At 62.1% G+C, this 112,008-nt stretch carries 109 protein-coding genes, 2 tRNA genes, 2 pseudogenes and 1 riboswitch (1 of these 114 running past the window's edge); of the genes and pseudogenes, 69 read left to right on the top strand and 44 right to left on the bottom strand.

Annotated elements, in window-relative coordinates; translation table 11 throughout:
• Positions 1 to 159: 159 nt before the first annotated feature.
• The 4 genes from nth to MHK05_RS03405 are packed head-to-tail and all read left to right on the top strand — an operon-like array spanning position 160 to position 3,340.
• A complete protein-coding gene (gene nth, locus MHK05_RS03420; RefSeq protein ID WP_023020412.1) occupies positions 160 to 816 on the top strand; it encodes an endonuclease III in 657 nt (218 codons plus the stop codon).
• A 9-nt stretch (positions 817 to 825) separates the two neighbouring features.
• Complete coding sequence (locus MHK05_RS03415) at positions 826 to 1,389, top strand: TlpA family protein disulfide reductase (RefSeq protein WP_023020413.1); 564 nt, start codon at positions 826 to 828, stop codon at positions 1,387 to 1,389.
• Positions 1,386 to 2,087, top strand: a complete 702-nt coding sequence (locus tag MHK05_RS03410; protein ID WP_239204831.1) for an NUDIX hydrolase — start codon at positions 1,386 to 1,388, stop codon at positions 2,085 to 2,087. Before MHK05_RS03415 ends, MHK05_RS03410 begins: the two co-directional genes overlap by 4 nt.
• A gap of 56 nt (positions 2,088 to 2,143) precedes the next feature.
• A complete protein-coding gene (locus MHK05_RS03405; protein ID WP_239204829.1) occupies positions 2,144 to 3,340 on the top strand; it encodes a MarP family serine protease in 1,197 nt (398 codons plus the stop codon).
• On the opposite strand, the gene MHK05_RS03400 is transcribed toward MHK05_RS03405, so the two are convergent.
• Both MHK05_RS03400 and MHK05_RS03395 read right to left on the bottom strand, forming a co-directional pair.
• Entirely contained in the window at positions 3,337 to 4,251 is a 915-nt protein-coding gene (locus tag MHK05_RS03400; RefSeq protein WP_239204827.1) for an alpha/beta fold hydrolase, read from the bottom strand. The genes MHK05_RS03405 and MHK05_RS03400 overlap by 4 nt on opposite strands.
• A 136-nt stretch (positions 4,252 to 4,387) precedes the next feature.
• Positions 4,388 to 4,891, bottom strand: coding sequence for a phage holin family protein (locus MHK05_RS03395; RefSeq protein WP_023020417.1), 504 nt, complete (start codon positions 4,889 to 4,891; stop codon positions 4,388 to 4,390).
• Between the two features lie 108 nt (positions 4,892 to 4,999).
• On the opposite strand from MHK05_RS03395, the gene MHK05_RS03390 reads away from it, so the two are divergent.
• Positions 5,000 to 5,716 (top strand): hypothetical protein, encoded by a 717-nt coding sequence (locus MHK05_RS03390; RefSeq protein ID WP_023020418.1) that lies wholly within the window; start codon positions 5,000 to 5,002, stop codon positions 5,714 to 5,716.
• Here the strand turns inward: MHK05_RS03390 and MHK05_RS03385 are convergent.
• On the bottom strand, positions 5,713 to 6,594 hold the full coding sequence (locus MHK05_RS03385; protein WP_239204825.1) for an HAD family hydrolase: 882 nt from the start codon (positions 6,592 to 6,594) through the stop codon (positions 5,713 to 5,715). The two genes, MHK05_RS03390 and MHK05_RS03385, sit on opposite strands and share 4 nt — an antisense overlap.
• Before the next feature lie 460 nt (positions 6,595 to 7,054).
• Here MHK05_RS03385 and ssd point away from each other — a divergent pair, with 460 nt between their 5' ends.
• The 7 genes from ssd to MHK05_RS03350 are packed head-to-tail and all read left to right on the top strand — an operon-like array spanning position 7,055 to position 11,574.
• A complete protein-coding gene (gene ssd / locus MHK05_RS03380) occupies positions 7,055 to 8,122 on the top strand; it encodes a septum site-determining protein Ssd (RefSeq protein WP_239204823.1) in 1,068 nt (355 codons plus the stop codon).
• The gene (locus tag MHK05_RS03375; RefSeq protein WP_239204821.1) at positions 8,119 to 9,297 is read left to right on the top strand and encodes a TadA family conjugal transfer-associated ATPase; all 1,179 of its coding nucleotides are present in this window, start codon (positions 8,119 to 8,121) and stop codon (positions 9,295 to 9,297) included. The genes ssd and MHK05_RS03375 overlap by 4 nt, the downstream gene beginning before the upstream one ends.
• Complete coding sequence (locus MHK05_RS03370; protein ID WP_239204819.1) at positions 9,290 to 10,078, top strand: type II secretion protein F; 789 nt, start codon at positions 9,290 to 9,292, stop codon at positions 10,076 to 10,078. Before MHK05_RS03375 ends, MHK05_RS03370 begins: the two co-directional genes overlap by 8 nt.
• Complete coding sequence (locus MHK05_RS03365) at positions 10,075 to 10,671, top strand: type II secretion system F family protein (RefSeq protein ID WP_239204817.1); 597 nt, start codon at positions 10,075 to 10,077, stop codon at positions 10,669 to 10,671. Before MHK05_RS03370 ends, MHK05_RS03365 begins: the two co-directional genes overlap by 4 nt.
• Before the next feature lie 24 nt (positions 10,672 to 10,695).
• The gene (locus MHK05_RS03360) at positions 10,696 to 10,884 is read left to right on the top strand and encodes a DUF4244 domain-containing protein (protein WP_023020425.1); all 189 of its coding nucleotides are present in this window, start codon (positions 10,696 to 10,698) and stop codon (positions 10,882 to 10,884) included.
• Positions 10,885 to 10,940: 56 nt separating this feature from the next.
• On the top strand, positions 10,941 to 11,255 hold the full coding sequence (locus MHK05_RS03355) for a hypothetical protein (protein WP_023020426.1): 315 nt from the start codon (positions 10,941 to 10,943) through the stop codon (positions 11,253 to 11,255).
• Positions 11,248 to 11,574, top strand: a complete 327-nt coding sequence (locus MHK05_RS03350; protein ID WP_023020427.1) for an Rv3654c family TadE-like protein — start codon at positions 11,248 to 11,250, stop codon at positions 11,572 to 11,574. The genes MHK05_RS03355 and MHK05_RS03350 overlap by 8 nt, the downstream gene beginning before the upstream one ends.
• Before the next feature lie 23 nt (positions 11,575 to 11,597).
• Here MHK05_RS03350 and sftH read toward each other — a convergent pair whose 3' ends face one another.
• The gene (gene sftH / locus MHK05_RS03345) at positions 11,598 to 13,961 is read right to left on the bottom strand and encodes a DNA 3'-5' helicase SftH (protein WP_239204815.1); all 2,364 of its coding nucleotides are present in this window, start codon (positions 13,959 to 13,961) and stop codon (positions 11,598 to 11,600) included.
• A 177-nt stretch (positions 13,962 to 14,138) separates the two neighbouring features.
• Here sftH and MHK05_RS03340 point away from each other — a divergent pair, with 177 nt between their 5' ends.
• Positions 14,139 to 14,342 (top strand): cold-shock protein, encoded by a 204-nt coding sequence (locus tag MHK05_RS03340; protein WP_086588724.1) that lies wholly within the window; start codon positions 14,139 to 14,141, stop codon positions 14,340 to 14,342.
• A 17-nt stretch (positions 14,343 to 14,359) separates the two neighbouring features.
• On the opposite strand, the gene MHK05_RS03335 is transcribed toward MHK05_RS03340, so the two are convergent.
• Positions 14,360 to 14,989 (bottom strand): DedA family protein, encoded by a 630-nt coding sequence (locus MHK05_RS03335; protein WP_023020430.1) that lies wholly within the window; start codon positions 14,987 to 14,989, stop codon positions 14,360 to 14,362.
• 248 nt (positions 14,990 to 15,237) lie between these two features.
• Here MHK05_RS03335 and topA point away from each other — a divergent pair, with 248 nt between their 5' ends.
• Both topA and MHK05_RS03325 read left to right on the top strand, forming a co-directional pair.
• Positions 15,238 to 18,213 (top strand): type I DNA topoisomerase, encoded by a 2,976-nt coding sequence (gene topA / locus MHK05_RS03330; RefSeq protein ID WP_239204813.1) that lies wholly within the window; start codon positions 15,238 to 15,240, stop codon positions 18,211 to 18,213.
• 18 nt (positions 18,214 to 18,231) lie between these two features.
• A complete protein-coding gene (locus tag MHK05_RS03325; protein WP_239204811.1) occupies positions 18,232 to 18,813 on the top strand; it encodes a hypothetical protein in 582 nt (193 codons plus the stop codon).
• Here the strand turns inward: MHK05_RS03325 and MHK05_RS03320 are convergent.
• Together MHK05_RS03320 and MHK05_RS03315 are read right to left on the bottom strand one after the other, a co-directional pair.
• Positions 18,763 to 20,001 carry a DUF418 domain-containing protein gene (locus MHK05_RS03320; RefSeq protein WP_239204809.1) on the bottom strand — a complete coding sequence of 413 codons (1,239 nt, stop codon included), beginning with the start codon at positions 19,999 to 20,001 and terminating at the stop codon, positions 18,763 to 18,765. The genes MHK05_RS03325 and MHK05_RS03320 overlap by 51 nt on opposite strands.
• 12 nt (positions 20,002 to 20,013) lie before the next feature.
• Positions 20,014 to 21,546, bottom strand: coding sequence for an adenylate/guanylate cyclase domain-containing protein (locus tag MHK05_RS03315; RefSeq protein ID WP_239204807.1), 1,533 nt, complete (start codon positions 21,544 to 21,546; stop codon positions 20,014 to 20,016).
• Between the two features lie 37 nt (positions 21,547 to 21,583).
• Between MHK05_RS03315 and MHK05_RS03310 the strand changes: the two genes are divergently transcribed.
• The gene (locus MHK05_RS03310) at positions 21,584 to 22,783 is read left to right on the top strand and encodes a DNA polymerase III subunit delta' (protein ID WP_411338782.1); all 1,200 of its coding nucleotides are present in this window, start codon (positions 21,584 to 21,586) and stop codon (positions 22,781 to 22,783) included.
• 88 nt (positions 22,784 to 22,871) lie between these two features.
• Positions 22,872 to 22,947: transfer RNA gene (locus tag MHK05_RS03305), tRNA-Thr, on the top strand.
• Between the two features lie 58 nt (positions 22,948 to 23,005).
• On the opposite strand, the pseudogene MHK05_RS03300 reads toward MHK05_RS03305, so the two are convergent.
• Positions 23,006 to 24,673: pseudogene (locus tag MHK05_RS03300) on the bottom strand (class I adenylate-forming enzyme family protein).
• A 101-nt stretch (positions 24,674 to 24,774) separates the two neighbouring features.
• Between MHK05_RS03300 and MHK05_RS03295 the strand changes: the two are divergent.
• The 3 genes from MHK05_RS03295 to MHK05_RS03285 are packed head-to-tail and all read left to right on the top strand — an operon-like array spanning position 24,775 to position 27,342.
• On the top strand, positions 24,775 to 25,590 hold the full coding sequence (locus MHK05_RS03295) for a GDSL-type esterase/lipase family protein (protein WP_239204803.1): 816 nt from the start codon (positions 24,775 to 24,777) through the stop codon (positions 25,588 to 25,590).
• A 52-nt stretch (positions 25,591 to 25,642) separates the two neighbouring features.
• Entirely contained in the window at positions 25,643 to 26,728 is a 1,086-nt protein-coding gene (locus MHK05_RS03290; RefSeq protein WP_239204801.1) for an S-(hydroxymethyl)mycothiol dehydrogenase, read from the top strand.
• Positions 26,728 to 27,342: an MBL fold metallo-hydrolase gene (locus MHK05_RS03285; protein ID WP_023020439.1), complete on the top strand. Its 615-nt coding sequence runs from the start codon at positions 26,728 to 26,730 to the stop codon at positions 27,340 to 27,342. Before MHK05_RS03290 ends, MHK05_RS03285 begins: the two co-directional genes overlap by 1 nt.
• 3 nt (positions 27,343 to 27,345) lie before the next feature.
• On the opposite strand, the gene rfbA is transcribed toward MHK05_RS03285, so the two are convergent.
• The 7 genes from rfbA to MHK05_RS03250 form a co-directional block, all read right to left on the bottom strand.
• Entirely contained in the window at positions 27,346 to 28,194 is an 849-nt protein-coding gene (gene rfbA / locus MHK05_RS03280; protein ID WP_239204799.1) for a glucose-1-phosphate thymidylyltransferase RfbA, read from the bottom strand.
• Entirely contained in the window at positions 28,195 to 29,550 is a 1,356-nt protein-coding gene (locus MHK05_RS03275) for a sugar nucleotide-binding protein (RefSeq protein WP_239204797.1), read from the bottom strand.
• A 2-nt stretch (positions 29,551 to 29,552) separates the two neighbouring features.
• Positions 29,553 to 30,548 carry a dTDP-glucose 4,6-dehydratase gene (gene rfbB / locus MHK05_RS03270; protein ID WP_239204877.1) on the bottom strand — a complete coding sequence of 332 codons (996 nt, stop codon included), beginning with the start codon at positions 30,546 to 30,548 and terminating at the stop codon, positions 29,553 to 29,555.
• Positions 30,549 to 30,621: 73 nt separating this feature from the next.
• A complete protein-coding gene (locus tag MHK05_RS03265; protein WP_239204795.1) occupies positions 30,622 to 32,103 on the bottom strand; it encodes an HNH endonuclease signature motif containing protein in 1,482 nt (493 codons plus the stop codon).
• Between the two features lie 122 nt (positions 32,104 to 32,225).
• Positions 32,226 to 33,551 (bottom strand): M1 family metallopeptidase, encoded by a 1,326-nt coding sequence (locus MHK05_RS03260; protein WP_239204793.1) that lies wholly within the window; start codon positions 33,549 to 33,551, stop codon positions 32,226 to 32,228.
• A gap of 45 nt (positions 33,552 to 33,596) precedes the next feature.
• Positions 33,597 to 34,676 carry an alpha/beta hydrolase gene (locus MHK05_RS03255; protein ID WP_023020445.1) on the bottom strand — a complete coding sequence of 360 codons (1,080 nt, stop codon included), beginning with the start codon at positions 34,674 to 34,676 and terminating at the stop codon, positions 33,597 to 33,599.
• 51 nt (positions 34,677 to 34,727) lie between these two features.
• Positions 34,728 to 36,104 carry an alpha/beta hydrolase gene (locus tag MHK05_RS03250; RefSeq protein WP_023020446.1) on the bottom strand — a complete coding sequence of 459 codons (1,377 nt, stop codon included), beginning with the start codon at positions 36,102 to 36,104 and terminating at the stop codon, positions 34,728 to 34,730.
• A gap of 533 nt (positions 36,105 to 36,637) precedes the next feature.
• On the opposite strand from MHK05_RS03250, the gene lpdA reads away from it, so the two are divergent.
• On the top strand, positions 36,638 to 38,050 hold the full coding sequence (gene lpdA, locus MHK05_RS03245; RefSeq protein WP_239204791.1) for a dihydrolipoyl dehydrogenase: 1,413 nt from the start codon (positions 36,638 to 36,640) through the stop codon (positions 38,048 to 38,050).
• 135 nt (positions 38,051 to 38,185) lie between these two features.
• Here lpdA and ramB read toward each other — a convergent pair whose 3' ends face one another.
• Positions 38,186 to 39,595 (bottom strand): acetate metabolism transcriptional regulator RamB, encoded by a 1,410-nt coding sequence (ramB, locus tag MHK05_RS03240; protein ID WP_239204789.1) that lies wholly within the window; start codon positions 39,593 to 39,595, stop codon positions 38,186 to 38,188.
• A gap of 369 nt (positions 39,596 to 39,964) precedes the next feature.
• On the opposite strand from ramB, the gene MHK05_RS03235 reads away from it, so the two are divergent.
• The 8 genes from MHK05_RS03235 (at position 39,965) to MHK05_RS03200 (ending at position 46,772) form a co-directional block, all read left to right on the top strand.
• Entirely contained in the window at positions 39,965 to 40,720 is a 756-nt protein-coding gene (locus MHK05_RS03235) for a succinate dehydrogenase cytochrome b subunit (RefSeq protein WP_023020450.1), read from the top strand.
• A 15-nt stretch (positions 40,721 to 40,735) separates the two neighbouring features.
• Entirely contained in the window at positions 40,736 to 42,751 is a 2,016-nt protein-coding gene (locus tag MHK05_RS03230; RefSeq protein WP_239204787.1) for a fumarate reductase/succinate dehydrogenase flavoprotein subunit, read from the top strand.
• Positions 42,751 to 43,500, top strand: a complete 750-nt coding sequence (locus tag MHK05_RS03225) for a succinate dehydrogenase/fumarate reductase iron-sulfur subunit (protein ID WP_086589112.1) — start codon at positions 42,751 to 42,753, stop codon at positions 43,498 to 43,500. Before MHK05_RS03230 ends, MHK05_RS03225 begins: the two co-directional genes overlap by 1 nt.
• Before the next feature lie 56 nt (positions 43,501 to 43,556).
• Positions 43,557 to 43,931 carry a hypothetical protein gene (locus MHK05_RS03220; RefSeq protein ID WP_023020453.1) on the top strand — a complete coding sequence of 125 codons (375 nt, stop codon included), beginning with the start codon at positions 43,557 to 43,559 and terminating at the stop codon, positions 43,929 to 43,931.
• A 250-nt stretch (positions 43,932 to 44,181) separates the two neighbouring features.
• Positions 44,182 to 45,516 (top strand): DUF445 domain-containing protein, encoded by a 1,335-nt coding sequence (locus MHK05_RS03215; protein WP_239204785.1) that lies wholly within the window; start codon positions 44,182 to 44,184, stop codon positions 45,514 to 45,516.
• Between the two features lie 19 nt (positions 45,517 to 45,535).
• On the top strand, positions 45,536 to 45,973 hold the full coding sequence (locus MHK05_RS03210) for a CGLAU_01105 family protein (protein ID WP_239204783.1): 438 nt from the start codon (positions 45,536 to 45,538) through the stop codon (positions 45,971 to 45,973).
• A gap of 5 nt (positions 45,974 to 45,978) precedes the next feature.
• Positions 45,979 to 46,269 carry a DUF2516 family protein gene (locus MHK05_RS03205; protein WP_239204781.1) on the top strand — a complete coding sequence of 97 codons (291 nt, stop codon included), beginning with the start codon at positions 45,979 to 45,981 and terminating at the stop codon, positions 46,267 to 46,269.
• Positions 46,269 to 46,772 (top strand): beta/alpha barrel domain-containing protein, encoded by a 504-nt coding sequence (locus tag MHK05_RS03200; RefSeq protein WP_239204779.1) that lies wholly within the window; start codon positions 46,269 to 46,271, stop codon positions 46,770 to 46,772. The genes MHK05_RS03205 and MHK05_RS03200 overlap by 1 nt, the downstream gene beginning before the upstream one ends.
• Here MHK05_RS03200 and MHK05_RS03195 read toward each other — a convergent pair.
• The 3 genes from MHK05_RS03195 to MHK05_RS03185 all read right to left on the bottom strand — a co-directional run bounded on the left by MHK05_RS03195 (position 46,769) and on the right by MHK05_RS03185 (position 49,054).
• A complete protein-coding gene (locus MHK05_RS03195) occupies positions 46,769 to 47,620 on the bottom strand; it encodes an LmeA family phospholipid-binding protein (RefSeq protein WP_239204777.1) in 852 nt (283 codons plus the stop codon). The two genes, MHK05_RS03200 and MHK05_RS03195, sit on opposite strands and share 4 nt — an antisense overlap.
• A 109-nt stretch (positions 47,621 to 47,729) precedes the next feature.
• Positions 47,730 to 48,542: a class I SAM-dependent methyltransferase gene (locus MHK05_RS03190; protein WP_239204775.1), complete on the bottom strand. Its 813-nt coding sequence runs from the start codon at positions 48,540 to 48,542 to the stop codon at positions 47,730 to 47,732.
• 20 nt (positions 48,543 to 48,562) lie between these two features.
• On the bottom strand, positions 48,563 to 49,054 hold the full coding sequence (locus MHK05_RS03185) for a DUF2505 domain-containing protein (RefSeq protein WP_005327201.1): 492 nt from the start codon (positions 49,052 to 49,054) through the stop codon (positions 48,563 to 48,565).
• Positions 49,055 to 49,078: 24 nt separating this feature from the next.
• On the opposite strand from MHK05_RS03185, the gene MHK05_RS03180 reads away from it, so the two are divergent.
• The gene (locus MHK05_RS03180; protein ID WP_239204773.1) at positions 49,079 to 50,185 is read left to right on the top strand and encodes a UDP-N-acetylmuramate dehydrogenase; all 1,107 of its coding nucleotides are present in this window, start codon (positions 49,079 to 49,081) and stop codon (positions 50,183 to 50,185) included.
• 143 nt (positions 50,186 to 50,328) lie between these two features.
• On the opposite strand, the gene MHK05_RS03175 is transcribed toward MHK05_RS03180, so the two are convergent.
• Positions 50,329 to 50,805, bottom strand: a complete 477-nt coding sequence (locus tag MHK05_RS03175; protein WP_239204771.1) for an S-ribosylhomocysteine lyase — start codon at positions 50,803 to 50,805, stop codon at positions 50,329 to 50,331.
• A gap of 71 nt (positions 50,806 to 50,876) precedes the next feature.
• Here MHK05_RS03175 and MHK05_RS03170 point away from each other — a divergent pair, with 71 nt between their 5' ends.
• Entirely contained in the window at positions 50,877 to 52,133 is a 1,257-nt protein-coding gene (locus MHK05_RS03170) for a YihY/virulence factor BrkB family protein (RefSeq protein ID WP_239204769.1), read from the top strand.
• On the opposite strand, the gene MHK05_RS03165 is transcribed toward MHK05_RS03170, so the two are convergent.
• The 4 genes from MHK05_RS03165 to MHK05_RS03150 all read right to left on the bottom strand — a co-directional run bounded on the left by MHK05_RS03165 (position 52,130) and on the right by MHK05_RS03150 (position 57,653).
• Entirely contained in the window at positions 52,130 to 53,659 is a 1,530-nt protein-coding gene (locus tag MHK05_RS03165; protein ID WP_239204767.1) for an AMP-binding protein, read from the bottom strand. The genes MHK05_RS03170 and MHK05_RS03165 overlap by 4 nt on opposite strands.
• A gap of 11 nt (positions 53,660 to 53,670) precedes the next feature.
• A complete protein-coding gene (locus tag MHK05_RS03160) occupies positions 53,671 to 55,380 on the bottom strand; it encodes a long-chain-fatty-acid--CoA ligase (RefSeq protein ID WP_239204765.1) in 1,710 nt (569 codons plus the stop codon).
• 70 nt (positions 55,381 to 55,450) lie between these two features.
• Positions 55,451 to 55,936, bottom strand: coding sequence for a methylated-DNA--[protein]-cysteine S-methyltransferase (locus MHK05_RS03155; protein ID WP_239204763.1), 486 nt, complete (start codon positions 55,934 to 55,936; stop codon positions 55,451 to 55,453).
• Position 55,937: 1 nt separating this feature from the next.
• On the bottom strand, positions 55,938 to 57,653 hold the full coding sequence (locus MHK05_RS03150; RefSeq protein ID WP_239204761.1) for a long-chain-fatty-acid--CoA ligase: 1,716 nt from the start codon (positions 57,651 to 57,653) through the stop codon (positions 55,938 to 55,940).
• Positions 57,654 to 57,719: 66 nt separating this feature from the next.
• Here MHK05_RS03150 and mshA point away from each other — a divergent pair, with 66 nt between their 5' ends.
• The 4 genes from mshA (at position 57,720) to MHK05_RS03130 (ending at position 61,802) form a co-directional block, all read left to right on the top strand.
• A complete protein-coding gene (mshA, locus tag MHK05_RS03145) occupies positions 57,720 to 58,985 on the top strand; it encodes a D-inositol-3-phosphate glycosyltransferase (RefSeq protein WP_239204759.1) in 1,266 nt (421 codons plus the stop codon).
• Between the two features lie 40 nt (positions 58,986 to 59,025).
• The gene (locus tag MHK05_RS03140; RefSeq protein ID WP_023020469.1) at positions 59,026 to 59,772 is read left to right on the top strand and encodes a phosphoglyceromutase; all 747 of its coding nucleotides are present in this window, start codon (positions 59,026 to 59,028) and stop codon (positions 59,770 to 59,772) included.
• Positions 59,773 to 59,835: 63 nt separating this feature from the next.
• Positions 59,836 to 61,098 carry a sensor histidine kinase gene (locus tag MHK05_RS03135; protein ID WP_200288320.1) on the top strand — a complete coding sequence of 421 codons (1,263 nt, stop codon included), beginning with the start codon at positions 59,836 to 59,838 and terminating at the stop codon, positions 61,096 to 61,098.
• Entirely contained in the window at positions 61,095 to 61,802 is a 708-nt protein-coding gene (locus MHK05_RS03130; RefSeq protein ID WP_239204757.1) for a response regulator transcription factor, read from the top strand. The genes MHK05_RS03135 and MHK05_RS03130 overlap by 4 nt, the downstream gene beginning before the upstream one ends.
• Here MHK05_RS03130 and MHK05_RS03125 read toward each other — a convergent pair.
• Complete coding sequence (locus MHK05_RS03125) at positions 61,799 to 62,710, bottom strand: DUF3109 family protein (RefSeq protein ID WP_239204755.1); 912 nt, start codon at positions 62,708 to 62,710, stop codon at positions 61,799 to 61,801. The genes MHK05_RS03130 and MHK05_RS03125 overlap by 4 nt on opposite strands.
• A 33-nt stretch (positions 62,711 to 62,743) precedes the next feature.
• On the opposite strand from MHK05_RS03125, the gene MHK05_RS03120 reads away from it, so the two are divergent.
• The 5 genes from MHK05_RS03120 (at position 62,744) to MHK05_RS03100 (ending at position 66,339) form a co-directional block, all read left to right on the top strand.
• Positions 62,744 to 63,673, top strand: a complete 930-nt coding sequence (locus tag MHK05_RS03120; RefSeq protein ID WP_080971159.1) for a Ppx/GppA family phosphatase — start codon at positions 62,744 to 62,746, stop codon at positions 63,671 to 63,673.
• Between the two features lie 9 nt (positions 63,674 to 63,682).
• Positions 63,683 to 64,720, top strand: a complete 1,038-nt coding sequence (locus MHK05_RS03115; RefSeq protein ID WP_239204753.1) for an Rv0497 family membrane protein — start codon at positions 63,683 to 63,685, stop codon at positions 64,718 to 64,720.
• 72 nt (positions 64,721 to 64,792) lie between these two features.
• Complete coding sequence (gene proC, locus MHK05_RS03110) at positions 64,793 to 65,584, top strand: pyrroline-5-carboxylate reductase (protein WP_239204751.1); 792 nt, start codon at positions 64,793 to 64,795, stop codon at positions 65,582 to 65,584.
• Positions 65,585 to 65,809: 225 nt separating this feature from the next.
• The gene (locus MHK05_RS03105; RefSeq protein WP_005527601.1) at positions 65,810 to 65,998 is read left to right on the top strand and encodes a helix-turn-helix domain-containing protein; all 189 of its coding nucleotides are present in this window, start codon (positions 65,810 to 65,812) and stop codon (positions 65,996 to 65,998) included.
• A 239-nt stretch (positions 65,999 to 66,237) separates the two neighbouring features.
• Complete coding sequence (locus MHK05_RS03100) at positions 66,238 to 66,339, top strand: 30S ribosomal protein bS22 (protein ID WP_003855542.1); 102 nt, start codon at positions 66,238 to 66,240, stop codon at positions 66,337 to 66,339.
• 85 nt (positions 66,340 to 66,424) lie between these two features.
• Here the strand turns inward: MHK05_RS03100 and MHK05_RS03095 are convergent, their stop codons facing one another.
• Entirely contained in the window at positions 66,425 to 67,462 is a 1,038-nt protein-coding gene (locus MHK05_RS03095; RefSeq protein ID WP_239204749.1) for an HAD family hydrolase, read from the bottom strand.
• An 88-nt stretch (positions 67,463 to 67,550) separates the two neighbouring features.
• Between MHK05_RS03095 and MHK05_RS03090 the strand changes: the two genes are divergently transcribed.
• The 9 genes from MHK05_RS03090 to MHK05_RS03050 all read left to right on the top strand — a co-directional run bounded on the left by MHK05_RS03090 (position 67,551) and on the right by MHK05_RS03050 (position 76,619).
• Complete coding sequence (locus tag MHK05_RS03090) at positions 67,551 to 67,793, top strand: glutaredoxin family protein (RefSeq protein WP_200288316.1); 243 nt, start codon at positions 67,551 to 67,553, stop codon at positions 67,791 to 67,793.
• Between the two features lie 73 nt (positions 67,794 to 67,866).
• A complete protein-coding gene (locus MHK05_RS03085) occupies positions 67,867 to 69,201 on the top strand; it encodes a glutamyl-tRNA reductase (RefSeq protein ID WP_239204747.1) in 1,335 nt (444 codons plus the stop codon).
• Positions 69,202 to 70,089, top strand: coding sequence for a hydroxymethylbilane synthase (gene hemC / locus MHK05_RS03080; RefSeq protein WP_239204745.1), 888 nt, complete (start codon positions 69,202 to 69,204; stop codon positions 70,087 to 70,089).
• A gap of 208 nt (positions 70,090 to 70,297) precedes the next feature.
• Positions 70,298 to 71,974: a bifunctional uroporphyrinogen-III C-methyltransferase/uroporphyrinogen-III synthase gene (locus MHK05_RS03075; protein ID WP_239204743.1), complete on the top strand. Its 1,677-nt coding sequence runs from the start codon at positions 70,298 to 70,300 to the stop codon at positions 71,972 to 71,974.
• Between the two features lie 28 nt (positions 71,975 to 72,002).
• On the top strand, positions 72,003 to 72,986 hold the full coding sequence (hemB, locus tag MHK05_RS03070) for a porphobilinogen synthase (protein ID WP_023020481.1): 984 nt from the start codon (positions 72,003 to 72,005) through the stop codon (positions 72,984 to 72,986).
• Positions 72,987 to 72,995: 9 nt separating this feature from the next.
• The gene (locus MHK05_RS03065; protein ID WP_023020482.1) at positions 72,996 to 73,679 is read left to right on the top strand and encodes a CCDC34 family protein; all 684 of its coding nucleotides are present in this window, start codon (positions 72,996 to 72,998) and stop codon (positions 73,677 to 73,679) included.
• Complete coding sequence (locus MHK05_RS03060) at positions 73,676 to 74,167, top strand: hypothetical protein (protein WP_023020483.1); 492 nt, start codon at positions 73,676 to 73,678, stop codon at positions 74,165 to 74,167. Before MHK05_RS03065 ends, MHK05_RS03060 begins: the two co-directional genes overlap by 4 nt.
• Before the next feature lie 37 nt (positions 74,168 to 74,204).
• Positions 74,205 to 75,239 (top strand): uroporphyrinogen decarboxylase, encoded by a 1,035-nt coding sequence (gene hemE / locus MHK05_RS03055; protein WP_239204741.1) that lies wholly within the window; start codon positions 74,205 to 74,207, stop codon positions 75,237 to 75,239.
• Positions 75,240 to 76,619 (top strand): protoporphyrinogen oxidase, encoded by a 1,380-nt coding sequence (locus tag MHK05_RS03050; protein WP_239204739.1) that lies wholly within the window; start codon positions 75,240 to 75,242, stop codon positions 76,617 to 76,619. It abuts the gene before it with no gap.
• Between the two features lie 99 nt (positions 76,620 to 76,718).
• Here MHK05_RS03050 and MHK05_RS03045 read toward each other — a convergent pair whose 3' ends face one another.
• Entirely contained in the window at positions 76,719 to 77,792 is a 1,074-nt protein-coding gene (locus MHK05_RS03045) for an HNH endonuclease signature motif containing protein (RefSeq protein WP_239204737.1), read from the bottom strand.
• A 116-nt stretch (positions 77,793 to 77,908) separates the two neighbouring features.
• Positions 77,909 to 78,757, bottom strand: coding sequence for an NAD(P)-dependent oxidoreductase (locus tag MHK05_RS03040; RefSeq protein ID WP_239204735.1), 849 nt, complete (start codon positions 78,755 to 78,757; stop codon positions 77,909 to 77,911).
• A gap of 31 nt (positions 78,758 to 78,788) precedes the next feature.
• Positions 78,789 to 78,854, top strand: a riboswitch (guanidine-III (ykkC-III) riboswitch).
• 8 nt (positions 78,855 to 78,862) lie between these two features.
• Between MHK05_RS03040 and MHK05_RS03035 the strand changes: the two are divergent.
• The 8 genes and pseudogenes from MHK05_RS03035 (at position 78,863) to relB (ending at position 86,043) form a co-directional block, all read left to right on the top strand.
• Positions 78,863 to 79,176, top strand: a pseudogene (locus tag MHK05_RS03035) (DMT family transporter).
• Positions 79,177 to 79,702: 526 nt separating this feature from the next.
• Positions 79,703 to 81,004: a glutamate-1-semialdehyde 2,1-aminomutase gene (gene hemL / locus MHK05_RS03030; RefSeq protein ID WP_239204734.1), complete on the top strand. Its 1,302-nt coding sequence runs from the start codon at positions 79,703 to 79,705 to the stop codon at positions 81,002 to 81,004.
• 8 nt (positions 81,005 to 81,012) lie between these two features.
• Positions 81,013 to 81,621: a histidine phosphatase family protein gene (locus tag MHK05_RS03025; RefSeq protein WP_239204732.1), complete on the top strand. Its 609-nt coding sequence runs from the start codon at positions 81,013 to 81,015 to the stop codon at positions 81,619 to 81,621.
• Positions 81,621 to 82,226 carry a TlpA disulfide reductase family protein gene (locus MHK05_RS03020; RefSeq protein ID WP_023020492.1) on the top strand — a complete coding sequence of 202 codons (606 nt, stop codon included), beginning with the start codon at positions 81,621 to 81,623 and terminating at the stop codon, positions 82,224 to 82,226. The genes MHK05_RS03025 and MHK05_RS03020 overlap by 1 nt, the downstream gene beginning before the upstream one ends.
• The gene (locus MHK05_RS03015; protein ID WP_239204730.1) at positions 82,227 to 83,030 is read left to right on the top strand and encodes a cytochrome c biogenesis CcdA family protein; all 804 of its coding nucleotides are present in this window, start codon (positions 82,227 to 82,229) and stop codon (positions 83,028 to 83,030) included.
• A gap of 7 nt (positions 83,031 to 83,037) precedes the next feature.
• A complete protein-coding gene (resB, locus tag MHK05_RS03010; RefSeq protein ID WP_239204728.1) occupies positions 83,038 to 84,669 on the top strand; it encodes a cytochrome c biogenesis protein ResB in 1,632 nt (543 codons plus the stop codon).
• Between the two features lie 93 nt (positions 84,670 to 84,762).
• Complete coding sequence (gene ccsB / locus MHK05_RS03005; protein ID WP_239204725.1) at positions 84,763 to 85,782, top strand: c-type cytochrome biogenesis protein CcsB; 1,020 nt, start codon at positions 84,763 to 84,765, stop codon at positions 85,780 to 85,782.
• Positions 85,783 to 86,043, top strand: coding sequence for a type II toxin-antitoxin system RelB family anti-toxin (relB, locus tag MHK05_RS03000; RefSeq protein WP_023020496.1), 261 nt, complete (start codon positions 85,783 to 85,785; stop codon positions 86,041 to 86,043).
• Here relB and MHK05_RS02995 read toward each other — a convergent pair.
• Positions 86,040 to 86,285: a hypothetical protein gene (locus MHK05_RS02995; protein WP_239204723.1), complete on the bottom strand. Its 246-nt coding sequence runs from the start codon at positions 86,283 to 86,285 to the stop codon at positions 86,040 to 86,042. The genes relB and MHK05_RS02995 overlap by 4 nt on opposite strands.
• A 38-nt stretch (positions 86,286 to 86,323) precedes the next feature.
• Between MHK05_RS02995 and MHK05_RS02990 the strand changes: the two genes are divergently transcribed.
• Positions 86,324 to 86,650 carry a DUF4229 domain-containing protein gene (locus MHK05_RS02990; RefSeq protein WP_239204721.1) on the top strand — a complete coding sequence of 109 codons (327 nt, stop codon included), beginning with the start codon at positions 86,324 to 86,326 and terminating at the stop codon, positions 86,648 to 86,650.
• Here the strand turns inward: MHK05_RS02990 and MHK05_RS02985 are convergent.
• Complete coding sequence (locus MHK05_RS02985; protein WP_023020498.1) at positions 86,647 to 87,537, bottom strand: 1,4-dihydroxy-2-naphthoate polyprenyltransferase; 891 nt, start codon at positions 87,535 to 87,537, stop codon at positions 86,647 to 86,649. The genes MHK05_RS02990 and MHK05_RS02985 overlap by 4 nt on opposite strands.
• 214 nt (positions 87,538 to 87,751) lie before the next feature.
• Here MHK05_RS02985 and MHK05_RS02980 point away from each other — a divergent pair, with 214 nt between their 5' ends.
• Positions 87,752 to 88,423: a metal-dependent transcriptional regulator gene (locus tag MHK05_RS02980; protein ID WP_034656208.1), complete on the top strand. Its 672-nt coding sequence runs from the start codon at positions 87,752 to 87,754 to the stop codon at positions 88,421 to 88,423.
• Here MHK05_RS02980 and menE read toward each other — a convergent pair whose 3' ends face one another.
• The 9 genes from menE to MHK05_RS02935 all read right to left on the bottom strand — a co-directional run bounded on the left by menE (position 88,424) and on the right by MHK05_RS02935 (position 95,470).
• Positions 88,424 to 89,557 (bottom strand): o-succinylbenzoate--CoA ligase, encoded by a 1,134-nt coding sequence (gene menE, locus MHK05_RS02975; RefSeq protein ID WP_005322961.1) that lies wholly within the window; start codon positions 89,555 to 89,557, stop codon positions 88,424 to 88,426. It abuts the gene before it with no gap.
• A gap of 56 nt (positions 89,558 to 89,613) precedes the next feature.
• A complete protein-coding gene (locus MHK05_RS02970) occupies positions 89,614 to 90,441 on the bottom strand; it encodes a metal ABC transporter permease (RefSeq protein WP_239204719.1) in 828 nt (275 codons plus the stop codon).
• On the bottom strand, positions 90,441 to 91,271 hold the full coding sequence (locus tag MHK05_RS02965; RefSeq protein ID WP_049377866.1) for a metal ABC transporter permease: 831 nt from the start codon (positions 91,269 to 91,271) through the stop codon (positions 90,441 to 90,443). Before MHK05_RS02965 ends, MHK05_RS02970 begins: the two co-directional genes overlap by 1 nt.
• A complete protein-coding gene (locus MHK05_RS02960) occupies positions 91,271 to 91,957 on the bottom strand; it encodes a metal ABC transporter ATP-binding protein (protein ID WP_005322958.1) in 687 nt (228 codons plus the stop codon). Before MHK05_RS02960 ends, MHK05_RS02965 begins: the two co-directional genes overlap by 1 nt.
• 6 nt (positions 91,958 to 91,963) lie before the next feature.
• Complete coding sequence (locus MHK05_RS02955; protein ID WP_239204717.1) at positions 91,964 to 93,130, bottom strand: metal ABC transporter substrate-binding protein; 1,167 nt, start codon at positions 93,128 to 93,130, stop codon at positions 91,964 to 91,966.
• 169 nt (positions 93,131 to 93,299) lie between these two features.
• Positions 93,300 to 93,488: a hypothetical protein gene (locus MHK05_RS02950; protein WP_005322954.1), complete on the bottom strand. Its 189-nt coding sequence runs from the start codon at positions 93,486 to 93,488 to the stop codon at positions 93,300 to 93,302.
• Positions 93,489 to 93,579: 91 nt separating this feature from the next.
• Positions 93,580 to 93,729 carry a hypothetical protein gene (locus tag MHK05_RS02945; protein ID WP_005322953.1) on the bottom strand — a complete coding sequence of 50 codons (150 nt, stop codon included), beginning with the start codon at positions 93,727 to 93,729 and terminating at the stop codon, positions 93,580 to 93,582.
• A gap of 15 nt (positions 93,730 to 93,744) precedes the next feature.
• Positions 93,745 to 94,713 (bottom strand): 1,4-dihydroxy-2-naphthoyl-CoA synthase, encoded by a 969-nt coding sequence (locus MHK05_RS02940; RefSeq protein WP_239204715.1) that lies wholly within the window; start codon positions 94,711 to 94,713, stop codon positions 93,745 to 93,747.
• Positions 94,714 to 95,008: 295 nt separating this feature from the next.
• Positions 95,009 to 95,470 (bottom strand): DIP1984 family protein, encoded by a 462-nt coding sequence (locus tag MHK05_RS02935; protein ID WP_239204713.1) that lies wholly within the window; start codon positions 95,468 to 95,470, stop codon positions 95,009 to 95,011.
• Between the two features lie 75 nt (positions 95,471 to 95,545).
• Between MHK05_RS02935 and MHK05_RS02930 the strand changes: the two genes are divergently transcribed.
• Positions 95,546 to 96,571: an o-succinylbenzoate synthase gene (locus MHK05_RS02930; protein ID WP_239204711.1), complete on the top strand. Its 1,026-nt coding sequence runs from the start codon at positions 95,546 to 95,548 to the stop codon at positions 96,569 to 96,571.
• Positions 96,572 to 96,574: 3 nt separating this feature from the next.
• On the opposite strand, the gene MHK05_RS02925 is transcribed toward MHK05_RS02930, so the two are convergent.
• Entirely contained in the window at positions 96,575 to 97,486 is a 912-nt protein-coding gene (locus MHK05_RS02925; protein WP_239204709.1) for a hypothetical protein, read from the bottom strand.
• A 219-nt stretch (positions 97,487 to 97,705) separates the two neighbouring features.
• Between MHK05_RS02925 and MHK05_RS02920 the strand changes: the two genes are divergently transcribed.
• From MHK05_RS02920 to MHK05_RS02895, 6 genes are all read left to right on the top strand, one after another.
• Complete coding sequence (locus MHK05_RS02920; RefSeq protein WP_239204707.1) at positions 97,706 to 100,108, top strand: excinuclease ABC subunit UvrA; 2,403 nt, start codon at positions 97,706 to 97,708, stop codon at positions 100,106 to 100,108.
• 78 nt (positions 100,109 to 100,186) lie between these two features.
• Positions 100,187 to 100,933: a hypothetical protein gene (locus tag MHK05_RS02915; RefSeq protein WP_239204705.1), complete on the top strand. Its 747-nt coding sequence runs from the start codon at positions 100,187 to 100,189 to the stop codon at positions 100,931 to 100,933.
• Between the two features lie 57 nt (positions 100,934 to 100,990).
• On the top strand, positions 100,991 to 102,613 hold the full coding sequence (menD, locus tag MHK05_RS02910; RefSeq protein WP_239204703.1) for a 2-succinyl-5-enolpyruvyl-6-hydroxy-3-cyclohexene-1-carboxylic-acid synthase: 1,623 nt from the start codon (positions 100,991 to 100,993) through the stop codon (positions 102,611 to 102,613).
• Positions 102,614 to 103,084 (top strand): DUF3592 domain-containing protein, encoded by a 471-nt coding sequence (locus tag MHK05_RS02905; RefSeq protein WP_023027803.1) that lies wholly within the window; start codon positions 102,614 to 102,616, stop codon positions 103,082 to 103,084.
• Positions 103,085 to 103,144: 60 nt separating this feature from the next.
• On the top strand, positions 103,145 to 104,344 hold the full coding sequence (locus MHK05_RS02900) for a glycosyltransferase family 4 protein (protein ID WP_239204701.1): 1,200 nt from the start codon (positions 103,145 to 103,147) through the stop codon (positions 104,342 to 104,344).
• Between the two features lie 11 nt (positions 104,345 to 104,355).
• Positions 104,356 to 105,045, top strand: coding sequence for a demethylmenaquinone methyltransferase (locus MHK05_RS02895; RefSeq protein ID WP_023020512.1), 690 nt, complete (start codon positions 104,356 to 104,358; stop codon positions 105,043 to 105,045).
• A gap of 44 nt (positions 105,046 to 105,089) precedes the next feature.
• Here the strand turns inward: MHK05_RS02895 and MHK05_RS02890 are convergent, their stop codons facing one another.
• Positions 105,090 to 106,355, bottom strand: coding sequence for a geranylgeranyl reductase family protein (locus tag MHK05_RS02890; protein ID WP_239204699.1), 1,266 nt, complete (start codon positions 106,353 to 106,355; stop codon positions 105,090 to 105,092).
• A 98-nt stretch (positions 106,356 to 106,453) separates the two neighbouring features.
• On the opposite strand from MHK05_RS02890, the gene MHK05_RS02885 reads away from it, so the two are divergent.
• The 3 genes from MHK05_RS02885 (at position 106,454) to MHK05_RS02875 (ending at position 108,721) form a co-directional block, all read left to right on the top strand.
• A complete protein-coding gene (locus MHK05_RS02885) occupies positions 106,454 to 107,458 on the top strand; it encodes a polyprenyl synthetase family protein (protein WP_023020514.1) in 1,005 nt (334 codons plus the stop codon).
• 106 nt (positions 107,459 to 107,564) lie between these two features.
• Positions 107,565 to 107,646, top strand: a tRNA-Tyr gene (locus MHK05_RS02880).
• A 490-nt stretch (positions 107,647 to 108,136) separates the two neighbouring features.
• Positions 108,137 to 108,721, top strand: coding sequence for a DUF2335 domain-containing protein (locus tag MHK05_RS02875; protein WP_239204697.1), 585 nt, complete (start codon positions 108,137 to 108,139; stop codon positions 108,719 to 108,721).
• Here the strand turns inward: MHK05_RS02875 and MHK05_RS02870 are convergent.
• The 3 genes in view from MHK05_RS02870 to MHK05_RS02860 are tightly spaced (at most 10 nt apart) and all read right to left on the bottom strand, a layout consistent with a single transcriptional unit that may run on beyond the window.
• Complete coding sequence (locus MHK05_RS02870; RefSeq protein WP_239204695.1) at positions 108,718 to 110,295, bottom strand: phospho-sugar mutase; 1,578 nt, start codon at positions 110,293 to 110,295, stop codon at positions 108,718 to 108,720. The genes MHK05_RS02875 and MHK05_RS02870 overlap by 4 nt on opposite strands.
• A 3-nt stretch (positions 110,296 to 110,298) precedes the next feature.
• Positions 110,299 to 110,946 carry a deoxyribose-phosphate aldolase gene (gene deoC, locus MHK05_RS02865; RefSeq protein WP_239204693.1) on the bottom strand — a complete coding sequence of 216 codons (648 nt, stop codon included), beginning with the start codon at positions 110,944 to 110,946 and terminating at the stop codon, positions 110,299 to 110,301.
• A 10-nt stretch (positions 110,947 to 110,956) separates the two neighbouring features.
• Positions 110,957 to 112,008, bottom strand: the 3' portion of a protein-coding gene (locus tag MHK05_RS02860; protein ID WP_239204691.1) for an MFS transporter. 316 nt of this gene lie beyond the right edge of the window; only the last 1,052 of its 1,368 coding nucleotides appear in the window; its start codon lies beyond the right edge, outside the window — the gene reads right to left on this strand; its stop codon occupies positions 110,957 to 110,959.

The following is a 112,008-nucleotide window of genomic DNA, read 5'->3' as shown; positions in this document are numbered from 1 at the left end:
GATCGTGCTAGAGGCACAACTCCGGCCAGCGAGTTTGCGGCTTAGTCAGCGAAAACAACTGCCTCGAGCTTTTCCATCAGGAGGGCGAAAAGGGCGATCGCAAGCGGTACCAGAATCACAAGTGAAATCATGTTTTCCTAGTCTACTAAGCTTTATGCCATGAATTCAGCACTGTCAGCGGCCAGCGCGCCGGAGCTACGGGCACCGGAGATAAATAGGCGTTTGGCACAGGAGTATCCAGATGCGCGTTGTGCCTTGGATTATGACTCCCCGCTGCAGCTTTTGATAGCCACGGTGCTTTCTGCCCAGTGCACGGATGAGCGCGTGAACTCGGTGACCCCTGAACTCTTCTCCCGCTACCCCGAGGCCGCGGATTATGCAGCAGCGCAGCGGTCGGAACTGGAGCGCATCCTGCGCCCGTTGGGTTTTCAACGAGCTAAGGCGGGACACCTTTTGGGCATAGGGGAGAAGCTGGTGGCAGATTTTCAAGGCGAGGTTCCCCGCACGGTTAAGGAGCTCACCAGCCTGCCCGGCGTGGGGCGTAAGACCGCGCTGGTGGTGCTTGGAAATGCCTTTGGGATTCCGGGGCTGACGGTGGATACGCACTTCGGCCGCCTTATGCAGCGGCTTGGGCTCACGGGAGAGACGACACCGCTGAAGATTGAGCGGGACATCGCCAAGCTCCTGCCAGAAAAAGAGTGGACAATGTTTTCTCACCGCGTCATCTTTCATGGGCGCCAGGTATGCCATGCGCGCACGCCGGAGTGCGGTGCATGCGTGCTGCGGGATATGTGTCCAGCGGCTAGTGGGCGCTAGGCTTAAGGCATGAAGAACTACGTCCTTGGCACGGTGATTGCCGCGATCCTCATTGCCGTTATCGCGGTAGTGGGGGTCTCGCAATTGCGGGGTGGGGACGAAGCCGAGGAGGCAGTGCCAACCGAGGCTGCTCCGCAAGAAGTCCCGCAGCGTCCAGACTGTCCAGCCGGCACCGTAGCTGGGGTAGAGCTGGATTGCTTGGGCGGTAAGGCCACCGGAAAGCGTGCCGATGAAGGTGTGAGCGTGGTCAACGTGTGGGCGTGGTGGTGCGAGCCGTGCCGCGCGGAGCTTCCCTATCTGCAAAAGGTGGCGGAGACGCACCCAGACTGGCAGGTCGTGGGTGTGCACGCGGATAAGAACGCGGGAAACGGTGCAGCTTTCTTGAATGACGTGGGAGTGGATCTGCCGAGCTTCCAGGATGCGGATAATAAATTTGCCGGTCAGTTGAGCCTGCCAGGCGTAGTTCCGGTGACAGTGGTGCTCAAGGACGGCGAAGTGCGCAAGCAATTTGCGCAGCCCTTTAGCTCCGCAGCGGAGATTGAACGGGCCGTGAAAGAGGCGATTGCGGCATGAGCCAACTTCGTCCCGAGTGCACACCAGAATGGCTCAAGCCAGCGTTGGGGGTAGATCCGAGCCAGGTGCAAGAGCTCATAGGCAACCGGCAGGCTTCGTCCCTCAATGGCACTACTGCGCAGGTGCCGGTCAAACGGGAGGCGGCTGTGCTTATGCTACTTAGCGGCGAAAGCGCGGAGGAGGGCAGCATTTTGCTCACACACCGCTCGCCGTCCATGCGTTCTCACTCCGGACAAATTGCTTTCCCGGGCGGCCGCCGAGATCCCGGTGATACCTCGCTAGTGGATACTGCGCTGCGGGAAGCCTGGGAAGAAACGGACCTGCAGCGTAATTCCGTGACCCCATTAGAGCAGTGGAGCCAACTGCATATCCGTGCCACCGGCAATCCCGTGAGCCCGATCCTGGCGCATTGGAACCAGCCGGGGGAGGTCTATCCCGCCAGCCCTGATGAAACCGATGATGTCTTTCTCGTTCCCATCCGGGAATTGGTCGATCCACGCAATCGCTTCGTGGTGGGCTTTAGAAAATGGCAAGGACCAGCATTTCATGCCAATGGCTATGTCATCTGGGGGTTTACCGCCGGCGTGCTTTCGGCTCTCTTGCAACACTCTGGGTGGAGCGTTCCTTGGGATAATAATTCAGTCATGGACCTGCGTGACTCCCTCACAAACTCCCGCAATAATGAGAAGATGTCCTAACCGCTTGTGCCGCGGTACGTGTACGTCTTAACCTCCAATAGAAAGAATCCATAGCCATGACTCCTGCGCTTATCGTTGACGGCCTGATTGTGGTCGCCGTCCTGTTGGCGCTACTTAGTGGGTGGCGCAATGGTGCCCTCGCGGCAGTTTTGGCCTCCATCGGAGTGGGTGCTGGGGTAGTGCTGGGCATTGCCGTGGCACCTGCCGCATTGCGCCTGGTGGATCAGCCCTCGTTGCGCTTGCTGCTCTTGGTAGGAATTTTGGTGCTATTCGTGGGCATCGGGCAGCTCATCGGCTCCTCTCTGGGCGGCAGCGTGCGCGACCGCATGAAGGCGCGCAAGACACAGCGCCTCGATTCTGCGGTGGGTGCGGTATTCCAAGCCTTTGCCGCCTTGGTGGTTATTTGGCTGATTTCTATCCCTGTGGCCACCAACTTGGGTGGTGCGGCCGGTCAGGGCCTGCGCGATTCGCGTATCTTGGGCAACCTCAACTCGGCCGCGCCGGCGCGGGTAGCGGCGCTGCCCAATGGCGTGGCGGCAATGCTTAATGAGTCCGGCCTGCCGCCGTTGGTTTCGCCCTGGCAAAACTCCATTAGCAATGAGGAAGTAAAAGAGCCGGACCCAGACGTGCAGGATCCGGAGCTGGTGCGCCGCATGCGGCCCTCCATCATTCACGTGCTTGGCGACGCCGAAGAGTGCTCCCGCCGCCTCATGGGTTCCGGCTTCGTGGTAGCCGATGACTACGTGATCACCAATGCCCACGTGGTGGCCGGCACGCAGACCGTGCGCCTTGATACCAAGCTGGGGCTTAAGGATGCGACCGTGGTCTATTACAACCCGGACGTGGACGTGGCGGTGTTGCATTCGCGCGACCTCGGCATCGATCCGCTGCCGTGGGCCCAGACCCCGGCCCAGACGGGCGATGATGCGATGGTCATGGGCTTCCCGCATTCCGGGCCTTTCGACGCCGAGATGGCACGTGTGCGCGATCGCATCACCATTTCCGGTCCGGATATTTACTCCCACGGGCATGTGGAGCGCGATTCCTACACCGTTCGCGGCAATATCCAGCAAGGAAATTCCGGCGGCCCACTGGTCAATACGGCTGGCGAGGTCCTAGGCGTGGTCTTTGGCGCCTCGGTGGATGACTCTGAGACGGGCTATGCGCTCACCGCTGATGAAGTCAACAGTCAGATCGGGGACGTCGCGCAGCTTAACCACCCGGTCGATACCGGTGAGTGCGTGGCCCATTAGCTATTTTCTTGGAGCCACGCCCCCAGCGTAGAGACGAACTCCGCTGGTGCTTCCACGTGCGGTAGGTTCTTCGCACCGGGCACGGTCGTGGCGGTAAAACCGTGGCGGGCGCGCAAGGCGGCGCGACGGACCACGGGGTTCCACAGCCGTTGTTGGGCGTGGATGAAAAGGACGGGTCGTTCCACTGTCAGTTCCACCCAGTTCAGGGGGACAACGGCGGTGCGCATACGGTGGTTCCACAAGATTCCGCGCCGAACGCTGCCGATCCGGGAGGCGCGCAGGCGTAGATCGAGGATGCGGTCAAAGGTGGCTCCGTTAAGCGAAGGCCCCGTATCCAGCTCCAACTCCTTGCGGTAGGCGCGCGGGCTAAGTAGCAGGTTCTGGGCGCGGGTAACGCGGGGTAGGCGGCACAGCAGCGAGCGCAGGTTAATCCACCCAAAATCCCACGGCCGGGCGGCAATCGCTCGGCGCAGATCCACCGGGTGGGCGGCGGAGATGGAAGCCAAGCCGCGCACCCGCTCGGGGCGCTCAGCGGCTAAGCACCAAGCCACCGCGCCGCCGGTATCGGCACCGACCACAAAGGCGTCGTCATGGCCCAAGGCCTGGATGAGCCCGCTGATATCGCCCACCAAGGTACGAATATCTTGCCCCGCATCAATAGGTGGCTTATCGGACATGCCAAAGCCGCGCATATCTACCGCCGCGACGTGGAAACCGCGCTGTGCAAGCGGCGCAATGACGTCTTGATAGTCGAACCACCCACCAAAGGCGCTGTGGATGAGTACCACTAGTGGCTGCGTGCTCTCTCCCGCCGTGGCCACGTGCAGGCGGATGCCGCGGGTATGGACGAAGTCATGCGCATAAGGTCCCTCCAGCTCCACCGTTGAGGGAGGCAGGGGTGCAAAGGCCATGGTGCCGCCTTTCTATAGTTGGGGCAGAAACGGTAGAGGATAGGGGAAAGTACACAAAATCCGCCCCAGGCTAGCTAGGGCGGATAGAGGGGAGCACGACTGCGTGGCGTGCTGCGTGTGCGTGGCGCCTGCCGGTTTAGGTGTAGAGGCCGTGGGTGGTCTTTCGGTCCAGAGACTTTTGTGCCTTGCCCGGAACCAGGTTCTTGAGCTCCTTGGTGGAGTCAATGGTCTTTTGCGGCGCCTTCACCTGCTTGACGTTCTTCAGACCAACAAAGGCCAAGATGCCGGCGAGGACGATCATGATCAAAAAGACGATCAGGAACGCTGCCCAACGGTCCAGCCAGATGGCGAGGAGCTCTGCCAAGAAGAAGAAAAAGAAGAAAGAGCTATACAGCGCGATGGTGCCAGCGCCGCCGAAGAGACCAGCACCAATTCCACCCTTCTTTGCGGACTCTGCCAGTTCGGTCTTAGCCAGCTCCACCTCGGAGCGTACGAGCTGGGACATCTGCTCGGTGGCGTTGGAGACCAGCTGGCCTACCGAGGTCTCGGACGAGGACGTATCCACGTCACTCAATGGGATCGAGTTCACCTTCGGTGCAAATTGATCAGTACCGTCGGTATACAGTCCATCGTTGCTCACGATTAATTCTCCTCGCGTTTATCTAAACCTTGTAATGTCCCTAATAATAATGGAATCACTATTCTCCCATGGTGCCACGCATACGTAGGGACTTCCACGGCTATCCTAATGTATATGTCAGAAATTGACGCGTTATCCCCGCTGTTTCGCCTGCCGGGGGTGAAAGAAAGTGCAGAAAAAGCCGCCGCTGCCATTGCCCGTGCACACCGCCGACCTGCAGGATTGCGAAAGTTTGAGGTCATTTCCGCCGAGTCCCTTATTCGCGGCGCCCGTTCTAGCGTGGCGCTTGATGGTTACGCCATCCCCCCACATCCGGGCCCAGAGAATGTGGAAGAAGGGCCGTTGGCCAGCGCCGTAAGCGCCTACTCTGTGGCCGCGCCGGAGCTCTTGGACACCACGGTGCGCTCCTTTGCCCGAGCGCCGCTGCAGGTTCTAGCGCGCATTGACGTCGCGGCCGGTGGCACCGGTATCCCCACCGGTGAAAGCGCGCGGCTGCAAGGGCTGGGCCGGCTTATCGCCCAAGGTAATGGTCCCGCCTTTGATCTCCTTCTACCGAGCGTGGTCCATGCCGAGATAGCCGCAGGGCAGTTTTTCGGCCCTCGCAGCGGTCTCGTCGCCCGCGTTGCTTCTCGCCTTGCCGCTGTGCATACGGGGTTTGACCCGCGCGGTTTCGCCGTACCCGAGGTCTACTACACCCGCCACCGCGCTGAGTATGCCGATGCGGTGGATAATTACCGCACCGCGCTTGCCGACGCCCTCCTTACCCACCTCGCTGCCTGGGCAGCCGGTGGTGCAGAGGCCGACGCGATTGCGCGAGCCGCTTAAGAGGTATGCCGTGGCCCGCGCTTGGGGAAGCTGGGGCGGTCAGGGTGCTGGGCAAGCCACAGCCCGGCGCCGATAGCCGCCACGGTCCCCGCCAGCACGGAGGCGCCGATTCCGATTTCTTTAGCGGATGGCGCAGGCAGGAGCGGCACTGGGTCCTTAAAGGATCGAATATCCCACTCATGGCTGATGGCGTGGCGCTTTAATTGCTTGTCCGGGTTGACCGCGACGGGGTGGCCAACCTTCTCCAGCATCGGGATATCCGTAGCGGAATCCGAATAGGCATAGCTGGCATTAAGATCAATGTTTGCTGCAGCGGCAGTGCGCTCTAGTACCTCCGCCTTATGCGGGCCCTTGCAATAAAAGAGCACCTCGCCGGTAAAGCGTCCGTCTTTTTCTGCCAATTCGGTGGCGATGACGTGCTCGACGCCGAGCTCCTCCGCGATGATGTCTACCAGCACGGCAGCGGAGGCAGAGACAATGACTACGTGGTCGCCCGCGGCGCGGTGGGCACGGATAAGTTCCCGGGCCTCGGCATAGATGGAGGGAGTGACCACGTGGTGCATGGTGTCTCGGGCGATGGAGCGCACTTCCTCCACGGACCACCCCGTGACCATCGTGGTGAGCTGATCGCGGCTAGCGTCCATGCCTTCGCTGGAGAGGCCGGAAAACATATAGCTGGCTTTCGCCAGGGAGAGCTGCAGTGCTTCGGCCGGGGAGATGAGCCCGTTGTGCAAAAATTCGCGGCCAAAGGCATAGGCCGAGGAGGTGGCGATGATGGTTTTATCGAGATCGAAAAACGCCGCGGTGCGTGCGTGATCGCCGCCGGCGCAACTCGTGCTAGCGGGGCGGGGAGGAAAGGATTCGCGGGAATTCGTCATGGTGTGCTGCCGAGTGTAGCCGCCCTTCGTGCTTAGTGGTGTAGAAGTGGCTGCAGTTAATTGTGGTTGGCGTGTCAATAATGTGGGATTGGCAGCCCGTGCGGGGGATAAAGTAGTGAACACGCATTCGGTGCAGGTCAGCGCCATGGCCGTTGAAAAACTGCTGTTAGCTGTTGTGGTTGGGTGGCGAACATGTCATAATAATGCGTGCAAGGCCCCGATATACTGTGCGGCCTGCCCCGGCTCACCCCCCCGAGGCCGGGTTACTGACGGCCCGTGCGCACACCCCCCGATGCACGGGCCGTCACCTATATCTAGCGCCATGTGATACGAGGTTATCCACAGGTTTTTAGTTGAAGTGGCAACCAAATCAGGGTCACACGGTGACTTATCGCGGGTTATCCACAGTGCCACCGGAGAGCCCTCGCTGCGGTTGCACGGATGCTTCAGGCTATGAGGCATGAACGCATTACATCCTGATTCCGCTGCCATCGTCGTTGCCGTCGGTGACGAAGCACTGCGCGCCGAGGCTATCCATGCCGCGGCTGCTACCAGCCACGATGTGCTTACCGTAACCGATCCCCGCGACGTCCCGCGCAGTCTGCCAGGCGCCTTTGCGGTCCTGGTTGATTCCCTCATGGCCCGCGTGGTGGCGGCAGCGCAACGCCCCCACACCGCGCCTGTGCCAGTACTATTCCTTGCCGCGGACCCTGGACCGATTGACTATGAAGCGGCATTAGCCTGTCACGCGGAGAGCGCCTTTATCATTCCCGCCCAGGTTAAGGAGCTGCTCGCGGGCATTGCTGCGGCGGGCACCCCGCAGGAGACGCGACCGGGCAGCGCCACCATCGCCGTGGTTGGCGCGAGCGGCGGGGTGGGTGCTTCTACCTTCGCGGCCGCCTTGGCCCGCACCCAGTGCGCTGCGGATGGGCGCGCCCTGCTTATCGACGCCCACGCATACTCCGGTGGCCTCGACCTCCTGCTTGGCGTAGAAGCCGAAGCGGGGGCGCGCTGGCCGGAGCTTACCGTAGGCGATGGCAGTATCGATGCCGCCGATCTCTACCGCGCGCTGCCCACTACGCCGGATGGGGTAGCGGTGCTTTCGACCGCGCGCAGTACCGTCGCGGATCCCTTTCGTCTGGAAAAGGACCTGCTCGCGCGAGTAGTGGGCGCGGCCCACGCGGGCGAAGGGCTATGCGTGGTGGATTGCACCCCGGAGACCGTTCCGGATGCGTGTACCCACGTGGTCATAGTGGTGGCCGCAGAAGTGCGCTCGGCTGCATCGGCCGCGCAACTTATTGCGCGCTTCGGGGCCGCGCGGCGCAGCTGTGTGGTGGTGCTGCGGCAACGCCAGTGGGCGTCGTTAAGCGCGGCGGAAGTAGAAAGCATCATCCACAGCACGGTATTGGCAGAACTGCCAACGGCCCGGGGCCTTACGCGCGCGGTGGAAATAGGCGGCCTCCCGCAGGGCCTCCCGGCACCCTTGCGCAAGGCTGCACACGCGGTCCTCGAGGAGGTAGGCGCGTGAGTGAGCAGAAAGTAGCACAGGAGACGCTGGAAAAGATGCAGCGTATCATCGCCGCCGAGCCCGACTTGGTGCATGATGCGGCAGCCCTGGCTCGGCGCATCCGCGCAGAAGCCGGCGTGATTAGTGACGTCGCGGTACTCGACCTACTACGCCGCCTGCGCCAGGACGCCACCGGAATGGGCCCGCTTGATGCATTGCTGGGGCGAGAGGGGGTTACCGATGTCGTTGTTAACGGGCCGCATGCGGTATTCATGGACCGCGGCGAGGGCCTCGAACGCACTGACATCACCTTCCGCGATGATGGCGAAGTCCGCCAACTGGCCAGCCGGCTGGCGGCAGCCTCCGGCACGCGCCTCGATGATGCTCAACCTTATGCCGATGGCCGCGTTAGCCGCCCTGATGGCGTCGTCCTGCGCGTCCATGCCTTGCTGAGCCCGCCTGCGGTGGCCGGAACCTGCCTGAGCCTGCGCGTACTGCGCCAAGCCCAGACCACCCTGCCCCAACTAGTAGACAACGGCACGCTGCCAGAAGATATCGCTACGCTGCTGCGCGCTGTGGTGGACAAGCGAGTCTCATTCCTGGTTATAGGTGGAACCGGCTCCGGCAAAACCACCTTGCTATCCGCACTTTTGGGAACCGTCTCCGAGCGCGAACGCATCCTCGTCATCGAAGACACCGCCGAGCTCTCCCCGCACCACCCACACTGCGTTAGCGTGGTCTCGCGCCGGGCCAACGCGGAGGGAAGCGGCGAGGTCACGATGTCACAATTACTCCGACAAGCGCTGCGCATGCGCCCAGACCGCATCGTGGTAGGCGAGATCCGCGGCCGCGAGGTGGTCGATCTCCTCGCCGCCCTCAACACCGGACACGACGGCGGCGCCGGTACGCTCCATGCCAATTCGCTCTTTGAAGTCCCCGCCCGCATGGAGGCCCTCGCCGCCCTTGGCGGCCTGGACCGCGTGGCACTGCACTCACAACTGGCAGCGGCCGTACACATGGTGCTGACCATGGAACGCACCCCGCAGGGCCGCCGCCTTGCCCATATTGGCGTGCTCGAGGGAAACCCGGTTACCCCGCGCATCATCTGGAGTGCCGAAGACGGACCGGCGGATGGCTTTGCGGATTTTTCCGCACAACTTCTGGGCGAGCGCGCCGGGGAGACCAGCCATGCTTAGTTTCCTCCTGCTCGCCGCCGCACTGCTCCTGCCCGCGCCCTCTATCACCGGCCGCCTAGCTTCCGCAACGCGCCAGACACGAGCCAGCTCCGTGGTCATCCTGGGGGCGGTATTTTGCGGCAGCCTGGTCTTTTACTCAGTGGGTCGCATCAGCATCGCTATCGCCGCCGCCATAATCGCTTGGTGCGTGTCCTGGTACACCAAAGACCTCGTGGCCGCGCGTACGCAGCGGCGCGGCCACGAAGGGCTGGCCGCCTATTTGGGAGTGGTCACCGCGGACCTGCGGGCAGGGGCGACCCTGGCTGGGGCACTTGCCCGCGGGGTGGAGGCCCTGCCGGGAACTACCCCGCGGGAGGTATCCGCCGCACTGGAAGCAACGGCCGCCCTCGCTGCGCGTGGCGCGCCGCCCCACATGGCGCTCACGGATGCGGAGGATACAAAGGCCCTGCCGGAGCTTTCCCGCTTAGGCCACCTGCTGGAGCTTTCCACTTACCACGGTATTGCGGTGGCCAGCTTGCTCGACCAAGCCCAAAGCCGCCTCGATGCTTCTCGACGCCACCAGCAATCCACCTCCGCTAGTCTGCAAGGCCCCCAAGCGACCGCCACGGTGCTCGCGTGCTTGCCAATAGCCGGCATCGCCATGGGCGGGGCCATGGGCGCTAACTCGCTCGGCTTTCTTTTCGGCGGCGGGCTGGGCGGTGTCCTTCTCGTGGTAGGCGTGGCGCTGGCCTGCGGCGGCTTCGCTTGGTCGCGCGTCATTATTCGGAAGGCGGCTGCATGACCCCGCTCATCTTTGTGGCCTTGGCCGCCCTCGTTGGCCTCCCACCGCACACTGGCCGGCTGGCAGTTACCAGTGCGACTGAGACCACCGCCAAGACCCCGCGCGATGGCCCGAAAGCGCGTGGGGGACTGATAAGCAAGCTCAAGCCCGCAGCACCGCTGGACCCGCTGGTAGTAGCAGGTGACGTCGAACTCTTCGCAGCGTGCCTGGCCGCAGGGCTGTCCGTGCACGGAGCCGCCACCGCGGTCGCTCGCACCGCGGACGCTCAGACGCAGGACCTGTGGGAGACCGTCTCCGCGCTGCTAGGCGTTGGAGTTTCCACGCAGTCCGCGTGGGGCCATATGAAGGGCCAGGCGGGGCTGGAGGACTTAGCACAGCTTGTCATCATGTCGGGCCAATCCGGCGCCACCATTGCGGCCGGATGTCATCGAATCTGTACTTCTTTGCGCGCGGAAGCATCCGCCCACGCCACAGCACAGGCGGAGCGCGCAGGAGTATTCATTGCCCTCCCGCTGGCGGTGTGCTTCCTGCCGGCATTCATCGTTCTAGGCCTTGCGCCCGTAGTAATCAGCCTGGGCGCGCAACTTCTCTAAACCTCACTTGAAAGGACACTAATCATGCACGCACTTACTAAGTATCCCCAGCTCATCCGCAATGACGAGGGGATGAGCACCATCGAATATGCCATGGGCTCTCTAGCAGCAGCGGCGCTTGCCGGGGTGCTCTACATGGTCATCAACGGCGGCGGCGTGGTGGATGCCATCGAAGGCATCATAACCGACGCCCTCTCTAATACCCCCAGCTAGCAGCTCTACCTAACCCCAGCCGGCGGGACCATTCCCGCCGGCAGAAAGGAGGAATAATGCACAAGGTATTTGATGACGATGGCTCCGTGACCATCGAGGCCGCCTTAGCTTTAAGCTCCCTAGTCTTGGTCGCGGCGGGAATCGTGGGTGCTATTGCCACGCTGGCATCCTATATCGCCGCTGTGGACATGGCGGGCGCGGCCGCGCGTGCGCATGCCATCGGCGTCGAATACCACCCCGCGCGCGAAGATGCCCAAGTCAGCGTGGAGGAAAGCGGTGGGCTGGTGAAGGCGTCGGTAAGCGTGGAAGCCCCCATCGGCACCATGCGCTCCGAGGCAGTCTTTCCCGCCGAGGTGGGCGGAAATGAGTAAGCCGCAACGCTGGGGCGAGGAAGGCTATGCCACCATCGCTGCGGCCGGCATCATTGTCGCCATCGTGAGCCTGCTGCTTATCGTGGCGGCGGTGGGCTCGCGCGTAGCCGCACGCCACGAGGCGCAAGTGGCCGCCGACCTCGCTGCGGTCGCTGGCGCCTGGGCACTTGCTACTGGCGAGGATGCCTGCACCGCCGCGGGCGATACCGCCGCCCTGAATGGCGCCACCCTAGAAACCTGCACCGAATCCGGTCGCGACGTCATCGTCACCGCGGCAGTGCGCGGCCGCTCTACCCAGGCCAAGGCCGGGCCGGTGTGAGCCAGCGGAAGGAGGCAGCGCGGCTAGCCCTGCGTCATGGTGACCAGCGCGCCGAGTAGCTTGATAGCACCATCTTTGCTGAGCGGATTATTTCCGTTGCCGCACTTCGGTGATTGCACGCACGACGGGCAACCGGATTCGCAAGGACACGAGCGCACCGCCTCGAAGGTGGCCTCTATCCATTCGGGGAAGCGGCGGAAGCCTTCTTCAGCAAAGCCGGCACCGCCCGGATGGCCGTCATAGACAAAAACGGTGGGCAGCTGCGTATCGGGGTGCAGTGCGGTGGATACGCCGCCGATATCCCAGCGGTCGCAGGTGGCGATAAGCGGCAGTAAGCCGATGGCGGCGTGCTCGGCCGCGTGTAGGGTGCCGGGCGTATCGGAGGCCGTCACGCCCATGGCGGAAAGTGCCAGCGGATCGATGGTATAGGCCACGGCTCGGGTAACCAGGCGCTGTTCGGGGAGATCGAGGGGGATGTCGTCACCAATGGTGCCATCGGCAAGCCGCACTTGGTAACCGGTGACGCGATCGGTGACCTCTACCTCCACGTCGGCTACCCACAGGCCCGGGGAATAATTGACCAGGTTATCGGCCTCGCGCAGGATGCGGATATCCGTGGTGGAGCGCGGGGTCGTCGAATAATCCGGGGTCTCTGGGCGGGCGAGCGCCAGGTAATCGCTGAGGATGAGTTCCTCGATGACAAAGCTTTCGCCTTGGTGCAGGTACACCGCGCCGGGGTGCACCTGACTGGTGGCGCGAGTGGCATCGATGGTGCCGAGCAGGCGGCCGTCGGAAGAATCCACGATCATCACTTCCTCGCCGGCCCCGCCGCGCAGGGAGACCGTGGTATGCGCCGTTTCGGGAGAGAGCTCCTCCGGTGAATGGGCAGGGATGGGTACGGCGAACCACCCTCGCTCGCGGCGGCGCAGCAGGCCAGATTCGGCCAGCTGGTGGACCACATCCTGGGCGCCCCAGGCAGCAATCGTGGCATCATCCAGTGGTTTTTCTACCGCAGCGCAGTAGACATGGCCGAAGAGGATATAGGGATTGGCCGGATTGAATACGCTGGCCTCCACCGGCTTGCCCAGCAGCGCCTCGGGATGGTGGACCAGATAGGTATCCATCGGCTCATCGCGGGCGATGAGTACTACGAGCGAGCCCTGCCCGCGGCGGCCGGCGCGCCCGGCCTGCTGCCAAAAACTGGCGACGGTCCCCGGGAAGCCGGCCGTGACCACGGCATCGAGCCCACCGACGTCGATGCCCAGCTCGAGCGCGGAAGTGGTGGCGACGCCGAGCAAGGAGGCGTCGTCAAGCGCGCGCTCTAATGCACGGCGGTCCTCGGCCAGGTAACCCGCGCGGTAGGCGGCGATGCGCTGGGCAAAATCGGGCCGGCCCAAACTACCGGAGAGCACCTCGGCCGCACGCATGGCCACCACCTCGGCCGAGCGGCGCGAACGCACGAAGGTCATGGTGCGCGCACCCTCGGCGATGAAAGAGGCCATCATCTCGGCAGCTTCGGTGGTGGCGGCGCGGCGCACCGGCGCCCCGTGCTCACCCTCGGCGCCCTCGATGAAGCCTGGCTCCCACAGGGCTACGGTGCGCGCACCGGTGGGGGCGGTGTCCTCCGTAATTGCGCGGGCCGGCCGGCCGGTGAGGCGCTGTGCATGCCGGCCCGGGTCCTTCATGGTGGCCGAGGCATAGATAACCGTCGGCCGCGAGCCATAGTGCGCGCACAAGCGCAGCAGCCGCCGCAACACGAGCGCCACATTGGCGCCGAATACGCCCCGGTAGGAATGGCATTCATCGATGACGATGAATTCCAGGTGCCGCAGCAGTCGCGCCCACCGGGCATGCGCCGCCAGCAGGGACATATGCACCATATCCGGGTTGGAAAAAATGAACCGCGAATGATCGCGTACGCCCGCGCGGGATTCCTGCGGCGTATCGCCGTCATAGGGCGCGGGCACCACGGTCTTGAGCGCCGGAATCCCCCGGCATAGCTCCAGCACCGCCTGCAGCTGATCCGAACCCAGCGCCTTAGTGGGGGTGAGATACAGCGCGCAAGCGGTCGGCTCCTGCGCCAGCCGGCTCAAAATGGGCAGCTGGTAGCCCAGGGATTTTCCTGAAGAAGTGCCGGTAGCAATCACCGCATCCTCGCCTTCCCAGGCGGCCTGTGCGAGTTCAGCCTGGTGCCGATACAGCTTGCCGACGCCCCCTTCTACCAGCTTCTCCCGCAACTGCGGCAGTACCCACTCCGGCCACTGCGCATACTGGGCGCGCTGAGGGGGCAGGGTGGTGTGAAAGGTGAGAGTGGACTCATCGAGGCGGCGCTGGATGAATTCGAGGAGCTCTGTTCCCAGGGGATTATCTGTTTCCGGGTGAGACAATTTTTACCCCCTCGTGGGTTTGGTCTATCGCTTTGGCGTGGAACGTGTCACACTGATATAAGGCCAATGATGTCTTGGTGCGGTGTTTACACTTTAAGGTACTGCTAAAGGACGCATTTACCGAACCCCCTTGGTGCGGAATCGCTGCACCGATAAGCAAGAAAAGGACTGCACACCATGGCACAAGGAACCGTTAAGTGGTTTAACTCTGAAAAGGGCTACGGCTTTATCGAGCGCGCGGATGGCGCCGGCGATATCTTCGTCCACTACTCCGAGATTCAGGGCAGCGGTTTTCGCACCCTAGAGGAAAACCAGCAGGTTACCTTCGAGGTAGGCACCGGGCCGAAGGGCGATCAGGCTCAGTCCGTGTCCGTCATCTAGGCGGCCTGTTCTCCCCGCTACGGCGTCTCCGCGTAGCCGCGGCGGGTATCCCACCACTCGGTGAACTTATTCTGCAGCTTCTGCAGGCCTACGCCGATGATGATGGCGGCGATGATGCTGACCACCACGGCGAGTACTGGCGAATTAGAAAAGGCCATGCCGCCGAGATAACCAATGGCCAGCGCCTCGCCAGCCCAGAGGGCGACGCCGATGGTGTCGAAGAAAACAAAGACGATCCACGGGAACCTCATGGACCCCAGCAGGATGGTCATAAACAAGCGTGCTGAAGGGATGAAGCGGGCGATAATAATGGCGGCCCCTCCGCCGCGGCGCATATTTCGCTTGACCCAGTTCAGCCCTTCGTAGGCCTTAGATCCCTTTGGCACGCGCTTAAGCAAGGGCATAAACCGCGTGCCTAGCAGGAAACAGAGATTATCGCCCATCATGGCGGCGATGAGCGCCACGAAGAACATGGTGGGCAGGTGGGGGAAGCCCTGCGAGCCGGACCAGGCGCCGGCCATATTGAGCGGGATTTCTGACGGCAGGACGGGGAAGAAGCAGTCACCAAATATCAGCGCGGCGACCAGCGGGTAGATCCACTCTGTGGACATGACGGTTTCGATCCACATAGTGATTGTGTCGACCATGAATCCTCCCCGGGTGTCGGCTTAGGTGTGCTATCGTGCCCCACAATGCTTTCACAGTTACTGGGCATTCTAAGTAGGCCAGTATAGACCCGTTCCGTGGGGGTACATAGTGCCCCTGAAAACGACCTTTTGGCAGAACCGCGTATATGGTGCGAGAAAGGAAACACAGATCAACTGTGTACGCTAGGGGCGATTGCTGAAAGCGTGCATACCTTATTGTTCGCATCATCGAAAGGGATGAAGTCGAAGTGGCAGAAGCAGCCGGGCCGGGAAAGACCTTGGTGATCGTCGAGTCGGCGACGAAGGCGAAGAAGATTCAGCCTTACCTCGGAGATAAGTACATCGTGGAGGCCTCCGTAGGCCACATCCGCGATCTTCCCCGCGGCGCTGCGGACGTACCGGCTAAGTATAAGAAGGAATCCTGGGCGCGCCTTGGCGTGAACCCAGAGGACGACTTCGCCCCGCTATATGTGGTGAGCCCCGATAAGAAGAAGAAAGTCGCGGACCTAAAATCCAAGCTGAAGCAGTGCGATCAGCTCTACCTCGCGACAGACCCCGACCGCGAGGGCGAGGCCATCGCCTGGCACCTGCTTGAGGTCTTAAAGCCCAAGGTTCCGGTGCGCCGCATGGTGTTCAACGAGATCACCAAATCGGCCATCCTGGAAGCTGCGGATAATACGCGCGATCTGGATTACAACCTTATCGACGCCCAGGAAACCCGCCGCATCCTGGACCGCCTCTACGGCTACGAGGTCTCCCCAGTGCTGTGGAAGAAGGTCATGCCGCGGCTTTCTGCAGGCCGCGTGCAGTCGGTGGCTACCCGCGTCATCGTCGAGCGCGAGCGCGAGCGCATGGCGTTCATCCCCGCGGATTATTGGGATCTAGCCGCCACGCTAGATACCGGCGCTGCGGATGCGGATAATCCCGCTACGTTCGACGCCCGACTCACAGCCGTCAATAGCAAGCGCGTGGCCCTGGGCCGCGACTTTGATGACCGCGGAAACGTGAAGAGCAAAGACGTCATCGTCATCACCGAGCCGCAGGCCAAGGCGCTAGAAACCGCACTGAGCGGCGCGGACATGCAGGTCGCTGGTGTCGAGCACAAGCCTTATACGCGCAAGCCTTATGCGCCGTTTATGACCTCTACGCTGCAGCAGGAGGCCGGCCGCCGCCTGCACTTTACCTCCGAGCGCACCATGCGCATTGCGCAGCGCCTGTACGAAAACGGCCACATTACTTATATGCGTACTGACTCCACTTCGCTGTCCAAGCAGGGCCTATCAGCTGCGCGCAACTCCGCCACCAGCATCTATGGCGCAGAGTACGTTTCTGATTCCCCGCGTGTTTATGACCGCAAGGTGAAAAACTCCCAAGAAGCCCACGAGGCCATCCGCCCGGCTGGCGAGACCTTCGCCACCCCGGGCCAGCTTTCCGGCCAGTTGGATGCGGAGGAGTTTAAGCTCTATGACCTGATTTGGAAGCGCACCGTCGCCTCCCAGATGGCCGATGTCAAGGGAACCTCCATGAAGGTCACCGTGGCCGGCACCGCCACCACGGATAATGGTAGCTATGACGTGGAATTCTCCGCCACCGGCCGCACCATTACCTTCCCGGGCTTCCTGAAGGCCTATGGCGCAGATGACGCCAAGGGTGACAAGAAGGGCGAGACCCACCTGCCACATTTGGAAGAGGGTCGCGCCCTGAACGCCAAGGAGGTCTCCGCCGAGGGCCACTCCACCAACCCGCCGGCGCGCTATACCGAGGCCAGCTTGGTCAAGAAAATGGAGGACTTGGGTATCGGCCGCCCGTCCACGTATGCGTCCATTATCAAGACCATCCAGGACCGCGGCTATGTGGTCTCGCGCGGCAATGCGCTGGTGCCATCGTGGGTTGCCTTTGCCGTCGTGGGACTGTTGGAGGAGAACTTCACCGAGCTGGTCGACTATGACTTCACCTCTTCTATGGAGGATGAGCTGGACCAGATTGCTACCGGTATCGAGGACGGCACCGCCTGGCTCAATGGCTTTTATTTCGGCAACGCCGAGGCCAACGAGCAAAAGGCAGCCTCCATCGCCCGCCACGGTGGCTTGAAATCGCTTATCGACGTCAACCTAGAAGCCATCGATGCCCGCAAGGTCAACTCCCTGCGCCTTTACACCGATACCGAGGGCCGCGATGTCTTCGTCCGTGTGGGCCGCTATGGCCCGTATATCGAGCGCGCCGTCGGCACCAATGACGACGGCAGCATCGAGTACCAGCGCGCCAACCTCTCTGAAACCGTCACTCCGGACGGCTTGAACGAGGAGCTGGCGGAAAAACTCTTTGCCACCCCACAGGGCGGCCGCGAACTGGGTGAAAACCCGGCAAATGGACGCATGATTGTGGCTAAGGAGGGCCGCTTCGGCCCGTATGTCACCGAGGTTGTCCGCGATGATGAGCGGGAGAAGGCCGAGGGCGAGGCCGAAGAGGTCGTCGCCAAAGAGCGGGCCGAGGAAGATAAGCAACGCGCCGAGGAGGGCAAGCGCGCCAAGAATTGGGAGACCAAGACGGCCGCAAAGCAGAAGGAAAAGCGCGTCAAGGAGTACATCGAGAATAAGCTGAAGCCGGGTACGGCCTCACTGTTTAGCTCGATGGAACCCTCTACGGTGACTCTCGAAGAAGCCCTCCAGCTGCTGTCCCTGCCGCGCGAGGTGGGCGAGGATGACGGCGTGATGATCACCGCCCAAAATGGCCGCTACGGCCCGTACTTGAAGAAGGGGACCGATTCGCGCTCTTTGGCCAAGGAAGAGCAGATCTTCACCATCACCTTGGACGAGGCCCGCCGCATCTATGCCGAACCGAAGCGTCGCGGCCGCGCCGCGGCCCAGCCGCCGATCAAGCAGCTAGGCGATAATGACGTCTCCGGCAAGCCCATGACCGTCAAGGATGGCCGCTTCGGCCCGTACGTCACCGACGGCACTACCAATGCCTCCCTGCGCCGCGGTGATGACCCGGAGCAGCTTACCGACGCCCGCGCGAACGAGCTCCTCTCCGAGCGCCGCGCCAAGGAAGCATCCGGCGAAACCAAGAAGAAGTCCACCAAGAAGTCCTCTAAGAAGACGACCAAGAAGAAGGCGACTAAGAAGGCCACCAAAAAGTCCACGAAGAAGGCCGGCAAGAAGGCAACCAAGAAACCATCGCCCGGCACGAAGAACGTGGTAAAGGCCGGCTCGCGCAAGAAATAACCGCGTAAGGTAGCGGGCATGAACGATTTCCTTGCCCGCACCCAGGAAGGCGCTGCGGCCCTGCGGCGCGCCGTATCCGATATCAGCGCACAGCCGCAGCTTATCGCCTCGGTCCGCGAAGACCCCGCCGTTGGCGCAGGTGTCCTAGCCGGGATCATTGCCCAAGTGGAAAAGGCCCGCACCCTGACCCATCCTTCGGTGCTGGGCGTGGCGGCTTTAACGGCGAACCACGCCGCCTATGCATGGGGCCTGTATCGCCGCGGCGCGCGCAACGATGCCTTAGGTTGGGGCCTGCGCGCGGCCGCATGGGGTGCGGGCGTTGCCGCTACCCGTAGCCAGCCGACGTCCGCCGCAGTCGCGGTGGGTGGCGCGGCCGTGCTTGCCACCTCGGCATTGGCGGGCGATCCAGTGCTGCGCACCGACGCCGGCAAGGGCATGAGTCACGGCGCTAATGTGCTCGTCGCGGCCGAGGGGCTAACCGCCTTGCGTGTGGCGCTGAAGCAGCGCAAACACAAGGCGCGGCTAGTGCGCGCGGCCGAAGCCGGCGCCCTAGTTATCGGCCATCTGCTGCTGATTGACGGCCTTCACCGCACCCGGTAACTGCGGCTGCATCGTCGGACCATAGGAAAGGCGGCGGTGCACCGCCTCGAAGGGGCCGCGGCGGCCGCAGGCCTCCAGCACGCAGGCGAAGATGAGAGTGGCCAACCATACCGCGAAGGCCATCACCGCTTGGCCGAAGGCCCCCAGCTCGTGACCGAAGTTCAGCATAAACGGGTGCACGAGGCAGAAAAAGAGGATGGACTGCCCCACATAGCCGCTCATGGAGCGCTTGCCCAGCGCCGCAAAGGGCCATAACACTGCGGGCAGCGGTGCCCCGGCCGAAAGTCGCTCCTGTACTGGCTGCAGCACCAACGCGAGCCCGGCCAGGATGCCGGGGCCAGTGAAGACGCCGAGGAAAGAGTTGGCATTATTGGCTGCATTCGCCCAGCGCTGCTCGATGACCCCAAGCGTGCTCAAAGACCACAAGGTACCGATAACCACGGTAATGACCACCGCGACGGCCACCCAGCGCAGGAGGGTGGGGCGGTGGGAAGGGACGTCGGCAAGCACGCCTTGGCGCGCCCACACAAAGCCCACCAGCATGACGGGCAGGTACATCAATAAAATGATCGGCGTGGCCAAGGCCTGGCTGCCTAGGGTGACAAGCTGGCTGAGCAGCAAATCGGGGTAGGACTCGATGGTGCCGATGCCCTCCGTGGCCACCACGCCGAGGGGATCCAGCGCGCCGGAAATGAAGGCCACAATCCCGCCCAGCGCGCATAGTGCGAATAGAATATAGGCCACGCGCATGAGGGAGGAATCCCGCTTGCGCAGCAGGAATGCAATCACGATTCCGGCCACGCCATAGAAGAACATGATGTCGCCCCAAAACAGCAGCACCATGTGCGCCGCTCCCATCACTGCCAAGAAGGCATAGCGCTTGGCGATGACCCTGCGCGCCCCCTGCACCGGAAACCCGCGCCGCCACAGACTCAGCGCGATGAGCCCCACGCCAAAACCCAGCAGGGTGGAAAACATGGGCAGGCCGCGGTTGTGGACAAAGAAGGCGGCGAAGACGACGGCCGCCTTATCCCACACGCTGCCATCGATGATGCCGCTGAAATAACTTGCTGGCCGGTCGGTGGTGATGATCCACGCCGTGGTCATATTGGCCATGGCGATGCCTAGAAGGGCCATGCCGCGCGCCACATCGGGCACGATCATGCGGGGCCGGGGAGCTGAGCTCACTTAAAAACCTCTTTATACCTCGGAACGTTCTGCCAGGGTAGCGCGGATAGGGCGAGCCAGCTGGGTCATGCGGTGACGGCCGCGCAGCTCAATGGATTTCATCATAGTCCAGCGGGCCTGCTCAGCTTCGTTAGCGGTTTTGAGCGTGGCGGCATTGGTGAGCACTTGGCCCGGGGTGTCCTTGGCCAGCTCGGTCAGGCGCGCGGCCTCGTTGACGGCATCACCGATGACGGTATATTCAAAGCGATCGGCGCCGCCGATGTGCCCGGCGACAACGTGCCCCGCGGCCACGCCGATGCCGGCTTGCAACTCGAGTCCGCGCAATTCACTGCGCAGCTCGCGGGCGGCCTGCAGGGCCATGGAGGTGGAATCATAAACGTTGAGGGGAGCGCCAAAAACAGCGAGGGCTGCATCGCCCTGGAATTTATTAATAATTCCTTTATTGCGGTGCACCACCTTGACGACGTGCTCGAAGAACTTATTGAGCTCCTCCACAACTTCTTCGGGGGAGTGGTTAACGGCGAAGGTGGTGGATCCAATAACGTCAATAAAAAGCACCGCCACTTTGCGATCCTCGCCTCCTAATTCTGGGCGCTCCTCCAACGCACGTTGGGCCACCTCGCTGCCGACGTAGCGGCCGAAAATATCGCGCACGCGGTTGCGCTCCCGCAGGCCACGCATCATTTCATTAAAACCGGCCTGCAGCACGCCTAGCTCGGATCCGTCATAGATATCGACCTCGGCATTGGTCTCACCGCGGCGCACCCGATTGATAGCGTTTTGTAGCTCCACAATCGGGTCCACGACGCTCATCACCGCAAAACTGGTGCCGATAAAACCGGTAGCCAGGGCGGTAAGCGCCAGGGCGGTGATGGCGGGAACAAGAGCGCCGGCGGATCCCGGGAAAAGCCCGGTCAGCTGGGCAATCAAGACCAGGAGGATGCCGATGAGCGGCACGCCGGAAGTCATCAGCCAGGTGGATATCAGGCGGTATTTGATGGGTGGCTCGAGCGTGGAATCCTCAAAGCGCCGTGCCACCGCCTGGGCGGCAACCGGGCGCACGAGGCGCTCTGCCTGCAGGTAGGTCAGGATGATAACCACCAAGCCAGCCAGGGTAGCGGATACGCCTACGACAAGCCCCAATCTGCCGGACTCCCGCGCGGAAATGACCACGGCCAAAACGATGCCGATGAGCCATACCGCGGCCGCTACTGCGGCTTGGTAGACGGGGATGCGCAGCACGAGGTTGCGCACCATATTCGGATCGTGTTCGTCTGGGTTGCGCTGCCAGTCCAGCACCGGGCGGAAGAGCAGCAGGGTAACGGCAATTCCGATAATCACGGCGAAGATGAGGTACACCGCGGCGACACCCATCAAGCTCGGTAGCTTGGCGGCAAAGTCCTCGATTTCCGGCATGGGAAGGAAATAGAGGACGAATGTCATGATCGCGATGGCACCGATGAGGTTCGCACCGAGGACTAAGGCAGCGTAGACCGGCCATTGGGTTCCCATGAGCCATCGTGCGCCGCGCAGTAGTCTGTTCATGTCTTCATACTTTAGTAAGACCAGTAGGCTAGGGCGAGTGAATACCGGAAGCGTTGCGCAAAGATTGGCAGATGCCCCAGGTGTGGCCCGCACCATTCTGGATGCCGCTCGGGCAGCTCGGGGGATAGCGGGGGCAGACCCGCGGGCAATGAGCCATTCCTGGCTATTTACCGGCCCGCCGGGCTCCGGCCGATCCCTGGCCGCCCTCGATTTTGCTGCCGCACTCATGTGCACGGACCCGGAAGAGCCGGGCTGCGGCCGGTGCGAGGCCTGCCAGGCGGTGCTGGATGCGAAGCAGCATACTGACTTGGTGCTGGTGGACCCGCAGGAAGTCATCATTCCGGTGGATACGGTGCGCGAGGTCATCGGCCGCGCCGCGAGCCTGCCCACGGTGGCGCCCTGGCGCGTAGTGATCTTCAACAATGCCGACCGCCTCAATAATAACGGTGCGAATGCCCTGCTCAAGACCGTGGAAGAACCGCCGGCGCGCACAGTGATCATCATGTGCGCTCCTTCCGACGCCCCCGAGGACTTCTCCCAGACCCTCCGCTCGCGCTGCCGCCACCTCTACATTCCTTCCCCGTCCGTAGAGAGCATTACCGCCCAGCTGGTCAGCGAGGGCGCCTCGGATCACGACGCCCACTTGGCCGCCCTCACCTCCCTCCGCCACGTCGGCAGGGCGCGACGCCTCGTCAACGACCCGGCGGTACAAAAGCGCCGCGCGGTGGCCATCAACCTGGCAGAAGAGGTCTTCCACGGCTCCCAAGGCTTCCAGGCGGTCACCTCGCTGCTGAAATTGGTCGATTCGGAAGCGAAAGAATCGCATAAGGAACAAGAAGAGGCCGAGCTGGCGAAGCTGGAGCAGACCCTCGGCGTAGGTGCGAAGGGCAAAGGCGCGGCTAAAGCGCAGCGCGATGCCCGATCCGCCATTAAGGATCTGCAGGACCAACACAAGAAGCGAGCGAAACGCCGAGTTATCGACAACTTGGACTTAGTTCTTATCGATCTCTCCGGTGTGTACCGCGATGCGCTCATGCAGAAAGTTGGCGCGCAGGTGGACCTGACCCACCCGGACTTCGCCGGTCTTTCTGGCGAGCTAGCGCAACGCGTGAGTGAGGAAGGTCTGCTGGACTGCCAGGCCGCCATCACGTTGTGCCGCGAGCAGCTCACACAAAACGTCGGCACGCAGATTGCCTTCGACGGGTTGGTGGGCCGACTGCGTCGCGCGTGCCTATAAGCGGGTGCGTAGTCGGGGGCCGATTTCTATTCCGCGGCGCCCCTAGGTTAAACTTTCTCTTGCTGCACTGGCATATGCCAAGCAGCGTGCCGCCTTAGCTCAGTCGGTAGAGCATTTCACTCGTAATGAAAAGGTCGCGAGTTCGATTCTCGCAGGCGGCTCCACAGTGGCCGCAGGTTATCTAGCCTGCGGCCTTTCGCTGTTTTGGGGGCAGCACGTGGCTTAAGCGTCTCCGTGGTTTTTCAGCAGGCGAGGGACCACCTTGCCGGTCGCATTGCGTGGCAGCTGGGACAGGAAGTGCACATCGCGCGGCACGGAATGATCGGCGAGCTTGGTGCGGACCCACTCGCGGATGGCGTCGGCCGTGAGGGCCTTTCCGGTGGCGTCGGCAGTAGGCACCGCCCACACGGCGATGCGCTGGAAGGTTTCGCCATCTTCCACGCCACCGGCATGGACCTCGTGGATGCCGGGCATAGCTTCGAGGACCTCGGTAACGGATTGCGGGTGAACATTCTCGCCGCCGACGATGATCATGTCATCGGCGCGGCCGACCACGTGCAAGAAGTCGTGCTCATCGATGTAGCCCAAATCGCCGATGGAAATGAGCCCGTCCACCTTATTGAGCCGCAGGTTCGGGTTGGTATAGCCGGTCATCGCAGTGGAGTTGGTCAGGTAGATCTCTCCCACCTCGCCGCGCGGAACCGGGTGGCCCTCCTTATCGAGGATGCGCAGCTTCGTGCTCGAGGCCACGCGCCCGGCGATGGTGGGGTTGGCGGCCACCTGATCCATGGTGGCGGTCGTCGCGAGCGCGAGCTCAGTGGATCCGTATACGTTGCATAGGATGGCGCCGAAGCGCTCATTGGTCTCCTTGACCACCTCCGGAGTCAGCGCATTGCCGGCCGAGGCGATGAATTTCAGGCTCGAGGTATCGAACTCACCGGCTGGGTCCCGCTCCACTAGGCGCTTAAAGAAGATGGGGGAGGAAATCATGCCATCGAGGCGGTAGCGCTGGACATCGTCAAGCACCTGCTCCGCGTCGAATACGCGGCGGGTGACGATGGTATTGCGCAGTCCGAGTGCGATATTGATGCAGGCCCATCCCCAGGTGTGGAAGATGGAGGCGGTGATCTGCAGGCGCTGGTCGGCGCGCCATGGAATGGTATCCACGATGGAGGCCAGCACTACCGGCAGGGTCGGTTCCGGCCGCACAATGCCCTTCGGAATGCCGGTGGTGCCGGAGGACATGAGCACGATCGGGCCGTGCTTGGGGAAGCGCGGCAGCTCCACGGCCGGTGGATTCTTCACAATCTTGTCTAACTTCGGCAGCTCGCTAGCCCCGGTATCGTGCGCGATGATTACGGGGATATCGGTGTCCACGCGGTCGATGAATTCATCATCCACGACGAGCACATTGATGCCGTTTTCCTCAATGCAGCCGGCCAGCTGCTCCGGGGAGGAGCCCACGTTGAGCAGGTAAATAGAAGCGCCCACATAGCCCTTGGCGCCGAGCGGAATGATGATGCCGCGGCCGTTGCGCGCCATGACGCCGAGGCGAATCTCGGGCAGGTCCAGCGAGCGGAGGTAGCGGGCGAAGCCCTAGGCGTGGGTGCGCAGCTGGCGGTAGGTGAGGGTGCCGTCGTCGTCGATAAGCGCCAAGCGCTCCGGACAGGCAAGGTAGCCCTGCTCGATCTCGCGTGCGGTGGTAAAGCGGTAGCGGGCCAGGTTCGGCAGCAGGTTGAGCTGGGCCTTAACGCCGCCTTGGTGGCTGATGAGTCCGGCGTTATAAAGTGCCGGCACGAACCGGCGGAGGGCTGCTCCGTGGAATGTGAAATCAGAAAAATTCACGGTTGGGGTAGCTCCAAAAAGCGAAGATAACAAAAAGGTAACCATGGACGATATCGTGAGAGAGGCGCGCGGTGTTGCCGCCAACTCGAAATTACAGAAGTGACTACAGTTACCTGAAGTTACTGGTGTTTCTAGAAAAGGATCTCATGAAATCTCTGCAGCTCAAAGTCCTCTCCGTGGTGGCGTCCGCGCTGGCCGTCGTAGGCGTGGCAGTCGCGCCGCAGGCCACCGCCGCGGAGCGCAACCTAGTAGCCTTCGGCGATTCCGTCCTCGCGGATCCAGATGCCGGCTCCTACTTTGCTCACCGTTTCGATCCCTCTAAGGGTGTGGGCGTGGATTGCCCTACCTCCAATAACTACGCCAAGCGTGCCGGTGCCAAGCTGCGCCTTCCGGTGCGTGATTTCTCCTGCTCCGGTGCCGTGTCCATGTCTCGCGGCCCGCAGATTTTCCAGCAGGTGGATGCGGCCATCCGTACCGGCGCGCTGAGCCCGGCTACTAACCGCGTGGTTATTACTACCGGTTTCAACGACACCTATAACCACCGCGAGCTCAACCTGCCGCAGATTCGCAAGCAGTTCGCGGACCGCACCGCCCCACAAATCGAACGCATCAAGCGCGCGGCCCCGAACGCCCGCGTCCAGATCGTTGGCTACCCCACCATTGGTTCTGGCCCGTACTACTGCCTCTTCCACTTCGGTCCGCGCCCGGCCGACTCCACCTTCCTGCCGCCAATCCAGGACTTTGAGAATAAGGCACAGTGGATGCAGGTGGACCTGGCGGCACGCACTGGCGTGCAGTTCTTGGATATGAAACCTTCCACCCGCAATAACGGCATGTGCGCCGATGCAAACCAGCGCATGTGGGCTGGTCTGGTGGACTTTACTGGTGGTGACGGCAACCTGCCCATCCACATGAACCAGCGCGGCCACGAGCATACGGCCAACGTCATCGCCCGCTCTTAAAAAATATTTTCATTAATGTGCCGATTTTGAAAATATCGGTACGCTCGGGCGCATGACTGTAAAAGCTGTTATTGCCCGTTCCAAGGGCGCGGAAGTCGAAACCGTCAATATTGTTGTCCCCGACCCCGGCCCTAATGACGTCATCGTGCGCGTGCAGGCCTGCGGCGTATGCCACACCGACCTTGCTTACCGCGATGGCGATATTGAAGACGCCTTCCCGTTCCTGCTCGGCCACGAGGCCGCAGGCGTGGTGGAGACCGTAGGTTCTGCGGTCACCCACGTGGAGGAGGGCGACTTCGTCATTTTGAATTGGCGCGCCGTATGCGGCGAGTGCCGCGCTTGCAAGAAGGGCGAGCCAAAGTACTGCTTCAATACCCACAACGCCTCGAAGAAGATGACCCTCGAGGACGGCACCGAGCTCACTCCTGCGCTGGGCATCGGTTCCTTCGCGGAAAAGACCCTGGTCCACGAGGGCCAGTGCACCAAGGTGGAAGACACTGACCCAGCCGCTGCAGGCTTGTTGGGCTGCGGCATCATGGCGGGCCTCGGCGCAGCCGTGAATACCGGTGACATCCAGCTCGGCGAGTCCGTAGCCGTCTTCGGCTGCGGCGGCGTCGGAATGGCCGCCATTGCGGGTGCCAAGCTGGCAGCCGCGGCAAAGATCATCGCCGTGGACATTGACGAATCCAAGCTGGAAACCGCCCGCGAATTCGGCGCGACCGATACTATCTGCTCCAAGGACCTGTCGGAACAGGAAGTCATCGACGCCGTCCGCGAGCTCACCGGCGGCTTCGGTACCGATGTTTCCATCGACGCCGTGGGTATCCAGCCCACCTGGCGCCAGGCCTTCTACTCCCGCGACCACGCCGGCCGCATGATCATGGTGGGCGTGCCAAACCTCACCGACCACGTGGACATTCCCGCCATCGACCTCTACGGCCGCGGCGGTTCCATCAAGCCAGCGTGGTACGGCGATTGCCTCCCGGAGCGCGATTTCCCCGCTTATGTAGCGCTATCCAAGGCCGGCAATTTCCCGCTAGAAAAGTTCGTTTCCGAGCGCATTGCGCTTGACGACGTCGAGCAGGCCTTCGCCACCATGAAGTCCGGCAAGGTCCTGCGTTCGGTGGTGGAGTTCTAATGCGCATCGATAGCACGGTTACTTCTGGCAAGTTCCGCCTCGACGGCGGCGAGTGGGACGTGGATAATAACGTCTACGTCGTGGGCGATGACTCCAATGTTTATGTGGTGGATCCCTCTCACGATCTCGATGCCGTAGCGGAGCTGGTAGGTGATCGCCACGTGGAAGGCATCCTGCTCACCCACGCGCACAATGACCACTGCGAGCTCGCCCCCGAGGCCGCCAAGCGCTTCGATACCGAGGTTTATCTGCACCCGGACGATGACATGCTGTGGCAGGAATCCAACGGCGATGCCCCATATACGCCGCTGGCGGATCGCGGTCAATTCGATATCGGCGGCGAGAAAATCACGGTCTACCACACCCCAGGCCACTCGCCGGGCTGCGTGGTGCTGCACGTGGGCGAGACGCTTCTGTCGGGCGATACGCTCTTCAATGGCGGCCCTGGTGCCACTGGCCGCAAGTACTCCGACTTCGATGTGATCATCGAGTCGCTGAAGAACGTGGTCTTCACCCTGCCGGAGGACACCAAGGTCCTGCCGGGGCATGGCGACGCCACCACGGTGGGTGCCGAGGCCGCACGCCTCGACGAATACATCGAGCGCGGTTACTAGCTGTTAGCACGCCCGCAGGTACTCGCCGTAGCCGGACTTAAGCAGCGGCTCGGCGAGTGCTTCTAGCTGGGCGCCGTCGATAAAGCCCGCCTCATAGGCAGCAACCTCGGGCGATCCGATAACGATCCCGGTGCGCTTTTGCATCACCTCAACATAGGCAGAAGCCTCACTCATAGAGTCCACCGTGCCGGTATCGAGCCAGACGCTACCGCGGTGCAGCCGCTGAACATTCAGCTCGTCGCGGCGCAGGTACTCCTCATTGACGGCCGTGATTTCCAATTCGCCGCGGCCGCTGGGCTGGATGCCCTTGGCAATGTCCACGACGGAGTTGTCATAGAAATACAAGCCCACCACCGCGTGATTTGAGCGCGGGACCTCCGGCTTCTCTTCGATGCTGAGCGCATGCCCCGCAGCGTCGAATTCCACCACGCCGTAGCGCTGCGGATCCGAGACCTCGTAAGCAAAAATGATGCCACCCTCCGGATCCTGGCAGTGGGTGAGCTCGCCGCCGAAGCCGTGGAAGATATTATCGCCGAGCACCAGTGCGACGCTATCGTCTCCAATAAAATCCTCGCCAATCAAGAAGGCCTGCGCGAGTCCCTCCGGCCGCGGCTGGACCGCATAATCGATCATGAGTCCGAGCTGGGAGCCGTCACCAAAGAGGCGTTGGAAGGCACCCGCATCCTCCGGGGTGGTGATGATGAGGATTTCCCGAATCCCCGCCTGGATGAGCGTGGTCAGCGGATAGTAAATCATCGGCTTGTCATAGATGGGCATGAGTTGTTTCGAGATGCCCTTGGTAATCGGGTAGAGCCGCGTGCCGGAACCGCCGGCTAAGATGATGCCCTTCATTTAATCCTCCGGGTAGAGCGCCAGGTACAGGGCCAGCGCGGCGCGCCAATTCTGCGGCTTGAAACCGGTGGCCTCGATTTTATCCAGCGCAAACGTCGATTCCTTAGGTCGCGGCGCCTCGGGCCCCGCGATCTCACGGTACTGCTCGGTCGTCACTGGAGTGACCTCGGACGGATCGTGGCCGAGCCCGATGAATACCGCCATGGCAATCTCATCGCGGCCCACGGTATCGCCCGAATTGGATAGGTTATACACGCCGTAGTCCGCGTCGGACTTGAGCAGGTGCACGATGCCCTTGGCTAGGTCCTCGGCAAACGTGGGGCGGCCACGCTGGTCATGGATGACCTTCGGCTCCACGCCCTTATTAGCCAGCCGGCGCATGGTGGACATGAAATTTTCCCCATCGCCAAAGACCCACGAGGTGCGAATGACGTAGTGCTGCGGCGCGGTCTGTGCTGCGGTATCACCCGCGGCTTTCGACGCCCCGTACGCACTGAGCGGCGACGGCAACTCCGCCTCGGTGTGGACTTCGTTCGCCCCATCGAAGATATAGTCGCTCGAGACATGCACCAGCGTGATCTGGTTTTCTGCGGCGATGCGTGCCAGCTTTGCCGGCCCTTCCGCGTTGACGGCCCAGGCAGCGGCGCGGTCGTTTTCGGCGCCGTTGACGTCGTTGTACGCCGCGCAATTAATGATGGTCGAGTACTGCTTCCAATTTCGCTCCGGCGGATTGGTGATGTCGAAGTCGGCGTGGGAGCAGAATTCGGCGTCGCCAAGCAGGCGCTTCAGCGCCCTCCCCAACTGCCCATTCGCACCCGTGACGAGGATGCGCCGGGCGGGCATCGGGCTCACCTCTTCGAGGCTGGGGTGCTGCTTGTCTTTCTCAGAAACCTCGGTGGGCTCTAGTGGCCAGTCCACGATGTCGAGGTTCACCGCGGCATAGCGCGCCTCGGCAGACCAGTGCTCATTGACCAGGTAACTATAAGAGGTATCCTCCAGCGCTTGAAAGCCATTGGCGACGCCTCGCGGCACAAACACCGCCGTCTCCGGCCCAATCTCGTGGGTAATAACCTCGCCGAAGCTCTCCGACCCCTCGCGCAGGTCGCACCACGCACCAAAAATCTTGCCCTGCGCCACCGAGATGAGTTTGTCCCAAGGTTCGGCGTGCAGCCCGCGGGTAGCGCCGGCGTGGTTGAAGGAAATATTGTTCTGCACCGGCTGAAAGCTCGCGAGTTCGGGCGCGAGACCGGTGAGCTTTTCCCGCTGCCAATTTTCTTTGAACCAGCCGCGATTGTCCCCGTGCACGTCGAGGTCGATGATGAGTAGTCCCGGGATGGCGGTTTCAGTTATGCGCATGTCTACTGTCCTTGCTGCTTGTAGCGGGTCTCTACGTCTTCTTTCTCGGGCTTCCACCAGTCTTCGTTATCGCGGTACCACGCGATGGTGTCTTGGAGGCCGGCGCGGATTTCCGTAAACCGCGGGGCCCAGCCCAGCTCGCGGCGCAGCTTGGTGGCATCCATGGCATAGCGCTGATCATGGCCGGGGCGGTCCGCCACGTGCTCATAGAGCGCGCGTCCATCGCGGGTGTGGCCCATGATCTCGCAGATAAGCTCGATGACCTGCTTATTGCTGATATCTGGCTGATCCGCGCCGATAGCGTAGGTCTCTCCAATCCGGCCGCGCTCTAGGATGGCGAGCACTGCCTCGTTGTGGTCATCGACATGAATCCAATCGCGGACCTGCTCGCCCGTCCCATAAAGCTTGGGCGTGCGGCCGGAGAGAATATTGGTGATCTGGCGGGGAATGAACTTCTCGATGTGCTGATACGGCCCATAATTATTGGAGCAATTCGAGATGGTGGCGCGCAGCCCAAAAGAACGCACCCATGCGCGCACGAGGTGGTCAGAACCTGCCTTGGTGGCGGAGTACGGGCTGGAGGGGGCGTAGGCGGTGTTCTCGTCAAACTTGGTTTCTGCCCCAATCTCGAGATCACCGAAAACCTCGTCGGTGGAGACATGGTGGAAGCGGGTATCGTGCTTCCGGCACGCCTCCAACAGCGTGAACGTGCCCACGATATTCGTGTGGAGGAAGGGGGAGGGGTCACGCAAAGAATTGTCGTTATGGGATTCGGCGGCGAAGTGAACTACTACATCGGCGGCAGCGACGAGCGGTTCTACCGTCGCAGAATCGGCGATATCACCCTCGACGAAGTCAATATCCAGATCGGCGAGGTTGGCGCGGTTTCCAGCGTAAGTGAGCTTGTCAAGCACCGTAACGCGGGTATCGGGGCGCGCCTGGCGCATGAGGCGCACGAAATTGGCGCCGATAAAACCGGCGCCGCCAGTGACGAGCATCGTTTGCATGGTTATCCAGTGTAGGGCAGTCGGACGGGCTGCTGTGGCAGGCCGCGGGCCCGCGCGCAAGAGGTCAGGCCGCGCCCGGCGGAGACGGTGGTGGCGAGGGCGGATCCGTGAGCCTGCGTCCCGGGGCTTGTTCCGCGGCAGGGTGGTCGTTGACCTCTACTGTGGGCGATAGCCCGCTCGCGTGCGCGGCCCGGTAGCCTACCCGGCCGGTGGCGGGGTCTCGCTCGGCGTGACCCATTCCGTTGCGGCCATCGCGGTAGTCGTTATTGTCTACGTGGTGGCGCCGGCACAGCAGCGTGAGGTTCTTGAGGTCGGTGGCGCCACCGTGAGACCAAGCCTGCAGATGGTGGACATCGCAGTCCTGCCAGGGGCGGTGGCACTCGGGGTGGGTGCAGACAAGCTCGGAGGCCGCGAGGGCGAGCTTCTGCCAGAGGGAAGCGGTGCGTTTGGTGCGGCCAAGTTCGAGGGGAAAGCCCTTCTCATCCACCGCACAGAAGAAATCGTGCTGCGCGGCACCCAAGCGGAGGAGATCGAGCGGAGAAAGCTCGATGCCGGTGCTGGTGGCGAAGCGGGTATCGCCGCCCATCGCCTCCAGTTCTTCCAAGGTGGTGGCGACGAAGAAAGAACCAAGGCCCGCTGAGTCCTTTTGGGTGGCAGAAAGGTAGCTCGACAAGGCAGCGGTCAATTGGTCCGCCATGCGCTGGGCATAAGTGCGGGTATCATCCTCGGCGCTGAGATCGGCGCTGCCTTTATTTTTGGCGGGAGCAAAGGCACTGGCAAGGATGGCGGCCGCGGAGGCGTCGAGGTATCCGGAGATATGCACACCGCCGTCAGCATCTTGGCGGGAGATGCTAAAGCGCCGCTTGCGGGTAGCGGCGTGCGGATCGGGCTCGCCGGCAGGATTGAGGGCGTGCTTATTCGCCTTGCGAACTGCCTTACGCAGCCACTCGCGTAAGGAATCGAAGGAGCGGCGCTTGGCCTGCTCGAGGGCCTGGTTGCGCAGCTCGCTTGGGCCGGGGATGGCGTACTTGCTGAGGCTGCGCAGCTCATTCTCGATGAGGTTAAGGATGCGCTCAGGGATAGGCTCTTCTTCGAAAAGCTTCTTGCGGCGCTTTTCCTCTTCGCGGCGCTCGCGGTCGGCGCGGCGGCGGGCTTCTTCCTCGGCCTGTGCGCGTGTGGCGTCATCAGCATCGGGATCAGCAGGTGGGGGAGTGGGCTCCGGTTCGGGGATAGGGGCAAATAGGTTGCGCCCATTGCGCAGACGGGCGGCGGCTTCGGACTCGCTAAGACCTAGGCGGGCGGTCAGGTAGTCCTTGGCCTTGGAGGAGCCCACGCGGCGGCCGGCGTCATCGCGCTCCGCGATGAAGGCGAAGGCAGCGTCAATAGCGGCCTTGTTGCCCAGGGCCCTTTCCAAGTGCTCGAAATGAGGGTGAAGAAGCTCGAAAGAGAGGTCGGAGGGATCCTGCATGAGGGCGCGCAGTTGGGTTAACCCGGCGGCAACTTGGGCGATGGCGGAGTCTATCTCCGCGTGCTTGGTGGTCTGCATAATCCCTCCCCTCCTGTTCGTTTACATGTTCTATTCTACCTAGATAAAACACCCCGTCAACAGGAAAGAAGGGATTGGTCAATAGATTAGACAATCCCCAAACAAACGCAGGGCCAAAACCACTAACTCGGGAATGAAGGAAGGGCCGTGTGGTTGAGCCAAGCGTCTACGGTGGCGTCGAAAAGCGCGGCATCAGGAGCGGCGGCGCGGAAGGAATTTAGCAACATGGAAGGCTCCACCACCGAATGCTGGTGCTCGGTGAGGTAGCTGCGGAGGGTGCTAAAGAAGGCGTCGCCAAGCAGGCGGTGAATGGCGTGCACGGTCAAAGCACCGCGCTTATACACGCGGTCATCGAACATATCGCGCGCACCCGGATCGGAAACGGTGAGGTTCTGCGCCTTGCGGCCTAGGACGTTGTAGTGGGACCGTGCTGCCTCGCGCGCGGTGGTCTCGCCCTTGTGCTCGGCCCATAACCACTCGCTGTAGCAGGCAAAGCCCTCATTGAGCCAGATATCCTTCCACTCGCCTAGGCCCACGGAATTGCCAAACCACTGGTGGGAAAGCTCATGCGCGATAAGGCGCTCGAAGGCGTGGTCTCCCTTCACATGGTTGGATCCAAAGATAGAAAGCCCCTGCGCTTCGAGCGGAATCTCCAACTCATCTTCCGTGATGACCACCTGGTAATCCGCAAACGGGTAGGGGCCATAAATGGAGGTAAAGAAGTCCACCATCTCCTGCTGCTGGGCAAATTCATTCAGCACCCGCTCGCGCAGCGTGGCTGGAGCCCAAGCCCGAGTGGAAGGGCCCAAGGCAAAGCTGGAAAACTCACCTACCTGCACCGTAGCCAGGTAGGTGGCCATGGGCTGGCGGGTACGGTAATGCCAGCGCGTGGTGGAGCCGCCCGCCCTGCGGGAGACGAGGTCGCCATTAGACACAACGATAAAGGGATCATCGGCCGTAATGATGATGTCATAGAGCGCCTTTTCAGACGGTGTATCGTCGCAGGGGAACCAGCTCGGCGCGCCATTGGGCTGGCTGGCTACCAGCGAGCCGGACTCGGTTTCTTCCCAACCAATCTCGCCCCAGGTGGTGCGGATGGGGCGAGGGCTACCGCCATAGCGAATAACCAGCTCAAACTCCGTACCGGCGGCGATTTCTGCAGCGAAACGAAGACGCAACTTACCGGAAGACTGGCGGAACTTTGCCACCCGCGGTGCACCCTTCGCGGTCACGCGACGGGCCACCATCGCCCCGCCCAAATCCAAGGTCAAAGACGTTAAATCGGCGGTCGCTCGGATTGCTAAAACGGCCTCGCCGTGGAGCAAGTTGGGCTCCACGCGGTAGGTCAGATCCAGCGTGTAGTGGGACACCTCAAATCCGAGGTTAAAATCCACGCCGGTATAAGGGTCAGTGTGGGTACGCGAAAGGGCGGTAGGAAGCAACTTCATAATGCTGCAAGCCTACCGCCCTTTTAGCCGCGGAAAGAAACGAGCTTATTTATTGAAAGCGCGCTCGAAGACCGGCCAAGAATCCTTGAGGTCCGCAATCCAGTGCGGCCAGGAGTGGGTGCCGGTATTGCGGAAGTTATAGGTAGCCGGGATGCCAGCCTGGTCCAACTTGGCCTTGAAGTTGTGGGTGCAGTAGTTCACGCCAGCTTCGATGGCACCGCCCTCACCCTGCAGGACAGCGGAGCCTGCCGCGGCCGCCGCAGGGTTCGTGCCCTGAGCCACGTGATAGGAGAAGGTATCCTCCTTGCCGGCCAGACCGGAACCGGAGGAGATGTACAGCTCCGTGCCGCGCAGCTTCTCGTGGTTCATCATCGCATCGTTATAGCGGTTGGTGGGGGAACCGAAGGGGCCCCACATCTGCTCTGCGGAAGCGCCACCGCGGTTAACGGTGAGCTCAACGGCCTTGTGCTCTACCGGATAGGCGGTAGCCGCACAGCCGGCGTAGGAACCAACGGCGTCATAGAAGCCTTGGTTATGCTCCGCCAGTAGCAGGGAGGAGGTAGCGGACATGGACATACCCGCGATGGCGCGGTGGTTATCGGCCTTGATGTGTCCCTCGATAGCGCCCGGCAGTTCCTTGGTGAGGAAGGTTTCCCACTTCTGCGGGCCCTTAAGATACTGGGAGTTCGGCTCGGATACCCAGTCGGTGTAGTAGGAGAAGGCACCAGCCTGCGGGATGACCACGTTGACGTTCTTGGAGTGGTAAAAATCCACGGCATCGGAAAGCTTCAGCCAGTCCATGTCCTGCTCCGCGCCGCCTGCGCCATTAAGCAGGTAGATGGTCGGGCGGTTCTCATCCGTCGCGCGAATGACAGCCAGCGGAATCTTGCGGCCGTTCATAGCCGGGGAGGTGGCCTGCAGCTTATCGACGCGCGGATCGTCCTTGTACTTCTGGTACCAGGTCTGCTGCTCCAACTCCGGGGTGACCTCTAGTGGGGCCAGGGTGGACTGGGCGGCGTTGCCTGCTACCTGCTGCGGGGTGAGCTGTGCGGCGCCCGCCATCGGGGCGCTAGCCAAGCCTGCGCACACTGCGGTGGCGGCCAGGATGGAGCTAAGACGCTTCATTGTGCTTCTTTCCTGTAGTTAATGAACTCGTTGATTATACTTCTGCGCTACTTATTCCGCAGCGCCGGCAGCCTCTGGAGCTTCGGCTTCCTTGCCCTCGACGAAGTCCTTATCAGGGGACTGGTCAGCGGCGCTCGGGGCGTCCTTGATCTGCGCATTTTCCTGAGCCTGCGGCGCATCGATGGAAAGCTCGTTGGGCTTTACTTCCGGCTCGGCCGGAGCTTCTGCGGCGTCCTTGTTAAAGCCACGCTCGAAGGTCTTCCACGAGGAGAAGATGTCATCGCGCCAGCCCGGCCAGGAGTGGGTGCCGGTATTGCGGAAGTTCCAATCCGCCTTCATGCCCTGGGAATCCATCTTGGCCTTGAGATCGTGGGTGCAGGAGCTCATAGCAGCCTCGATGACGCCGCCCTCCACGATGAGGGTGGACGATCCCTTAGCGCCCCAGTCATTGGCACCGCCCAAACCGCTATTCACGGAGACGTAGGTCTCGGATGGGCCCAAATTCTTCGGGGTGGCATTGACCAATGCGTCGTTGTACACGTTGTACTCACTGCCCATAGCGCCCCACATCTGATCGGCCGAGCCGCCGCCGCGGTTGACAGTCAGCTGGGTGTACAGGCGCGGCAGCGGGCGAGAGGTAGCCGCGCAGCCGGAGAAGGAGCCCACCGCGTTGTAGAAGCCCGGGTTGTGCTCCGCCAGCAGCAGGGAGGAGGTAGCGGCCATGGACATGCCAGCGATGCCGCGCTTGCCATTGCCTCCGATATGATCCTCTAGAGCGCCTGGCAGCTCCTTGGTCAGGAAGGTCTCCCACTTCTGTGGGCCCTTGAGGTAGCCGGCATCCGGCGTAGAAACCCAGTCAGTGTAGTAGGAGAAGGCACCGGCCTGTGGGATGACCACATTGACGTCCTTGGACGTGTAGAAATCCACCATGTCCTGCACGCCCTCTTGCTCTGGGTTGACGTCGCGCTTCGCGGTGGCGGTGATCCAGTCCATGCCCTGCTCAGCGCCGCCCGCGCCGTTGAGTAGGTACAGGGTGGGGCGCTTCTTTTCAAAGTTGCCGTCTGGGGAGATGACCGCAAGCGGGACCTCGCGGCCACCCATGGCGGCGGAGGTAGCCGTCATGACCTTGACGTGGTTGCCGTAGTGGTTGCCCTGGGCGCTCTTGTGGCCGAAGGCATAACCCTTCCACTTGTCCTTGTCCTTTAGTCCGGCAATATCTACCACGCGGTTTTCGCCCTCGGTGGTGATGGCGTAGTTGATATTTTCCGGATCTGCCGAGTCAGTGAGGTTTACCTCGCGGATGGTGGATGGGGTGGCGTCCCCCTGAATCTTGGCCGGCTCGACGGCGGAGGCGATAGGGGCGGAGAGGACTCCTGCCGCGATGGCGATGCCTGCGACGCTGGAGCCGATAGAGCGCAAAGTATGCATATTTTTAGCTTCCTCGAGTTAAGAGAATCTTCTCAGTAGGTATCGTTCCGCATAGCGGGAGTGTTAGCAAGACTCTATGCCTTAATAGCCCTTTTAATGTAGCAAAACCTGTGACGCATGTGGTTTGTGTGTCATAATTCTGAACGCAGTGCTAACCCAGCGCTCATGTAACGGCGGCGCTACAATTCCCGTTAGTTCTAAACGTGTGAATAGTGCGGTCCCATCCGCGGGCCCATCCCTCGCTCTAGGCAAAACAGAAAGAAGAAAAATGAACGTTTTCGATTCCATCCTCGTATCCATCAACGAAGTTCTGGGGCAGTTCCTGCATATGGGTTCCTCCATGTCCTCCAACGCTGCCCTGGCTCTCGGCCTGTTCTAAAACACCGAGCCCATAGCCCTGCACGGCGTCGCGCGCTTGCCGACGCCACCGTGCAGGGCCTTTGTGCGTTTTACCCCCGAAGCGTGGGGTACACGGGCAAAAGAGTGTGACCCAATGCGCGACATGGAGGGGAAAGTTACGTATCCTGTAGGGCGTGACTAATGAACATTATGACGTAGTAGTACTCGGCGCGGGCCCTGGCGGCTACGTGGCCGCCATCCGTGCAGCTCAGCTTGGTAAGAAAGTTGCCGTAATCGAGAAGCAGTACTGGGGCGGTGTCTGCCTCAACGTAGGCTGCATCCCTTCCAAGGCACTGCTGAAGAACGCTGAGGTTGCCCACACCTTCAACCATGAAGCAAAGGACTTCGGCATCTCCGGCGATGTTTCCTTCGACTTCGGTGTAGCCCACAAGCGTTCCCGCAAGGTTTCCGCGGGCATCGTCAAGGGCGTTCATTACCTGATGAAGAAGAACAAGATCACCGAGATCAACGGCCTTGGCTCCTTCAAGGATGAGAAGACCATTGAAATCACTGACGGCGATGACAAGGGCAAGACCGTCACCTTCGATGACTGCATCATCGCCACCGGCTCCGTGGTCAAGTCCCTGCCGGGCGTAGAGCTCGGCGGCAATATCGTCTCCTATGAGGAGCAGATCCTCAACGATGAGGCCCCGAAGTCCATGGTCATCGTCGGCGCCGGCGCCATCGGTATGGAATTTGCTTATGTTCTGTCCAACTACGGCGTGGACGTCACCATCGTGGAGTTCATGGACCGCGTCCTGCCGAACGAGGACAAGGACGTCTCCAAGGCCATTGCCAAGGAGTACAAGAAGCTCGGCGTCAAGCTGCTGACCGGCTACAAGACCACCTCCGTGAAGGACAACGGCGATAATGTCACCGTTGAGGTCGAGTCCAAGGATGGCTCCAAGCAGGACACCCTCACCGTGGACCGCGCCATGATTTCCATCGGCTTCGCCCCACGCACCGAGGGCTTCGGCCTAGAGAACACCGGCGTTGAGCTCACCGAGCGTGGCGCCATTGCCATCGATGACACCATGCGCACCAACGTGGACCACATCTACGCCATCGGTGACGTCACCGCGAAGCTGCAGCTGGCCCACGTTGCTGAGGCACAGGGCGTTGTCGCCGCAGAGACCATCGCCGGCGTGGAGACCCAGCTTCTGGGTGACTACATGAACATGCCGCGCGCTACCTTCTGCAACCCGCAGGTCGCTTCCTTCGGCTACACCGAAGAGGCCGCAAAGGAGAAGTTCGCGGATCGCGATATCAAGGTCGCTACCTTCCCATTCTCCGCCAACGGCAAGGCTGCCGGTCTCAACGAGACCGCGGGCTTTGTCAAGCTCATTGCGGATGGCGAGTATGGCGAGCTCGTCGGCGGCCACATGGTGGGCTCCAATGTCTCCGAGCTGCTGCCGGAGCTGACCTTGGCGCAGCGCTTCGACCTCACCGCTGAGGAAATCGGCCGCAACGTTCACACCCACCCGACCCTCTCTGAGGCCATGAAGGAAGCTGCCGAGGGCATCGGCGGCCACATGATTAACCTCTAAGCAGGGGCGCTTGGCGACGTCGCCTTGAGCGCAACACCCACGGCACCGCGCCGTCCCCCGCCCACCGGGCAAAGGGACCGCGGTGCCGTTTTGTATGTCTACGCCCCCGAAAAGGCTCGTCGTGGTGATGTGTAACTAGTACGGTGCCACCGCTGAGCGGTGGGCATCGATGCTGATGACCTCGTTAATGGGTGGGAAGGCGCGCTGCGCACAATTCTCGCGCGGGCAGGTGCGGCAACCGGAGCCGATAGGGGTAGCAGAAGAGAGATCTTTGAGGTCGAGACCTTCTGCGTAGACGGTGCGGTCGGCGTGGCGAGCCTCGCAGCCCAGGCCGATGGCGAAAAGCTTATTGGTATCGCCAAAGCGGCCTTGATGGTGCTGTACCGCGCGGGAGATCCACAGGTAATTGCGGCCATCGGGCATCTGGGCCAACTGGCGGGAAATAATGCCCGGCTGGGTGAAGGTCTCGTAGACATTCCACAGCGGGCAGGTGCCGCCATTATTGGAAAAGTGCACGCCGGTGGCGGATTGTCGCTTGGACATGTTTCCGGCGCGGTCGACGCGGACGAAGGTAAAAGGAATGCCGCGCAGGTTATCGCGCTGCAGGGTGGACAGCCGAGAGGCGACGGATTCATAGCCCACTCCGAAGACCTGGCAGAGGTATTCCACGTCGTAGCCGGAGCGTTCAGCCTCAGAATGTAGCAGGGTATAGGGCATCACGGTGGCGGCGGAGAAGTAGCTGGCCAATCCGCGTTGCGCTAGGTTACGCGAGGCATCCGAGGTAAACGGCTCATTTTTTACCAAAGATGCGATCTCCTCGCCAGCCTCGAGGAAGCTCAGCTCCGCAGCCATGCGGAAGGCGCGTTGTCCTTCGCTTAAGCGCGAGGCGAGCCGAAATTCACCGGTCTCGCGGTCGAAGCTGTGTAGCGTGCCATCCATCTGTGAGGTGATGTGAATGTCTACGTTGTGGAGATCGCGCAGGCGCTGGGCTAGGGCATGTTCGGTGTCGCGGATGCCGAATTGGGTGACCGAGAGGGCGTCGGCAAGCTGCTCCGCATGGTGGTCCAGGCCGTCCAAGTAGTTCTGGCGGGCATAGAAGAAATCGCGCACCTCATCGTGCGGCATGGACAGTGCCTGGGTGGCCTCGGCGGTGCGGCGGGTATCGGTGGCGAGTGAGAGCTTATCGCGCACATTGCGATAGCGGCGGTGGACATCCACCAGCGTGCGGGCGACGGTGGGGTGGTTATAGACCAGCTCGGAGAGCTCCTGCAGCTCGACGGGGGAGGGGCACAGCTCCTTGTCCTGGATGACGTCCTGGATCTCCGCGAGGAGGCGCGAGTCATCGTCGCGGGAGAAGAAGGTGGCGTCAACTCCGAAGACCTCGGTGATGCGAAGGAGGACCGGAACGGTAAGTGGCCGAACGTCGTGCTCGATCTGGTTGACGTAGCTGGCCGAAAGGCCCAGCGTGGCGGCTAAGGAAGCCTGGCTGAGATCGCGCTCACGGCGAAGTTGGCGAAGGCGGGATCCCACATACGTCTTACTCATGCCGGAAAGGTTACTGGGTGGCCTGCGCGTGTGCACCTTAATCGCAAAGATCTTGTGAAGAATATTCACCCTCCTGTGGGGAATATGTGGGTTTCATGCGAAAGTTTGACACATAAAGGGGTAAGGGGATCACTCCCGTAACACTGGGTGACCAAGTTCACAACTGGAGGAAGATTTACGCAACGTCAATATTGCGAAATTGCGAGCAGCCAAGGTAGTGACGTTTTGAATCCGGCCATCTAAGGAAACCCTTACCTAAAAGAATTCTGAGTTTAACCGTACCGCCGTACCGTTAGATGAAACGCCGCCGGAATTGACTGGTAACCAGCGGTTAAGCCCAGTTAAGGTGAGGACGACAATGGAGGTGTCATGACTTTAAGAAATCCCGACCGTGAGGCAGTAGCTCACGGCCACATTACTAACGAACCAATCCGTCAGAAGCCGGGAGTGCCCTCTTGGGTTCTGAAGCTCATCATGGCCGTCACCGGCCTGCTATTTGCACTTTTCGTCGTCGGCCACATGGCCGGCAACCTGAAGCTGTACTTGCCGGCTGAGGGCGGCGACGAGGCTCTTGATGAATATGGTGCATTCCTGCGCTCCATGGGCGAGCCACTGTTCCCGCATGAGGGTGCGTTGTGGATCATCCGCGCGGTCCTGCTGGTTGCCATCATCGCCCACATCTATGGTGCGTTTGCCCTCACCGCACGTTCCAAGGCCTCCCGCGGCAAGTTCCGCCGTAGCAACCTGATGGGCGGCCTTGATTCCTTCGCCACCAAGTCCATGCTGGTTACCGGCATCGTTTTGCTGCTGTTTATCATCTTCCACTTGCTGGACCTGACCTTGGGCGTACAGCCCATCGCCCCAGGTGACTTCGTGGAGGGTGCGGTGAAGGCCAATATGATCGCAACCTTCAGCCGCTGGCCGGTCACCATCGTGTATGTGATCGCCATGTGCTTCCTGTTCCTGCACCTCACCCACGGCATTCGCCTCGCCGCTTCTGACCTGGGTATCACCGGTGCGAAGTGGCGTCAGACCTTCCTGATCCTGGCGTACGTCATCCCGGCCGTTGTCTGCATCGGCAACATCGTTATGCCTTTGTCCGTTGCCCTGGGCTTGGTCAGCTAAAGGAGTTAGAAACCCATGACTAATACTGAACTCAAGCGCGAGCATCCCAAGTTCTCGCATCCGCAGTCCATCGTTCCGAGCGTATCTGCCGGCAACATTCTGGAATCCCACGAGCCGCACGGCGTGCCGATGAAGGATATGTGGTCCCACCAAAAGGACCACATGCAGCTGGTTTCCCCACTGAACCGCCGTAAGTTTGAGGTCCTCGTGGTTGGTACCGGCCTGTCCGCCGGCGCCGCTGCGGCCGCACTGGGCGAGCTGGGCTACAAGGTAAAGGTATTTACCTACCACGACTCCCCGCGCCGCGCGCACTCCATCGCCGCGCAGGGTGGCGTCAACGCCTCCCGTGCCAAGAAGGTGGACAATGACTCCGCCTACCGCCACACCAAGGACACCGTCAAGGGCGGCGACTACCGTTGCCGCGAGTCCGACTGCTGGCGCTTGGCCAACGAATCCGTGCGCGTTATCGACCACATGAATGCCATCGGCGCACCATTCGCTCGCGAGTACGGCGGCACCCTGGCTACCCGTTCCTTCGGTGGTGTGCAGGTCTCCCGTACCTACTACACCCGTGGCCAAACAGGTCAGCAGCTGCAGCTGTCCACCACCTCGGCGCTCTACCGCCAGATCGGCCTAGGCAACGTGGAGCTCTTCGCTCACAACGACCTGCAGGACATCATCGTCTACAACGACAATGGCAAGAAGCGCGCTGGCGGCATCGTTACCCGCAACCTGATCACCGGTGAGCTCAAGGCCTTCACCGGCCACGCAGTCGTGCTGGGTACCGGCGGCTACGGCAACGTCTACCACATGTCCACCCTGGCTAAGAACTCCAACGCCAGCGCCATGATGCGTGCGTACGACAGCGGTGCTTACCTGGCTTCCCCAGCCTTCGTGCAGTTCCACCCGACGGGCCTACCGGTCAATTCCGATTGGCAGTCCAAGACCATCCTGATGTCGGAGTCCCTGCGTAACGACGGCCGCATTTGGTCCCCGAAGAAGGAAGGCGACGACCGCGACCCGAATACCATTCCGGAAGAAGAGCGCGACTACTTCCTGGAGCGCCGCTACCCGGCATTCGGCAACCTGGTTCCGCGTGACGTTGCTTCCCGTGCTATCTCCCAGCAGATTAACGCTGGTCTGGGTGTTGGCCCGCTGCACAACTCGGTGTACCTGGACTTCCGCGACGCCATCGAACGCCTGGGTAAGGACAAGATCCGCGAGCGCTACTCCAACCTCATCGAGATGTACGAAGAGGCCATTGGCGAGTCCGCTTACGAAACTCCGATGCGTATCGCTCCGACCTGCCACTTCACCATGGGTGGCCTGTGGACCGACTTCAATGAGATGACCTCCATCGACGGCCTCTTTGCCGCCGGTGAGTGCTCCTGGACCTACCACGGTGCTAACCGCCTGGGTGCTAACTCCCTGCTTTCGGCTTCCGTTGACGGCTGGTTCACCTTGCCGTTTACCATCCCGAACTACTTGGCTGACCACCTCAATGAGGAGAAGCTGGCGGAGGATTCCCCAGAGGCACAGGCAACCCTGGCTCAGTCCCAAGAGCGCATCGACCGCCTCATGGGCGTGCGCGGCGAGAACCCGCACGGTCCTTCCTACTACCACCGCCAGCTAGGCGACATCCTGTACCACGGCTGCGGTGTGTCCCGTAACGTGGAAGACCTCAAGGAAGCCATCACCAAGATCCGCGTGCTGCGCGAGGACTTCTGGGCTAATGTCCGCATCCCAGGCGAGGCCAACGACATGAACCAGGTGCTGGAATACGGCCTGCGCGTTGCCGACTACCTGGACCTGGGCGAGCTCATGTGTGTTGACGCTCTGGACCGCGACGAGTCCTGTGGCGCCCACTTCCGCGAGGACCACCTCACCGAGGACGGCGAGGCAGAACGCGACGATGAGAACTGGTGCTTCGTTTCCGCCTGGGAGCCGGGCGCTAATAAGAACGAGTTCATTCGCCACGCCGAGCCGCTGTACTTTGATTCGATCCCGCTGATGACAAGGAACTACAAGTAATGAAACTGACACTTGAGATCTGGCGTCAAGCCGGACCGACCCAAGAAGGCCACTTCGAGACCGTCCAGGTAGACGATGCCTCTGAGCAGATGTCCATCCTGGAGCTGCTGGACCACGTCAATGAGGGCTACATTGAGCGCGGCGAAGAGCCCTTCGCCTTCGCCTCTGACTGCCGTGAGGGCATCTGTGGTACCTGTGGTCTGACCGTCAATGGCCGTCCACACGGCCCTGGCCAGAACACCCCGGCCTGCCAGCAGCGCCTGTTCAACTTCACCGATGGACAGACTGTCAAGCTGGAGCCATTCCGTTCCGCTGCCTACCCGGTTATCAAGGACATGATCGTCGACCGTGCGGCACTGGATCACGTGATGGAGCAGGGCGGCTACGTCTCCATGGATGCTGGTACCGCTCCGGATGCGGATACCCTGCACGTCAACCATGAGACTTCCGAGTACTCGCTGGACCACGCTGCCTGCATCGGCTGCGGCGCCTGCGTTGCTGCTTGCCCGAATGGTGCTGCACACCTGTTTACCGGTGCGAAGCTGGTGCACCTGTCCCTCATGCCGCTGGGTAAGGAAGAGCGTGGCCGCCGTGCCCGCAACATGGTCGATGACCTGGAAGCCAACTTCGGCCACTGCTCCCTCTACGGTGAGTGCGCTGATGTTTGCCCGGCCGGCGTTCCCCTGACCGCAGTATCCGCGGTTACCCGCGAACGTGCACGTGCTGCTTTCCGTGGCAAGGACGACTAAGCTAAGGTTATTCCGTAGGAATACAAGGAACGAGAGAAAGACAGAAAGACTCCGCCATGAGCGATAACACCCACGCAGTCGCTGACTACACCAGCGAGACTTACCCGGAGTTCTCCGGAAAGATTCAGGACACCTACATTGAAGGCTACGACCCAGTTTCCTTCGGTGCTCCTCATTCTTCCCTCATTCGCACCTCCACCTGGGTGGGCATGGGTCTGATCCTGTCTTGCCTCCCGGCTGCCGGAATCCTCATCTGGGGCCTCGGCGTGTGGGATACCCCGCTGGGCACCGCCGGCGAGGGTGACTACACCCTGACCACCATCATCGGCATCATCGCTCTAGCCGTTGTGGCTATCGCCGCCTTCAGCACCGTCCACTATGGCCGCCGCTACTACCGCAAGTACCGCAAGGAAACTGGCCGAGCTAACTAAGGCGCTTGCTGTACCAGGCAATGCCTAAGTTTCTGTACTGACTCGACGTCACCCCCGTCTCCACAGCATGCAATCCATGCAAGGAGGCGGGGGTTGCGTGATCTCTCAGTACCCAAGTGGCAATGTCAGATGGACCAGCCGGCGATTCAGGACATCATTGCAACGACGACTGCCACCGAGCATGTTCGTTGCTGGCACTAGTGTTAGAGAATGAAGCTCGAAAGCACCTGCACCATCCCAAGGAGAACTCATGACCCACCGCGCGGACGAAGGCATAGAAACAGCTACGGCAACGGCGCCGTCGGGTGCAGCTCCCGTGCCGCAGGCCGGCAACCAGGAGGCCCGGCGGGCGGACTTGCGGCGGTGGAAGGCGATTGCGCTGTCGTTCCTGATTGGTGCGGCGGTGATCTTTTTAGGGTGTTCGTGGTGGCAGGCGTCGGAAGGCGGGGCACCAGTGTGGGTGGGCTACGTGCGTGCAGCGGCCGAAGCCGGCATGGTGGGTGGCCTGGCGGACTGGTTTGCAGTGACCGCGCTCTTTCGCCGACCCTTGGGACTGCCCATTCCCCACACCGCGCTGATTCCGAATAATAAGGACCGCGTGGGCGATGCCTTGAGTGACTTCGTGGAGGAAAACTTCCTCACCGCGGATGCGCTGAGCGCCAAGGTGCGCGAGGCGGAGCTGCCATTGTGGCTGGCACGCCAGGGAGTCGAGCCCGGCAAGGCGGAGGAGGTCTCCGCGTGGATTGGTGAGCGTGCGGCCAGCGTGGTGTCGGATTTGGATCCCGCGGAGGCAGAGCGCTTCATCCGCACCCAAGTCATGGACCGCCTAGCCGAGCCCGAGTGGGGCCCGCCGTTGGGCAGGCTGCTGGAAGGCTATATTGCAGATGGCAAGGCGCGCCCCCTAGAGGATGACCTCATCGACTGGGCACACGGCAAGATCCTCAGTATGGAGTCCACCGTGGTCACCGCCATTGATGAGCGCATGCCCGGCTGGGCACCGCGCTTTGCCCGCGAGATGGTGGGGGAGAAGGTCTATACCGAGCTCGTAGAATTCGCCGATGAGGTCCGCCGCAACGGTAACCACGAGGCCCGCCTGGCCATTCGCCGCAACCTGTCCAAGCTAGCCTCCGATCTGCAGTGGGATGAGGACATGCGCGGGCGCATCGAGGGCATCAAGCAAGAGATGCTCGCCTCTGAGCAAGCGCAGCAGGCACCCGCGGCCATGTGGCGCACGGTCTCCACCACGCTCATTGACCAGCTCAATGACTCGGAGTCTTTCCTGCGCCAAAAGATTACGGCCAAGGTCAAGGAGCTGGCGCACCGCCTACTCGAGGACTCCGAATTTTTAGCCCAGGCAAATGCGCTCGTAGACAAAGCCGCGCGCTACGCGGTGGAGAAATTTGCCCCGGAAATCATTGCGATTATCCCCGAGACCATCAAGCGCTGGGATGCGGAGGAAGCCTCCCAAAATATCGAGCTCATGGTGGGCAAGGACCTGCAATTTATTCGTTTGAACGGCACCGTCGTCGGTTCCCTGGCAGGATTGGTGATATTCGCGGTCAATCACCTTATCTTTGGCGCTTAGAAAAAAGGAGTAATGAACAATGAACGATAATAAGAAGATTTTTGATTCCCTGAAGGATGCTGGCAGCGCTGCCTTTGACGTAGCCAAGGACTTCGGCGGTCGCCTGCAGGAGGAGCGCGCCCAGCACGCTCATGGCGCCGAGGCCAAAAGCCCCTATGGCGCCTCCGGCAAGGAGGGCTTGGTGGATAAGGCCACTGCCACCGCGAAGGAGCTCGGTGCCACTGTGAAGAAGGCCGCCGATGGCACCCGTGAGTCCGCTGCTTTCGACGCCGCTAAGGGCAAGTTCTCCACCGCCTATAACGAGACCCGCGAGGGTGTCATGGATGCCTATAATTCCGCTCAGGCCCGCCGCGCGGAAAAGAAGAATGCGACGCGCCCTGGCCAGGATTCGGCTCCTTCGCAGGGCGATAATATTATCGATGGCGAAGTAATCGACACCGACGACCCACAGAATTAACCTGCATGTATTTACTTTTGGAAATTGCGTACTCCTTGGATGCCTATCTTTTGCGCATCCTCGCCCTGACCGCCATCATCGGCGCGATCCTCGCCGCCACCACGCGCGAGGATGCCTTCCGAGCCGGCGACCGTCAAGGTAAGTGGGTATGGGTAGGCCTGCTGGCCGGCTCCGCGGTGGCGATGGCCACCGGCTTGGCTTTTCTGTCTTGGATCGGCGCGGTCATTACCGGCGTGTACTGGTTTGATGTGTGCCCGCAGCTCAAGGCCATTATCAACGGCGACTACAGCTACTAATGCTTAATTTGCTTGACGCCCCGGCCGCGACGGTCAAGGAGCGCGCCGTCGATAACACCGTCCTTGTCTCCCCGCACCATGTTTCCCTCGCCGCGGGCGCGGGCGCGGCCGATATCATTTCCGTCGCGGGGTACCCCACCGGCCGCCACCACACTCTTATCAAGGCCTCCGAGGCGCGCCTGGCCATCCAATCGGGCGCCAGCGAGGTATGGGTCAGCCTCGATGAGACCTTAACGGATGCCAATGCTGTGCTCTCCGAGCTCATTGCCATCCGCGAGGCCTGCCCGGATCCGGCCCGCTTGGGCCTCATCGTGCCAGACGCCCCGCTTGCCGACGCCACCCTTAAAGCCGCCCATCAAGCCGGCTATCAGCGTCTCATTGTGCGCAGCCGCAAGACCGCGGATTACGCGGCATCCGCGGCTGGTGAAGAAGGCAAGAAAAAAGGACCGGAGTTGGCCGCTGCCACACTTCCGGTCCTCGAGTTTCCCGCTCCCGCGGTTTAGGCGGCTTTCTCCTGCGCGTCCTGCTGCGGCGCGCCATTGCCCGTGGCGCCGCCCTGGCCCGCGGAGTCACCGCCGCCGGCGAACTTATCCATGTCCTTCATCGGAACATCGGTGCCGGTGATGGTGAGCTTGAGCTCGCCATCGAGCACCTCTACGGAATCGACGTTCATGTCAGAACCCACGAACTGATCCGACATGCCATTTTGCAGGGCGGAGGAGATAGCTTCGGTGGCCTGATCCGGCAGCTCGAGGCCGAAGATGGAGGCCTCGGTGGCGCGGATATCGAGCTTTCCATCGTGGGCGGTGGGCTCTAGCGAGAGGTTGGCAAGGCCGCCGGCAAACTTCACGTCCAGCACGTGGTCTTGCTCATTGGCGTTAATCTCCGTGACCACCATATTGCCCACCTTCTCGCTGCCGGCCTGCTCGGAAATGCCTTTCTGGAAGGAAGCCAGCAGGTAGTCATCCGGCACGGTGGTGGAAGCGCGCAGCTTGCCGGCCACCGGATTCTCTTGGTCGGTGCTCATATCTTCTACGTGGATCTCGGAGGCAGGTTGGCCCTTGATATCAGTGCCATCGATTTGCAGGGTGGACGGCGTGGTCATATCCATTTGGGAAATGGAGCCCTTAAATAGCCCTACGAGCAGCGGGCTGCCGCCAAAGCTGACGGAGGGATCTTCTTTGACCTGGATACCTTCTTCTTCGGCAGCCTGGTTAAATTGCGAGGTCATCTGGTGACCAATGAACCAGCGCAGGCCGAATTCGGCCAAGAGGATGAGCACGAGTAGTGCCACGAGGATGCCAATGATGATTTTCCAGGCGAGTGAACCTGCCGATTTCTTCGAAGCCATGCGTACCAGTGTGGCGCATGAGACGGCGCGGGGCAAAGTTTGCGGGAGTTCTCGGGCACATTGCTAGGCACTTCACAGCTGCCCCAGCTGTCATCACCGCGCGGCGCGTTTAGTCCCGTGGCGCGACGGACTCCCAGTCCACGGTCAGCACATTATCGCGCAGGCGCCGGCGGATGGGGTGGATAGTAAAGGGGGCGTCGGCAAGCGCGGCTCGTGCCATGCGCCAGCGCACGCGCGGGCCGTAGGGCGCCCACCCCGCCGCGTGGTCCCAGGCCTCGTCGGCGGCTTTGAGCAGCTCGTGGATGGGCTCGCCGGGAACGTTGCGGTGAATGAGGATTTTGGGCAGGCGCTCGGCGATGTCTGAGGGCCGCGCCACATCGAACGGGTCCCACGCCAGGGTGAGAGTCCGCGGGCCGTGGGCATCCAGCAGCAACCAGGCCGCGCGCCGGCCCAGCTCATCGCAGGTGCCCTCCACAAAGAAGCCGCCGGGGGCAAGCCGAGAACACACCGTCTGCCAGGACTCTTGGACCTGGTCCACGTCGTATTGGCGTAGCACATTGAATGCGCGCACCAGCTGTGGCCGGTAGCCGGCCAGTTCAAAGCCGCCCAGCTCGAAGCGCACGCCGTCGCGCGGTGGCAGGACCCGGTCCGGGTGGATTTCGAGCCCCCGGACGTCTACCTGCGGATTCGCCCGGCGCAGCCACCCTGCCCATTCCACGGTGGTGGCGTGCGAAGCCCCGTAGCCTACGTCGAGCGCGAGCGGCTTTTCCACGTGCCGCAGCAGCGTGGAAATCTCCGGGTGCGCGAGCATCCATCTATCGCAGCGGCGCAGGCGATTGTGATTGGTGGTGCCGCGGGTAATAACGCCAAAAGGCCGACCCGCAGCTGCGCTAGCGCGCAGATTATGTGCGTGGTCGGCCATAGATTTCGGTGCTGTAGAACTTAGGCGTTCTCAGAAATCCACTGCTCGGTGAGCTTTCCTTCGTTATCGAAGAGCTCAGCCAGGGACTCGCCCACCTTCGGCTCGATGGCGGCGCCCATCATCGGGATATTGACGGAAATCTCGTTGACGTAGGACAGCTTGGTCATCTCGCCCTCGCCAGCCAGGGAGATATCGCCCTTGAAGTCCACCGGGGTGCCCTTGACATCTGCGGTGTAGTTAACGTCAGCGGCTTCACCGTTGAGCTCGCCTACGGTGACCACGCGCTTGACCTTGAGGTCCTGGGAGACCATGGCGCGCACTGCTTCTGGCAGCAGGGTGGTCGGCAGAACCTCGAAAAGGGTGGCTACGTTATCGCTGAAGTCGTGCACCTGGCCCGCCTCGGGGGAGAGGTTGGCCACGATGTACTCCCAGTATTCCTTGGTGAGCAGCGCCTTGTGAACCTTTTCGATGGGCTGATTGATGGTTACGGTGTTTTCACTACGGGTTGACATGCCTAACAGACTACCTTGGTAGGCGTGCTTGATAAATCTTTGACGCAACAGCTCACAGCGATCGAAGGGGTAGAACTGGACCCCACCGCCACCTTTGCGGATCTGACTACGCTGCGTGTGGGTGGAAAACCGCAGGCCGCACTGCGCTGCTCGCAGCCGGATGCCGCCGTTGCCGTGGTGCGTGCCCTTGATCACGCCGAAATGAATTTCATCGTCGTTGGCGGCGGCTCCAACCTCTTGGTGGCCGATGGCTCCGTGGATGTCGTCGCCGTCATCCTCGACTTTGATGAGGTGTCCATGGACCCCGAATCCGGTCTGGTGCACGCGCAGGCGGGTGCCAACTGGGATGATGTGGTGGCTCGCTCCGTTCAGCTTGGCCTGGGTGGCATCGAGTGCCTGTCCGGCATCCCCGGCACGGTGGGCGCGGTTCCGGTGCAAAACGTGGGTGCTTATGGCGCGGAAATCTCCGAGGTGCTTACCCGCGTGCGCCTTTATAATCGCCGCACCGATACCGATGAGTGGGTCCCTGCCTCCGATCTGGAGCTGGCCTATCGCTATTCCAACCTGAAATTCACCGGCCGCGCCGTCGTGCTCGAGGTAGAACTCCAACTCAACAACGATGGCCTATCCCGCCCGTTGCGCTTTGGCCAACTTACTCAGAACCCGGGCGAGCGCCGCCCCGTGGCCGAGGTCCGCGAGGAGGTCTTAAAGCTGCGCCGCGGCAAGGGCATGGTGCTCGACCCCACCGATCATGACACCTGGTCTGCCGGCTCCTTCTTCACCAACCCGGTGGTGGACTCCGCTCTTGCTGACGCCGTGCAGGCCAAGGTTCGTGCCTCGCTTGGCGACGCCACCGCAGACTCCATGCCTCGCCACCCCTCCTCCGAGGCCGACCGGGAAAAGCTTTCCGCGGCCTGGCTCATCGATCGCGCCGGGTTTGCCAAGGGCTACCCAGGCTCTGGCCGGGCTACGCTTTCGACAAAGCACACGCTGGCGCTTACCAACCGCGGCGAGGCTACGGCCGCCGATATCGTGGACCTTGCCCGCACCATCCGCGATGGCGTCCGCGATGCTTTCGGCGTGGAGCTCGTGCCCGAACCCGTCTGGATTGGCCTCGCCCTCGACGAGTAGCGCGAGGTTGCCCCTTCACACCGGGGCCTAAAACCTATAAAGCGGCCACGATAGCACCCTAAACCACACGGTCTTCGGGTCTATCGTGGCCGCTTTGCGGGCGTGGCGCCTGTCGCGTTTGTCGCGCCGCGAAGGTTTCTGGATTAGACCGCCATGACCTGAAGCCACTCATCCTTAGCACCCAAGAATGCGCGGGCCGCCTCCTGCGCACCCTCCAGGCTGTGGTGCGCACCCCAACCGCACTGCTCTTCGTTGGCCGCGGGTACCTCGGTGGCGTTAAGAATATCGTTGAGCGCGCCTTCTACCGCGCGCAGCAGCTCGTCTTGTTCCATGCCATTAGTGATGGCGTAGAAGCCGGTACGGCAGCCCATTGGGGCAAAACCGATGAGCTTATCGGTGTAATTGCGCATGAAGTTGGCCATCATGTGCTCCACCGAATGCAGCGCCTTGGTATCAAGGTGATCCTGATTAGGCTGGCAGAAGCGCAAGTCGTACTTAATGATTTCGACGCCGCCACCCAAATCCGTGTGGTCGGCCACGCGAATATACGGTGCGCTGACGAGGCGGTGGTCGAGTTCGAAGGACTTCACGTTGAGCTTCTTATCATTCTGTTCAGTCATGCTTCTCCAGTGTAATCACAGCTGAGTGTCACTTCCTGAAATAGATTCTTTACCGCATACGCTGGGATAATATGAGCACACTGGACGATTCCGCCGAGGTTCCTGGCGCCGCGAACATGGCGGCCGACGATCTGTCTGCTGGCGACCCGTCCGCCACTGCACGGCCGAGCGCTTCAGCCACTCCGGTAAGAGAATCCGTCTATGAGGGCGCGGATAAAATCGTGCCGAGTACCGCGCCCACCGTGGTCAAGATCGAAGGCCACACCGAAAATGTGGACCCGCTGGCCCGCGGTAACCGCTTGCGCAAGGAAAGCTGGGGGCTGGTGCTCCGCCGCGTGTGGGCGGACTTCTTCCACGATGCCTTGATGGATCGCGCCGCCACGATGACGTATTTCACGCTCATGGCCTTTGCTCCTACGGTGCTCGCGGCCTATTCGATAGCCACGCTCATCTTTTCCTCTCGGCGCGCCGAGGTACATGAATTAACCTCGCAGTTCATTGCGGATTACGTGCCGAGTTCGATGACGGAGCAGGCCGAGCACCTCGTGGGCTCCATCATTGGCTCCACAGCCCAAGGCACCTTCGCGCTGGTGGTATCCGTGCTGGTTTCTCTTTTTGCCGCCTCGGCCTATGTGCGTGCCTTCTCGCGCACCGCCAATACCGTTTACGGGCGGGTAGAGGGCCGCGGAATAATCCGCACCTGGGCACTCATGTGGGGGCTTACTATCGTCCTGGTCATCGGCGCGGTGATCGTGCTTTTTGCTAACCTGCTGCGCGATACCATTGTCAGCGGTGTGGTCGAACCGTTAGCCGGCAAGCTAGAGATGCAAGGCACCGCGGACTTTTTGGGCGGCATCTTTATGCCGGTGTGGAATTGGCTGCGCTTCCCGCTCACCGTGGTGGTCGTGCTGACGTTGATTGCCATCCTGTACCACTTTTCCCCGAATGTGCGGCCGGCGCGCTTCCGCTGGATAACTCTCGGTTCTGTGGTGGCGCTTAGCACCAATGTCGTGGTGTGGGGAGCCTTCGCGCTGTATACCCAGCGCTTTGCTGGGGCCAGCGTCTACGGAGCCTTCAGCCTCATCATGGCCGTATTCATGGCCGTGTGGCTATCTAATACGATGCTCATTTTGGGCATCAAAATCGATGCGGAGGTCTTGCGCGCCAAAGAATTGCAACTGGGTCTGCACGCCGCGCGGCATATTCAGGCCCCGCCGCGTTCCGATGCCGCCGCCAAATCCCAAGCCCGTGCCCAACATGACCTGGAAGAGCGGTCCGAGCGCATCTACAAACAAGCGGTGCGCAAAGCAGAAAACGACGCAGACTAGTCGCGGTGAAGGCGGGCAAGGAGATCGCGCCGGACATCACGGCGGCGCAGCTTACCTAGCTGATCTTCGGCGAGCTTATCCATGGCAAAGAATCTTTGCGGCACCTTATAGCGCGCCAGCAGCCCGCGGCAGTGCTCGCGCAAGGCAGCTTCGTCGACCCGGGCGCCGGGGGCTAGGACCACGCAGGCAGCGACGTCCTCAGAACCATCGGAGCGGGGAGTGCCTACGACGGCGGCTTGGGCGATATCGGGGTGGGAGGTTAAGGCCTCCTCAACCTCGCCGGGATAAACATTGAATCCGCCGGTAATGATGATTTCTTTAATGCGGCCCACCAACCGGATATGGCCATCGGGTTCGCGCACGCCCATGTCTCCTGTGCGGAACCAACCTTCATGGAAGGCGGCTGAGGTAGCGGGGGCGTCGGCAAGGTAGCCGCTAAAAACCTGCGGGCCGCGGGCGAGGATCTCGCCGGCCACGCCATCCGGTTGGGTGCGGCTGAGAGCGGCAGGATCGCCGATGCGCAGCTGCGTATCCGGCAGCGGCAGGCCGATGGTGCCGGCGCGCCGGGTGTCATCAAGGGGATTGATGGTCAGCACGGGAGAGGTTTCCGTCAGCCCATAACCTTCCACCAACATGCCACCGGTGCGTGCCTCCCAGGGGTCGATGATGCGCGAAGGCAACGAGGCCGCGCCCGAGATGGAATAGCGCACCCCGCCGAGATCCGAGGGAGACTCGGAATCAGCGGCAGTGGCAGCGTAGTTCATGGCGCGTTCGTAGATGGTCGGCACGCCCGGCATCCAGGTGGGGCGGCGGGTGGCAAGCGCTTCCGTCACTGCGTCGGTGTGTGGGGCGGCAAGCAGGATAATCTCGGCCGCGCAGCGCACCGCGAGCAGGACGTTCATCGTCAGGCCATAGGAATGGAACATGGGCAAAGCGGCCAAGAAGCGCTCATGGCCGGGGCGCAGCGGGGCCTGGGTTTCTAGCTGCAGGCAGTTGGCAGCGAGGTTGCCATGGGTTAAGACCACGCCCTTGGGGCGGGCAGTGGTGCCGGAGGTGTAGAGGATAAGGGCGGCGTCGGCAAGCGTGGCTGGGTACGGCTCCACCGGGGCACCGGAAAGGGGAAGGGGCTTGCTAAGGGAGACGGAGATAGTGGTCTCCACCTGCGCGGATACGGTGGGGGCAATGTCCTCCCAGGCAATGGCCACGTGGGCGCCATGATGGGCGAGCAGCGGGGTGAGCTCGTGCGCGGTATAGCGCGGGTTATGCTCCACCACCACCGCGCCCAGGCGCAGGATGGCGAAGAATGCCACCACGTGTTGCGGGCAATTAGGGAGCAGGAGCGCCACCCGGTCGCCGGGGCGCACGCCCATCTCGCGCAAGGCGCCGGCCGCGGCCGCCACCTGGGCATCGAGCTCGCTATAGGTTAGCGTGTGGCCGGCGAAGTAGGTGGCCGGGCGCTGTGGAAACTGTGCGACGGCCACCGTGAGGAAATCCGTCAAGGTAGCGCCATAGTGAATTTCTGCCATAGCCGATAAGTTTAGGCCTTTGCCTCCAACAGCTCGAGTAGGTCCTTGCGCACCTGGTGGCGGCGAATCTTGCCCAGATTATCGCGCGCCAAATCCTCAAAGTGATAGAACGTGCGTGGGACCTTGTAGCGGGTAAGGCGCTCGCGGCAAAATTCCTTCAATCCCTCGGGATCGAGCACGGCGCCATCGCGCAGGGTGACGCAACCGACGACGTCCTCGGAGCCATCCTGGCGGGGGCGACCCACGGCGGCGACGTCCACCACATCGGGGTGCTGCGCGATGGCCTCTTCCACCTCGGCGGGATACACGTTGAAGCCGCCGGTGATAATGATTTCTTTGATGCGGCTGACCAGCTTGATATAGCCATCCGGTTCCATCAGTGCCATATCGCCGGTGCGGAACCAGCCGTTATGGAAGGACTCCTCTGTTGCTTCTTGGTTGCCAAAATAGCCCTGGAAAATTTGCGGACCGCGCGCGAGCATCTCGCCCGGTTCGCCGTCAGGCTGGGTTTCATCCAGATTCTTCGGGTTGGCAATGCGTACCTCGGCATCTGGGAATGGGAGCCCCACATAGCCAGGGCGATTCTTTCCGTTCATGGGGTTGCCAATTAACACGGGGGAGCACTCGGTCATACCAAAGCCTTCTACGAGTCGTCCGCCGGTCATGGACTCCCACCGTTCCACGATTTCTACGGGCAGTGTAGCGGCACCGGAAAAAGCGTTGCGGATGCCGCTTAAGTCGACGTCCTTGTCTTCGGCTGCGTCCATGATCTTCTGATAGAGGGTGGGAACGCCCGGTAGCCACGTAGGCGTGTGCTTTTTTACGATGTCCAGGATGAGCGGCATTTGTGGGGAAGGAAGCAAGATAAGCTCGGCGCCCATGTACACGCTAAAAATGCACAGTGTGGTCATGCCGTAGGCGTGAAACATCGGTAATGCGGCGAGGAAGCGCTCTTTGTGCTTCCCCATTTCTGGAACCCAAGCTTGGCCTTGGATGCAATTAGCAATGAGATTGCCGTGCGAGAGCATTCCGCCTTTGGGTTTTCCGGTGGTGCCGGAGGTGTAAAGGATGAGCGCGACGTCATCCTGGCTGATGCGTGGCATTTCTAGGGCGTTGCCGTCGCCGCCAATAGCTGAGCCGATCAGGGTAGACCACGCTACTGTGTTTGGTGCATGCTCGGTGAGCTGCTCTCGTTTAGCAGCCAGCGGTGGGATAGGCAGGCGGAGCGCGAGGCGCTTGAGTGGTGGCATGGCATCGACCATGTTGACGGATACGATGGTTTCTAGCGGGGTGGTCGAGCGCAGCTTTTCCAGCGTGGAGGCGGTTTTATCCCAAGAGATTGCTACGCGGGCACCATGATCTCGGAAAAGGCCTTCCAATTCGTGGGCGGTATAAAGCGGGTTGTGCTCGACCACGGTGGCACCAAGTAGCTGTACCGCATAGAAGGCCGCGACGTGTTGGGGGCAGTTGGGCAGGACGATGGCCACCTTGTCGCCTGGGCGAATACCAAAAGCCTTGAGCCCGGCCGCGGCGGCGCGCACTTGGGCGTCGAGCTCCGCGTAGGTCTGCGTGCGGCCGAAGAAATAGGTGGCGGGTTTATTGGCGTTGACCCGCAGGTTATCGCGGTAGTAGTCGACGATGGTTTTATTACCGTAGTCCAGCGTGTGTGGGGTCCATTCGCTGTAGTGATCGAGCCAAGCTCGGGAGGTAGAAGCGGACACGCAGAAACCTTTCGTTTGGGTAAATAATTAGTTTTAAAAAATCAGTATAGAGAAAACGTGAAGAAGCCCTCTAGTTTTCTTCCAATGTCAGTAAAAAACGTTTGGCAGCTAGCCCACCCGCGTAGCCGCCGAGCCCGCCATCGCTGCGCAGCACACGATGGCACGGCCGCACGATAAGCAGGGGATTGGCGCCGCACGCACTGCCTACGGCCCGCGTCGCGCCGGGCCGGACGAGCTTCTTGGCGACGTCGCGGTAGGTGATGGTCTCCCCATAGCCAATCTCCGCCAGCTGCGCGTGCACCGCGGCGCGAAATGCCGTCGTCTCAGGCGGGTCTAGGGGCAGTTCAAAGGCGCGGCGCCGGCCGGCGAAATATTCCGCGAGCTGCGCCTGCGTTGCATCGAGAACGGCTGCGCTGTGCTTTTCGACGTCCCTTTCATCCCTACTGCCCACCGCTTCCGGCAGGGCACCGGTTGCGGTGAATTCCACGCGGGAAAGCCCCCGCGGGCTCGCCTGCAGGCGCAGGGGTCCGAGGGGGCTATCGATGAGGCGGAACATGCTAGTTCTTTTCGGCCTCGAGGCGGCGGATAAGGTCTGCCTGGACCTCGCGGCGGCGGATCTTGCCCATCTGATCCTTAGCCAGCTCTTCAAAGTGGTAGAAGGTGCGCGGGACCTTGTAGCGGGTCAGGCGCTCGCGACAGTAGTCCTTGAGGCCCTCCGGGTCGAGAGCGGCGCCATCGGCCAAGTCGAGGCAGGCCACGACGTCCTCGGAGCCGTCCTCGCGCGGGCGGCCGACCACGGCGACGTCATCAATGCTTGGGTGCTCGCGCAGGATTTCTTCCACCTCACCGGGGTAGACGTTGAAGCCGCCGGTGATGATGATTTCCTTGATGCGGCTGACCAGGCGGATGAAACCGTCTTCTTCCATGACGCCCATGTCGCCGGTGCGGAACCACTCGCCGTGGAAGGCGGCCTCGGTGGCTTCCTCATTGTTGAGGTAGCCCTTGAAGACCTGCGGACCGCGGGCCAGCACCTCGCCTTCGACGCCGTCCGGCTGGGTCTCGTCCAGGTTATCCGGGTTGGCAATGCGCACCTGGGTATCCGGGAACGGAAAGCCCACGTAGCCTGGGCGGCGGTCGGTGGTCATGGGGTTGCCCCCAATAATCGGCGAGCACTCGGTGAGGCCATAGCCCTCCACCAGGAGGCCGCCGGTGTAGTTCTCCCACTTCTTGACCGTGTCCGAAGGCAAGGTAGAAGCGCCGGAGAAGGCTGCGCGCACGCCCTTGATAGGAATCTGCTGCTCGTCGGCGGCTTTGACGATTCGCTCGTAGAGCGTCGGTACACCCGGCACCCAGGTCGGGGTGTGCTTTTTCATCAGCTGCATGATGAGCGACATATCCGGCTTAGGCAGGATAACCAGCTCGCCGCCGATAAACTGCGCCAGGGTCACGTTCATGGTCAGGCCATAAGCATGGAAGAAGGGGAGGGCGGCGAGCATGCGCTCGGGCTTATCGCCCAAGCCCGGTACCCACGCCTTGCCCTGCAAGAGGTTGGAAAACAGGTTTCCATGGGAGAGCATGGCCCCCTTCGGGGCGCCGGTGGTACCAGAGGTGTACATGATGAGTGCGATGGTGTCCTTGTCCACGTCTTCCGGCGTGGTGATATCGCTGCCGTCGCCACCGATTGCGTTGCCCACCAAAGTTTCCCACGGAACAGTATTTGGCGCCGGGGAAGATAGCTGCTCGCGCTTGGACTTGAGCGGCGGAATAGGCAGGCGCAAAGCGGCGCGCTGCAGGGTGGGCATGGCGTTGATCATGTTGATGGACACGACCGTTTCCAGGTTGGTGGTCGCGCGCAGCTTCTCCAGGGTGGGCGCGGCCTTGTCCCAGGCGATGGCGATGCGCGCGCCGTGGTCCTGGAACATCCCTTCCAGCTCGTGGGCGGTATACAGCGGGTTGTGCAGTACCACCTGGGCGCCCAGCTTCAAGATGGCATAAAACACCGCGATGAACTGCGGCGAGTTGGGCGCCACGATGGCTACGCGGTCACCGGGGCGTACACCGAAGGCCTTCAAGCCAGCGGCCGCAGCGCGAACCTGACGGTCCAGCTCCGCATACGTTTGGGTGCGGCCGAAGAAGTAGGTGGCCGATTTATCGGCGTTGACCTCAAGATTATTGTCGTAAACGTCCAGCAGCGTGGTCTCGCCATACTCGAGGTGGTGCGGTGTCCATTCCGGGTAATACTGGAGCCAAGCCTGTGATTCGTATGCGGACAAAACTTTACCTTTCGGTTGCGTAGGTTTCTGGCAGGGGCCAGTATAGCGCCGGTAGAATTGAGCGCCATGCGCATCGCCATGATCTCTATGCATACATCCCCTATCGAGCAGCCTGGCTCAGGGGATGCGGGCGGAATGAACGTCTACGTCCTCAATAGTGCGCGCCAACTGGCTCGCCGGGGAATCGAGGTGGACGTCTACACCCGCGCCACGCGGCCTAGCCAGGGCGAAATCATTGAGGTTGAACCCCACCTGCGCGTCATTAATATCGTCGCCGGGCCGTACGAGGGCCTGGATAAAGAGGATCTGCCTACCCAGCTGGCCGCCTTCGCCGGCGGCATGGTGCAATTTGCCAAATGGCAGGGCAAGAAATATGACCTCATCCACTCCCATTATTGGCTCTCCGGCCAGGTGGGCTGGCTGCTGCGGGATCTCTGGGGCATCCCGCTCATCCACACGGCCCATACCCTCGCCGCGGTGAAAAACGCCTCGCGGACGGCGGATGACACCTTGGAGTCCGAGGCCCGCCGCATCTGCGAACAGCAATTGGTGGATAACGCGGACTTGCTGGTGGTCAATACCGAGCAAGAAGCCCGCGACTTGGCCGAACATTATGATGCCGAGAGAGCCAATATTCGCGTGGTCTCGCCCGGCGCCGACGTAGAGCTTTTTACCCCTGGCACGGACCGCAATACCGAGCGCTCCCGCCGCGAGTTGGGCATTCCGCTGCACACCAAGGTGGTGGCCTTTGTCGGCCGCTTACAAAAATTCAAAGGCCCGGAGGTGCTCATCCGCGCCACGGCCGAGCTCTTCCGCCGCGAGCCGGCCCGCAACCTGCGGGTGGTTATCTGCGGTGGCCCGTCGGGGGCCAATACAGCGCCGGAGGCATATAGGGAGTTGGCGCGTGAGTTGGGCGTCGATAAGCGGGTGCGCTTTTTGGGTGCCCGCCCGCCGGAGGAACTGGTGGGGGTCTACCGCGCGGCTGATATTGTGGCGGTGCCCAGCTATAACGAGTCCTTCGGCCTGGTGTCGCTGGAGGCCCAAGCCTCTGGCACGCCGGTGGTTGCTGCCGCCGTCGGCGGGCTGCCCATTGCCGTGGCCGACGGGGAGACTGGCTTGCTGGTGCACTCGCACGATCCGGAGGATTGGGCTGATGCTTTGGCCCGCCTGCTTGACGACGACCCCATGCGCATCGCCATGGGCGAAGCCGCCGTCGCCCACGCCGCGCGTTTTAGCTGGGCCAGCTCCGCCGCCGCGCTTGCAGAAATCTATGACGAGGCCAGCCATATCGAGGTTCCAGACTGCCATCAACGGCGGGCAAGTGGTGATTAAACCTCCTACGCCGGGAGCCATTTCGTGGCATGCTGGAAACATGACTAACGGAAAGCTAATTCTCCTTCGCCATGGCCAATCCAAGTGGAATGAGTCCAACCAGTTCACTGGCTGGGTCGATGTAGATCTGACCGAAAAGGGTGAGGCGGAAGCCAAGCGCGGCGGCGAGCTGCTCGCGCAGGAAGGCATTCTGCCGGACGTCCTTTATACCTCTCTTCTGCGCCGCGCTATCCGCACCGCAAATATCGCGCTCAATGCCGCCGATCGTCACTGGATCCCAGTAGTGCGCGATTGGCGTCTCAACGAGCGCCACTACGGCGCCCTGCAAGGCCTGAATAAGGCTGAGACCAAGGAAGAGTACGGCGAGGAAAAGTTCATGGCATGGCGCCGCTCCTATGACACGCGCCCGCCAGAGCTGGCCGATGACTCCGAATACTCGCAGGCCAATGACCCGCGCTACGCAGACCTAGATAAGGTCCCGCAGACCGAGTGCCTCAAGGATGTTGTCGCCCGCTTTGTGCCGTACTTTGAAGAGGAAATCCTCCCGCGCGCCAAGAAGGGCGAGACCGTGCTCATCGCCGCTCACGGTAACTCCCTGCGCGCACTGGTCAAGCACCTGGACAATATTTCTGATGATGATATTGCCGGATTGAATATCCCCACCGGCATCCCGCTGGTTTATGAGATTACCGAGGACGGCTCGGTAGCAAACCCAGGCGGTACCTATCTGGATCCGGAAGCTGCTGCTGCCGGTGCCGCCGCCGTTGCTGCGCAGGGCGGTAAGTAAGTAACCGCGCTAAAGTCCCCGGGGAGTATTCCCTGGGGACTTTGTGATGGATAGGCTAGACACGTGGAATTGATTCTTTCCTTTGCCGCCGGAGTGGTGGCCTGCGGGTTGGCGCTGCCGGCGATGTCTTGGGCGCGCGGGCGCATTGCGCGCTACCGGCAGGCTACCGATGTCGGGGCCAATCAGGTTACGACGGTTAGCCAGGTGCTGCACTTGGCCGTGCAAGGCTCGCCGACGGCGCTGACGGTGCTGGACCGCAGCCAGGAAATCGTCATGTCTAACCCGGCCGCGCATGAGATGTCCTTGGTGCATGACCGCGCCGTTAACCCGGAGGTATGGGAGACCGCGCAGGAAGTCTTCGAAGACAAGGAGACCCGCACCGTCGACATAGCTATTCCCAAGCGGCGCACGGGACACCGCGTCACGCAGGTCAGGGCGGTGATTAAGCCACTGACTCTTAATGACGGCCGCTTTGTCATCGTCTACGGCACCGATGAAAGCGAAAATGTCCGCATGGAGTCCGCCCGCCGTGACTTCGTGGCGAACGTCTCCCACGAGCTCAAGACACCCGTCGGCGGCATTGCCTTGCTGGCAGAGGCCCTGCTACAAGATCCCGGTGACCAAGAGACCGTGGAGTACTTTGGCAATAAGGTCTATAAGGAAGCCAACCGCATGGCCGATATGGTCAGCGAACTTATCTCCCTGTCCAAGCTGCAGGGCGCCGAGGCCCTGCCGGAGATGGAACCGCTGGCCGTAGATGATCTCATCGATGAAGCCCTCTCGCGCAACCACCTTGCTGCCGAGGCCCGTTCCATCGAGCTCAACCGCGGCGCCTCTGTCGGCGTGCAGGTTAAAGGCGATCGATCCCTGCTGGTAACAGCACTATCCAACCTGGTCTCCAATGCGATTAACTACTCGCCGGAGAAAATGCCGGTGTCTGTCTCCCAAAAGGTGGTGGATGGTGGGGTCGTACTCATCCGCGTCACGGACCGTGGCATTGGCATCGCACCGGATGACCAGAAACGTGTTTTTGAACGCTTCTTCCGTGTAGACCAAGCCCGGTCGCGGCAGACCGGAGGCACTGGCCTAGGATTAGCAATTGTTAAACACGTGGTGGCCAACCATGGTGGCAATATCAAACTATGGTCCCGGCCGGGTACGGGTTCTACATTCACCATTGAATTGCCCATCTACAGGGAAGAAAAGCCAGCGCAGGAAGCTGGCATGAAGGATAATGAGAAAAGGGATGCCGTCGACGCGGCGGCGCCTGGGCTCCCGCGTGCAGTGGCACGCGTTGCAGCACGTCGAAAGGATAAAGCACAATGACCACCATGCTCATCGTTGAAGATGAAGAGTCGCTGGCAGATCCGCTGGCATTCCTCCTCCGCAAGGAAGGTTTTGAGCCCATCATCGCGCATGATGGCCCTACCGCGCTGGAAAAGTTTGCCGCAAACGACATCGATATCGTCCTTTTGGACCTCATGCTGCCCGGCATGTCCGGCACCGAGGTATGCAAACAGCTGCGCACTACTTCGTCCGTGCCCGTCATCATGGTCACCGCGCGCGACTCCGAGATTGATAAGGTCGTCGGCCTCGAGCTGGGCGCCGATGACTACGTCACCAAGCCTTATTCTTCCCGCGAGCTTATCGCCCGCATCCGTGCGGTACTGCGCCGCGGCCATGATTCTGGAGCCGGTGCCGAGGCCGAGGCCGAGGAAGAGGTTGCCGAGCAGATCCTCGAAGGCGGCCGCGTCAAGATGGACGTGGAGCGCCACACCGTTACCGTCGCAGATGAGCCGGTATCCATGCCTCTCAAGGAATTCGACCTCCTGGAGTACCTATTGCGCAACGCCGGCCGCGTGCTCACCCGCGGTCAGCTCATTGACCGCATTTGGGGCGCTGATTATGTCGGAGATACCAAGACGCTCGACGTCCACGTCAAGCGCCTCCGCTCCAAGATTGAGGAACAGCCCTCCCGCCCGAAGCACTTGGTTACTGTGCGCGGTCTGGGCTATAAATTCGAGCTCTAATCTTCCGCCTGCAGGCTCCCGGCCTTCACACTGGCCGGGTGCTGCGTGAGCTGGACGCCGTGTTCGGCCGCCGCCGCTCGGGCCTTGCAGTGCGCGGCCAGAATCTCATAAGACTCGCGGCCCATTAGTGCTACCAGCTCGTCCTCGTGCGACTGCCACATCGGCAGCGGGTTGGCGTGACAGGCGGAATCGGCCGAGCAATACCAATCAAAATCTTCGCCGCCATTGCCCCAACCGCGACGGTCATACTCGCCTATCTGGGTGCGTAGGATCTCCTGCCCATCCGGGCGTTCTTCATAATCCTCGTACCGGCGCAGCGGCAGCTGCCAGCACACCTCCGGCTTGACTACTGTGAGCTCTTCGCCAGCATCCACCGCCCACTGGTGCAGTGCGCAGCCCGTGCCCGTAGCCCAACCGGCGCGGTTGGCGAAAATGCACGCTCCATCCACAATCGGCGTCTTAAGGGCCGGCTCCGGTTCCCCGTCCTCGCCGTCGAGCTCGTCCCATTCCAGCCACGGCTCTAATTCATCCGTATCGTCTTGCGCGAGGAATTCATCTACCCCCGCTGGGCGCAGCTGCCAATATTCGGCGGGCATGCGCGCGACGGCGTCATAAAGCTGGTCGCGGTCTTCCTCATCGGCCATATAAGCTCCATGCACGCAGCAGCCCACTTCGGGCTGGCGCTTGTCGATGCCCCGGCATGCCGAAGTACCAAACTGGCAGCTGTAGTGCGATTCCACCCATGTCAGGTCGATGGAAAAGACGTGGTGTGGGTCGTTCGGATTGGTAAATTCAAACCACTCCCGCGGGAAATCGGGGGCCTCTTCGCGGCTTGCTCTTATCGACGCCGCCGCGGGCGAGCTCGCGGGAAAACCTAGATATACCGTGTCAGATTTTGGGCGATTCACACCTAACCACGGTAGACCTACTACGCTATTAGTGTGCGATTAGGTGTATTAGACGTCGGAAGCAATACTGTCCACCTTGTTGCGGTCGATGCCGCGACGGGCGGACGGCCGACTCCGATGAGTGATTGGAAGACCCCGCTCCGGCTGGTAGAACAGCTGGATAAGAAGGGCAACATCCATGAAAAGGGTGTAAAGAAGCTGGTCAGTGCCGTAGCTGAAGCTAGCGAGCTGGGTGAAAAGCTGGGCTGCGCTGAATTCATTGCCTTTGCTACCTCGGCGGTGCGCTCCGCGCCCAATTCTGAGGAAGTGCTCGATGAGGTGGAAAAGCATACTGGCGTGCGCCTGCAAATCCTCTCCGGCGTGGAAGAAGCCCAGCTGACCTTCCTCTCCGCGCGTCGCTGGTATGGCTGGTCCGCTGGCCGTATCACCAACCTGGATATCGGCGGCGGCTCGCTGGAGCTTTCCACCGGTACTGATGAGCACCCCGACCTTGCTTTCTCCCTCGACCTAGGTGCCGGCCGGTTGACCCATAATTGGTTCGATACCGACCCACCAGAGAAGAAGAAGGTAAGTGCGCTGCGCGATTTTATTGATGCGGAGCTTGAGGACGTTGCCGCACAGATGAAGGCGATGGGTCCCGCCGGCCTCGCCGTGGGCACCTCTAAAACCTTCCGTACGCTTGCACGACTTACCGGTTCTGCGCCCTCGTCTGCCGGCCCATACGTCAAGCGCACGCTGACTGCACCGGGTCTGCGTCAGTTGATTTCCTTCATCTCCCGCATGACTGCGGCAGACAGAGCGGACCTAGAAGGTGTAAGTTCTAACCGATCGCACCAAATCGTTGCCGGCGCTCTGGTGGCCGAGGCATCCATGCGAGCCTTGGAAATCGAGAAGCTGGAAATCTGCCCATGGGCGCTGCGTGAGGGCGTCATTTTGCGCCGGACCGACAAGGGATTGGAATAGGAAGAGATCATGGCTGACCAGAATAAGTTGACCGTGGCAGAGCTGCTGGCTCGCAATAACAAAGCCCGCGGCGAGAAGGAAAGCAAGAAAGACAACCGTTCTCGTCGCCACCGCCGCAGCCTGGATGAAGGCGGCATTTCCGTTGCCGAGCTGACCGGCAACCTCAAAAAGGTCAAGGCTTCTCCTGCTGAGGCCAAGCACACCTCCGTCTCTATCGACGAAGACGCCCCCGTCATCCGTTCCCCCAAGTCAGTCGAACAGGCCGGTGCCGATTCCGCGAAGAAGCCCGCCGCAAAGCCGGCGGCAAAGCGCGCGGCACAGCCCGCAGCTAAGGCGGCGCAGACTACCAAGCCCACCACAAAGACTGCAGCTGCTTCGTCCGCTACTCCGGCCGCTGCTGCTACCGGCGCGGCACCGGACGCGGCGAAGAAGAACCAGCCTTCAGCCGATGACACCGCGGTAATCCAGCGGGTGGATAAGGCGGGCGAGGCTAAACCTGCTGCGGCAAAGTCTGCTGCGGACACACCAGCGGCAAAGAAGCCAGCCGCAGACAAGGCCCGTGCTGAAAAGCAGGGCACTGCGAAGCCTGCTGCTGAAAAGCCTAAGGATGACAAGCGCGCGAAGGCGGCCGGAGCAGGAGCTGCGGCAGCGGGCGCTGGAGCGGCAGGTGCTGGAGCGGCCGCGGCGGCGGTGCCAGCGTCGAAGAAGGCGGGCGTCGCCAAGAGCGCAGAGGAAACCGGCAACCTACCCAAGGTCGAGGACAACGAGGATTGGGTGGAAGAAGAGCACGAGAAGCTCAACCCGGTATCCATCCTGCTGATGATCGTCGCGGGCATCCTGCTGGCGATTGTCATCTTCAAGGGCTTTGAGATTCTGTGGGATAACTTCCCACGCCTGGTTGTTGCCGTCCTGGCGTTGTGCGTCACCGCGATTATGGTCGGTGTGACCCACGCGCTGCGCACCGCACGCGATGGTTTCTCCATGTTCCTGGCCGGCTTTACCGGCCTCGTCCTTACCTTCGGCCCGCTGCTATTGGTTATGCTTTAAGCCCGCGCTTGGCGATGCCCCGGTTACCCCACACGGTAGCCGGGGTTCCGCATTTTTGGCATGGTGGAGACTATGACAAAAATTGCAATTTTAGGCGGCGGACAAATCGGTGAGGCTTTGACCTCGGGACTCGTGGCATCGGGCTTTGCAGGCTCGGATATCACGGTTACCAATCGCACCGAATCGCGCAGCCACGAACTCGAACAGACCTATGGCGTGAATACCACCAGCGATAATGCGGCCGCGGTAGACGGCGCGGACTATATCTTCGCGTGCGTGAAGCCCTACGCCATCCTGGAACTGCTCGAAGGCCTGTCGCCGGCGAAGGACGCCGTGGTCGTTTCCATGGCCGCAGGCCTAACGCTAGAGCAGCTGCAGGGTGCGGTGGGCGAAGGCCAGCCGGTGGTGCGCGTCATGCCCAATACCCCCATGTTGGTGCGCCGCGGCATGTGCACCTGCGCGCCCGGCGAACATGTGAGCGATGCCCAGATGGACGGCGTGCGCGAGCTGCTCGAAGCCGTTGGCGAGGTTGCGGTTATCCCAGAGAAGAATATCGACGCCGCCACCGCGCTGGCGGGCTCCTCCCCGGCATACTTTTTCCTCGTGGCAGAGGCGCTTGTCGACGCCGGCGTGCAGCTCGGCCTTCCCCGCGACGTCGCTGAGAAGCTTGCCGCCCAGGCTGCGGCCGGCTCCGGCGAGATGTTGGCCAGCTCTGGCCGCTCGGCCACCCAGCTGCGTGCCGGAGTGACCTCGCCGGGCGGCACCACCGCGGCCGCTGTTCGCGAGCTGGAGGAGTCCGGCCTGCGCGGAGCGTTCTACCGCGCGGCAGAGGCCTGCTCCGACAAGGCTAAGGAGCTTGGCTAAAGCTTCCGTGCGCGACCTTCCCGTGGTGGGGGTGTACCCGCCCGGGAGCGTTGGGGCGGGTGTTAAGCAGCGCTTTCGGGGTAAACCCTAATGAATGCTGTGAAGAAATTTGGCACTTGGGTCGCATTAGTCACATGTTTCACGATAGGCTAGGACAAGCACGTGCGTGAAGTCCTGTGGGAGGGGAAGCCTACAGCGCGCACCGAGCTGAAGGGTTAGATATATATGGCAAATGAAGATAAGGGAACCTTTCTGACGATCGCGGAGGTCGCCGAGATTATGCGCGTCTCCAAGATGACCGTCTACCGTTTGGTTCACGCAGGCGAAATGCCGGCTGTTCGCGTTGGACGCTCTTTCCGCGTCCACGAGTCCGCCGTCAACGAGTACTTGGAGGCATCCGTCTACGGAGCCTAGGCTCGCGCCGCACTAGACAGCGCCCACCTCTGCTGGCCATCGTGGTCAGCGGTGGTGGGCGCTGTTCTTTCTCCTGGGCCCTTTTTGGTCACGGGCTGGGAGCTGGGTAAGATGGTGTGCATTCGTGTCGGCTCGCTGATGTGGCCCGCGGTCCGTGTGGCCACGGCGGCAAGAGTGCACCTTCGCCGTTTTAGCGCTGACAAGTTTGACAGTACGTACTATTTGAAAGTGAGGACTCTATGGGTTCCGTCATTAAGAAGCGCCGCAAGCGCATGTCCAAGAAGAAGCACCGCAAGATGCTGCGCCGCACCCGCGTGCAGCGCCGTAAGCTGGGCAAGTAAACCCAGCCCGCTTCTTGCCCTCCGCCATTGTGCGGAGGGTTTTTGCATGCTTGCCGATGTCCCCCAGCGCCCGCTACCGCCCTCGCTACCGCCGGTAGTAGCGCCAGCCGCCATAGGAAAAGGCAGCGGTGGCCAGGGCCGGCAGGCCATAGGTGCGGATAGCGCGACGCACTGAGCGATAGTCGCGCACCAGCCAGCCGTGCTCGCTGGCGATGGTGCGCAGCTTACGGTCTGGGTTAATGGCCACGGCGGTACCGACCATGGACAGCATGGGCACGTCGTTGGCGGAATCCGAATACGCGGTGCAGCGCGAAAGGTCCAAGCCCTCGATGGTCGCGAGCGCGGCTACGGCGTGCTTTTTGCCGGGGCCGTGCAGGATATCGCCGACCAGCCGGCCGGTGAACTTGCCATCCTTGACCTCCGCGACGGTGCCGAGCGCTCCCGTAAACCCGAATCGCCGCGCGAGCACCTGCGCTAGCTGCACCGGGGTGGCCGTGACCAACCACACCTGCTGGCCGGCGGCTAAGTGCATTTCTGCTAACTGGGTAGTGCCAGGGTATGCGCGGCGCGCGAGCGAGGCGTCCACGATCTCCTCGCATAGATCGACCAGCTCGTCGACGCTGCGGCCTTTGACAAACTCCAGCGCCTGCGCACGGCCGGCGGCGACGTCTCGGGCATTTTCGCTGCCGGAGACGCGGAATTTAAGCTGCTTCCACGCAATCGGCAAGATTTCTGATAACCGGAAGTAGCGCTTGCGCGCCAACCCGAAGGCGAATTCCACGAGGGAGGAGCCTTGGATGAGGGTATTGTCGACGTCGAAAAACGCCGCCGCGCCCACATCTACCGGTACGTCCGGGTCCTGGGCGGTAATACGCTGCGCGCCCGCCGCGTCATAAGAGCCGGTTACCGAATCCACACCGGAGGCAAAATCCTCTAGCTCCAGCCCGAATTCTTCCAATGCCGCCGCGGCCGCGGCTTCGCCGGCGGTGCGCTGGGATTCCTCATCCAGCGGGGCGAGCGCCTGGTTTTCTAAAAAATTACGCAGATTGCCGCGCGAAGCGGTCCAGTTGGCCAAGAATTCGCGGGGAGTTTCAGGGAACCCTGGGGGAGTGGTAGCGGACACGAGTCAGACAAACAGCTTTCGCAAACGCGGGGTGGACTAACGTGTCCATAGTAATGGTTTCGACCGCCGCCGTCCCTGTGAGGAGAATATGTCTCAGCATTTCGTCGAGCTCATGGTGCGCACCACCTGCGGTTCTTGTGCGCGCGTGAGGGAGCAGATTACCCCCGTTGTCACGCAGGCAGGTGCGGAGCTTGCCGTGCGTAACGTGGATGAGGATGCGGAGCTGGCCATGGAGTTCGGTGATCGCGTACCCGTCGTGGTTATCGACGGCGAAGAGTTCGCCTGCTGGGAAGTAGACAACGCCGAGCTCGCGGCCGAACTAAGCAGATAATTCGGGATCCATGCCACCGGCGGGTAGTCTTTTGGAGGATTAAAATCAATCAAATGGTTGAGGAGTGTTGTGCATGAGCGTGCTCGTCGTGGGCATGTCCCACCAGTCGGCGCCAGTGGCGCTGCTGGAGAAGCTGAGCATGGATAGTGCGGTCCAGGATTCCGCCTGCGGGAAACTGGTGGCGGCCGACTCACTTTCAGAGGCGATGATCATCTCCACCTGCAACCGCATGGAGATCTACACCGTCACCAACTCCTTCCACGCCGGCGTGCAGGAAGTCGTGCGCGTGATCACCCAAGTATCGGGCGTGAGCGAGGAGGAGCTGCGCAGCTACCTCTACGTGCGCTATGCCGACGCCGCGGCCGAGCACCTGATGTCCGTGACCTCTGGGCTGGATTCCATGGTGGTAGGAGAGCAGCAGATCATCGGCCAGGTGCGCAGCGCCTACCAGGCCGCCTCCGAACAGGGCACGGCCGGACCGCGCATCCACGCGCTGGCGCAGTCGGCACTACGGGCGGGCAAGCGCGTGCACTCCGAGACCGACATCGATGAGGCAGGCTCCTCCATGGTGTCCTTCGCCTTCGACCAAGCCCTGCAGCGCCTAGACGCTGAGGACTTGGCCGGCAAGACCGCGTTGGTCCTCGGCGCGGGCGCTATGGCATCGCTCGCCGCCACCCACGCCGGCCGGCTGGGGGTCAAGGAGCTGGTGCTGGCCAACCGCACCCGTGAGCGCGCCGAGCGCCTGGCCAGCCACGCCGAGGAGGCGGGCGTTGCCGCCCGCGTCGTGGACTTTTCCCAACGTGCCGCCGCGCTTTCCGACGTCGACCTGGCCATCTCCGCCACCGGCGCCGATAACTTCACCATCGAGGCCACCGACATTCCCGCCGGCCGCGAGCTCATGCTCATCGATCTCTCCCTGCCGCGCGATATCGACGATGCCGCCGCTGCGGCCGAGGGCGTGGATCTGGTCAATATCGAGCGCCTGAGCAAGTCGCTCTCGGCCGCCGATACCGACGTCGCGGCCGGCACTAGCCCGCACGCGCAGGCCCGGCGCATCGTCGACGAAGAGCTGGCAGCCTATACCTCTGCGCAGCGCGTACGCGATGTCGTCCCGGCCGTGAGCGCCCTGCACCGCCGCGCGGCCGACCTCGTGGAATGCGAGGCCGCACGCCTGCAACATAAGCACCCCGAAATCTCGGGCAAGCAACTTGAGGACGTCCAGCGCGCCCTCAAGCGCGTGGCCGATAAGCTGCTGCATGAACCAACGGTGCGGGCGAAGAAACTGGCGGCGTCGGAAAGCAGTGTCAGCAGCGAGAATGCCCTGCAGGAACTTTTTGGCCTGCAACTGGAAGGCTCCGGAGTGTCCGTGGCCGTTAATGAATTGCCCACCATGACTAAGGAGGCCTAAATGTTTCAGATTGGTACCCGCGGTTCCAAGCTTGCCACCACCCAGGCGGGCCACGTCCGCGATTGGCTTATCGACGCCGGCTTTGACTCCCAGCTCCACATCGTCACCACCGCCGGCGACGTCAATATGGCACCGGTCGAGCGTATCGGCGTCGGCGTATTTACCCAAGCGCTGCGCAAGGCCCTCTATGCCGGCGAGTGCGATATCGCCGTCCACTCTTTTAAAGACCTGCCCACCGCGCCCGATGATCGCTTCCGCCTCGTGGTGCCGCAGCGCCAGGATTCCCGCGAGGCGCTCGTCGCCCGCGATGGCCTGAGCCTGGCGCAGCTACCGCAGGGCGCGCGCGTGGGTACCTCCGCCCCGCGCCGCATCTCCCAGCTGGCCGCCATCCGCCCCGACCTGGAGATTCGCCCGCTGCGCGGCAATATCGATACCCGCATGTCCAAGGTCACCGACGGCGAGCTCGACGCCGTCTTGCTGGCCTATGCCGGCCTGCTGCGCGGCGGCTACGCGGACCGCGCCACCGAAATCTTCGAGCCCTCCGTCTTCATGCCGGCGCCGGCCCAGGGCGCCCTCGCCATCGAGGCTGTGGCCGGAACCGAGGCTGCCGCGGCCCTCGATGCCATCGTCGATGACCGCGCCTCGGCCGCCGCGGCCGGTGAGCGCGCTGTGCTGGCCCGCCTTGAGGCCGGCTGTACCGCGCCGGTGGCCGCCACCTCGCGCTGGGACGGCGACCAGCTCACCGTGCGCGGTGGCGTCTTTGCACTCGATGGTTCGCGTCAGCTTACTGCCACCGCCTCCGGGCCTGCGGCCGAAGCCGCCGAGCTCGGCGCGCGCGTTTCGGACGAGCTTTTCGCCGGTGGCGCGGCCGAGCTGCTGGGCAAGTAATTTCGCCTTTAGGCGCTAATAATTTAAGGTGTAGATACCACAAATCATTGTCCCGCAATGATCCGGCCCCCTTTAAGGGCATCCCAGGACTTAAGGCCTGGGATTTTGGCCGTTATGACCGTGTCACCCACCGCCGGCGCGGGGAACCACACCGCATGCGATCATGTCCGTGCGCGGTGCCGCGCGCCCGAATTTAGAAAAGAACTTTATGAGCAATGCCGCGCCAGACACCCAATTGGGCAAGATCGTCTTTGTGGGCGCTGGTCCAGGTAATCCCGACCTGCTGACCGTCCGCGCCCGCGAGGTTCTGGCAAATAGTGCCATCGCCGTGACCGATCCAGAGGTCATGCAGGGGGTGCGCGATGCCGTCGCAGCCGCCCTGCCCGTACCGCAAGAGCTTCTCGATGCCGCCGAGGCCGAATACGCCCAAATGTGCGCCGATGCCAAGGCTAAGGGCGCGCGCCGCAAGCCGCCCCGCCCCGCGCCGCCAACGGCCGCGGTGTTGTATGAACCGGGAGAGGATATCGTCGGCCAGCTGCGTGAGTGCTTGGTTGAGGCCGACGGCGAAGATGTCATCCGCCTAGTGACCGGCAACCCGCTGCACCGCGAGTCCATCAAGGCCGAAATCAATGCCGTGGCCTCCGCAGGCCTGGAATTCCAGGTCGTGCCGGGCATGTCCCTGCCGTCGACCGTGCCGTCCTTTGCTGGCATTGCACTCGGCTCGACTTATACCGAGGCCGATGTCACCAACGGTGCCGATTGGGACGCATTGGCCAACGCCACGCAGCCCATCGTTCTGCAGGCCACGAAGGAGGACCTGCCGGTCATCTCCGAAGAGCTGCAACAACGCGGCATGCCGGCCGAGACCGAGGCTTTTGTCACCGTGCACGGCACCACCCGCCTGCAGCGCACCTACGAGACCACTCTGGGCACCATGGGCAAGCTCGACGCTGACCTTGTCGGCCCGCTCGTGGTCACCCTCGGCCGCAGCATCGACGACCGCACCAAATACTCTTGGTGGGAAAACCGTCCCCTTTACGGCTGGCGCGTGCTCGTGCCGCGCACTAAGGAGCAGGCTGGGCCGATGTCCGCGCGCTTGGCCGGCTACGGCGCCATTCCCCAAAACGTGCCCACCATCTCCATCGAGCCGCCGCGCAATCCGGCGCAGATGGACCGCGCCATTAAGGGAATCGTTGAGGGTCGCTATAAGTGGATCGTCTTTACCTCCGTCAACGCAGTGAGCGCGGTGTGGGATAAGATAGCCCAGCTCGGCCTCGACGCCCGCGATTTCGCCGGCGTCCACCTCACGGCCGTGGGCACCAAGACGGCGGCCGCCATCCGCGCCAAGGGCATGGTCCCGGAGCTTTTACCGCACAAGAAAAAGCAGAACGCCGAGGGCCTGCTCGATGTCTTCCCCAACTTCGTGGAAGATATCGACGCCGTCGGCCGCGTCCTGCTCCCGCGCGCCGATATCGCGGCCGATACCCTCGTGGATGGGCTCAAGGCCCTCGACTGGGAAGTCGATGACGTCGTGGCCTACCGCACCGTCCGCGCCGCCCCGCCTTCGGCCGAGATCCGCGACATGATCAAGACCGGCGGCTTCGACGCCGTCGCCTTCACCTCTGGTTCCACCGTGCGCAACCTGGTGGGCATTGCGGGCAAACCGCACCAGCGGACGATCATTGCGTGTATCGGGCCGTCGGCAAGAGCGGCCGCGGAAGAGATGGGCTTGCGCGTTGATGTCGTGCCCGAGGTCGCGGACGTACCCGCGCTTGTCGACGCCCTCGCAGACCACGTCGCCGCCCTCCGCGCCGCCGGAAACCTTCCCGCGCCGAGGAAGAAGCGCCGCTCGCGCAAGAAGGCTACTAAGGTCGACAAGGCATAAGTTTTAGTCTCGCTCTAAGGAGTACCCAATGAGCACCTTCCCAGCCCGCCGCCCACGCCGCCTGCGCACCACCCCCGCGATGCGCAACCTTGTGGCCGAAACCCAGGTCCGCCCCTCGGACCTGATTTTGCCCATGTTCATCGTGGACGGTCTCGACGCCCCGCGCGAGATTCCCTCCATGCCGGGCGTTTACCAGCACACTTTTGATTCCCTGCGCCGCGCGACCGAAGAGGCGCTAGAAGCCGGCGTGACCTGCGTCGATCTTTTCGGCGTTCCGCTCGAGGAGGACAAGGATGATACCGGCTCCGTCGCGTGGGACCCGCAGGGCATTTTGAACCGCGGCATTTCCTGCCTGCGCGAGGAATTCGGCGATGACCTCATCGTGATGGCCGATACCTGCCTCGACGAGTTCACCTCCCACGGCCACTGCGGCGTGCTGGATGACAAGGGCCGCGTGCTTAACGACGAATCCGTCAAGCTCTACCAAGACATGGCCCGCTCCCAGGCCCGCGCCGGTGCCCACATCGTCTCCCCGTCCGGCATGATGGACGGCCAGGTGGCCGCCATCCGTGCCGACCTCGACGAGGCCGGCCACGAGGATGTGGCCATCATGGCCTATTCCGCCAAGTACGCCTCCGCCTTCTTCGGACCGTTCCGCGACGCCGTCGGTTCCTCCCTCGAGGGCGACCGCCGCACCTACCAGCAGGATCCGCGCAACTTCCGCGAATCCCTGCTCGAGGCCGAGCTCGACATCGAAGAAGGCGCGGACTTCGTCATGGTCAAGCCCGGCCTGCCTTACTTGGATGTGCTTTCGGCCGTGGCGGAGACTTCTCCCGTGCCGGTTGCGGTCTACCAGGTCTCCGGCGAGTACGCGATGGTCAAGGCCGCGGCCGCCAATGGGTGGATTGACGGCGAGGCCATCATGCTCGAGTCCCTGACCGCGTTCAAGCGCGCCGGTGCCGACCAGATTCTCACCTACTTCGCTACCGAAGCCGCCCGCCTGCTCAAGTAAAGGATCCCTGTGACTGTTACGCCCCCGTCGTCCGCCCCTGCTCCGCGCTCGCCGCGCACGCAACGCCCGGAATCCGTGGCGTACATGCTGTGGCTGTGGATGGGCGCGCTGTGCGGCGAGGCCGTGCACCAGGTGCTCAACGTGGTGCTGACGCTGCTCAACCACGACGTACTCATGTCGCAGGCCAAGGAGATGGCCAAGTCCGCACCGGCCGGCGTCGATGAAGCCCAGCTTTCCGACGCCTTCCTCCGCACCGCCGCCTACGCCTCCGTCGCCCTTTCGGCGGCCATTTCCTTGGCGATTATCGTGCTGCTGGCCTTCCTGCTGCGGTCCTTGGCGCGTCGCGGCAAGCGGGCCGGTACCTCGCGGCGCGTGTGGTTCGCTTTCTCGCTGTATTTTGGCTTCCGCATCCTGCTGACCTTCATGGTTACCCCGGCCGGCGCTGATGTGCCCGATTGGCTCTTTGCCGCCGATGGCATGGTGCAGATCCTGGTCGGCGTCGCGGCGGTGCTCGGCCTGATTTTCTCCGTGCGGGTCGATACCTTGGATTACACCGGCGAGCTCGAGCAGATGCGCGAGCTGGAAAAGGAACTCGAACAAGCGCAGCGCGAGAAGAAGCGCGCCGAGCAAGAACGCAAGCGTGCCAAGGATGAACAGCGCAGCAAGCGCACTGACCGGGAGGACAAGCGATGAGCAATACCGAGCGGCCCGGCCCCCGGGACTATAACCGCGCGGCCAGAAATACCTCCGCCAGCCAGAACCTCGACGCCTGGCCACGGCCGCTGCGCTGGGCCTATTGGGTGCTCGTCGTCAGCGCCGTGCTCATGTTGGTCAGCGGTCTGGTGGGCATCTTCGGCTCGGGCGGACCGCAGGTAGAACCCCAGAACGCGCAGGTCGCGGAGTATCTCCACTCCAATCGCCTATTTGTTGCGGTGACCAATACCGTCGGCGCCGTCGTGCTGGCGCTCTTTGCCGCGCAGCTGGCCAGCGGGTCCAAGTGGGCGCGCCGCATCATCACCATTGTCATCGCCATCGCGCTCTTTAATAATATCGCCGCCCTGGCGCTTGGCATTGGCGGGCTTAGCCTGCTGATTATCCCCATTTCCTTGATCATCGCCCTCGCGCTGCTTTTCCAGCCGCAGTCCAACCGCTTTATTAAGGACCGCAGCTTGCGTGGCTAATTAGCCCCCACTCCAACTTTTGATTCATAATTGGGGCATGTCTCGACTTAATCGTGCCCCGCTTATCGACGCCGCCCTCGGCCGCACCCCCTCCCGACCCCCAGTTTGGTTCATGCGCCAGGCTGGCCGTTCGCTGCCGGAATACCGCGCCGCCCGCGAGGGGATTAGCATGCTCGATTCCTGCTTCATGCCAGAACTGCTAGCAGAAATTACCCTGCAGCCGGTGCGCCGCCATGACGTTGATGCTGCCATTTTATTTTCCGATATCGTCGTCCCGCTCAAAGCCGCCGGCGTCAAGGTCGACATCGTGCCGGGTCGCGGGCCGGTGATGGAGCAGGCGGTGCGGAGTAGGGAGGACGTCGGCAAGCTGCCGCTGCTAGAGGCCGATGTCCCCGAGGTCACCGAAGGCATCACCCGCATCCTGGCCGAGCTCACCGAAACCCAAGCGCTTATCGGCTTCGTTGGTGCGCCGTTCACGCTGGCTAGCTACCTCATTGAGGGCGGGCCGTCTAAGAACCACGAGCGCACCAAGGCCCTCATGCACGCCGAGCCGGAGACCTGGCATCTGCTCATGCGCCGCCTGGTGCCTACCATCACCCGCTTCCTGCAGGTGCAGGTCGACGCCGGCATCGACGCCATGCAGCTTTTCGATTCCTGGGCGGGCTACCTCAACGAGCGCGACTACCGCGAATTCGTTTTGCCGTATTCGCGAGAAATCCTGGCCGGCGTAGATATTCCGCGCATCCACTTCGGCGTCGGCACCGGCGAGCTCTTGCCAGCAATGTCGGAGGCGGGGTCGGAGGTCATGGGCGTCGACTATCGCGTGCCCATGGATGCCGCGGCCGAGCGCGTGAGCGCCCGCGTGCTGCAGGGCAACCTTGACCCGGCCATGCTTTTTGCCGGCGACGACGCCGTGCGCCAGGCCGTACGCACCATCCGCGGCGAGGTCGATCGGGCGCGCGAGCGCGGCTATATCGACGGCCACATCTGGAACCTCGGCCACGGGGTCCTGCCAACCACCGACGCGGAGGCCATCACCCGCGCCGTTTCCATCATCCACGAGGAGGGCTAAATGCGTATTGCGATTATCGGTGCCGGCCTGGCGGGCTTGACGGCCGCTTACGAGCTGCGCGACCACGACGTCGAGGTTTTCGAGGCCGCCGGCCGCATCGGTGGCAAGCTGTACTCTGTGCCGTTTAACGACGGCCCGACCGACATGGGCGCCGAGGCCTTCCTCGCCCGCCGGCGCGACGCCGTGGAATTTATCGAATCCCTCGGCCTCGGCGATAGCTTGGTCGAGCCCTCCGGGATGCATTCGTTGGTGTATTCCGGCGAGCTCAAGCCGTTGCCGCGCGGCGGAATGATGGGCATTCCTTCGCACTCGGAGCCGGTCGCGCATTTGGTCTCGGCCGAGACCGCGCGCCGCATCGACAATGAGGAGCCCTTCGAGTGGACGGCGGGCAGCGACGTTTCCGCAGGCAAGCTGGTGCGCCAGCAGTTTGGCGACGACCTCGTCGACCACGTTATCTCCGCCCTCCTCGGCGGCGTGTACTCCTGTTCGGCCGATGATCTGGGTTTGCGCGCGACCATCCCGGCGCTGGCGGAGACCCTCGACGCGCTGTCCGAGCGCGGCCCAGTGACTCTCTCGGCCGCGGTCCGCACGCTGGAGGAGGCCCGCGCGGCCGCGCCCCGCAGCAGCGGCCCCGTCTTCCAGACTTTCCGCGGCGGCTACGCGGAGCTTTATGAGGCACTGGCCGAGCAATCCCGCGCCAAGATCTACCTCGATACTTTTATCTCCGGCATCACTCGCGAGGGCGAGCAATTCCGCCTGGCCGGAGCACCAGCCGATGCGGCGCCGTTTGATCGCGTGCTGGTAGCTACCCCGGCTCCGACCGCGGCGCGCCTTCTTAGCAAGGTCGCCCCGCAGGCGGCGGGACGGCTGAAGGGAGTGAAGTTGGCAGCGTCGGCCGTCGTGGGGCTGAGATTCGAGTCCGATACAGACCCTTCGGGAAACGCTTTGCCGCAGAATTCCGGCATTCTCGTGGCCACCGACCAAGACGATGTGCACGCCAAGGCCTTTACACTTTCCTCCCGCAAGTGGCCGCACTTGGCTGAGCGTGGCGGTGCCCTCGTACGTGCCTCCTTCGGCCGTTTTGGCGACGACGCCATCGTCCGCGCCGAAGAAGACGACCTCGTCGACTATGCCCTCGATGACCTCCAGCGACTCACCGGCTTCGACGGCCGCGCCGCGGGTGTCGCGGAGATCTTCACCCAGCGTTGGTTCGGCGGCCTGCCGCGCTACGACGCCGGGCACCTCGAAACTGTGGCCGGCGCACGCGGTACCCTCGCGGCGACGCCGGGAGTCGATGTCACCGGCGCCTGGGCCGGCGGCGTTGGAGTGCCCAACGTCATTGCGGATGCCCGCGCCGCCGCCGCGCGCATCGTCGGCTAGCGGTGCCGCACGATTCGTGCATTCCGGGTCATACGCTGTGGCGTGGTGTGGGCATGCCAAAGTGGCAGCAGGGCATCCTGCTGCCTAGCGGCATGAGTGCTAGTGCGGTGGATCCGGCGGGGTCGGTTGCACTGGCTCGTTCGGGCTGGACGGCGATGCGGCGGTATCGGCCCATGGCGGTTGCCACACCACGCGACCTCGGCGGCGAACGAGTCGCCCGCGGACAGGCGGGGCATTCGGGTCATCGTCATTGACACCATTGTGGTACGGGCAGCAGGTGGCGAGGTTTGACATGTTGGTCTCGCCGCCGTGTCGCCACGCTTGCAGGTGATGCACCTGGCATTTATCCGCCGGGTAGTTGCACGCGGGCCACGGGCACACAGGGTTTTCGGCGGCAGCCATGAGCCGCTGCTTTTCGCTGGCCATGCGTTCCGTCCGGTAGAGGTTGACCGCACCTTCGTAGGGATGGACGAGGGTGATAAGCCCGCGCTCTGCCAGCGTGCGCGAGACAAGTTCCGCGCCGGTGAGGCGGGCACCGTCGGTGAGCTGGATGGTGATTTCTTCGCCGTCGCCGTCGATGATGCGGTCGAGTTCGTCGAGCGTGATAATTGCATTCGTCGTAATGGTTGGACGGGTGGCTGGGGCGGCGCCGGAAGGGGAGAAGAGCTCCGCAACGGAATCGAGAGGCGCGTCCTCGTCCAGGCTGGATTCCAAGTCCGCGATGAGCGAGGAAGGCCCGGTAATCGCGAGAGTCCATGGCGCGTCCTTGCGCCGGCGGATGCGCACGCCGGGGCGCGGAGGGGCCGGGGGATTGAGCTCGCGCAGCTTTTTGCGCGCGAGCTTTTCCATTTCCTCGGTATCGGCGGCAGTGCGGCATAGCTCTACGCGCAGGCGCCAGGCGTCGCGCTTAGTCTTGGCGCGGGCGGCGTAGCGCTCGATTACTTCCAGCGTGGGCAGCGGGTGGGCGCGCTCGCGCGCGGCGTTAACTGCCTGGCGTTGGAGGCGGCTAAAGGAGGTGGGGGCAAAGAGGGCGTCGGCAAGCGTGAGCAAGGTGCGGGCCGTTTTATTGGGCGCGCCGGCGGCGCACAGCTGGTCTTCAGACATGCCAGCGCACCCGGCAACGATATCGATGCCGGGCGCCAAGGCCGCGAGATAGGTCTGAAGAGCTGTCATGCCCCGCAGCCTAAGCCACCGCGCGCAATCCGTGCGAGGGCGAGCGCGCGAATCTGTGGATAACTAGGGCCGGAAGGGCGAATTTCGGCCCGCACTCGCTGCGGGCCTGTGGATAACTAGCCCTTATTGCGGAAGACGAAGATGGAGGAGAAGTCCTGATTGCCGTGGCCCATCGCCTGCATTTCCTCGAAGCGGCCAATGGCGGCGGTAAGGGCTGGCAGCGGCTTGGTGGAGGTCATCTCCATGAGCTTCGCGTCCTTAGCCAGGGCGTCGACGGTGAAATCGCCCGGGTCGGTATTGCGCTCGCCGGTGATAAATGGCGCCTTCATATTGGCGATGAAGGCCAGACCGGTGATATCAAGCATTTGCAGCACAACCTCGGAGTCTAGGCCCTCGGATTCGCCGAGTTGCAGGGCTTCGAGCAGGCCCTCGGCGGTGACGGCGAGCGCGAGGTTCGCCAGTAGCTTTCCGATGGCCGCCGTGGCCGCCGCCTCCACCCCGATGAGCTTGTCTTCTCCCGCCCAGGACTCGGCGAGGGACATGGCTTGCTCGCGGCGGTCATCGTCGGGCGTGCCCACATAGACGCCGAGTTTGCCCGCGCGGGCCGGGCCGAGCGTGCCGACGACCGGGGCGTGGACGTAGGTTTCCACGGCGGCGGCGAATTCGCGGGCATCGTTGGGCGAGACGGTGGTGGTATCGATCCAGGTCACGCCGGCGGGGATGAGCTGCGGCTCGACGACGACCTCGCGGACATCGTCAGGCCCGAAGAGCGAGGTGATGATGACCTCGGCGTTCACTAGGGCCTCGGTGGGCGAGGCGGCAAGCTCGGCGCCTTCCTCCACCAGCGGCTGGGCACGCTCGGCGGTGCGGTTCCAGACGGTCAATTCGATGCCGTCTTGCTCATTGAGCAGGCGGCGGGCTAGTTCGGTTCCCATGCGGCCAGTTCCAAGAAATGCAATCCTCATGGTTTCCCAGTGTGCCATCATTGGGTGCAGGTTCGCCGCGTCTTGCGCGAGCCCCGGACGGGGGAGCCGTACCCGGCAACGCGACAAGACGGCCAGGAAGCAGTTATGGCGTGGTTCATCTTGATTTTCTCCGGCGCATTCGAGGCCGTGTGGGCGGCGGCATTGGATAAATCCGCAGGTTTTACGCGTTTGTGGCCCTCGCTTATTTTCCTCGTGGCCTGCGCGATTTCCATGGGCGGGCTGGCGTGGGCGATGCGCAGCATCCCGGTAGGCACGGCCTATGCGGTGTGGGCGGGTGTTGGCACGTCGGGGCGGTTATCTATTCCTTCGCGGCCGGGCACGAGGTCGCCACGGTGTGGAAGGTGTTTTTCCTCTCCATGATCATCGGCGGCATCGTGGGGCTGAAAGCGGTGAGTTAGAGACCCGGAATCCGCGGCGCGGGAGGCAGCGGCGGCGCAGGCGGTGGGGCGGGCGCAGGCACGGCGGGCACTGCCGGCATATCAGGCACCGCGTCCTCGATGCGCCCGCGGACCTCATGCGGCGGAATGTTGAGGTTCGGCAGTCCGCTCTTATCCCGCGCGGGAGGGCGTGGCGCTGCCGGTCGCGGTGCGGGCGCCGCGGTTGACGGCGAAGGTTCCGCGGCCGGCGGCGAAGGAGGCGCCGTGTCTTCCTGCGGCAGGTCGCGAGGGGTGAGAGGGTGGGGAGGGGGCTGCCAGGAGGGGGCGTCGGCAAGCGGGGCGGCACCTACCGAGGTAGGCAGCGGCCGTTCGGGCGCGGGCCGGGCACAAGCGGCGAGGCAGAAAGCGGCCAGGATGGCGAAAATGACAGTGCGCTGCATTGAAAATCCCCCCGAATTGAAAAGTGCAACGCCCCGAAGTTTAGCGGCTGACTGTGAATCGCGCAGTCCAACTTTTGTATAGCGCGCGAATCGCTAGAATGTCAGACATGCCTAATACTTCCCAGTCGCAACAGTGGTTTGAGCGTTCCTCCAAGGTGATTCCGGGCGGGGTGAACTCGCCGGTGCGCGCGTTCGGCTCCGTGGGTGGCCAGGCCCGCGTCATTGAGCGCGGCGCGGGTTCGCGCCTGTGGGATGCCGATGGCAATGAGTATGTTGACCTGGTCAGTTCCTATGGTCCGATGATTCACGGCAACGCGCACCCGGAGATTGTGGAGGCCGTGCAGAAGGCGGCTGCGGGCGGTTTGAGCTTCGGCTCGCCTACAGAAGGCGAAGCTTTGCTCGCGGAGGCCATCGTTTCGCGCACCGCGGCCGATAAGGTGCGCATGGTCAATTCCGGCACCGAGGCCACCATGTCCGCGGTGCGCCTGGCCCGCGGCTTTACCGGCCGCGCCAAGGTATTGAAGTTTGAAGGCTGCTACCACGGCCACGTGGATGCCCTGCTGGCCTCGGCCGGTTCCGGTGTGGCGACCTTTGCGCTGCCGGATTCCCCGGGCGTGACGGGCGCGACGGCGGCCGATACCATCGTCGTTCCTTATAACGATATCGAGGCCGTGCGCGAGGCCTTCGCGCAGCACCCGGGCGAGATTGCTTGCATTATCGCAGAGGCCTCGGCCGGCAATATGGGCACCGTGGCACCAGATGAGGGCTTCAACGCCGCGCTTGCCGACGTCGCCCATGAAGACGGCGCCCTCCTCATCCTCGATGAGGTCATGACCGGTTTCCGCACCTCCTATAAGGGTTGGTACGGCGTCGACGGCGTGGCGGCGGACCTGGTGACCTTTGGCAAGGTCGTCTCCGGTGGCTTGCCGGCCGCTGCCTTCGGCGGCCGCGCCGAGGTCATGGACTACCTCGCGCCGGAAGGACCGGTCTACCAGGCGGGCACGCTTTCCGGTAACCCGGTGGCGATGGCTTCGGGCTTGAAGTCTTTGGAGCTGGCCGATGAATCGCTCTATGAGCGCCTGCAGGCCAATGCGGACCGCCTGACCGGCATGATTTCTGATGCGCTGTCGGCCGAGGGCGTAGCGCACCACATTCAGCGCGCGTCTTCGATGTTCTCCATCCGTTTTGCCGAGGGCGAGGGTCGCAACTTCGCCGATATGCAGGCGGCCGAGACCTTCCGCTTCACCCCGTTCTTCCACGCCCTGTTGGATAACGGCATCTATGTCGCGCCGAGCCCATTCGAGACCTGGTTTGTCTCGGATGCTCTTAACGACGCCGACTTTGAACTCATCGAGGCGGCCCTCAAGCCCGCCGCACAGGCTGCGGCCGCTGCGCGTCCCGCAAACTAAGGAGAGACATGACACGCACCATCGTTCACCTCGTACGCCACGGCGAGGTCCACAACCCAGAGAAGATCCTCTACGGGCGCATCCCGGGCTATCACCTATCCTCGCGCGGGCATTCCATGGCGGCGCGAACCGCGGAGTCCTTTCGCGACCATGATGTGACCTACCTGGCAGCCTCGCCACTGCAGCGCGCCCAAGAGACAGCGCGGCCGATTGCGGAGGTAACGGGACTGGACGTGGACGTCGATAAGACGCTCATTGAATCCGGCAATCGCTTCGAGGGCCTGCGCACCAAGGGTCTGCGCTCCGCACTGTGGAATCCGCGCCGTTGGCCGCTGCTGGTCAATCCGCTGGAGCCATCGTGGGGCGAGCCTTATGAGCAGATTGCCGAGCGCATGCTGGGCTCCATCGAGCGCGCCCGTACCGCCGCCGCCGGCCACGAGGCGATTTTGGTCAGCCACCAGCTGCCCATCGTGATGGTGCAGCGCACCGTGCTCGGCCAGCGCTTGCCGCACGCGCCGTGGAACCGCGAATGCGACTTGGCCTCGGTAACCTCCCTGCTTTTTGAAGACAACCAGGTCACCGATATTTTCTACTCTTCGCCGGCGCAGGAGATTTAATGGCACTACGACGCAAACGCGCAGTTGGCGCGGTGCTGGCGGCAGCAGCCGTGACCCTTGCTGGGTGCGCGCAGGATTCCGATAACGCCCAAAACGCGGTTGCTACCGGCGGTAACTTCGAATTCATCACCCCCGGCGGCGAGAAGGTCATCAATTACGAGGAATCCGAGCGCAAGCCGCTGCGCACATTCTCCGGCGAGGATGTGCGCGATACGGATAAGACCATCTCCTTGGAAGACTATGACGGCGAAATCGTCGTGCTTAACTCCTGGGGACAGTGGTGCGCGCCTTGCCGCAGCGAGGCCGATGACCTCCAAGAGGTCCACTCTGAGCTGCAAAAGCGCAAGATTGGCACCGTCTTGGGCATCAATGTGCGCGACTATAACCCGCAGGTGTCCAATGACTTCCTCGAAGACAATGGGCTGAAGTATCCCTCCATCTATGATCCGCCGTTTAAGACCGCCGCGGCCCTAGGTGGCGTGCCGACTTCTGTGGTGCCCACCACCATCGTCTTGGATAAACAGCACCGCCCGGCTACGGTCTTTTTGCGTTCCATCACCGCTAAAGACGTGATGGATGTAGTGGACAAGTTAGAAAAGGAATAAATGGACAACGCAGCGAGCTTCGGCAACTCCTTTGCCGAGGCCGTGACCTCCGGCCCACTTATTTTGGGCCTCCTCGCGGCCGCCGTGGCGGGGCTGGTGAGCTTCGCCAGTCCGTGTGTGATCCCGCTGGTTCCCGGCTATATTTCCTACCTGGCCGGCGTGGTAGGCGGTGAGGTTACCTTCGATGGGGAGCTGGGGGTGGGCGTCGGCAAGCGCAGGCAATGGGCCGTTGTGCTGGCCGCGGCCTTGTTCATCCTCGGCTTCACCGTGGTATTCCTCCTAGCGACGGTCTCCGTATTCGGCGCGATTTCCGCGCTAAAGCTCAATGAAGAAATGCTCATGCGGGTCGGCGGCGGCGTGACAATCCTGATGGGTGTGGTCTTCTTGGGCGCGATTCCAGCGCTGCAGAAAGACACCCGCCTAGCACCGAAGCGCTGGACCACCTGGCTGGGGGCGCCGCTGCTCGGCGGGGTATTCGCGCTGGGCTGGACGCCGTGCCTGGGCCCAACGCTGGCCGCCATCATTTCCGTATCGGCCGGCACCGAGGGTATGACGGCCGCGCGCGGCGTGCTGCTCATTATCTTTTATTGCCTGGGCCTGGGCCTACCGTTCCTTCTGGTGGCGCTGGGCTCCGCGCGGGCGATGCGCACGATTTCGTGGGCCCGCAAGCACTCGCATACCATCCAGATAATCGGCGGCGTGGCTATGATCCTCGTCGGCCTGGCCCTGGTAACCGGCCTGTGGGGCGAGTTCATTAGCCTCATCCGCCAGTGGACCGGCAACTACGGCGCAACCCTTATTTAGGAGAGACGTGAAATATTTCCGCAAAGCCTGGCATTGGCTGACTAGTATGCGCACCGCGCTAGCGCTGCTCTTCTTGCTGGCGCTGGCCGCGATCCCCGGTTCTTTGCTGCCGCAGCGCGATCTCAACGAGCAGAACGTGCAAGACTTTATCGAGTCCAATGGCAACGTGGCGAAGATCTATGACAAGCTGCAGCTTTTCGACGTCTTTTCCTCCGTCTGGTTCCAAGCCATCTTCGTCCTCTTGGCGATTTCCCTGGTTGGCTGCATCCTGCCGCGCTCCTGGGATCACTATAAGGCGTGGAAGACCCCGCCGACGCGCGCGCCAAAGTACCTCCACAAGCTGCCGCTGGCGGCCGAGGGGCACTCGGAAAAGAGCGAGGAGGAACTATCCACGGAAATTAAGAAGCGCCTGAAGAGGTGGCGCGTGGCCGAGTATTCCCCGGAGAAGGACCGTGCCGGCGTGCATACCTTCTCCGCGGAGCGCGGCTACGGCCGCGAGCTAGCCAACCTCATTTTCCACGTGGCGCTGGTAGCCATCCTGGTTACGGTTGCCGCCGGCAAACTGGTCAACTACGAAGGCCAGGTCATCGTGGTCACTGAGTCTGGCTCGCAGGGCGGCGGCCAGACCCTGGACCAGTCCACGGAGTTCTGCAATACCTCTACGTCTAATTTTGACTCCTTCCGCGCCGGCCCGCTTTTCGACGGCACCGGGCTCCACCCTTTCTGCCTCGTCGCCCATGACTTCGCGGCCGAGTACCTGCCGAACGGCCAGGCCGAGATGTTTACCTCCAACGTCTCCTACGCGGAGGGCGATGGCATCTACAAGGATGACTCCGAGTGGAAGGATTATGAGCTCAAGGTCAACCACCCGTTGCGGCTCGCGCATAACCGCGTCTACTTGCAGGGCCATGGCTACGCGCCGACGGTCACCGTGGAATGGCCCAATGGTGAAAAGCGCACCCAGACCATTCAGTTCCAGCCGAATGACACGACCTTCTTCTTGTCCTCCGGCGCGATGCGCTTTGACCCGCCGGCCGGCATGCACCCGGACCTCTATGAGCGTCGTCAAAATCAGATCGCCATTCAGGGCCTCTTCGCGCCTACGGCTGAGTGGGCCGGTGAGAACGGCAAGCTGCTGCAGTCCTCCTACCCAGGTTTGCAGGATCCGGCCATGGCCATCGATATCTACCGTGGTGATGCCGGCTTGGATACCGGCACCCCGCAGTCCTTCTTCTCGTTGGATCCGAACCTGGTGCACTCCGGCCAGCTGCGAAAGATTGACCGCGTGAACCTCAACCAGGGTGAGGATGTCACCCTGGACGATGGCACCAAGATCACTTTCGACGGCGCCAGCGAGTTTGCCAATTACCAGGTCTCTTATGACCCCTTCCAGAAGTGGGTGCTGGTCTCCGCGCTGGTAATGCTCATCTCCTTGGTGGGTTCGCTGGTGATTAAGCGCCGCCGCGTCTATATCCGCCTGCGGCCGAACGCGGCCGGCGGCACCGATGTGGAAATGGGCGGTCTCGCCCGCACCGACCGCGCCGGTTGGTCCGAGGAATTCCACGAGTTGCACCGCGCGCTGCTGGAGCTGCCGGACCCAGATGAGGTCGAAGAAGACGAGCTTTATACCGATGATTAGTACGTCAGCCTAGTCCAACAAAAGTTGGACTAGGCCGTTTCGCTGAGTAAGGTAATCAGCACTATCCCGCACGTGTATTGGCTAGGAGCGTTCATGCAGATCGATCAGAATCTGTCTAATTTCTCGGATATCGCGGTGCAGACCGCCTTTGTGGTGTACTGCGTCGCGCTCTTTATGTCGCTGTTCTACTACGGCCGCATGCAGGGAATTATCGAGGGCCGCCGTGCCGTGAAGTCCCAGGCCGCGAAGGTCTTGGTGGGGGCGGGCGCTGGGGGCGTCGATAAGCAGAGCTATGCGGGCGAGGTGGCCCAGTCCTCTTCCGGTATCACGGAAGGTGAGCTGAAGGAGAAGGAGCGCAAGGCCGATAAGCTCGGCGGTATGACCAGCTCGCTGATGTGGGTAGGCATTGCGCTCCACGCCGCGGCGATTGTGCTGCGTGGCCTGGCTACCGGCCGTTTCCCCTTTGGCAACCTATACGAGTACGTGCTGATGGTGAGCTTCGGTGTGCTGCTGGTGGGCAATATTGCCATGCAGCGTAAGGAGTGGCGCACCGTGTGGCCATGGCTGCTCACCCCGGTATTGGCGCTGATGTTTTATGGCTCCACCAAGCTCTATGCCGAGTCTGCCCCTGTGGTGCCGGCGCTGCAGTCGCACTGGCTGCCCATCCACGTCACCGTGGTGTCCTTGGGCGCATCTATCGGTATTATCTCCGGCATTGTCTCGCTGCTGACCCTTTTCCGTATGGCACAGCCGAAGCATGCCGAGCATGGCTTTTTCGGTGCTATAGCCCGCCCGTTGCCTTCGGCCGCGAAGATTGACCAGCTGGCCTACCGTCTGGCCGTGATCACCCTGCCGACCTTGGGTCTGGGCATCATCTTGGGCGCTATCTGGGCGGAGTCCGCTTGGGGCCGCTTCTGGGGCTGGGACCCGAAGGAAACCGTGTCTTTCGCTACCTGGATCCTTTATGCCGCCTACCTGCACGCGCGTGCAACGCCGGCGTTCCGTAAGGCTGCGCCGTGGATCAATGTCATGGCGATGGCGCTGATGGTCTTCAACCTCTTCTTTATCAACATGGTTGTCTCCGGCCTGCACTCCTATGCGGGGCTGAATTAAATGGCGGAGCATACGAGCCCGCGCCATAAGCCGGGCAAGCCGGCTGGTGATAATGCGGTGATTTTAGGCCTGGGCGCGCAATTTGCCGAGCGCCGCCGCGAGTTGGGCATTTTGCAGCAGCAGCTTGCCGACGCCGCCGGTATCTCCCGCTCCACCCTCCACACCATTGAGCATGGGGGCGCGGGCGTGCGGTGGGAAAAGGTTACCGCCGTGGCCGAGGCCCTCGGCTTGGAGATGCGCTTCGTGCCGAAGGAATCCTAATCCTTCTCGCCGTTGGTGTCGCGATTGCGGCGCTGGCGGCGTTTTTCTTCCTCTGCCTCCTGTGCGCGGCGTTGCTTGAAGCGCTCCTTTTCTAAGTTCCAGAGGAATTCCTCATCATCGTCGGGGCCCTTGATGGCGCGGGGTTGGTCCACCTCGCGCTTTTTCCATGTGGAGGGACCGAAGGCCTTCCACACCAAGTAGGCGGCGAGGACAAAGAGTAAAAGGAGGATGATTCGGCCCATGCGTGGAATTCTACCTGCACCGCGTACAATCAACCCCCATGACGCATAATCCTGAGCCACCCAAGCCGGACCCAGAACTGCGCCGCCGTTCGCGCGCGGCGCTGTGGAAGTACGGGCTCGCCCGCGTAGTACTTTTTATCGCTTTGACGGTGGTGATTGAGCTTTTGTCCTTCGCCATCGGCTTTCCCATTCCACCGCTCATCGCGGCGCTGCTGGCGCTCTTCGTGGCGCTGCCGCTTTCGATGCTCATCTTTAAAAAGTGGCGCATCGAGGCCACCCAAACGCTGGCCGAGTACTCCGCCCAGCGCAAGGCCCACAAACGCTGGGTGCAGGCGGAGCTAGAAGGGCGCGCCGCGCAGGACTAGACGAGGATGAGTGCGGCGGCCTCGATAATCGCCCACAGGAGCATCGCGCGGCCGGTCAGGCCGAGCACGGGGATAAGCTTTGGTCCTTGAGCGCCGCGATTGACGGTGCGAATGGCGCGCAGCGCGAAGGGAAAGTAGACCAAGCCGGCGAGTGCGAGCCAGCTGCTGAAGGCAATGCCAATGGTCAGCAGGAATGGCAGTAGGAGTAGCACCGTAAAGAGCAGGCGCGCCTTCTCGTTGCCGAGGCGTACGGCGAGCGTAATCTTGCCGGTTTCGGCGTCGGAGGGAATATCGCGGATATTATTGACTAAGTTCACCCCGGAGCTCATCGCGCCGATGCCCACGGCCAGCGCGAGGCCCGACCACGACAGGCGGCCGGCCTGGGTGAATTCGGTGCCGAGCACAGCGACGAGCCCGAAGAAGATAAAGACGGCGACCTCGCCGAGCCCGCGATAGCCATACGGGTTCTTGCCACCGGTATAAAACCACGCGCCGGTGATGCATAGCGCGCCGACGAGGATGAGCCACCAGGCGTGCGCCGCAAAAGACAGCGCGATGCCGGCGAGTCCGGCCACGGCAAAGGCGGCGAAGGCCGCGAGTTTCACCTGCTGCGGGCGGGCCAGGCCGCCGCCGGTGAGGCGCTGCGGACCGGTGCGGTCGTCGTCGGTGCCGCGGATGCCATCCGAGTAATCGTTGGCGTAATTGACACCGATGATGAGCGCCCACGCCACCACGAGGGCGAGAAGCGCGCGGCCGAAGTGCGCGCCGTCGGCAGCCGCTGCGGCACCAGTACCAGCGATGACTGGGGCGAAGGCATTAGCCCACGTGTGCGGGCGTGCGCCTTGGAGCCAGTCTTTGGCAGTTGCGGGATAGGCAGAAAGTGACATGTCAGTTATTGTGCCACGCCACCGCGGGCATGCTGTGCACAAGGGACGCACACGGCGGATATATAAAAGCCACGGGTATGGCGGAAGCGCGTCGTACGTACCCAAGAAAGGACGGCTGTGGGCCACACCCGTGACAAAAGTTCAATGCGTTGAACTTTCTTAAAGTTATCATGTGAATCGCTCGCGGGGCAAGGCCTTTACTACGATGAATGTCATGCATTTAAGCGATCTCCCTGAACGTACCCAGGACTACCTCAAAGTCCTGTGGGACCTCTCCGAGCACTCCGGCGGCGCGCCCATCGCGCTCAAGGAGCTGGCGGGGCGATTGAACCAAAAGGTGCCCACGGCGTCGGAAGCCGTAAAGCGTCTCGTTGCCCAAGGGCTGGTGGAACATGAGCGCTACGCTGGCGTTTCGCTGACCCCAGAGGGCCAGGCACTGTCCATGGGCATGGTCCGCCGCCATCGTCTCCTCGAGACCTTCTTGGTCAAAGAGCTGGGGTACACCTGGGACGAGGTTCACGAGGATGCCGATCTCCTCGAGCATGCATGCTCCGATCGCTTCATCGATCGACTCGATCAGCACCTGGGCCATCCTCAGCGCGATCCCCACGGCGATCCCATCCCCGACGCGCAGGGCAGCATCGAGGACCTTGGCACGCTCACGCTTGACGACGTCCCCCTTCACACCCCTGTCACCATCGAGCGGGTATGCGACGGAGACACCGAGCTGTTGCGCTACCTCGACAGCCATGGCGTCGGCCTGGGCGTCGAGGTCGTAGTCGATTCCCGCGTTGCGGGCCTGCTCAACCTGCACGCAGGGGACGAGGAGTTCTCTCTTGCGGAAGTCGCGGCCGCCGACGTGACGGTGCGCGCTAACGAAGTCTAATCAGTTCTTAAAGAGCCCTGCGACACCACGACGGTCCACCTTGCCGGGGCCGGTCAGCGGCATCTCAGCAATGCGGATAATCTCGCGCGGAATCTGCCACCGAGGCAGGTCATCGAGCGCTTCGAGGATGTCGGTGCGCGAGGCCCAGCCGGTGTAAGCTGCGGCGATCATCTGGCCAAGACGTGGATCAGGGATGCCCACCACGCATACACTGTCGACGCCCGGTACCTGCAACAAGAGCTGTTCCAGTTGTTCTGGGTGCAACTTCAACCCGCCCGAGTTGATGATGCTGTCCAGACGTCCAGTGACGGTGAGTTGACCGTGGGCGTCGAGCTCCCCGGCGTCGGAAGTTGCGAACCAGCCACCGACGAAGTCGCGCGATTCCACATTGCGGTAGCCCTGCGCAATGGTCGGCCCGCCCAGGAAAATGCGGTTATCTTCCCCGATTCGCACCTCGGTGCCGGGCAGGGGAGTGCCGTTGTAGACGCAACCGCCCGCAGTCTCCGAGGAGCCATAGGTGGTTACCACGGTGATGTCGAGCTTGCGCGCAGATTCCAATAGCTGGGGATGTGGCGCTGCTCCACCTACCAGGATGGAGTTGAAACGGCGCAGTGCTTGGATGCCGTCCAGCGAATCGAGTGCCTTGTGCAGCTGCATCGGTGTGAGCGCGGTGTACATGCGGTCCTCGGTGTGGGCGAGTTCTTCTGCTGCGCGGGCGAACTCGGTGATGTTAAAGCCTTGGGACAGGTCGAGGCACAGTGGCTCCACACCCGCCACCAACGAACGCACGAGCACCTGGATGCCCGCGATGTGGTGGGCGGGCATGGCCAGTAGCCATTGGCCGGGGCCACCCAGGAAAGAATGGGTGGCATCCGCACTCGCCACCAGGTTAAGCGGGCTTAGCTGCGCACCCTTCGGTGTGCCCGTGGAACCCGAGGTGGACACCACCAAAGCAATGTCCTCAGCAATCGATTCGCCCGCGCGCATGTGGTTGCGCAGCAATTCCGTCCGCGTGCGGTCCGCTGCGGGAAGGGGTAAGAGCGTGGTCTGCCCAGCGATGGCCTTCTCGAGGTCATCCAAAATTCCTGCGGGATTGCGGGGATCGACTGGGAGTGGGGCGAGGATATGAGTCACGAATAATCAGGTTACCCGGGCATATCGCTCGTCCCGGGAGGCGGCGCGCCGGGCGTTTAGAGCAAGGCCCGCAGCCCCATGCTGAGCAAATAGAACACACCCGCCAGCACCGCGATGCAGCCGCCCGCCGACAAACTGAGTGCGGCCGCCAGCCAGAGCCCGCCGCATGCCAGCGCAATGCCCGCGATACCGGCACCGAGCATGAGCTGGGTCGGGCGCTTGATCCACGGCTGCAACGCCGCCGCCGGGGCTACCAGCAGCGCCAGGGACAAGATAGTGCCCACCGCGGGAATCACCACCACCATGGTCACGCTGATAAGCGTGAGGGTAAGCAAGTCATAGCAGCCGGGATTTCCACCTTGTGTGCGGAAGGACGTCTGGTCGAAGTAGAAGGAGACCAACGTCCGGCGAAATGCTACCAGCACGCCAAGGCTGACCACCACCAGGGCGCTGACAAACCAGACATCCTGCGCATTGACAGTGGTCAGCGAGCCCACGAGAAAGCTATCCACGTGGATAGGTAGCGGTTGGAACCAGCGCAGCAACAAGATGCCCAGGGAAAATCCCAGGGTGAGCGTCACGCCGGCGGCAGCGGTCGAAGAAATGCCCTCGACGGTACTCAACCACCGCATAAGCCAGGCCAAAGGTAGGCAGAACAGTGCCGCGCCCACCATCAAACCCGTGGAGAGATCCAAGCTCAGAAGGTTGGCCACCACTACGCCGAGCACCGCGCCGGGGAAGATTCCGTGCGACAGGCTCTCGGCGAAAAAGACGCGCTTGCCCATGACCATCAAGGTTCCAACCAAGCCAGATAAACATCCCACAGCAATGGCCTCAAGGAGGGGCATCCGCAGGATCTCTGGATCAAGATGAGACAGTCCCATTAGCTAAATACCCCCTTCAAGCCCGCTAGCGGCACGGTGACAACCAGCATCAAGCTGACGATTGCCTGCGGCGAAATCTGGTGCGCGGTTTGGGACAGCATGATGGCAAATCCCACCACCACTGCCAGCGTGGACAAGCCCGCAGCCCAGAAGCACATGCTGCGCGGGGATCCTGCGATCAAGCGCGCCGAGAGGCCTGGAATGACAATAAAACCGATAACCAGCAACACACCCACTGCCGAGCTAGCCGCCACCACGATTAGGCCAACCGCGACATTCGCAATGAGCTCATAAGCCGCCACGTTGACGCCCATGGCGCGGGCCGCTGCTGTATCGAAAGCGACGAGAATCTGCATGCGCCAGGTTGTCAGGATGAGCAGTGCCGCAATCACGCAGAGCGTGACGGAGGTTGCCAGCCTGGACTGCGTGACGTCGAGAAGCCGGCCAAACATGAGCGCCTCCAGCTGCCCGGACTTGTCGCCATAGGCCAAACTGATGACCACGCCGATGCCGTACATGAAGGTCAGCACCACGGCCGTTCCGGCTTCTATATCCAGCTTCCGCGCTGACTGGCGCCGCCCAGAACCCAGAGAAGCCAGCACCAGCACCGTCACCGTGGCCACCGCGGCCGCACCCGGCACGATGCCCGGGATGCCGCCCACGATGAGCCCTACCACGATGCCTGGAAAAACCGAGTGCACGAGGGCTTCCACCGTAAATTCCATGCGGCGGAGATTAACGAGGACGCTAATGACAGCCCCCACAATCGATAGGCACAGCAGGAAGAGGAAGGCATTGCGCAGGTACGGGGCGAAGAGAATCTGCTCCATTACAGTCGCGCACCTTGCTCCATATAGGTTTCCACTGCTTCCTCGGTTCCCATGGTGTGGACCTTGCCGTCGAGCACAAACGCCGCCCAGTCGCAGGTGTGCTGCGCCAAGATGGGGTCGTGAGTGGAGACGAGCAGGGCGATTCCTGCTTCCTTGAGATCCGCAATGATCTGAATCAGGATTCGGCGGCTTTCTTGATCAAGCCCGTTGAAGGGTTCGTCGAGAAGCACCAGCTCCGGGGCCGAAACCAACGCGCGCGCGATGAGCACGCGCTGGCGCTGCCCTCCCGAGAGCTGGCCAAACCGCGTCTCGGCGAGGTGCTCCATCCCCACTTGTCGCAGGGCATTGAGTACATGGCCGCGATAGCTACGCATGCTCGTGCACCTATGCCACCAGCTCACTGATGGCAAAAGGCCCATTTCCACGACCTTGTAAGCCGTGACGGGAAAACTCAGGTCGGAGTCTTGGTACTGCGGGACGTAGCCGAGCGAGGCGTCGATGGTGGCCATGCCGCGCAAGGCAGCCAGGCCAGTGATTGCCTTGAGCAGCGTAGACTTGCCCGCGCCGTTGGCCCCCAGGAGCGCCACGGCCTCGCTCGCGCGGATCTCAAGATCAACGTCGGTGAGGATATCCCGGGCGCCATAGCCGCAGGTGGCATTGCGCAGAGTGATTAATGGGGAAGACATATAGAGCTACTTGCGCTTGGCGACGTCGAATGCCTGCAGCGATTCCGGCAACGGTTGCTGTTCGGAGTCCCAGGCGCTGACCAGGGTGTTGATGTTGTGGACGATGGATCCGATGTAGGTCTCGCCCTCACTGCCTGGCACACCTAGCGAGTCGCCGTACAAAGCGTCGTCGGATGTAACCGCCTTGACGCCTGCGGCGCGGGCGATGGCCTCGATGGACTTCGAGCTGTTGGAATTCTCCGCAAAGATGGCCTTGGCACCGGACTCGCGGATCTGCTTTGCCTGCTCGTCGATGTGGCGCGAGGTGGCGTCCTGCTGGTTGTTGAAGTCAGACAGTGCGGAGCCGATGAACTTCACGCCGTATGCGTTTGAGAAGTAGCCGAAGGCGTCGTGGGAAGAGAAGAGCACGCGGTCTTGCTCAGAAACTGCGGACATGGAATCGCTGGCCCACTTGTCGAGGTCCTCCAACTGGTCGGTGTACTTCTTGCCGGCGGCGGTGAAGGCGTCCTTGGCCTGCGGGGAGGCCTGGGACAACGTGTTGACGATGTTGTCGACCTGAATCTTGGCCTGCTTCGGGGAGGTCCACACGTGCGGGTCGTACTTGAATTCTGGGGCCTCGCCGTCCTCCCCCGGGAAAGGCCACGGGCGCGGGCTCACGTGCTCGATGCCCTCGTCGATGGTGTACTTGCCGTTGCCATCGCCCATACCTTCGCTCTTGACGCCCGAGGTCACGGCCATGACGCCGTGGAAGCCGGAGGAGTCCACGGCTTGGTCGAGGAAGTGCTCGAGGTCGACTCCGTTGACGAACATGTAGTCGGCCTGGGAGAGCGCCTGCATCTGCTGTGGGGTCATCTCGTGCTCGTGGGCGCTGGCGTTGGGGGCGAGCAAACAGGTGAGGTCGAGGGTCACTGGGCCCTCGCCGGAGTTGGTCTCCGCACCCTGGGAGTCGACCTTGTGGAGCTTGAGGCCGCCGGCGGCTACCTGGGTGAGGTAGTCGCAGATCTGGGTAGTCGTGGCCACGGCCTTGACGGTGTCGCCGTCCTTCGGCTTTGCAGCGTCGATGGATTCCTTCGAGGCGCTGCAAGCGGCGAGGCTGGCGCCGAGTGCGAGGGCGCAGGTGCCTGCGAGAATGCGCTGTAGGGGCCGGCGTGGGGTGCTGTGATTTGAGCTCATAATGAACTTCCTTTGTATTAGGAGAAGTGAACTCAACAAACACTAGCACCCTTGAACTAGATTGTTCAACGTAATGAACTTAGGTGGTCCTATCTCTTCCTTAAGCTGCCAAAATTTAAAAATGCCTCTCACTTCAATGAGTGAAGTGAGAGGCTAGGAAGCGGTGGCCTTATTTGGCTACTTTTGCCTTTTTGCTGAAGGGGAGCTGATCCAGGGAGCGTATGCCGGGGCCGGCGGCGAGCATCAGGCCCGCGACGGCGACGGTCCATTCGGAGAACTTTTGCCAGCCCTGGGCGATGAGAATTACGCCCAGGGCGACGCGTGCTGCGAGCATGACGAATGAGTTGCAGAGTTTCATGTTCGACACTTTAAGTATTAACTATGGGCATGTCCACAATTGCTTGAGATGTCTCACTCCGGTCCGAGGGCGTCCCACGCCATTTACTCCGCTACATGTATGGATTGCGCGGGGTGTCCTCCTGATCGAAGGGACGCTCCCCGCTGTCCTGCGCATCCTTGATACGCTTGAGCATCCACACTCGCGAGACGATGACGCCCGCCAGTGCAAGTGTGGCCAAGCCGATGGCGAAAATCCACATCGTGCTAACTCCTGGCTAGTAGTAATACGGGAACTGCTCCCACTGCGGGTCGCGCTTTTCGAGGAATGCTTCTTTGCCCTCGACGGCCTCGTCGGTCATGTACGCCAGGCGGGTCGCCTCGCCGGCGAAGACCTGCTGGCCCATGAGGCCGTCATCGGTCAGGTTGAAAGCGAACTTCAGCATGCGCTGGGCTGTTGGGGACTTGCCGTTGATTTCGCGGCCCATCTGGATTGCGGCGTCTTCCAAGTCGGCGTGATCGACAACCTCATTGACTGCGCCCATTTCATACATGCGCTGGGCATCGTAGGTGCGGCCCAAGAAGAAAATCTCGCGGGCGAATTTCTGGCCCACCATCTTAGCTAGGTAGGCCGAACCATAGCCGGCATCGAAGGAACCCACGTCCGCGTCCGTCTGCTTGAAGCGCGCCTCCTGGCGGGAGGCGACCGTCATATCGCAGACCACGTGCAGCGAGTGACCGCCGCCGGCCGCCCAACCATTGACCACGGCGATAACCACCTTGGGCATGGTGCGGATAAGGCGCTGGACCTCGAGGATATGCAAGCGACCGCCCTCCACCTTTTCGCGGGCGGTGTCCACGGTGGATTCATCCGCGGTGGCGTCATCATGGGCGTGCTCGGTGGCGTAGCGGTAGCCGGAGCGGCCGCGAATGCGCTGGTCGCCGCCGGAACAAAACGCCCAGCCGCCATCCTTTTCGGAAGGGCCATTGCCGGTGAGCAAAATCGTGCCCACATCCGGCGTGCGGCGGGCGTGATCTATTGCGCGGTAGAGCTCGTCTACGGTATGCGGGCGAAACGCATTGCGCACCTCCGGGCGGTCGAAGGCGATGCGCACGATGCCGTTCTTGCGGCCCTCACCGTTGAGCCGGTGATAGGTGATATCCGTGAGGTCCTCAAAGCCTTCTACGGAATGCCACAATTCCGGCCGAAAGGGATTATCGGTGCTGTATTTTTTCTGCTCGCTCATATCGGCCAGCTTAGTGGCAAAAGAAGAATAGTCCCCATTCCCAACCCTCACCCACACGCGCTGCCCAGCAGGCCGGTAATAATCAATACGCGATACTGCGAGGTTTTGCCCCGCACAATACCCGTGTACGCCATACCAGCGCCGTACTCCATGCCATGGGGAGAGTCGAACTCCCCGCCCCTTTTAAAAGCGCTAAAGGGGGCCTGTGTCCCAGGATTTTCCCCTCCAGGGTGGGGGCCTGCTCGCTGCAGGCGTGTGGGCTACCATCGCGCGCTCTATGCGGCGCGCGACATGACTATCCGTTTTTCAGTTCGGTATTCCAGTTCAGCCGCTGGATGCGGGTATCCAGCTCGCGGTACTGCTTAGATAGATCGTCGACGCGCTTGCGCATATCCGCCACCGGGATGGTGGAGACAAACTTGATCTCGGTGCGGGAATAACGATCCGAGCGCGTGCCCGCCCGCTGCGCTAGGTCGTGGTAGATGCGGCGCTTGCGCAAGAGGCCGTCGCGCAGCGCGAGGGCTTCCATCAAGTTCATCTTCTCATCGAAGGCGGTGGCGATATTCGTCGCATTGATGGCCTGAACCAGCTCATCGATGCGCCCGGCCACGCCGTCGAGCTCGCGCAGCAGTTCCTGCGGATCCTCCTCCGGGGTATCGCCCTCCTGCACGCGAACCACGGCGAGCAGCCGCTCGTGCAGGCTATTGAGGCGCTCCTGCGCCTGGGCGCGTTCCGCCAATGCCTCAGCTAGCAGCATAATTCCTCCTTTATTGGTATAGGTTCCCAAAGTAGCGCAGAGTGGGGGAAGGGTCAATGGTCTGAGAGCGCTACCATGAAAACCATGCATATCGATGACGTCCTCGACCGCGCCCACGTAGTCTCCCTCCCGCTTGCCGTGCGTTTCCGCGGCATCACCACGAGGGAGGCCCTCCTCATCGATGGCCCGGCCGGCTGGGGCGAGTTCGCACCCTTCCTGGAGTACTGCCCGGCTGAATCCGCCGCGTGGCTGCGCGCGGGGCTCGAGGCCGCCTACGAGGGCTTTCCGGAGCCGGTGCGCGATTCCATCGAGGTCAACGCCACCATTCCGGCCGTGCCCGCCAGCGAGGTCCCGGCCCTAGTGGAGCGCTACCCCGGCTGCCGCACCTTCAAAATCAAGGTGGCAGAAAAGGGACACACGCTTGCCGACGACGCCGCTCGCGTACGCGCCGTCCGCGACACCATCACCCAACGCGGCGAAATCCCTATCCTGCGCGTGGATGCCAATGGCGGCTGGACCGTGGAGGAAGCAGTCCAGGCTGCGCAGATGATGATGCCGCTGGACTATATGGAACAGCCATGCGCTACCACTGAGGAGCTCGCCCAAGTGCGCGGCCGCCTCATGCGCGCCGGCCTCTTCGTACGCGTGGCCGCCGATGAGTCCATTCGTAAGGTCGCCGACCCCTATCGCGTCGCCGAGCTGCAGGCCGCAGACGTCGCCGTGGTTAAGCCCGCCCCGCTCGGTGGCGTGCGCCGCGTCCTCGAGGTAGCCCAGCACCTGCGCCAGCGTCACATGGACATCACGGTGGCCTCCGCGCTCGACACCTCCATCGGCATCAATATGGGCCTCGCGGCCGTTGCTGCCCTCCCGCGCATCTACGACGATGAAGACATCGACGTCACCCCGGCCGCCGCTGGACTTGCCACCGGCTCCCTCTTTACAGAAGACGTCACCGCCCCGCGCCCGCTTGTCGATGGCCACCTCCCCGCCGATATCCTCGCCCCCGACCCGGACCGCCTGACTGCCCTCGCTGCCCCCGCCGACCGCCGCGATTGGTGGTTCGACCGCCTTCGCGCCTGCTGGCCTCACCTGTCTGACTAGGTTCTAGAGCAAGCTTTGGTGGAACCGCCACGCCGGAGTCACCAGCGCACGCCGCACCTTTTGCGGACTGCTCTTTAGCCCGCGCACGCTGCGTCGATGCGCCACCGTTTCTTGCACCGTCTCCACCACCAGCTTGAGGTGGTAGTCGGTGCATTCATCAGTAAATTTCAACGGCGCCCACCCATGCTGCACCGCATGATTGGTCTTCCACGTCCCGATGAGAAATTCCCGGTGATTATCTTCCGGCGCGTGATAATAAAGCGAGTCCAAATCCACCACCGTAGTTCCCGCTTCGAAGCCCAAATCCCAGGTATACGGCCCTAGACGGAAATTCGGCACCGGCTTGAGCCCCACCCGCCGCATTTCGTGGTACATCCGCTGCTCCCACTTCGAGGCCGTCCCCACCGGCGCCCGCTCCGCCAACTCGCGCACCGCGTCCCTTTTCTTGCTGGTCACCATCTCTAAATCGGCCGCAAACCTACCCCTCCCGTTGAGCCCGCGATACGCCTGCGCCAGCGCATCCTTCAGCAGCCACTCGCCGCACCGCTCAAAGCTTAGGGCATCTGCTACCGCCTGCGCCGGCAACGCCATCTTTACGCCCCTCACCCGATTCGCCGGCACCGGCCGCGACCTCACCGTATGTACCAGATCATCCGCCTGGGCTCGGCAGTTATTATCCACCCGGATCACCGTCGGCAGCTGCACCTCGCATAAGCCATAGGCCGCGAGCGCCGCCGTTCCCGAAAACACCGCATCCGGATAAAGCTGCGCCACCGCGTTGAGCTTATCTTTCGCGCTCGCCTCCGCAGCGACATAACAATTGCGCCGCAAGCGTAAAAGCGTTCCCTCACTAATCTTGCTGCGGATTTCATAGTCAGTAAGGCCTAATTCCAGTAATTCATTTCTCGTCCACATGTCTCATTGGACTGAAAATCTTCCGGGAAGGTTCCACCTTTCTAATTTCAACGATTTCGTCCATCTAAAACACCTAAACCGTCGACGGTTTTCGCCATATGTATGGACGAAATCGTTGAAAACCGGTGAACCGGAGGAAGATAACCGGCGAACCGCCATAGGAGACTGCCGTCAGTATTAAGACTGCCCAGCCCGCCACCTGTGCGTACGCTAGAGGACATGTCTACTATCAAGGTCCGCGATGCCCACCTGCACAACCTGCGCAACGTCGACGTCGATATGCCCCGCGGCAAGCTCGTCGCGGTCACAGGTGTGTCTGGTTCGGGCAAGTCTTCGCTGGCCTTCGGCACGATTCACGGCGAAGGTCAGCGTCGTTATCTCGAATCAGTAGCGCCCTTCGCCCGCCGCCTCATTAGCTCGGCCGTCGATCCGCAGGTCAGCCAAGTAGAGGGCCTACCGCCGACGGTCGCACTGCAGCAATCGACCTCCGGCGGCGGAGCGCGCTCCACGGTCGGCACAGTCTCCGCACTCTCCAATAGCGTGCGCCTGCTCTACTCGCGCGCCGGGGATAACCCGGAGGGCCTATACTCCGATTCCTTCTCGCCCAATACCCCGGAGGGAATGTGTCCGCAGTGCCACGGCACAGGCGTGGTGCATGAGCCGACTGAGGACTCGATGGTTCCGGATCCCACCCTTTCCATCGAGGAAGGCGCCATCCAAGCCTGGCCGGGCGCCTGGGCCGGCAAGAATTTCCACGACATCCTGATGAACCTGGGCTATGACCTGGATTCGCCCTGGCAAGAGCTGTCACAGAAAGACCGCGACTGGATTCTTTTTACCGAGGAGCGCCCCGTCGTCACGGTCAAGCCCCTGCGCGGCAAGGACCAGATTCAGCGCAACTATGAGGGCACGTGGCGTTCGGTGGCCAGCTACCTGAAGAAGACACTGGCGGAGACCCAATCGGATACCCTGCGCAAGCGCACCCTGTCCTATATGGAATCGCGCGAGTGCGAAACGTGTGGCGGCCGCCGCCTCAATCCGGCTGCGCTGAAGGTGACCTATGCGGGCATGCCCATTGATGAGCTGGGCGCGCTGCCGCTGGATAGGGTCCACGCGGTGCTGAGCAAGCAGAATCCGGAGGAGAACTCGGCCGAGGATTTGCTGCTGCGGCAGATTCTGCCCGCCTTGACCTCGGCGCTCGAGCTTGGCTTGGCGCACCTAAGCCTGGATCGGCCGACGCAGAGCTTGTCCGGCGGCGAGATGCAGCGTATCCGCTTGGCGGCGCAGCTGCGCTCGGGTCTCTTCGGCGTGGCCTATGTGCTCGACGAGCCCTCGGCCGGCCTGCACCCAGATGAGCGCGACGCCGTGATGGACATGTGCCGCCGCTTCATCGCGGCCGGCAATTCCGTGCTCTTGGTGGAGCATGACATGGATTTGGTCGCGCAGGCAGATTGGCTCGTTGACGTCGGCCCGCTGGCCGGCGAGCGCGGCGGCAACGTGGTCTATTCGGGCCCGGTCGAAGACTATGACGCGGACACCCCTACCGCCAATGCGCTGGCTCACCGCACGCTCACGCTTGCCGACGACCCCCGCACCCCCTCCTCCCTCCTCGCCCTCCGCGGCATCAACGCACGCAGCATCGACAACCTCGATGTAGATTTTGGTCTCGGCCAATTCACGGCGGTCGCTGGAGTATCCGGTTCCGGCAAGTCCACCCTGGTTAGTACGGTCCTTGCCGGCCTGCTGCGCCAATCCGCTACGGCCGTCTCCGATGAAGAAGAGACCGAGGAGAAGGGCTGGTCCGTAGAGAGCACGGAAGGCTTTGACCAGGTTAAACGCCTGGTGCAGATTACACAGAAGCCCATCGGCCGCACCCCGCGCTCCACGCTGGCAACCTATACCGGTCTTTTCGATAACGTCCGCAAACTCTTCGCCTCCACCGACGAGGCCAAGCAGCGCAAGTGGACGGTCTCGCGCTTTTCCTACAACGTGAAGCAAGGCCAGTGCCCTACCTGTGGCGGCGCGGGCAAGATCGAAGTGGAGCTGGTCTTTTTGCCGGGCTCGTATACCACCTGCCCAGAGTGCGGTGGTGCCCGCTTCAACGACGAGACCCTCGAGGTGACCTGGCGGGACCGCACCATCGCGGACATCTTGGAGCTGACCGTGGACGAGGCCGCAGAGGTCTTTGCCGAGGAAGAAAAGATTTACCGCGCCATCGCCACGTTGCAGGCCGTCGGCCTAGGCTACCTCCGCTTGGGCCAGGGCGCGCCGGAGCTGTCCGGCGGCGAGGCTCAGCGCATCAAGCTGGCCACGGAGCTGCAGCGCTCCCGCAACTCGCGTCGCGGCCACACGGTCTATCTGCTGGACGAGCCCACCACGGGCCTGCACCCAGCCGATATCGACCTGCTCAATACCGAGCTGCACAAGCTGGCGGATGCGGGCCATACGGTAATCGTCGTCGAGCATGATCTTTCGGTCATGGCGAACGCGGACCGCATCATCGAGATGGGCCCGGGAGCTGGCGAAGATGGCGGCCGCATCATCGCGGATGCCACCCCGGCGCAGGTTGCCGCAGAGGATACCGCCACGGGCCGCGCCTTGAGTGCACGCCGAGCGCATTAAGGGGCGAGCCTTAGCTACCCGTTAGCTGTGGGAGACCTCTCTGGGATCTCACAGCAAAATGGGGTAGAGGTAGAGGGTATGACTACTAAAGGCCCTCATGGCGATAATAATGAAACCCGCAGCTGGTCCAGCCCGGCGGATGATGCCACGCGCCAGATTGGCCGCGTGCCCGATAATGCCGCCGGCCCCAGCCGCGACCAAGCGCGCCGCGAGCACCCCAAGCAGTACTTCCCGGGCGAGCAGCAGCCGCAGAATGAGACTCGTCAATTCGATGCGGCCGCTGGCTATCAGCAGGGCTACGGTCAGCAGCAAAGCTACGGCCAGAACTATCAGCAGCCGGCCGGGCAGGCATATGGCCAGCAATACGCGCAGCAGCCCGAGTACGAGCCGGTGCCGTCGAACTATGATCCGGACCAGCCGGAAAAGCGGAAAAAGAAAAGCGGCGGTGGCGGCGCCATGGCCGGCGTCTTCGCGGCTATTGCGGTGCTAGCCGTACTGGCTGCGGCCGTGCTGTTTTTCCTGTGGCGCAATGCCGCGGACGAGGCAGATAAGCCGGATCCAGAGCCCGTGACGGAGACACTGACCACGCAGGTTCCCACTACCGTGACGCAGACCAATGAGCCGGATACGCAGGATGAAAATTCCAATAAGCTACCGAAGCTGCCGGATTTCCAAAATGAGCTGCCCTCCGATATTCCGACCGAACTACCGCCAGAGGTGCAAGACCAGCTGGATAAAGGTGCCGACGTGGACGTCGAGGGCCTCCTCAATGATCTCTTGGGCGGCGGCGGGCAGCCGGCCGACCAGCAAGGCACTCAGAACTAAGCGCCAGGCACCTGCCCGGTAAGGGAAATGGCGCGCGGGCAGGTAAAATCAGGCGGCATGAATGAATCGATGCAGTTGGCTGAGAAGGTAGCCGCCCAGCTGGCGCGCCACCTCACGGATGTCGTCTTGTGCCCTGGTTCGCGCAACGCGCCGCTGTCGTTGGCGCTTTTAGCACGTGATGATATCCGCGTTCACACCCGCCTCGATGAGCGCGGAGGCGCGTTTACCGCCCTAGGCATGGCGCGAGTGCAGCGCCGCCACGTGGGCGTGGTGATGACCTCGGGAACTGCCGTGGCCAATACCCTGCCGGCCGTGGTGGAGGCACATTATTCCCATACGCCGCTGGCCATCATTAGCGCCGACCGGCCAGAGCGTCTGGTAGGCACGGGTGCCTCCCAAACCATCGAACAACAGGGCATCTTCGGCGTATACGCGAAAACCACCCAGGTCACCAGCGCAGATGATCTGGAGGCGATGTCCCAGCGCTTCCGCACAGACCTGCAAGTACACATCAATGTGGCCTTTGATGCCCCGCTTGTCGACGCCGCCTTGCCCGCCCGTACCTCCGGCGACGGCGTGCGCGAGCCAGCACCGGCCTTTGTGGACCACGGCGAAGTAGCCGTGGACTTGAGCAAGAACACACTGGTCATTGCCGGTGATGAAGCCTGGGAGGTAGAAGGCTTAGAAGACGTGCCGACCATCGCAGAGCCAAGCGCGCCGGGCCCGTACCATCCGGTACATCCGGCGGCGGCGCATATCTTCCGCAAGGCGCAGGTCTCCGCGAATGATTATGTGATCAATACCAAGGTGGAACAGGTCATCGTCGTCGGGCACCCGACGCTGCACCGCAGCGTTTTGGCGCTGATGAATGATCCGGATATTGATCTGGTGGTGCTCTCGCGCACCAAGGACTTCACTAATCAGCGCGGCAACGATGCTCGGTTGGGCACCACTGTCAAGGTCACCGGGGAACCGAGCCGCGAGTGGATCAAGATTTGCGAGGGTGCTACCGACATGGCGGGACAAGCCGTGCGCGAGACTCTTGAGGACGAAGAACTGGGATTTACCGGGCTGCACGTGGCGGCCGCGGTGGGCGATACGCTCTCCGTCAACGACACCCTGGTCCTTGGCGCCTCGAACCCAGTGCGCGATGCCGCATTAGTGGGCCTGCCCTTCGACGGTGTCGATACGTACTCGCCGCGCGGGGCGGCCGGTATTGACGGAACCATTGCCCAGGCCATCGGCATTTCCTTGGCCACGCAATCGCTGGATCCCACCAATTGGCGTGCCCCACGCGTTATGGCGCTGATGGGCGATGTCACCTTCTTGCATGATGCGAATAGCCTACTCATCCCGGAAGACCAACCGCGTCCGGAAAACCTCACCATCGTCGTAGCCAATGACAATGGTGGCGGCATCTTTGAGACCCTTGAGCAGGGGGCCGATGCGCTGCGCGCGTCATTCGAGCCGGCGTTTGGGACGCCGCATGGGGTGGACGTCGGCAAGCTGGCAGAAGCCTACGAGGCAGACTACCGCGAGGTCACTACCCCGCAGGAGCTGCTGGATACGCTGGCGGAACTTAAGGAATACTCCACCGGTATCACCATCGTGGAAGCAAAGACCACCCGTGCCACGCGCCGGGCGCTCACTGAGAAGTTGACCGCAAAGGTGGGCCAGTAAGTGGCTTCGCCGCAGCATAAACCGCACGCAGCCGTGGTGCCGCGCTATACGGCTGCGGTCTATCGTCGCCGCCTGCACCAGCTGACGCTGGCGTTGTATCTGGCCGCGCTCGTGGGTGTGGTAGGCATGGTCATCGGACCGGCGCTAAATGATCACGCCATCGCCGCCCACCCCGCGCGTGCTCTGGCCACGGTCAAAGACGTGGGAATGCTGCGCACCACGGTGGATTTCCAAGACAGTGAGGGGATTTACCACACCCCGAAGCACGGGCTGCTTTATCCCAGCGGCCTGGGTGAGGGGCAGCAGGTGTGGGTGCAATACGCCCTCGATGACCCTGATCTGGTCAAGGTAGAAGGCCGTAAGTGGACGCTGGCTATCATCCCAGCGGCTTCGGTAGGGGTGGTGGCTACACTTATTGCGGCCGCTTTGTGGAAGCTGATTAGCTTCTTTACCCGCCGTGCGGAGAAATAATTAACCAAGATTTTCCACTAGCTTCACCATTAACTTAAGAAAATAGGTCATTATGGTGGCATGCGTGTTGCGATCGTGGCTGAATCCTTCCTTCCCAATGTCAATGGTGTGACCAACTCAGTGCTGCGCGTTTTGGAGCATCTGCACGAGACGGGGCAGGAGGCCATTGTTATCGCGCCGGGCGCCCGCGAAGGCCAAGAGGAAATTCCGGACTACCTCGGATTCCCCATCTACCGCGTGCCCACCGTGCGCGTGCCGCTGGTGGATTCGCTTCCGGTGGGAGTTCCTACAACGGCGGTGGATGAGGCGCTGCGTGATTTCAAGCCGGATATCATCCACCTAGCCAGCCCCTTCGTACTCGGCGCGGCAGGTGCCTTCTCCGCCCGTCAGCAACGCGTGCCGGCCGTGGCGCTGTACCAGACTGACGTCGCCGGATTCGCCACCAAATACCATGCTTCCGCGCTGGCCTATGGCGTCTGGGAGTGGCTGCGCACCATCCACAACTCCTGCCAGATGACCCTGGCACCGTCTTCTCTGACCATCCGGGATCTGGAAAAGCACCACATCAAAAACGTGCGCCATTGGGGACGCGGCGTGAATGCGGAGCTTTTCCACCCATCCAAGCGCTCTGCTGAGCTGCGCCGCAGCTGGGAGCCGAACGGCACGAAGAATATCGTCGGCTTCGTTGGGCGTTTGGCTGCGGAAAAGGGGGTGCACCGGTTATCGGCGCTCAATGGACGCGAAGATATCCAGCTGGTCATCGTGGGCGATGGGCCGGAGCGGCCATTATTGGAAGCCCAGCTTCCTGGGGCCGTGTTTACTGGCGCTCTTTCTGGCGAAGAACTTGCCGCGGCCTATGCCTCTTTGGATGTTTTTGTCCACGCCGGTGAGTTTGAGACCTTCTGCCAGTCCATTCAGGAGGCGCAGGCCTCCGGCGTGCCTACCATTGGGCCGCGTGCCGGTGGTCCGGTAGACCTCATTGAGGAGGGCTATAACGGGCTTTTGTTGGACGTGAAGACCTTTGTGGAAGACCTCCCCAATGCGGTGGATGCGCTGCTCAACCCAGAGATCCATCAGGAGATGCGCGATAATGCCCGCGAGTCCATTTCTTCCAAGACGTGGAAGGCGCTGTGCGAGCAGCTCGTGGGCTATTACGAAGAGGTGCTGGAGGATACCCGCCGGGTGCCCCTGACCATTTTGGGGCAGCGCCCGGAGCTGCCGCGGTGGGCGGCTCGTGCCCTCGGCGCCCGCGTGGCCTAAACTGATCATTTGTGTCTAAGGCAGATCTGGATAAAAAGCCCTTCGATGTGGCGCGCATGTTTGACGCCGTGGGCGAGAAGTACGACCTCACTAATACCGTCTTGTCCTTCGGGCAGGACGCGCACTGGCGCAAGCGCACCCGCGAGCGACTAAACCTACAGCCGGGGGAGAAGGTCCTCGATCTTGCGGCCGGCACCGCCGTATCCACCGTGGAATTGTCCAAGTCCGGTGCGTGGTGCGTGGCATGCGATTTCTCCCGCGGGATGTTGGCCGCTGGCCGTGAGCGTGACGTACCCAAGGTGGCCGGCGATGGCATGAAGCTGCCGTTTGCGGATAATACTTTTGATGCGGTGACCATCTCTTATGGACTGCGCAATATCCACGACTTTGAGCTCGGGCTGCGTGAAATGGCGCGCGTGACCAAGCCGGGCGGGCGTCTAGCGGTGGCGGAATTTTCCACCCCGGTGGTGCCGATTTTTGGCACCGTGTACAAGGAATACTTAATGCGCCTGTTGCCGCCGGTGGCGCGCGTGGTTTCTTCTAATCCGGATGCCTATATCTACCTCGCGGAGTCCATTCGTGCATGGCCGGGGCAAGAGGAGCTCGCGGCGGCTATCAATCGCAATGGCTGGGCCGAGGCTGGTTGGCAGAACCTTACCTTTGGCATCGTGGCGCTGCACTCGGCGGTCAAGCCCGCCTAGGTGCGGGCCTGGGCCCGCGCCTAGAGACATGAGAGGGACGGGGACTAAGCCGCGGTGGAATCCCACAGGGGAGTATCGCGGCGGAGAGACGATACGGTGCGGCCAGCAGCGCGCCAGGTGCGCGCGATGAGGTCGCGGTCGTCGTCAGTGATGAGATTGCCCATCAGGCGTGCGGCGGCCGGCATGAGCATGCGGCCGATGGGCCCGCGCAGGGCCAGCGGACCGGCAATCGGGAGGAACTGCGGGTAGGTCAAAAGGCGCGCGGCCGTGCGGGCGAGGAGGAAGGATTCGCCGTAGTGTTCGCGCAGGACGGCTGGCCAGGCGAGGGTGAAATCCTTTGGGCCGAGTAGATCCACGGCAAGCGCGGCAGTCTCCAAGCCATAATCGATGCCTTCGCCGTTGAGGGGGTTGATGCAGGCGGCGGCATCGCCGATGAGCATCCAATTGGCACCGGCCACGTTGGATACCGCGCCGCCCATGGGCAGTAGAGCAGAGGTGACGTGTTCAATCCCCCCTAGTCCCCACTCGGGGCGCTGCTGGGCGGCGTAGAACTCGAGCAGCTTCTTGGTGTTGATCTTGGCGGGGCGCTGCGCGGTCGAGAGCGCGCCAAGGCCGATGTTGACCTGGCTGATCTCAAGGCCGAGCGGGAAGATCCACCCGTAGCCCGGCTGCACCTCGCCGTCTTCGTCTTTAAGCTCCACGTGGGAGTGCATCCAGGGCTCATCGGCATGCGTGGAAGAAGCATAGGAGCGTGCGGCGATTCCATAGACTTCCTCGCGGTGCCAGGTGCGGCCAAGTTTCTTGCCAAAGGTAGAGCGCACGCCATCGGCCACAATGACCCACGTGGCGTGTACGGTGGCTTCGCCCACGCGGAAAGACGTCACGCGGTTTCCTTCGAGCATGGGATCGGTAGCGGGGGTGCCGGTGATAAGGGTGGCGCCGGCGTCTACGGCGGCGTCGACAAGCAGGGCATCAAAGCGATAGCGTGGCAGGGCCGTACCCACCTGGGAAGGGTAGGTCTTCGGCCACGGCGCGGTAATATCGCCGCCGTATCCGTGCAGCTTCAGGCCGCGATTGCGGTAGGAGGCGTTGACCTTAAGGCCCAGCTCGTCGAGCTGATGCATCGCGCGTGGGGTGAGCCCGTCACCGCAGGTTTTCTCGCGGGGAAACGTCGCGGAATCAATAAGGAGGGTGTCCAAGCCCGCGCGTGCGGCGTGAATCGCGGCGGCGGCTCCGGCAGGTCCAGCGCCAATGATGGCGACTTCGACATAGGTTTGGGAATCGATCTGCTCCGACATGAGGACTATCATTGCATGAGTTCGCCCCCTCGAGTGTGTTTAGGGGCGCGGATTGGACTACGGTAGGTAATCGATTATCTCTGGCTTTTAGTTGCAAGGAACACTATTTAATGACTCACGGTCAATCGCATGCCACGCACGTGGATCTTGGTGATCCGCAGCTCAACGAACGCATTGGTGCGGGCATGGAAGCAGTAGAAGACAAGCTGCGCAGTGAAATCGACCGCGGCCAGGACTTCTTAAAGGATAAGGTCAGCCACCTGTCCAAGGCCGGTGGCAAGCGCTTTCGCCCTATGATGGCGCTATTGGCCTCCGAGTATGGTTCGCGTCCGGGCTGCGAAGAGGTTGTTAAGGCCGCCACCGTCGTGGAGATGGTGCACGTGGCCACTCTTTATCATGACGATGTCATGGATGAGGCAGACCGCCGTAGGGGCGTGGAATCCGCGAATTCGCGGTGGAATAATTCCGTGGCCATCCTCGCCGGCGATGCGCTCTTGGCGCATGCCTCCCGCCTGATGAGCGAGCTGGATACCCACACCGTAGGCCACTTTGCCGATACCTTTGAAGAGCTGGTTACCGGCCAGATGCGCGAGACCATCGGCGCGGGCGAGGCTAATGCCGTGGAGCACTATACGGCGGTTATCCGCGAAAAGACCGCCGTGCTCATTGCCTCTGCGGGCTACTTGGGCGCCTATCACTCCGGTGCCTCGGCCGAGCATGCCGCAGCCCTGCACCGCATTGGTGGTGCCATCGGCATGATCTTCCAGATTGTGGACGATGTCATCGACATCTTCTCCGACCCTAAGGAATCCGGCAAGACCCCGGGCACGGACCTGCGTGAGGGCGTATTTACCTTGCCGGTTCTCTATGCCTTGGAAGAAGAGGGTGAGGTGGGCGATAAGCTGCGTGAGCTGCTCACTGGGCCGCTGCATTCCGACGCCGAGGTGGAGCGTGCCATTGAGCTCCTGCACCAATCTGGCGGCCGACAGAAGGCGCTGGAGGACATCACTGCCTACTTGCGCGTGGTAGAGGAGCAGCTCGCCGTGCTGCCGGAGAATTCGGCCAGCCAGGCCCTGCGCCAATTGGCGGATTACACTGTGCGCCGCGTGGGCTAGCTGCTTGGCGACGCCCTCCTCTATCGTCTTTTCCCCTTATGTGCTGGCGATTTGTAGGTAGGTGGGTGGTTCGTAGTAAAGTACTTACTCGCACCACACAGTGCATGCCAGGTTGCCCGAGCGGCCAAAGGGAGCGGACTGTAAATCCGCCGGCATTGCCTTCAGAAGTTCGAATCTTCTACCTGGCACAGAATGAACCCCGCAAGCAGATGCTTGCGGGGTTTCGTCGTACCTGCAGTCGTGAGACGGGTGCTACCGGCAGGGCTCCTGTCTGCGGGACCTTTGAGCCCTGTGGAACACCGCATCACCGATGAGGGATACAGCTAGGAATATCCCAGCGGCCGTGAAGTAGAAAAATCCATCTCCTAACCTACGAGAAATATCCGGCAATGAGGTGGAATCCGATCCCGCCAGGGCCTTGGCAACGTATACCGCATTCAAACCGCCAATGAAATAGCCGAGGCAGAGCAATGATGAAATACCAACTGCAATCTTTAGCAGAATTGTTAAGGATGAATGGCGGGGTTCTGTAATCTTTAACTCCTCTCATTTTGGCCTTCAGGACCAGCAAACTACACCTTCCTAAGGTGCTGTGTACAAACAGGCGTGCTCGGTAGCCACACCATCAGTCACAGAAAGTCACTGTAGAGATGAAGGTATGAGGTTTAGCGATAGGATATGGGATATGAAGAAGATCCGAACGATGCTGGACGGGGTAAACGAGATTCACCTATTTCAAAGCCAGCGAGTAGCGCAGGCAGCGCAGCAAGCGCATCTGCGCAATCGGACTCGCAGTTATCGGGCGCACCGCAAAATAAACGCAGCGATTTCCCACCAGTTGGAGGAGCGCTCCCTGGCGTAAATAGACTTTCTAACCTTGACGACCAAATTGCTGTGTGGGCGCATCAGGGGCCAACTCCGCATCCACAGATAATCAAACAGCACAATGACATTCAGCCGGGCGCAGGCGATCGGATTATGGAGGACGCTCATGCAGATATTGTCCTCGATAGGAAAGTTACAGCAGAATCTTTCGAGTACGCGATATTTGAATCAAAAGTACGGCTCTTTACGGCCGTAGGTGTCATTTTCGGCGCGCTCATCCTTATACCGGCGATACTCGTTCTTTTTGACCCACCGGAATCGATAGTTGGTACTGCGGCGGTGGGCCTGGCGGCAGCAAGCCCACTAGTCCGCACCCTCATTGGCCCTAAGCAATCTCAGAAGGACCAGTTAGAGAGCGTGGAGCGGGGAGGGGTTTAAATCTCGAAGTAGGCGCGCAGGTCGGCCGCAATAGCATCGAGGCGGTCGGCGTCGGGGGATTCGATGTAGCACTTCAGCTTCGGCTCGGTACCAGAGGGGCGAACGATGACGCGGTCATCGTTGTTGGTGAAGAACTTGGATCCTTGGGCGAATTTCTCTACCTTCGCCACGGGCGAGCCAGCCAGTTCGGTGGGCGGGGTAGATGCGACCTTATCCATCGCTTGGGCGATGATGCTGAGGTCATCTACGCGGAAGGTCAGCGGTTGGGTATACAGGGCCCCAACGGCGGCATAGATGCCCTCCAATCGCTCCAGCAGGGTGGTTCCTGCGGACTTGCACTCGGCTGCGAGGCTGGCGAGCACTACGGAGGTTGCGATGCCATCCTTGTCACGGACAGCGGTGGGATCGGGGCAGAATCCAATGGCCTCCTCATAGCCAAAGGCGAGATCCGGGGTTCGTGCGATCCACTTGAAGCCGGTCAGCGTCTCTTCGTGGCCGAGGCCGTAGTGCGCGGCGATGCGCCCGAGCAGGCGGGAGGAGACGAGGGAATTGGCAAAATTGCCGGTCGCCCCGCGGCGGGCCAGATAGTCGCCCAAAAGGGCACCGGTTTCATCGCCGGTGAGCTGGCGCCAGGAGCCAGAAGCAGTAGGTACGGCGGCGGCGCAGCGGTCGGCGTCGGGGTCATAAGCGATAAGGATATCGGCGCCGATCTCCTCAGCGTGGCGGATACCCAGATCAAGGGCGCCGGGCTCTTCCGGGTTGGGGAAGGAGACGGTGGGGAAATCCGGATCCGGTTGGGCCTGCTCAGGAACTAGCGAGACGCGGAAGCCACAGCGGGTGAGAAGTTCTTTGCCCAAGGCAGCACCAACGCCGTGCATGGCCGTGAGCGCGATGGTGACATCGGAGCTTTCGCCTACGAGTTGTGCCGCGCGGTCGAGGTAGTCGGCGCGGGTATCGACGTTCTCGACATTCGCCGCAGAAAGCGGGATTTCATCGGCATGAGGTGCCGCGGCGATGGCTTCCGCGATTTCGGCATCGGCGGGCGAGATAAGTTGCACGCCTTCCGCAGGGCCGGTGGCGATGCGGCCGCCCAAGTACACCTTGTAGCCATTATCGGCCGGCGGATTATGCGAGGCGGTAACCATGATGCCAGCATCTGCCTTGAGCTTGTGTACCGTGAAAGCGGTCAGCGGGGTGGGGTTTTGTGCGGGCAAAACCAGGGCCCGGCCGCCAGCTGCGGAGATGACCTGCGCCGCATCGCGTTGGAACTGCGCGGAGCCGTGGCGGGCATCGCAACCAATGGCCACGACTGGGGTATCGACCTGCTGCTTGAGCCATGTGATGAGCCCGTAGGTGGTGCGGATGACCACGGCGCGGTTCATGCGGGACTCACCCGGGCCCACGGCGGCGCGCAGGCCCGCGGTGCCAAAGGCCAGGAGGCCGGCGAAGGCGGAGGCGAGCTCGGCGGTATTGCCCTCCTCAATCCAGGTCTTTACCTGGCGGGCGGTATCCGGATCAGGGTCGTGCTCGGCCCACGTACGGGCGTAGTCATAATCTACGGCGGCGTTCGACATGGACTAGAGCTCCTCGAGGATCTTGGCGGAGGAGGACAGGCCCAAGCGGGTCGCGCCAGCCTCAATCATGGCTAGGGCATCCTTCGCGGTACGGATGCCGCCAGAGGCCTTCACGCCTAACCTATCGCCTACGGTCTCGCGCATGAGCTTTACGGCATGCACGGAGGCCCCGCCGGCCGGGTGGAAGCCAGTGGAGGTTTTAACAAAGTCCGCCTGGGCGGCTGCGGCGGCCTTGCAGGCGAGGACAATGGCGTCGTCGGAAAGCGCGGCGGATTCAATGATGACCTTGAGAACCTTGCCCGGGATGGCATCGCGCACGGCCTGGATTTCGGCCTGCAGATCCTCGGCGCGGCCTTCGATGGCTAGCGGGATATTGATGACCATGTCCACCTCTTCGGCACCATCGGCAACCGCGCGGGCTGCCTCAGCGGCCTTGATCTCCGGCTTTACTGCCCCGGAGGGAAAGCCGACGACGGTGGCAATGTGCAGGGAGTCAGGAACCTCGATGGGCAGGGCGGAGGGGGAAACGCATACGGAGTAGGTGCCCAGCTCGGCTGCCTCATTTACCAGGGCGCGGAATTGTTCCGGGGTGGCCTCCGGCTTGAGCAGGGTGTGATCGATGATGGATGCAACGTCGGTGCGGGAAGTCATAATTTTCTCCTTAACGGGCTGGGCGGGATTCGGAACGGGCCATCTTGAGGTCAGAAACTACGTATAGGGCAATGCCAATAGCAGCCACGGTGGCCAGGATCCACAGCACGGTGTTATAGCTAGCGAGGTCCTGCAGCTTGGCGGTATAGGCAATGCCCAGCGGGATGGCGATATTGATGGTCAGGTTATAAAAACCAATGGCGATGCCGGACTTGACGGCGCTGATATTGCGCAGCGCGGTATTAACCAGCGGCGCGTACATCAGTGAAAAGCCGGAGGCGAAGGCCACGATGGCTGCGATGAGAATAGCGACGTGGAGTTGCACAAAAAGCGCGGCCATCACCAGTGCGCCGGCAACTAAGGCGAAGGCGGTGTAGATGGTGGCGCGGGAGGATAAAACGGTGCCGATCTTTCCGGAGAAGATGCCGATGAGGATGGCGCAGATATAGCCCGGGATCATCAACAGGGAGGCTTTATCGATATTCATGCCGTGCAGGTCATGCGCCGCAAAAGGCAGCAAGAAGATGAAGCCCATCTGGGTGGAATAGACGAAGAAGACCATGAGGATGGTCCACACGTAGCGGCCGTTGGTGAAAAACTCCGGGGTGACCACGGGATACTTGGCGTGGCCGATGTGGTAAACAAAGCCCACCACGCCGAGGACAGCCACGATGAGATATACCCAGTCGAACTCCTGCATGAATAAGGTCAGGCCAGTGGCAAAGACGGCGATGAAAAATAGGCCGAGCACATCGAGGTGTCCCTCCACGGCCTCATCTTCTGGCACCAGCTTGATGATTGGTGGGATGGTCAGAATGAGGATGAGCGGGATTAGGAACATCGCCGTCCACGAGACATAGGTGGAAATAAAGCCAGAGGTCAACGCGCCGATGAGCAGGCCGGCTTGGAAAGCGGCGGTGGAAAAGCCCAGGTAGGTCTTTTGATCGGCCTCGCTCAAGTGCTTGGTCACGTAAATGACATAAAGCGTCTCCGCGGCGGCGAGGCCGGCGGTTTGAATGAGACGACCGGCCAGCACCATGGGCCAGAAGCTAGAAAAGGCGA

It is taken from the genome of Corynebacterium nasorum (genome assembly GCF_022347325.1).
Taxonomy (GTDB): domain Bacteria; phylum Actinomycetota; class Actinomycetes; order Mycobacteriales; family Mycobacteriaceae; genus Corynebacterium; species Corynebacterium kefirresidentii.
Note: the sequence above shows the minus strand (reverse complement) of the source record. Positions and strands in the feature narration are given on the sequence as shown.

Coding starts and splice junctions, on each gene's coding strand:
- MHK05_RS02870 (WP_239204695.1), bottom strand. CDS start 110,295: ATGTCGAACGCCGCCGTAGATTATGACTACGCCCGTACGTGGGCCGAG.
- MHK05_RS03040 (WP_239204735.1), bottom strand. CDS start 78,757: ATGAGGATTGCATTTCTTGGAACTGGCCGCATGGGAACCGAACTAGCC.
- MHK05_RS03060 (WP_023020483.1), top strand. CDS start 73,676: ATGAGCAATACCGAGCGGCCCGGCCCCCGGGACTATAACCGCGCGGCC.
- deoC (WP_239204693.1), bottom strand. CDS start 110,946: ATGACTTCCCGCACCGACGTTGCATCCATCATCGATCACACCCTGCTC.
- MHK05_RS03195 (WP_239204777.1), bottom strand. CDS start 47,620: ATGGCTTCGAAGAAATCGGCAGGTTCACTCGCCTGGAAAATCATCATT.
- ramB (WP_239204789.1), bottom strand. CDS start 39,595: ATGAGTAAGACGTATGTGGGATCCCGCCTTCGCCAACTTCGCCGTGAG.
- MHK05_RS03130 (WP_239204757.1), top strand. CDS start 61,095: ATGACCACCATGCTCATCGTTGAAGATGAAGAGTCGCTGGCAGATCCG.
- MHK05_RS03155 (WP_239204763.1), bottom strand. CDS start 55,936: ATGTTCCGCCTCATCGATAGCCCCCTCGGACCCCTGCGCCTGCAGGCG.
- MHK05_RS02955 (WP_239204717.1), bottom strand. CDS start 93,130: ATGAGCTCAAATCACAGCACCCCACGCCGGCCCCTACAGCGCATTCTC.
- MHK05_RS03415 (WP_023020413.1), top strand. CDS start 826: ATGAAGAACTACGTCCTTGGCACGGTGATTGCCGCGATCCTCATTGCC.
- MHK05_RS03360 (WP_023020425.1), top strand. CDS start 10,696: ATGCACGCACTTACTAAGTATCCCCAGCTCATCCGCAATGACGAGGGG.
- MHK05_RS03235 (WP_023020450.1), top strand. CDS start 39,965: ATGACTTTAAGAAATCCCGACCGTGAGGCAGTAGCTCACGGCCACATT.
- MHK05_RS03210 (WP_239204783.1), top strand. CDS start 45,536: ATGAACGATAATAAGAAGATTTTTGATTCCCTGAAGGATGCTGGCAGC.
- MHK05_RS03190 (WP_239204775.1), bottom strand. CDS start 48,542: ATGGCCGACCACGCACATAATCTGCGCGCTAGCGCAGCTGCGGGTCGG.
- MHK05_RS03410 (WP_239204831.1), top strand. CDS start 1,386: ATGAGCCAACTTCGTCCCGAGTGCACACCAGAATGGCTCAAGCCAGCG.
- MHK05_RS03290 (WP_239204801.1), top strand. CDS start 25,643: ATGACTGTAAAAGCTGTTATTGCCCGTTCCAAGGGCGCGGAAGTCGAA.
- MHK05_RS03015 (WP_239204730.1), top strand. CDS start 82,227: ATGGACAACGCAGCGAGCTTCGGCAACTCCTTTGCCGAGGCCGTGACC.
- MHK05_RS02940 (WP_239204715.1), bottom strand. CDS start 94,713: ATGAGCGAGCAGAAAAAATACAGCACCGATAATCCCTTTCGGCCGGAA.
- menD (WP_239204703.1), top strand. CDS start 100,991: ATGAATGAATCGATGCAGTTGGCTGAGAAGGTAGCCGCCCAGCTGGCG.
- MHK05_RS03275 (WP_239204797.1), bottom strand. CDS start 29,550: ATGCGCATAACTGAAACCGCCATCCCGGGACTACTCATCATCGACCTC.
- MHK05_RS03340 (WP_086588724.1), top strand. CDS start 14,139: ATGGCACAAGGAACCGTTAAGTGGTTTAACTCTGAAAAGGGCTACGGC.
- MHK05_RS02990 (WP_239204721.1), top strand. CDS start 86,324: ATGACGCATAATCCTGAGCCACCCAAGCCGGACCCAGAACTGCGCCGC.
- MHK05_RS03215 (WP_239204785.1), top strand. CDS start 44,182: ATGACCCACCGCGCGGACGAAGGCATAGAAACAGCTACGGCAACGGCG.
- MHK05_RS02945 (WP_005322953.1), bottom strand. CDS start 93,729: ATGTGGATTTTCGCCATCGGCTTGGCCACACTTGCACTGGCGGGCGTC.
- MHK05_RS03350 (WP_023020427.1), top strand. CDS start 11,248: ATGAGTAAGCCGCAACGCTGGGGCGAGGAAGGCTATGCCACCATCGCT.
- MHK05_RS03045 (WP_239204737.1), bottom strand. CDS start 77,792: ATGACAGCTCTTCAGACCTATCTCGCGGCCTTGGCGCCCGGCATCGAT.
- MHK05_RS03170 (WP_239204769.1), top strand. CDS start 50,877: ATGAGCACACTGGACGATTCCGCCGAGGTTCCTGGCGCCGCGAACATG.
- MHK05_RS03285 (WP_023020439.1), top strand. CDS start 26,728: ATGCGCATCGATAGCACGGTTACTTCTGGCAAGTTCCGCCTCGACGGC.
- MHK05_RS02950 (WP_005322954.1), bottom strand. CDS start 93,488: ATGAAACTCTGCAACTCATTCGTCATGCTCGCAGCACGCGTCGCCCTG.
- MHK05_RS03260 (WP_239204793.1), bottom strand. CDS start 33,551: ATGAAGTTGCTTCCTACCGCCCTTTCGCGTACCCACACTGACCCTTAT.
- MHK05_RS02995 (WP_239204723.1), bottom strand. CDS start 86,285: ATGGGCCGAATCATCCTCCTTTTACTCTTTGTCCTCGCCGCCTACTTG.
- MHK05_RS03385 (WP_239204825.1), bottom strand. CDS start 6,594: ATGACGAATTCCCGCGAATCCTTTCCTCCCCGCCCCGCTAGCACGAGT.
- mshA (WP_239204759.1), top strand. CDS start 57,720: ATGCGCATCGCCATGATCTCTATGCATACATCCCCTATCGAGCAGCCT.
- MHK05_RS02935 (WP_239204713.1), bottom strand. CDS start 95,470: ATGCTGCTAGCTGAGGCATTGGCGGAACGCGCCCAGGCGCAGGAGCGC.
- MHK05_RS02890 (WP_239204699.1), bottom strand. CDS start 106,355: ATGATAGTCCTCATGTCGGAGCAGATCGATTCCCAAACCTATGTCGAA.
- MHK05_RS03100 (WP_003855542.1), top strand. CDS start 66,238: ATGGGTTCCGTCATTAAGAAGCGCCGCAAGCGCATGTCCAAGAAGAAG.
- MHK05_RS02900 (WP_239204701.1), top strand. CDS start 103,145: ATGCGTGTTGCGATCGTGGCTGAATCCTTCCTTCCCAATGTCAATGGT.
- MHK05_RS03355 (WP_023020426.1), top strand. CDS start 10,941: ATGCACAAGGTATTTGATGACGATGGCTCCGTGACCATCGAGGCCGCC.
- ccsB (WP_239204725.1), top strand. CDS start 84,763: ATGCAGATCGATCAGAATCTGTCTAATTTCTCGGATATCGCGGTGCAG.
- MHK05_RS03365 (WP_239204817.1), top strand. CDS start 10,075: ATGACCCCGCTCATCTTTGTGGCCTTGGCCGCCCTCGTTGGCCTCCCA.
- MHK05_RS03025 (WP_239204732.1), top strand. CDS start 81,013: ATGACACGCACCATCGTTCACCTCGTACGCCACGGCGAGGTCCACAAC.
- MHK05_RS03185 (WP_005327201.1), bottom strand. CDS start 49,054: ATGTCAACCCGTAGTGAAAACACCGTAACCATCAATCAGCCCATCGAA.
- MHK05_RS03050 (WP_239204739.1), top strand. CDS start 75,240: ATGCGTATTGCGATTATCGGTGCCGGCCTGGCGGGCTTGACGGCCGCT.
- MHK05_RS03105 (WP_005527601.1), top strand. CDS start 65,810: ATGGCAAATGAAGATAAGGGAACCTTTCTGACGATCGCGGAGGTCGCC.
- MHK05_RS03090 (WP_200288316.1), top strand. CDS start 67,551: ATGTCTCAGCATTTCGTCGAGCTCATGGTGCGCACCACCTGCGGTTCT.
- relB (WP_023020496.1), top strand. CDS start 85,783: ATGGCGGAGCATACGAGCCCGCGCCATAAGCCGGGCAAGCCGGCTGGT.
- hemL (WP_239204734.1), top strand. CDS start 79,703: ATGCCTAATACTTCCCAGTCGCAACAGTGGTTTGAGCGTTCCTCCAAG.
- MHK05_RS03175 (WP_239204771.1), bottom strand. CDS start 50,805: ATGACTGAACAGAATGATAAGAAGCTCAACGTGAAGTCCTTCGAACTC.
- hemB (WP_023020481.1), top strand. CDS start 72,003: ATGAGCACCTTCCCAGCCCGCCGCCCACGCCGCCTGCGCACCACCCCC.
- ssd (WP_239204823.1), top strand. CDS start 7,055: ATGAACGCATTACATCCTGATTCCGCTGCCATCGTCGTTGCCGTCGGT.
- MHK05_RS03020 (WP_023020492.1), top strand. CDS start 81,621: ATGGCACTACGACGCAAACGCGCAGTTGGCGCGGTGCTGGCGGCAGCA.
- MHK05_RS02930 (WP_239204711.1), top strand. CDS start 95,546: ATGAAAACCATGCATATCGATGACGTCCTCGACCGCGCCCACGTAGTC.
- MHK05_RS03405 (WP_239204829.1), top strand. CDS start 2,144: ATGACTCCTGCGCTTATCGTTGACGGCCTGATTGTGGTCGCCGTCCTG.
- MHK05_RS02985 (WP_023020498.1), bottom strand. CDS start 87,537: ATGTCACTTTCTGCCTATCCCGCAACTGCCAAAGACTGGCTCCAAGGC.
- MHK05_RS03315 (WP_239204807.1), bottom strand. CDS start 21,546: ATGAACAGACTACTGCGCGGCGCACGATGGCTCATGGGAACCCAATGG.
- MHK05_RS03255 (WP_023020445.1), bottom strand. CDS start 34,676: ATGAAGCGTCTTAGCTCCATCCTGGCCGCCACCGCAGTGTGCGCAGGC.
- MHK05_RS02920 (WP_239204707.1), top strand. CDS start 97,706: ATGTCTACTATCAAGGTCCGCGATGCCCACCTGCACAACCTGCGCAAC.
- MHK05_RS02885 (WP_023020514.1), top strand. CDS start 106,454: ATGACTCACGGTCAATCGCATGCCACGCACGTGGATCTTGGTGATCCG.
- nth (WP_023020412.1), top strand. CDS start 160: ATGAATTCAGCACTGTCAGCGGCCAGCGCGCCGGAGCTACGGGCACCG.
- MHK05_RS03205 (WP_239204781.1), top strand. CDS start 45,979: ATGTATTTACTTTTGGAAATTGCGTACTCCTTGGATGCCTATCTTTTG.
- MHK05_RS03265 (WP_239204795.1), bottom strand. CDS start 32,103: ATGCAGACCACCAAGCACGCGGAGATAGACTCCGCCATCGCCCAAGTT.
- MHK05_RS03085 (WP_239204747.1), top strand. CDS start 67,867: ATGAGCGTGCTCGTCGTGGGCATGTCCCACCAGTCGGCGCCAGTGGCG.
- MHK05_RS02965 (WP_049377866.1), bottom strand. CDS start 91,271: ATGGAGCAGATTCTCTTCGCCCCGTACCTGCGCAATGCCTTCCTCTTC.
- MHK05_RS03115 (WP_239204753.1), top strand. CDS start 63,683: ATGGCTGACCAGAATAAGTTGACCGTGGCAGAGCTGCTGGCTCGCAAT.
- MHK05_RS03325 (WP_239204811.1), top strand. CDS start 18,232: ATGAACGATTTCCTTGCCCGCACCCAGGAAGGCGCTGCGGCCCTGCGG.
- MHK05_RS03370 (WP_239204819.1), top strand. CDS start 9,290: ATGCTTAGTTTCCTCCTGCTCGCCGCCGCACTGCTCCTGCCCGCGCCC.
- MHK05_RS03400 (WP_239204827.1), bottom strand. CDS start 4,251: ATGGCCTTTGCACCCCTGCCTCCCTCAACGGTGGAGCTGGAGGGACCT.
- MHK05_RS03075 (WP_239204743.1), top strand. CDS start 70,298: ATGAGCAATGCCGCGCCAGACACCCAATTGGGCAAGATCGTCTTTGTG.
- MHK05_RS03165 (WP_239204767.1), bottom strand. CDS start 53,659: ATGGCAGAAATTCACTATGGCGCTACCTTGACGGATTTCCTCACGGTG.
- MHK05_RS02960 (WP_005322958.1), bottom strand. CDS start 91,957: ATGTCTTCCCCATTAATCACTCTGCGCAATGCCACCTGCGGCTATGGC.
- MHK05_RS02915 (WP_239204705.1), top strand. CDS start 100,187: ATGACTACTAAAGGCCCTCATGGCGATAATAATGAAACCCGCAGCTGG.
- MHK05_RS03295 (WP_239204803.1), top strand. CDS start 24,775: ATGAAATCTCTGCAGCTCAAAGTCCTCTCCGTGGTGGCGTCCGCGCTG.
- MHK05_RS03335 (WP_023020430.1), bottom strand. CDS start 14,989: ATGGTCGACACAATCACTATGTGGATCGAAACCGTCATGTCCACAGAG.
- MHK05_RS03140 (WP_023020469.1), top strand. CDS start 59,026: ATGACTAACGGAAAGCTAATTCTCCTTCGCCATGGCCAATCCAAGTGG.
- rfbB (WP_239204877.1), bottom strand. CDS start 30,548: ATGCTCGTCACTGGCGGCGCCGGTTTTATCGGCGCCAATTTCGTGCGC.
- MHK05_RS02875 (WP_239204697.1), top strand. CDS start 108,137: ATGGGATATGAAGAAGATCCGAACGATGCTGGACGGGGTAAACGAGAT.
- MHK05_RS02980 (WP_034656208.1), top strand. CDS start 87,752: ATGCATTTAAGCGATCTCCCTGAACGTACCCAGGACTACCTCAAAGTC.
- MHK05_RS03225 (WP_086589112.1), top strand. CDS start 42,751: ATGAAACTGACACTTGAGATCTGGCGTCAAGCCGGACCGACCCAAGAA.
- proC (WP_239204751.1), top strand. CDS start 64,793: ATGACAAAAATTGCAATTTTAGGCGGCGGACAAATCGGTGAGGCTTTG.
- MHK05_RS02970 (WP_239204719.1), bottom strand. CDS start 90,441: ATGGGACTGTCTCATCTTGATCCAGAGATCCTGCGGATGCCCCTCCTT.
- MHK05_RS03250 (WP_023020446.1), bottom strand. CDS start 36,104: ATGCATACTTTGCGCTCTATCGGCTCCAGCGTCGCAGGCATCGCCATC.
- MHK05_RS03390 (WP_023020418.1), top strand. CDS start 5,000: ATGTATATGTCAGAAATTGACGCGTTATCCCCGCTGTTTCGCCTGCCG.
- MHK05_RS02925 (WP_239204709.1), bottom strand. CDS start 97,486: ATGTGGACGAGAAATGAATTACTGGAATTAGGCCTTACTGACTATGAA.
- hemE (WP_239204741.1), top strand. CDS start 74,205: ATGTCTCGACTTAATCGTGCCCCGCTTATCGACGCCGCCCTCGGCCGC.
- MHK05_RS03200 (WP_239204779.1), top strand. CDS start 46,269: ATGCTTAATTTGCTTGACGCCCCGGCCGCGACGGTCAAGGAGCGCGCC.
- hemC (WP_239204745.1), top strand. CDS start 69,202: ATGTTTCAGATTGGTACCCGCGGTTCCAAGCTTGCCACCACCCAGGCG.
- MHK05_RS03220 (WP_023020453.1), top strand. CDS start 43,557: ATGAGCGATAACACCCACGCAGTCGCTGACTACACCAGCGAGACTTAC.
- MHK05_RS03230 (WP_239204787.1), top strand. CDS start 40,736: ATGACTAATACTGAACTCAAGCGCGAGCATCCCAAGTTCTCGCATCCG.
- rfbA (WP_239204799.1), bottom strand. CDS start 28,194: ATGAAGGGCATCATCTTAGCCGGCGGTTCCGGCACGCGGCTCTACCCG.